Genomic DNA, 108,116 nt, shown 5'->3' on the forward strand with positions numbered 1-108,116 from the left:
ACCTGGGATACCAAGCACTGGCCCGAGGCCTACTGGCGCGAGTTGGCCGAGCGCATGGGCCGACGCAAGCTGCAAGTACTGCTGCCCTGGGGCAACCCTGTGGAGAAGGCGCGTGCCGAGCGGATTGCCCAAGGCTTGGAAAACTGCAAGGTACTCCCCAAATTGAACCTCGCGGGCGTGGCCCGCATTCTGGCTGCGGCCAAGGCCTGCGTGGCGGTGGACACCGGCCTCGGCCACCTGGCCGCCGCCCTGGACGTGCCGACCATCTCCCTGTTCGGCCCGACCAACCCTGGCCTGACCGGCGCCTACGGACGCGCCCAGATCCACCAGGCCAGCAACTTCCCCTGCGCACCCTGCCTGCAGAAGAAGTGCACCTACAAACCGAGCGCCGAGGACCTGCGTCGGTTCGATCTCAAACGCGAGTGGCCGCTGTGCTTCACTCGCCTCAATCCCGAGCATGTGGCGAGCCGCCTGGGCGCGTTGCTGCTGGCCGAGGATGTGCGTTGATGCAACTGGCTTTTGTGCTCTACAAGTATTTCCCCTTCGGCGGGCTGCAGCGCGACTTCATGCGCATCGCCCTGGAGTGCCAGAAGCGGGGACATCAGATCCGCGTGTACACGCTGATCTGGGAAGGCGATGTACCCGAAGGTTTCGAAGTGCTGGTGGCGCCGGTCAAGGCGCTGTTCAACCACCGCCGTAACGAGAAACTCAGCGCCTGGATGGCGGCGGACCTGGCCAAGCGTCCGGTCGACCGGCTGATCGGCTTCAACAAGATGCCGGGCCTGGACGTGTACTACGCCGCCGACGGCTGCTTCGAGGACAAGGCGCAGAACCTGCGAGGCGGCCTCTACCGCCGCTGGGGTCGCTACCGGCACTTCGCCGAATACGAGCGGGCGGTGTTCGCCAGGGACGCCGCCACCGAGATCCTGATGATCTCCGAGGTGCAGCAGCCGCTGTTCATCAAGCATTACGACACCCCCGAGGCGCGTTTTCATCTGTTGCCGCCCGGTATTTCCCAGGACCGCCGCGCCCCGGCCAATGCTGCCCAGGTCCGCGCTGCGTTCCGCCAGGAGTTCGGCCTGGGCGACGACGACCTGCTGCTGGTGCAGATCGGCTCGGGCTTCAAGACCAAGGGTGTGGACCGCAGCCTCAAGGCCCTCGCCGCGCTGCCCTCCAGTTTGCGCAAGCGCACCCGGCTGATGGTCATCGGCCAGGACGACCCCAAGGTGTTCCAGCTGCAAAGCGCAGCGCTGGGCCTGGGCGAGCAGGTGCAGTTCCTCAAGGGCCGCAGCGATATCCCGCGCTTCCTGCTGGGGGCCGACCTGCTGATCCACCCGGCTTACAACGAAAACACCGGTACCGTACTGCTGGAGGCGGTGGTCGCTGGCCTGCCGGTGCTGGTCTCCAAGGTGTGCGGCTACGCCCACTACATTGCCGAGGCCGACGGCGGCCTGGTGCTGGACGAGCCGTTCGAACAGGAACAGCTCAACGCCTACCTGCAACGCATGCTCGAAGACGACCAGGCCCGCGCGGCCTGGGGCCGCAATGGCCTGGCCTTCGCCGAAACGGCTGACTTGTACAGCATGCCCCAGCACGCCGCCGACGTGATCCTCGGCCAGGAGGCGCCATGAAGCTGATACTGGCACAACCCTTCAAGCGCCTGTGGGCCGAGCGCGATGCCTTCGAGGCCGTGGAGGCCTTGCAGGGCCAGGTGTATCGCGAGCTGGAAGGCCGTCGCACACTGCGTACTGAGGTCGATGGCGAAGGTTACTTCGTCAAGATCCACCGCGGCATCGGCTGGGGCGAGGTGTTCAAGAACCTGTTCAGCGCCAAGCTGCCGGTGTTGGGCGCAGGCCAGGAGTGGCGGGCTATCCAGCGCCTGCATGAAGTGGGCATCGCGACCATGACCGCCGTTGCCTACGGCGAGCGCGGCAGCAACCCGGCGACCCAGCACTCGTTCATCGTCACCGAGGAACTGGCGCCCACCATCAGCCTGGAAGATTACTGCGTCGACTGGCCCAGCCAGCCGCCGGAGCCACGCCTGAAGCGTGCTCTGATCGCCGAAGTGGCGAGAATGGCAGGTGGCATGCACCGCGCGGGCGTCAATCACCGCGACTGCTACATTTGCCACTTCCTGCTGCACACCGACCGCCCGGTGACGCCCGAGGCGTTGAAACTGTCGGTGATCGACCTGCACCGCGCGCAGACTCGTGCCACAGTGCCCCAGCGCTGGCGCGACAAGGACCTGGCCGCGCTGTACTTCTCGGCGCTGGACATCGGCCTGACCCAGCGCGACAAGCTGCGCTTTCTAAAGGGCTATTTCCAGCGCCCGCTGCGCCAGGTGCTGCGCGAGGAAGCCGCGCTGCTGGCGCGTCTCGAGCGCAAGGCGCAGAAACTCTACGATCGTAAACTGCGCTACGGGGGCGCGCTCTGATGGCGGGTTGGACACTGGCGCCGGAGTATCGGCACCTGGCGGCAGATTTCGGCAGTATCGAAGCGGTATTCGCCCTCGAAGGCGAACGCCTGACCCAGGACCCGCTCAGCGAGGTCGTGCGCATCCAGCGCGATGGGGTGAACTACTACGTCAAGCGCTACACCGGCGCGGGCAAGCATATGCGCCGCTTCGTCGGGCGCCCGCGGATCAAGGCCGAGTGGCAGAACCTCAAGCAGTTCGCCAAATGGGGCATCCCTACCGCCGAAGTGGTGGCCTGGGGGCTGGAGCGCAATGGTCTGGCATTCGGCCGTGGGGCGATGGTCACCCGCGAGCTGCCGCGTACCGAAGACCTGTCCGAGCTGGCCCGGCGCAATGACGCGCGCCTGGCCGACCGCGCCTGGGTCGACCAGCTCAGCTGCCAACTGGCGCGACACACGCGAGTGATGCACGATCACCACTTCGCCCATAACGACCTGAAGTGGCGCAACCTGCTGGTGGACGACCAGGGCACGCTATTCTTCATCGACTGCCCCACCGGCGACTTCTGGCGTGGCTTCATGCTGCGCCATCGGCTTATCAAGGACCTGGCGTGCCTGGACAAGGTCGCCAAATACCACCTGTCGGCCACCCAGCGCCTGCGGTTCTATCTGCAGTACAGCGGGCGGGCACGTCTCGATGCCAAGGACAAGCAACGGGTTCGCCAGGTGTTGAAATTCTTCGAGGGAAGGGAATGACCGATTACCTGGCCAGTGCCGACCATGCGCTGCTCAAGCGCCATGGTCTGAATGATTTCGAAGCGCTGTGGGCGCTGCAGCTCGATGCCGTTGACGAGCCCAATACCGGGCGCGGTGGCTGGAGCAGCGTGTTCCGCATGGAGCTGGAGGGCAAGGGCTACTTCCTCAAGCGTCAGCGCGACTACCTCACGCGCACCTTGCACCGGCCATTCGGCGAACCCACCTTTGCCCGCGAATTCCGCAATATCTGCCGCTACGAGAAACTCAGGATCCCGGCCCTGCAGGCGGTGTTCTTCGGCGAGCGCAAACAGGGCGGCGAACACCGTGCGATCCTGCTGACCCGCGCCCTGGACGACTGGCAAGACCTCAGCGAGCTGCTGGCGCAGTGGCCGCAACTGCCTGGCCCGCAGCGCCAGGGCATTCTCGAAGCCTGCGGCCGCCTGGCGCGCACCCTGCACGCGGCCGGACAGGTGCATGGCTGCTTCTACCCCAAGCACATCTTCCTGCGAGAGCGCCGCGAAGGCTGGCAGGCGCAGTTGATCGACCTGGAGAAAACCCGGCCACTGCTGTTCGGCCTGCGCGATCGTCTCAAGGACCTCGAACCGCTGCTGCGCCGCGCCGATGCCTGGGGCGAAGTGGAGATGCGTAGCCTGCTGGCCGCCTACCTGGAGCAACCCGCCGACAGCGCCTTGGTCAACACCTGGTTGCAACGCCTGATGCAACGCCGTCGCCACAAAGAGGCCCGCTGATGCGTTTGTCTGAACTCAAGGATGCCGGGCGCAGCCCGTCGTTGCCGCTGACCGTGACCCTGGCCGATGCCGCAGGCCCTGCCGACCTGCAACTGCTCAGCCTGCTGCGGGTGCTGCCCGGCCAGCGCTACGTGGGCGCCGGCGTGTGGCGTGGCACGCCGGTACTGGCCAAGCTGCTGGTAGGTGGCAACGCTGCCCGGCATTTCCAGCGTGAGCGCGAGGGCGTCCAGCTGATGGCGGCGCAGGGGCTTACCACGCCGCGTCTGCTGGCCGATGGCCTGAAGGAAGGCGAAGGTGGCTGGCTGTTGTTCGAGTTTCTCGAGCATGCCCAGAGCCTGGGCGATGCCTGGGCTGCGGTGGAGCACTTGCCGCCGCTGGCTGACGTGCAGCAGCAGGTACTGGGCGATGCGCTGGCCGCGGTGGCGCGGATGCACGCCAAGGGGCTGTGGCAGGATGACCTGCACCTGGACAACCTGCTGCGCCACCAAGGCCAGCTGTACTTGATCGACGGTGGCGGCATCAAGGCCGAGACGCCGGGCCAGCAGCTGTCGCGCCAGCGCGTGCTGGAAAACCTCGGGGTGTTCTTCGCCCAGTTGCCCAAGCGCCTGGAACCGTTCATCGAAGAGCTGTTGGTGCACTACCTGATGGCCAATGCCGAGCACGCGCTGCCGCTGGAAGCCTTGCAGAAACAGGTGGACAAGGTGCGTGCCTGGCGTCAGAAGGACTTCCTCGACAAGGCTGGGCGCGATTGCACGCTGTTCAGCGTCGAGCGCAGCCTTTCCGGCCTGCGGGCGATCCGCCGGCCCGAGGTGCAGGCGCTGCTGCCGGTGCTGGAGCAGGCCGACCGCTTCATCGAAGAAGGCCACTCCTACAAGGCTGGCGGCTCTGCCAGCGTTGCGCGTATCGACGTCAATGGCCGCACCTTGGTGCTCAAGCGCTACAACATCAAGAACACTGCCCACTGGTTCAAGCGTTTCTGGCGCCCCAGCCGCGCCTGGCATGCCTGGATAGAGGGGCTGCGCCTGGAGTTCCTCGGCATCAGCACGCCGCGCCCATTGGCGGTGCTGGAACAGCGGGTGATGGGTCTGCGTAGCAAGGCCTACCTGGTGACCGAGCATGCCGATGGGCCAGACCTCAAGGCCAGTTTCGCGCCCTACGTCGACAACGGCGAGGCGCCCGAAGCCCAGGTGCAGGCCCTGGTGCGCCTGATGCAACGGCTTATCCAGGCGCGCATCAGCCATGGCGATTTCAAGGGGCATAACCTGCTCTGGCAGGACGGCGACTGGTCGCTGATCGACCTCGACGCCATGTACCAGCACGCCACCCAGCTGAGCTTCGCCCCAGCCTACGCCCGTGACCGGGCGCGGCTGTTGCGCAATTGGCCCAGCGGCAGCGCCTTGCACCAGCGGCTCGATCAGCTACTTCCACGGCTCGTGGAGTAGTCTGCAGGCAGCATCATCCAGTCACTGCTGCGCCCGGGTTGGCGTACCCGGACCCGCCATTGGCCATCCTGCCAGCGCAGGATGGCCCACGCGGTAGCGTTTTCCTGGGGTTGTCCGGGTATCGACAGGTGGTAATGCCGCTCCAGAAGGTGTGCGCGTAGCGGCAATGCATGGCTGCCCGCCAGCAGATACAACAGGCCGTCTGCCTGGCGCAGGCCCTCTATTCCTTGCACGGGGGCGCCCTCGGGGGCTTCTGCCATTCGGCATTGTTCGAACAGCGCCGCCAGGTCCGGCAGCCCGTCGTACCAGAGCAAGGGCGAGTCGACCACCCACTGACCATCTTCACGACGTTTGACTGCCACCTTGAGGTAGGCATCGGGTTGCCGTGGGTCGACGGCACGCCAGTGATAGCCATCGAACGACACCTGGTAATAACTCCCGCTGGTGTCCTTGATGTAGTAGAGCGACAGCCCGGCGTGTCCCGAGGTTTTCTCGTAGACCCCTGGCCCATGGATACCATCGATGCGGTAGCGCAATGTGCTGACATCCGGCCTGGCCGCGTAGGTCGGGGGCAACGCCATGGGTGGCGTGGGTGGCATGGCGCGGATCGCCCGACGCATCACGGTTGCTCCGGTGACGTTGTTGATGCCGTCGCTGGCGTGCGTGAACGCCTCGACCAACTGCTTGAGTGCACCGACCCGATCTTCGTTTTCAAGCGCCTCCAGGGCGTCGAGCGAGGAAATGCCCGCCCGACCGAATGCCAGCGCGGCCAGCGCGGGTGTGGGCAATACCAGGCTTATCAAGTCCAGCAGTATCCACAAAGTATGCAGGGCAGTCTCGCCGAGTACTTCCAGGCGCGTGTTGGTGCTTGCATCGACTGCTGCCATTACCGCCCGTACCTCAGCGAAGTAGCAGGCTTGCAGGAAGTCGCCGGTGACTTCGCGACATTCCACCTGGGTGCCCAGGCGACCCTTGGCCAGCAATCGCTCCACGCTGCCGGGCTTGGCCAGGGGCAGGCGCTCGACCAGATACTGGCGCAGCGCCGGTGTGTTGCGCAGTTCCCGCAATAGCGCTCGGGTATTGCGGTATTCGCGCCAGGGCCTGCGGTCCGGGGCATCTGGCGCGTAGACCAGGAAACGCTGCATTTGTGGGGTTTGCGGAACGATAAACAACACCCCTTGGGCTGTCTGTCCGGTTACCAGCAGTTGCAGCACACTGAGGCGGTTGTCCTCCACCAGCGGTCGCCAGTTGCTATCGGGATAGCTGAGCAGCACCTTGGCCCAGCGGTAACCCTGCTCTAGCGGGTCCTGGAGAAAATGCCCGGCGTAGCGCGCCTTGGCTGCTTCCGCGCGCATACGTGCCCGGCTGATGCCGACATAGGCCTCCTGGCGCCATTGCCCGGCGGGCGAGTCGACGAGGTGGGTTTGCAGGAACTGCGAATAGCTGCGGCCAACGTTCAACTCACGCACCAGCTGCTTGGCCTGCGCGGCGCTCAACCCTGGCAGCGTAGTGCCATCGGCGAGGTGCACGCGTGCGGTGAGCCAGTAGTCGATGTCGAGCCAGTTGACGTTGATCAGTGCCAGCTGGTCGAGGCTGTAGGTCTTGCGCACCATCTCGATGGTATCGCCCACCCGTGGGCGGCTTGCGGCGGGGATGTAGCCGGTGGGCAAGTTGGGCAGCAACACGGGCCCGACCTGTCGCGCCATGGTGACGCTGACCATGACCTGCTCGGCGGCGATATCGAGCTGGTGCCGCTGGCGCAGCTCCCGGCGTAATTGCTCGCGGGTCCAGGCCAGCAGGCTGTTCTGTTCGAGGAATTGGTGGTGCGTGGGCAGGCCTGGGGCGCCGGCGCGTTCGATGGCGATGATCAGTTCCTGCATGGTCTGGATGATGTGGGTCCGGCCTTGCACCGAAGTGTTCTTGAACCAGGTAGGCGAGTGTTTTTCCAGCAGCAGTGCGTAGCGGGTCGGCAAGGCGGCCTTGCTGGAGGCGTATGCACTCATGTCGCTGGCGATACGCAGGCGTTCGTCGAAGGCCTGCGAGCCGACGTCCAACCCGGCTTCCAGGGCCGCCTGCCAGGCGCGGGTCAATTGCCCGTGCTGGGCATCGAGCAGGCATTGCACCTGGACGTCCAGCAGGTCTTCGGTCAGCCACTCGTAGCGCAGCCGCTCGGCGTTGTGTGCGCAGTCTTGGTCACGCTCATTGGGGAAGAGCCGCAGCATGGGCCGACTCTGCATGGGGTCGTCCAGGCGTTCGCACAGCTCGGTGTGCAGGGCTTGCAGGTCGCTGAACGCTTCGATGCCATGGGCGAGGCTGCACAGCAGCACGGCACCGGCGGCCTGGCCATGGATCAGCCATTGCCCCTGCGGGCCGCCTTGCACGATGACGATGATCCCCGGCAGATGCCCGCGCCAGTTCGGGCGGGTGATGTCGAGGCGCGGGCGATACAGTTGTGGTCGTGTGTTGGCAGGCAACGCCTCGCGTTGCCAGGGCAGGGGCCTGTCCAGGCAGGTGCGCAGCAGCTCTGCGTGGGGTTCGGCGAGTGTCTGGTCGTCTATCCGCAGGTCGATTTCGGCCAGCAGTTGGGCGAGCCGCAGTTGGCTCAAGCGGGCCTTGCGCGAGGCGCCGCTGTCGCCAGGCGCGTTCCAGTAACTGGCCAGGTCGGCGAAGAAGGCCTGGCGCGCCAGCCTGGGGTCGTGGCTGGTCGTTGGCCGTGGCGGGCCAGACAACAGGGCGGCGATCGGTTCGTCGAACGATTCGAAGCGTTGCAAAGGTGTCATGGGTTCTCTCCCAGTGGCAGGAGAGCGCGAGCCTGCTACCCGCCTCGCCCCCTCAGGGGCCAGCGGGTTACCTCATGTTCGGCACAGCCCCCGGATACCGAGCAGCGCCGGAACCCCGAGGCCTAACCAGGCCAGCACATCCCAGGGGCCGTCGCCCAACAGTGCGGCGAACAACCCGACCGCGCCCAGCACGCCGAGGAAGGTCGGCCAGGCGAAGATTCGCCGGGTGCTCTGCGACTTGTGGCTCATGCCGACACCACCTTCGGCCGGCGCTGCTTGCCCAACCACAGGTACACGCCGCTGCCAAGCACGATGATGGTCAGCACATCCAGTACCGCCCAGAGGATCTGCATCGGCCTGCCGCCGTAGTCGCCGAAGTGCAGCGGCTGCGACAAGCCCAGCGCATCCAGGTACCACGGCCTCTCGCCCACGGCGGTTACTGCCAGGGTCTGGGCATCGATCAGTACTGGGGTGAACAGGTGCGAGGTCAGCGGCGTACCGCCTTTCATGAACACCGCATAGTGGTGCTCGCTGGAGAAGCGTGTGCCGGGAAAGGCGATGAAGTCTGGGCGCATGCCGGGCGCAGCCTGTCCGGCGATGTCCAGCAGGCGCGAGGCCGGGGCGCGTTGGAGCAGCGGCGGGGCATCGCGGTAGGGCGCTACCATCGTCGCCAGGCTGTCGTTGCGCCAGGCGGCGATGACCAGGTCGGACAGCGCGCTGACCACGCCGGTGACGCCCACCACCAGTGCCCAGGTGAGGGTGACTATGCCTATGAGGTTGTGCAGGTCGAGCCAGCGCAGGCGGCTGGACTTGCCGTTGCGCACCTCGGCGAACTTCAGGCGGCGCATGAACGGTGCATACAGCACCGTGCCGGAGACGATCGCCACCACGAACAATACCCCCATGGACGCCAGCAGCAGCTTGCCGGCAAGCCCTGCGAACATGTCCACGTGCAGGCGCAGCACCAGCATCATGAAACCGCCGTTGGCGGCCGGCATCTCCAGGGCCTCGCCAGTGCGGGCGTCGAGCATGAAGGTGTGCGAGAGGTTGGGATGGGTGCCCGCCGTAGCGGCCATGATCGCCACCACGCCGTTGGGCTCGTCCGCTTCATAGCCGAAATATTGCATGGCTTCGCCGGGGCGGTGGGCCTCGGCCTTGAGCACCAGCTGCTGCATGTCCAGGTGTGGCGTGTCGGCTGGCATTTCGCGCAGTTCTGGCGCCTCTCCCAGCAACTGCTCGATTTCATGGTGGAAGATCAGCGGTAGGCCGGTCAGGGCGAGCAACAACATGAACACCGTGCAGACCAGGCTGCTCCAGGTGTGGATGACCGACCAGCGGCGAATGGTTTGGCTTTTCATTGCACGGTTTTCTCAGCGTTCAGAAACACCAAAGCCGCCCATGAAGGGCGGCCCGGTCTGCAATCGTGTGGCGTCAGCTTTTTACCATTTGTAGGTGGCGCTGGCGACGACGCTGCGCTGGTCTCCGAAATAGCAGTAGTAGGCGTCACAGGTGGAGAGGTACTGCTTGTCCAGCAGGTTGGTGGCTTTGACCGCCAGCGAGGCGCCTTCCAGGCTGTTGTCCAGGCGGCCCAGGTCGTAGTGCACGGAGGCGTCGAACACGTTGTAGGCCTTGGCCTTGCCCAGGTAGGTGTTGCCCTGGTCGCCATAGGTGTTGCCGGTATAGCGGGCGCCAGCGCCGATACCCAAGCCATCCAGCACGCCGTTGTGCCAGGTGTAGTCGGCCCACAGCGAGGCTTGCTGGTTCGGCATCAGTTGCAGGCGGTTGCCTTTGTACTGTCCATCTTGGACCTCGGACTTGGCCAAGGTGTAGGCCGCGATCACCTGGAGGTTCTCGGTAACGTCGGAAACGGCTTCCAGCTCCAGGCCGTGCACTTTCACTTCGCCGGTCTGGCTGGTGACGGTGATACCACCGACGTTGTTGGTGACCGAAACGTTCTTCTGGGTCAGGTCATACACCGCAGCCGACAGCAGGGTGTTGGAACCGGGCGGTTGGTACTTGATACCCATTTCCCACTGCTGGCCTTCGGTCGGCTTGAATGAGTCGACCGGGTCGGCGCTGGCGTTGTTAGTCGGTTGGAAAGATTCGGCGTAGGAGATGTATGGCACGAAGCCCGAGTCGAACACATAGCTGAGCGCCGCGTTGCCGCTGAAGGCTACGTCGCGTTGGGTGTTGGTAGCGCCGCTGCGGTTGTGGAACTCGGTGCCGGTGTGTACCCAGTCTTCACGCCCGCCCAGGGTCAGGCGCCAATTGCCGATGGCCATCTGGTCCTGGATGTACAGGCCGGTCTGGCGGCTTTTCTGGTTGTAGTCGTAGAACGCGGTGGAGCGGTCCGGACGGGTGATCGGCAGGCCATACACCGGATTGTGCACGTTGGTGGGCGGCACGCTGAAGTCGAAAATCGACAGGTAGTTGGTGTTGATGCGCTGGTGGTCCAGGCCGATCAGCAGGGTGTGGTCGATGACGCCGGTGGAGAAGTTGCCCTGGAAGTTGTTGTCCACGGCGAACTGGCTGATGTCTTCTTCCACGTTGGTCGATAGGCGGCTGACGGTGCCGTCGTCCTGAACCGGGCCGCCGGGCTGGTAGTAGCTGCCGGGGGTAATGGTCTGGAAGGACAGGTCCGATTTGGTGTAGCGAAGGTTCTGACGGAACTGCCAGACGTCGTTGATGCGATGCTCGAAGGCATAGCCCAGCGCGTAGTAAGTGCGGTCGTAGAACTCGTAGTCCGGGTCACCGAGGTTCTTGTGATGGGAGATCTTGCCGAACGGCATGTCGATCTTGGTGCCCTGGATAGGACGGAACTGGCTGGTGGTGCCGGTATCGTCGCGGGTGAATTGGGTCAGCAGGGTCAGCGAGGTATCGTCGTCGATGTTCCAGGTCAGGCTGGGGGCGATGTTGTAGCGCTTGTTTTCGATGTGGTCGATCTGTGTGTCGCTGTCACGCACTACGCCGCTGATGCCGTAGAGAAAGCGGCCCTGCTCGTCGATCTTGCCGGTGCTGGCGAAGTTGATCTGGCGATGGTTGTCGCTGCCGTACTGCACCTCTATTTCGTGGGCGCTTTCGGCTTGCGGGCGACGGCTGACCATGTCCAGCAGGCCGCCGGGCGGGGTCTGGCCGTAGATCGAAGAGGCCGGGCCGCGCAGCAGGGCGAGCCGGTCGAGGTTCCAGGTCTCGGCTTTCGGGTTGGCGTATACGCCACGTGGCAGCGGCAGCCCATCGAGGAACTGGGTGGGCTCGAAGCCGCGTACGCGCATCCAGTCGTAGCGCGTGTCGCTGCCGAAGCTGGCCGAGACGATGCCGGGCATGTAGCGCACGGCGTCATCCAGGCTGTGCACGTTACGGTCGTTCATCTGCTCGCGGGTGGCCACGGAGATGGAGCGAGGCACTTCGACCAGCGCGGTGTCGGTCTTGGTGCCGGCGGCGGTGCGCTTGACCAGGTAGCCGTCAGCCGGGCCCCAGGCGCTTTCATATTCGCTATTGGCGTTGATCGCGGTTTCCGGCAGCGACACGCTGCCCTGCGGGGTGGCCACCACGCTGTAGCTGCCCGCGCTGCCCATCTGCAGTTGCAGGCCGGTGCCGCGCAGGGCGGCTTGCAGCGCGCCCAGGCCGTCGTACTGGCCGTTGACCGGCGCCGAGGTGCGACCGTTGACCAGTGCTGGGTCCAGTGCCAGGGCGATGCCGCTTTGGCTGGCGATCTGGTTCAGGGTGGTCGACAGCGCACCGGCAGGCAGGTTGTAGGCGCGCACGGTGGACTGCTCGGCGGCGAACAGCGCGGTGCTCATCAGCGGGGTGGCCAGGCCGATGGCCAAGGCCATCATGCTGGGGCGCAGGATCGAATCAACAGCACGGGACATGCAGCGGCTCCTCGAAGGATAAGTGCTCAACTGCTTCCTTGCCGGGTGAGTTCTGGAAAGTGACAGGGCCTGTTGAAAAAATTTTTACCTGAAGCTTTTCAGGGCGTTTTCCGGCCCTGTCACGGGGCGCTATGGCCTCAGCGAGGCCCGACCGTCACCCACCAGCGGGTGTGTCGCTCGACCTTCACCGGCAAGGCTGGCTGCAACGAGGCCAGGGCCAGGTCGATGTCGGTCAGCGGGAAGCTGCCGGTCACGCGCAGGTTGGCCACCGAGTCGGCCACGCCCAGGTGCCCGTGGCGGTAGCGACCAAGCTCGGCCACCAGGTCGGCCAGACGCACGTTGTCCACCACCAGCATGCCGCGGGTCCAGGCATCGGCGCCCGCGCTGACCGGGCTGAGCGCACCCAGGCCGTTGGCGCTCATCAGCACCTGCTGGCCCTCGCGCACCACTTGCTCGTTGCCGTTGTCGCGAGGCTTGGCCGCCACCTGGGCCTGCAACACCTCCAGGCGCGTGCCAGCGCGCTCGCGCTTGACCAGGAAACGCGTGCCCAGCGGGCGCAAGCGGCCATCGTCGGTACGCACCCACAGCGGGCGTGTGTCGCCGTGGCCGGTTTCCACGGAAATCTCACCCTGGCGCAGCACGATCACCCGCTGCTCACCTTCGAAATCGATATCTACTGCGGTATGGGTATTGAGGCTCAGCAGGGTGCCGTCCTCCAGGCGCAGGGTGCGCAGCTCGCCCGTGGCGGTGCGTTGGTCGGCCAGCCAGTAGTCCGGCGAGAGCGACGGCGCACCGACCCAGGCCAGCAGGCCGCCGAGCAGCAACATGCCGGCCAGCCCACCACCGACCTTGCCAATGCGCTGGCGAAGGCCTGCGCGCGATTGCAGCAGGGCATGGCGGGCGGGGCCTGCGGCAGCGCCTACGCGCTGGTCGAGCATGCCGAGCTGGAACCAGGCGCGGGCGTGTTCTTCGCAGGCCTCATGCCAGCGCTTGAATTCGTTGCGTTCGTCAGCGGTGCCGTCGCCCCCTTCAAGGCACAGCTTCCAGGCGATGGCGGCTTCCAGGACCTTGGCCGAGACCGGCGTGTTGCTCACGTCGGCTCCCCGTACAGGGCCACGTAGCATTGGCGCATGCCCTGGGCGATGTACTGGCGCACGCGGGACACCGAAACGCCCAGGCGCTCGGCGATCTGCGCATGGCCCATGCCATCGAGGCGGTTGTACAGGAACGCGGTGCGGGCCTTGCTCGACAGCTTGCCGAGCAGGCGGTCGATGGCCTTGAGGTCTTCGAGGATCAGGTGCAGGGCTTCAGGGGAGGGGTGCTCGGCTTCCGGCACCCGGGCCAGCTCGGCCAGGTAGGCCTGTTCCAGCGCGGCGCGGCGGAAGTGGTCGAACATCAGGCCCTTGGCCACGGCGACAAGGAAAGCGCGGGGTTCGCGGGGGGCGTCCAGCTGCGGGCGGCCGAGCAGGCGCACGAAGGTGTCCTGGCTCAGGTCTTCGGCCTGCTGGCGGCAGGCTGTGCTGCGTTGCAGCCAGGCCAGCAGCCAGCCGCGATGGTCGCGGTACAGGTTGCCGACCAGCTCGGCATGTGGACTGTGCGCAGACGACAAGAGGCGTCCCCCAGAACAAAATGCGTTAACTAACGATAATTATTCGCGATTGTGGCAGAGCCAAGGTGGGGGACGCAATCGACGCTTATCGGAATGCTGTCTATTTGCTAGTGGGGCCACCGCCAGTCAATGCACGGCACAAACCCTGTAGGAGCGGGTTGTGTGCCGGGTTTACATGCCGTGCCCGTGACTCGTGCGCCGGCGCCACTGCCTCAGGCGCTGCTCAAGCTGTAGCGGGCTGTCGAGTTGCTGGCGGCGGGCCTGGCTGAACAGGATCAAGGCCAGCTCGGCGGTCACCTGGGCGTCGGCGCTGGCATGGTGGCGCGCCTGGACTTCCAGGCCGAAGCGCGCGACCCAGTCGTCCAGCCCGGCCTCGCGCAGCACGGTTTCCGGGTTGAGCAGGGGGGCCAGCTCGGCCACGTCGAGGAAGGTATGTTGCAGGCGGTGGCCGAGGCTCTCTTTCAATGCCCGGGCGAGCATGCCTTGGTCGAAGGGCGCGTGGAAGGCCAGCACCGGGCTGTCGCCGATGAACTCCATCAGTTCGACCAAGGCTTCGGCCGGGTCACAGCCGGCGGCCAGGGCGCTGGGGCCCAGGCCGTGGATCAGCACGCTGGAGTTGGTCTTCTGCTCGGGGCGGTGCAGGGTGCGCTCGAACTGCTGGCCAAGTGCGATGGCGCCATCCTCGATGGCCACGGCGCCGATCGACAGCACCTGGTCGCGGTTCAGGTTCAGACCGCTGGTTTCCAGGTCCAGCACCACCCAGCGCTGCGCGCGCAGTGGGTGCACGCCGAGCGGCGCCGGGCGCGGCAGGCGGGCCAGGCGCTGGCGCAGGTCGTCGTCGAGCTTGGGGGCGGCGGGAAGCAGCCAGGCGAACAGGTTCATAGCTGGTACCGCTGCGCCAGGTTGCTTTGCAGGCGTTGGGCCTGGCGCAGCGACTCGCGCAGGATGCGTCGGTCCAGATGGTTGAGGCTGTCCGGGTCGAGGCGGTTGGAATACGGCAGGTTGTCGCGGCTCTGGCGCTGGTGCTGCTGCATGCGGGTTTGCTGGATGAAGTGGTAGGCCTCTTCAAAGGCAGCGCCGTCGAGCGGGTCGATGACGTCCTTGGCGACCAGCTGGCGCAGGCGTTCCAAGGTGTTGTTGGCGCCGATGCCATGGGCCAGGGCCAGCAGGCGGGCGCCATCGACGAAGGGCGTCAGGCCTTGCACCTTGAGATCGAGGGTAGCGGCCTTGTCGTTGCCCTGGCGGGTCAGCACGAACTCGCGCAGGCGCCCCACCGGCGGGCGCTGGCGCAGCGCGTTGTCGGCCAGCATGCGTTGGAAGATGCGGTTGTCGGCGACCTGCGCGAGGATGCCTTGGCGCAATTGCTCGCAACCGGCCTCATCGCCCCAGACCACGCGCAGGTCGAAATAGATGCTCGAACCCAGCAGGTTCTCGGGGCTGGCCTCGCGGATAAACCCAGAGAAACGTCGCGCCCACTCGCCACGCGACAGGCACAGCGCGGGGTTGCCGGCCATCACGTTGCCTTTGCACAAGGTAAAGCCGCACTGCGCCAGGTTTTGGTTGATGTACTGGGCCAGCGGCAGCAGGCGCGTGCGGATGGCGTCGGCCTCGGCGCTGTCGCGGGCTTCGAAGAGGATGCCGTTGTCCTGGTCGGTGTGCAGGGTCTGCTCGCGGCGTCCTTCGCTGCCGAAGCACAGCCAGCTGAACGGCACGCCGGGGTCGCCGCGCTCGGCGAGCGCCAGTTCGATCACTCGGCACACGGTGTGGTCGTTGAGCAGGGTGATGATCTGGGTGATCTGCGTCGAGGAGGCGCCATGGGCCAGCATGCGCTCGACCAGCTGGCTGATCTCGCCACGCAGCGCCACCAGCACGTCCAGGCGCGGGGCGTGGCGGATGGTGCGCGCCAGGTGCACCAGGTCCACCCGCTGCAGCGAGAACAGGTCGCGCTCGGACACCACGCCGCACAGGCGGCGGCCGTCGACCAGGCAGACGTGAGCGATGTGCCGTTCGGTCATCGCCATGGCGGCGTCGAAGGCACTGGCCTGGGGGCTGAGGTAGAACGGCGCGGCGGTCATGTGCCGCTCGATCGGCGCACTTAGCTCGGCGCTGGCGTCTGCCACCACCTGGCGTAGGTCGCGCAGGGTAAAGATGCCGGTGGGAAAGCGCTGCTCGTCGACGATGACGATGCTGCCCACCTGTTGCTCGTGCATCAGGCGCACGGCCTCGCGCAGCGGGGTTTCAGGCGTGCACGTCACCGGGTGGCGCATGGCCAGCTCCCCCAGGGGGGTATTCAGCGAATACTGAGTGCCCAGGGTTTCCACGGCGCGCTGGCGCACCTGCTGGTTGACCTGGTCGAGCAGGCTGCTGACGCCGCGCAGGGCGAAGTCGCGGAATACCGCCGAGAGCGAGAACACGCGGATGAACGCGGCCTTGTTCAGTTGCAGGCAGAAGGTGTCTTCGCCGGCCAGGTGCTCGGTACGGGTGGCCCGCTCGCCCAGCAGCGCGGCCAGGGGGAAGCACTCGCCGCTGGCGATTTCGAAGGTGGTTTGCGTGCCGGGGCCGGTGACGTGCTGGCGCTCGCCGACCACACGCCCCTGCTTGACGATGAAGAAGTGCTCAACTGGCCCGTCGGAGGGCTTGATGATGCTCTCTCCAGTGGCGTAGAAACGCAGTTGGCACTGCTCGACCAGGTAGGCCAGGTGGCTGTGCTCCATCTGGTTGAATGGCGGGAAGCGCTGGAGGAACTGCAGGGTCCCCTGGATGTTCTGTAGCACTGCCGTCCTGCCGGCTTGGGTGTAGGCGTCCTTCTTGCTCATGGAACTGACCGCATATGTGTGTCTGTGTGTTTATACACAGGCATTGTTGTTCTAGAGCCCCATGGTCGGCCGCCCGCTCTGCGGTGCCCATTGGACGTAAGTCTATAAACCGAACGTGAAGGCAACGTGCGTCAAATAGCCGACGAAAGGCAGTTTGCACGGCGTTGTTTTGCGGTCTGAACTTCAAATCAGGGATTTTTGACGAGATGGCCATGAACGAGCATGACGACCTGCTGAGTGACGCCGAACGTGAGGCGTTGGCCGTGCTCGCTGCCCCGCCGGCCCCGGCGCAACGGGTCCTGGTGGTGGACGACAATCTGGTCAACCGCGAGGCGCTGTGCCTGTATCTGAAAACCAAAGGCCTGGACTGCATCAGCGCCGACGGCGCCCAAGCGGCGCTGGAGTGCCTGAGGCGCGAGCCGCGTATCGGCGTGATGATCACCGACCTGCGCATGGAGCCCAAGGATGGCCTGGAACTGATCCGGCAGATTCGCGAGTCGGAGCGTGCGGCGTTGTCGATCATCGTGGTGTCGGGTGACACCGATGTGAAGGAAGCGGTGGATGTGATGCACCTGGGGGTGGTGGATTTCTTGCTCAAGCCGGTGGACCTGGGCAGGTTGCTGGAGCTGGTGAGGAAGGAGTTGGGAATCGGTTGAACAATGGGGCCGCTGCGCGCCCCTTCGCGGGCAAGCCCGCGAAGGGCTGCGAAGCGGCCCCATTTACATCGTTACAACCCGTTGCGCGCCTTGAACTCGCGGCGACGACGGTGCAGCACCGGCTCGGTGTAGCCGTTCGGCTGCTTGGCACCTTCTACCACCAACTCCACGGCCGCCTGGAACGCGACGTTGTCGTCGAAGTTCGGCGCCATCGGGCGGTACAGGGCGTCGCCGGCGTTCTGCTTGTCGACCACCGCCGCCATGCGCTTGAGGCTTTCCAGCACCTGCTCCTGGCTGACAATGCCATGGCGCAGCCAGTTGGCCAGCAACTGCGCGGAAATACGCAGGGTGGCGCGGTCTTCCATCAGGCCGACGTTGTTGATGTCCGGCACCTTCGAGCAGCCCACGCCTTGGTCGATCCAGCGCACGACATAGCCGAGGATGCCCTGGGCGTTGTTGTCCAGCTCGTTGCGGATCTCGTCCGCCGACCAGTTGGTATCGGCGGCCAGCGGCAGGGTCAGGATGTCGTCGACCGATGCCGGGGTGCGTGAGGCCAGCTCGCGCTGGCGCGCCTGCACATCCACCTTGTGGTAGTGCAGAGCGTGCAGCACTGCAGCGGTCGGCGACGGCACCCAGGCGGTGTTGGCACCGGCCAGCGGGTGGGCGATCTTCTGTTCGAGCATCGCGGCCATCAGGTCAGGCATGGCCCACATGCCCTTGCCGATTTGCGCACGGCCTTGCAGGCCGGTGGCCAGGCCGATGTCGACGTTGTTGTTCTCGTAGGCGCCGATCCACTTCTCGTTCTTCATGGCGCCCTTGCGCACCACGGCGCCGGCTTCCATGGAGGTGTGAATTTCATCGCCGGTGCGGTCGAGGAAGCCGGTGTTGATGAACACCACGCGCTCGGCAGCGGCCTTGATGCAGGCCTTGAGGTTGACCGTGGTACGGCGCTCCTCGTCCATGATGCCGACCTTCAGGGTGTTGCGCGGCACGCCCAGCAGGTCTTCGACGCGGCTGAAGATCTCGGCGGTGAAGGCCACTTCTTCCGGGCCGTGCATCTTTGGCTTGACGATGTACAGGCTGCCAGTGCGGCTGTTCTTGCGGCTGACGTCGCTCTTGAAGTTGTGCAGGGCGATCAGGCCGGTGAACAGGGCGTCCTGGATGCCTTCGGGAATCTCGTTGCCCTGGCCGTCGAGGATCGCCGGGTTGGTCATCAGGTGGCCGACGTTGCGCACGAACAGCAGCGAGCGGCCGTGCAGGGTGACGCTGCCGCCACCGACTGCGGTGTACTCGCGGTCAGGGTTCATGGTGCGGGTAAAGGTCTTGCCGCCCTTGCTCACGCTTTCGGCCAGGTCGCCCTTCATCAGGCCCAGCCAGTTGCGGTAGACGATCACCTTGTCGTCGGCGTCGACTGCGGCGACCGAGTCTTCGCAATCCATGATGGTGGTCAGCGCCGCTTCCATGAGGATGTCCTTCACGCCCGCGGCATCGGTGCTGCCGACCGGGGTGCTGGCATCGATCTGGATCTCGAAGTGCAGGCCATTGTGCTTGAGCAGGATGGCGGTTGGCGCTGCGGCGTCGCCCTGGTAGCCGATCAGTTGCGCGTCGTCGCGCAGGCCGCTGTTGCTGCCGCCCTTGAGCCCGACCACCAGCTTGCCGGCTTCGATGCGGTAGGCGTTGGCGTCGACATGGGAGCCTGCGGCCAGTGGCGCGGCTTCGTCGAGGAAGGCGCGGGCGAAGGCGATGACCTTGTCGCCGCGTACCTTGTTGTAACCCTGGCCTTTCTCGGCGCCGCCGGCTTCGCTGATGGCATCGGTGCCATACAGCGCGTCATACAGCGAACCCCAGCGGGCGTTGGCGGCGTTGAGGGCGAAGCGTGCATTCATCACCGGCACGACCAACTGCGGGCCGGCCATGTGGGCGATTTCTTCGTCGACGTTGGCGGTAGTAGCCTGGAAATCGTCTGCTTGTGGTAGCAGGTAGCCGATTTCCTGGAGGAATGCCTTGTAGGCGGCGGCATCGTGGGCCTGGCCTTTGCGTGCCTGGTGCCAGGCATCGATCTTGGCTTGCAGCTCGTCGCGCTTGGCGAGCAGGTGCTTATTCTTTGGAGCGAGGTCGTTGATGATCTTCTCTGCGCCTGCCCAGAACTGCGCGGCGACGATGCCGGTGCCTGGAATGGCTTCGTCGTTGACGAAGTCGTGCAGGACCTTGGCGACCTGAAGGCCACCGACGTGAACGTGTTCAGTCATTGCTTGCCTCACTCTGCTCAGCTGTTTCGCTCTTTCAGTATTAAGCCTGTAGCGCTTCTCTAAACACGCCTACCAGTACATGCCTGCATTGCGTGCCAGGCGGCTGGGTGTCGCCTGCCAGATGCGCAGGCAAGCGGTTTGCGTATTTTCACAGGCGCCTTGGCAGACAGTCGAACGACGTTTTGTAGTCTGCGCTGGCGAATACTACATGATGCAGTAGGCGGGTGAACATCAGACTAAAAGCGTCGTTGCGCGACCAATCGGTCGCATGGGGTCACGCTGGGAGTGCGCATGTTCGCAAAAAACTGGTGGATTGTTCCAGATAAATCTTGAAACGGTACACGATTTAACGCGCTCAGCGCCCTGCGGCAGGTTGCCGCGCCTTGCCTATACTGATGCGATGCCTTTGTTTCATACCGTCTGAGGCGTTCTGGAGGAGTGGCCTGTGGACCATCTTGTACTGACCGTGATCGCCCCTGACAAGGCCGGGCAGGTCGAACGCATCGCCCAGTGCATCGCCGAGCATGGTGGCAACTGGTTGGAGAGCCGCATGTCGCGCATGGCCGGGCAGTTCGCCGGAATTCTCCGGGTGGCGGTGCCGGCGGAAGGCTACGACGAACTGGTGGTAGCCTTGCAGAAGCTCGACACCTACGGCATTCGGGTGCTGATCGCCGAGAGCGGCATCGAGCCTTCGTGCAGTTGGAAGCCGATCGCCATGGAGCTGGTCGGTAACGATCGGCCAGGGATCGTGCGTGACATCACCCGGTTATTGGCCGAACAAGGGGTCAACCTGGAGCGCCTCTCCACCGAGGTCGTGCCTGCCCCCATGAGCAGCGAGCCTCTGTTTCGGGCCGATGCGCTGTTGGCGCTGCCACTGGCGTTGTCGCTGGATGACCTGCAACAACGCCTTGAGAGCCTGGCCGATGACCTGATGGTGGAGTTGAAGCTGCGTCCAGAAGACTGAGCGGGTTATCCCGGTTTTGCGGGGAAGGCCCTGTGGATAACCTGGGGGCGCAAGGCGCTAGCCCAGCACTCACGAGGGGTGCGCAGGTTTGAGCGAAAAACGTACAGAAATCAGTTGCTTGTGCACAAAGCGCGGGGACGAGGTTGTGGATAACCTATGGAGACAATGATACAGGCCACGATTTCCGTGGCCTGTATCATTTTGAGCGTTTTTTGATCAGGTGCGTTTGCGCAGGCTCAGCCAGGCATCGAGGCTGTAGATCACCAGCCCTGCCCAGATGAACATGAAGGCGATCAGCGTGCTCGGCGCCAGGTGCTCGTCGAACAACAGCACCGCTTGCAGCAGCACCAGGGTAGGCGCCAGGTACTGGAGGAAGCCCAGGGTGGTATAGGGCAGGTGACGCGCCGCAGCGTTGAAGCACACCAGCGGCACCAGGGTCACGGGCCCGGCAGCCATCAGCCACAGTGCTTCGGTGGTGGTGAAGAATGCTGGCTGTGCGCTGTGGGCGGCGGGGTGCAGCAGCAACCAGGCGCAGGCCAACGGCACCAGCATCCAGGTTTCCACCACCAGTCCTGGCAAAGCGGCTACTGGCGCCTGCTTGCGGATCAGCCCATAGAAACCGAAGGTCAGGGCCAGTGCCAGCGATACCCACGGCAGGCTACCGACCTGCCATACCTGCTGCGCCACCCCAAGTGTCGCCAGGCCCACGGCCAGCCATTGCAGGCGACGCAGACGCTCGCCGAGCAGCAGCATGCCCAGCAGCACGTTGATCAGCGGGTTGATGTAGTAGCCCAGGCTGGCCTCGAGCATACGTCCGTTGTTCACCGCCCACACGTAGGTCAGCCAGTTGGCAGCGATCAGCGTGCCGCTCAGAGCCAGGATTGCCAGGCGCCGCGGGTTGTCACGCAGCTCGCGCCACCAGCCGGGATGCTTCCACACCAGCAGTAGTAGTGAGCCGAACAGCGCCGACCAGAGCACCCGGTGCACGATGATTTCCACCGCCGGTACGCTCTGGATGGCTTTGAAGTAGATGGGGAACAGGCCCCAGATGATGTAGGCGGAAAGGCCGAGGATGTACCCGCGTCGCGGGTTGGCGGCGTGCATGCTGATTCCTTGCTTAGGTAGCTAAATATGCGGCGCCTATTGTAGACAGACTATGCAGTTCTACTGGAACAATTTCAGTGGTTCCTCGTCCAGGGCGGCGATCTGTTCACGCAGTGCCAGGATCTGGTCGCCCCAATAACGTGGCTGGCCGAACCAAGGGAAGCTGCGTGGAAACGCAGGGTCGTCCCAGCGCCTTGCCAGCCAGGCGCTGTAGTGCAGCTGGCGCAAGGCGCGCAAGGGCTCGATCAGGGCCAGCTGGCGCGGCTCGAAATTGTGGAACTCATTGTAGCCATCGACCAGCTCGGCCAACTGGCCAAGGCGCTCTTCGCGGCTACCGGCCAGCATCATCCACAGGTCCTGCACGGCCGGGCCCATGCGGCAGTCGTCAAGGTCGACGACATGGAAGGTCTCGTCGCGATACATCAGGTTGCCGGGGTGGCAGTCGCCGTGCAGGCGGATGGCGGTATACGGAGTTCGGCGGTAGATGGCCTCGACCCGTTGCAGCAGGTCGCGGGCGACGGATTCGAAGGCTGGCAGCAGTTCCTTGGGCACGAAGCCGCCGGCCAGCAGGGTATCCAGCGAGGCGCGGCCGAAGTTGTCCACAAGCAGCGCCTCGCGGTGTTCGAAGGGACGGCTGGCACCTATTGCGTGCAGACGCCCGAGCAACTGGCCCAGGCGGTACAGCTGGTCGAGATTGCCAGGCTCTGGTGCGTGGCCGCCACGGCGTGGAAACAAGGCGAAGCGAAAGCCTTGGTGTTCGAAGAGGCTGCGGCCTTCATGCTGCTGGGGCGCAACCACCGGCACTTCATGTTCGGCCAGCTCGGCGGTGAACCGGTGTTCTTCCAGAATGGCCGCATCACTCCAGCGGCCCGGGCGATAGAACTTGGCGATCAACGGCTGCTGGCCTTCGATGCCCACCTGGTAGACGCGGTTTTCATAGCTGTTGAGCGCCAGCACCCGTGCATCGCTGAGAAACCCCAGGCTTTCCACGGCATCCAGGACCAGGTCGGGGGTGAGGGTGTCGAAGGGGTGGGACATGGAGGCTCCGGGCGGATGGACGGCGTGCGCCATGGTAGCGCATTAGCCCCTGGAGAACCGCCGGATTCGGCCTACACCGGCACACCGAGCAGCACGAAGGAGGGGTGGAATTGCACCCGCAGCGACGTGCCGGTCGCCACGCTTTGCTGTTCCAGCCATGCCTGCTCGGCAAACGCACACAGGGTCTGCCCGTTGCTCAGCGCCAGCCTGACTTCGCTGGTGTCTTGCTGGTCGGCCAGTACCTCCTCGACTTGCGCTGGCAAGACGTTGCTGCCCGCTTGCGTTGCGTCATCCGGCCCCAGCAAGGTCACCCAGCCGGCCTTGAGCAGTGCAACGACGGTACTGCCCAACGTCAGTTCGAGGCGCTCGGTGCTGTCGCGGGTAATCAGCGCCTCGATCTCCAGGCCGCCGCCCAGCGCCAGGCTGACGCGGTCGTGGCGGCCTTCGCGGCGCAGGCCGCTGACCTGGCCTTGAAGCTGGTTGCGGGCGCTGGTGCGCAGCATCAGGCGACCCAGCAGGTCCAGGTCGCTGGCTTCTTCGGTGGCATCGAGGATTTCTGCCTGCAGCGCCTGCAAGCGCTGGTACAGGCGCAGCACCCGTTCGCCCTCGGCCGACAGCTTGGCGCCTCCGCCGCCGCGCCCACCGGTGCTGCGCTCCACCAGAGGCCTGGCGGCCAGGTTGTTGAGTTCGTCGATAGCGTCCCAGGCGCCTTTGTAGCTCATGCCTGCCGCCTTGGCCGCACGGGTGATCGAACCCTGCTCGGCGATGTGCTGCAACAGCGCGATACGTTGCGGGCGGCGGGCTATGTGCTGGGTGAGCAGGGCTGGCAAGGACATGGGGCGGCTATCGTTTGTGGGAATGCGCCGAACTTGCCTCCCGACCCCGGCCAAGTCAACCCTGCGCGGGTTTCGGCGTGCGTGCCAGGCAGTAGATATCGACCCGTTGTGCGCCGGCCTTGAGCAGCAGGCTGGCGAGTGCCTGGGCGGTGGCGCCGGTGGTCAGCACATCGTCGACCACGGCCAGGTGCTGGCCCTCTACCTGGGCGCCTGCACTCAAGCTGAACGCCCGCCGCAGGTTGCGCTGCCGTGCCTTGGCGCCGAGGGTCTGCTGCGCCGGGGTGTCGTGCGGGCGCTGTAGCAACCGTTGGTCGCAGCGAACGCCCAGGTCCGCCGACAGCCACTGCGCAATCATGCCGGCCTGGTTGAAGCCGCGCTGGCGCAGTCGACCGCGGGCCAGTGGCACCGGCAACAGCCGCTCTGGCCGAGGCAGCCCCTCGGCATAACGATGTTGCAACGCCATGCCGAGCTGCCGGGCCAGCAGATGGCCGAGCGGCCACTGGCTGTGGTGCTTGAAGCGGCTGATCATCGCGTCGATCGGGAAGCCATAGTGCCATGGAGCTATGACCTGCTCGAACGCCGGTGGGCGTCGGCTGCAGCTGCTGCAGACGAGGCCTGGCATGGGCAGTGGCAAGGCGCAGCGCAGGCATTGGTCCCTGAGCCAAGGCAGCTCGCATTCGCAGGCAACGCACAACGGGTAGGGCTGCCCGGCAACGTCGCCGCACAGCAAACACGTCTGTTCAATATTTAAACACTTGTAAACCAGTGCTTTTATGTGTGGTTGACAGTGCATGGGCCTTCCGTGACTATGCGAGCTATCCGTGATGCGCTGGCGGGCATTACTGTCCCGGCGCCAGTCAGAGCCTAGATAAGGAAACGCCAATGAGCGCCAGCACAATTGCAACAACACGTCACGACTGGTCCCTGGCCGAGGTCAAGGCGCTGTTCCAGCAACCTTTCAATGACTTGTTGTTCCAGGCGCAGACCGTGCACCGCGCGCATTTCGACCCAAACCGCGTCCAGGTGTCGACCCTGCTGTCGATCAAGACCGGCGCCTGCCCGGAAGACTGCAAGTATTGCCCGCAGTCCGGCCACTACAACACCGGGCTGGAAAAACAGAAGCTGATGGAAGTGCAAAAAGTGCTCGAGGAAGCCGCACGGGCCAAGGCCATCGGTTCCACGCGCTTCTGCATGGGCGCGGCCTGGAAGCATCCTTCCGCCAAGGACATGCCCTACGTGCTGGAAATGGTCAAAGGGGTCAAGGCCCTGGGCCTGGAGACCTGCATGACCCTGGGCCGCCTCGACCGCGAGCAGACCGAGGCCCTGGCCGACGCGGGCCTGGACTACTACAACCACAACCTCGATACCTCGCCGGAGTTCTACGGCAGCATCATCACCACCCGCACCTACGGCGAGCGTCTGCAGACCCTGGCCTACGTGCGTGATGCGGGTATGAAGATCTGCTCCGGCGGCATCCTGGGCATGGGCGAGTCGCTGGACGACCGCGCAGGCCTGCTGATCCAGCTGGCCAACCTGCCGGAGCACCCGGAGTCGGTGCCGATCAACATGCTGGTCAAGGTCGCTGGCACCCCCTTGGCCGATGAGGAAGACGTCGACCCGTTCGACTTCATCCGCATGCTGGCGGTGGCGCGCATCCTCATGCCGAAATCCCATGTGCGCCTGTCGGCTGGGCGCGAGCAGATGAACGAGCAGATGCAGGCCCTGGCCTTCATGGCCGGTGCGAACTCGATCTTCTATGGCGAGAAGCTGCTGACCACTGCCAACCCCCAGGCCGACAAGGACATGAAGCTCTTCGCCCGTCTCGGCATCAAGCCTGAGGCGCGCGAAGAGCATGCCGACGAGGTGCACCAGGCGGCCATCGAGCAGGCGCTGGTCGAGCAGCGCAGCACCGAGCTCTTCTATAACGCCGCCTCTGCCTGAGCATGGCTTTCGACCTGGCGGCGCGCCTGGCCGAACGGCGCGCCGCAGACCTGTATCGGCAGCGGCCCCTGCTGGAAAGCCCGCAAGGGCCACAGGTGGTGGTCGATGGCCGGCAGTTGCTGGCTTTTTGCAGCAACGACTACCTTGGCCTGGCCAACCACCCCGAGGTGATCGCCGCCTGGCGCTCTGGCGCTGAGCGTTGGGGAGTCGGTGGTGGTGCCTCGCACCTGGTCGTCGGCCACAGCGCGCCACACCATGAGGTGGAACAAGCCCTCGCCGAACTCACCGGGCGCCCGCGCGCGTTGCTGTTCAGCACCGGCTACATGGCCAACCTCGGCGCCATCACCGCACTGGTGGGGCAAGGCGATACGGTGCTGCAAGACCGCCTCAACCACGCATCCTTGCTCGATGGTGGGTTGCTCAGTGGTGCGCGCTTCAGTCGCTATCTGCATAACGACCCGGCCAGCCTGGCCAGCCGCCTGGAAAAGGCCAGCGGCGACACCCTGGTGGTCACCGACGGGGTGTTCAGCATGGATGGCGACCTGGCCGACCTGCCGGCGCTGGCGGCGGTTGCTCGTGCGAAGGGGGCCTGGCTGATGGTTGACGACGCCCATGGCTTCGGCACCCTGGGTGCCCAGGGCGGCGGCATCGTCGAGCACTTGGGCATGGGGGGCGAGGACGTCCCGGTACTGGTCGGCACCCTCGGCAAGGCCTGCGGCACCGCCGGCGCATTCGTCGCGGGCAGCGAGGCGTTGATCGAGGCGCTGGTGCAGTTCGCCCGGCCCTACATCTATACCACCAGCCAACCACCGGCCCTCGCGTGCGCCACGCTCAAGAGCCTGGAGCTGCTTCGCCGGGAAAGCTGGCGGCGTGAACACCTCAATGGGCTGATCCGCCAGTTCCGCGAAGGCGCCCGGCAGATTGGCCTGGACCTGATGGAAAGCCCGACGGCTATCCAGCCGATCGTCATCGGCGACAGCGCCCGCGCCTTGCAGCTGTCACGCATGCTGCGCGAGCGAGGCTTGCTGGTCACGGCGATTCGCCCACCCACCGTGCCTGCCGGCAGCGCGCGCTTGCGCGTGACCCTGAGTGCGGCGCACAGCGAGGCGCAGGTGCAGCTATTGTTGAATGCATTGGCTGAATGTCATGCACAGCTGGAGCCTGCCGATGCGTAACCGACTGATTCTTCTGCCCGGCTGGGGCCTGGGCACTGCGTCCCTCGAGCCCTTGGCCGCGAGCCTGCGTGCCCAGGACCCGCGTCTTCAGGTAGAGCTGGCGCCCTTGCCGGAACTGGCCGACGCCGATGTGCAAGCCTGGGTCGACTACCTCGACCGTAAGCTGCCCACCGATGCCTGGCTGGGGGGCTGGTCGCTCGGCGGCATGCTGGCAAGTCTGCTGGCGCACAAGCGCAGCGATCATTGCTGCGGCCTGCTTACCCTGGCCAGCAACCCCTGCTTCGTGGCCCGGCCGGACTGGCCTCACGGCATGCCCGAAGACACCTTCGGTACCTTCCTCGACGGCTGCCGCAGCCATACCCAGGTCACCCTCAAGCGCTTTCGCACCTTGTGCAGCGACGGCGCCCAGCAACCACGCACACTGCTGCGCCAGCTGGGCATCGGTGTGCCGGATACCGACCCGCTGTACCTGGCCAGCGGGCTCGAGGTGCTGGCCAGGCTCGACACCCGCCAGGCGCTGGAGCAATACGCCGGCCCGCAATTGCACCTGTTCGCCGGCAGCGATGCGCTGGTGCCGGCAGACGCTGCCAAGGCCCTGAGCGAACTGCTGCCGGACGTGGAAGTCGGCCTGGTCGAAGACAGTTCCCACGCCTTTCTGCTGGAATATCCGCAGGAGCTGGCGGCGGGTATCAAGAGTTTCCTGCATGAGAGTGGCGATGACTGACCTTTCCCGACCGATCCTGCCCGGCGCGCTGCCCGACAAGCGCCAGGTGGCGGCTTCGTTTTCCCGCGCGGCGGCCACCTATGACAGCGTCGCGGCGTTGCAGCGTGCGGTCGGCGAGCACCTGCTCGTGCAGTTGCCTGCCGCGCTGTCTCCTTCACGCTGGCTCGACCTGGGCAGCGGCACCGGTCACTTCAGCCGGGAATTGGCGGCACGCTTCGACACGGCCACCGGGGTGGCGGTGGATATCGCTGAAGGTATGCTCGAGCATGCCCGCGAGCAGGGTGGTGCGCACTACCATGTGGCGGGCGATGCCGAGCGCCTGCCGCTCGGCGATGAATGTTTCGACCTGGTGTTCTCGAGCCTGGCCGTGCAGTGGTGCGACCAGTTCGCCGCTGTGCTGGAAGAGGCCAGGCGTGTGCTGCGCCCAGGTGGTGTGATGGCCTTCAGCAGCCTTTGCGTGGGTACGCTGGAGGAGCTGCGCGCCAGCTGGCAGGCGGTTGATGGGCAGGTGCACGTCAACCGCTTCCGCCGTTTCGACGATTACCAGCGCCTATGCGACGGCAGTGGTTTGCAGGTGCTGGGGCTGACTTGCCAGCCACATGTGCTGCATTACCCGGATGTGCGCAGCCTCACCCACGAGCTCAAGGCACTCGGCGCACATAACCTCAACCCAGGTCGCCCTTCCGGGCTGACCGGGCGGGCACGCATGCAAGGGCTGTTGCAGGCCTACGAACAGTTCCGCCAACCCCAGGGGCTGCCGGCTACCTACCAGGTGGTGTACGGCGTGCTGCGCAAGGAGGGGTGAGATGAACCAGGCCTATTTCATTGCGGGCACCGACACCGATGTCGGCAAGACCACCGTAGCGGCAGGGCTGCTGTATGCGGCCAAGCTGCAAGGCTTGAGTACCCTGGGTGCGAAGCCGGTCGCCTCGGGCTGCAACCTCACCTCCAAGGGTCTGCGTAATAGCGATGCGCTGGCGCTGATCGACGAGAGCTCGGTGAAACTGCCCTACGAGCAGGTCAACCCATTCGCCTTCGAGCCGGCCATCGCTCCGCACCTGGCAGCGCGCGAAGCAGGTGTCGCGCTGAGTGTGCCGACCTTGCTCGCGGCCATGCGCAACGTGCTGGCCCAAGGTGCCGATTTCACGCTGGTCGAGGGCGCTGGCGGCTGGCGCGTGCCGCTGTCGGACCATGCCAACCTGTCGGACCTGGCCATGGCCCTGAAGCTGCCGGTGATCCTGGTGGTCGGGGTGCGCCTGGGCTGTATCAACCATGCGCTGCTCAGCGCCGAGGCGATTGCCCGCGATGGCCTGCAACTGGCCGGCTGGGTGGCGAATATTGTCGACCCACGCACCTCGCGCCTGGAAGAAAACCTGGCGAGCCTGGCCGAACGCCTGCCTGCGCCCTGCCTGGGCCGGGTGCCCAAGCTCAAGCAAGCCACGGCGGATGCGGTGGCGGCGCACCTGCAACTGGATTTGCTGGACTGAGGCTCGGCGAAGAACGCGGCAGCGAGGCGTTTGTCTATCAGCTGGCACTAGGCTATTAGGGATTTAAACGGGCCTTTTGCCTCTGGCCCTGCTTTAATTAGGCCGTTCGTCTTTCGCTTTCCTGGAGTTCCGAAATGGAAATCAACGGTAGCTCTGCCTTCTACGCAGGCCTTGGCGCCATCCAGGCCGGGCAGAATCGCGTCGACCAGGCCGCCAGCCAGATCGCCAATAACAGCGTCGAGCGTTCCGCCACCAGTCAGTCCAGCGACTTTCAGGCCGAGCGCCTGCGCGCAGTCGACCGCAGCCAGCAGATGGACCTGGCCACCAGCACCGTTGAGCTGGCCTTGGGTAAACATCAGGTCGAGCTTGGCGTAAAAGTCGCCAAGGCGTCCGACGAAATGCTTGGTCGGTTCATCGACACCTACGCCTGACTGCACTCGCACGTTCCCTGTGATCGCGGGCTTGGCCCGCCGTTGCATCGTCCCCTTAACCGCTATTTGCCTGACAGAACGCATCGGGGGCGGCCCCGTGGCTGAAGGGTCTTGGCGAGAGATGGCATTTACGGCCTCTTTCGAGGCGTAAATGGCACCATAGTCCCGTCTTGACATTGAACGGAGCTAAACGTAAGTTTCAAACACTTGTTTGACCGAAAGCCACCAAGAGCTGGTCGCTATTCGCGGTCTTCCCTCGAACTCATCACAAAGGTTCATCGCCATGCCTGATTACAAAGCCCCCTTGCGTGATATTCGCTTCGTCCGTGACGAACTGCTTGGCTATGAAGCGCACTATCAGAGCCTGCCGGGTTGCCAGGACGCCACGCCGGACATGGTCGACGCGATCCTCGAGGAAGGCGCGAAATTCTGTGAGCAGGTGCTGGCCCCGCTGAACCGCGTCGGCGACCTGGAAGGCTGCACCTGGAGCGAATCGGGCGTGAAGACCCCGACCGGCTTCAAGGAAGCCTACAAGCAGTTCGTCGAAGGCGGCTGGCCGAGCCTGGCCCATGACGTCGAGCACGGCGGCCAGGGCCTGCCAGAGTCGCTGGGCCTGGCGATCAGCGAAATGGTCGGTGAGTCGAACTGGTCCTGGGGCATGTACCCAGGCCTGTCCCACGGCGCAATGAACACCATCTCCGAGCACGGCACCCCGGAGCAGCAAGAGCACTACCTGACCAAGCTGGTCACCGGCGAGTGGACCGGCACCATGTGCCTGACCGAGCCACACTGCGGTACCGACCTGGGCATGCTGCGCACCAAGGCCGAGCCCCAGGCAGATGGTTCCTACAAGGTTTCCGGCACCAAGATCTTCATTTCCGCTGGCGAGCACGACATGGCCGATAACATCGTCCACATCGTCCTGGCCCGACTGCCCGATGCCCCCGCGGGTACCAAGGGCATTTCGCTGTTCATCGTGCCGAAGTTCACCCTCGACGCCCAGGGCGGCGTGGGCGAGCGCAACGCGGTGAGCTGCGGTTCCCTCGAGCACAAGATGGGCATCCACGGCAACGCCACCTGCGTGATGAACTTCGACGGTGCCACCGGCTACCTGATCGGCCCAGCCAACAAGGGCCTGAACTGCATGTTCACCTTCATGAACACCGCTCGCCTGGGGACCGCGCTGCAAGGCCTGGCCCATGCCGAAGTGGCGTTCCAGGGTGGCCTGAAGTATGCCCGCGAGCGTCTGCAGATGCGCTCTCTGACCGGTCCGAAAGCCCCGGAAAAAGCCGCCGACCCGATCATCGTCCACCCGGACGTGCGCCGTATGCTGCTGACCATGAAAGCCTTCGCCGAAGGCAACCGTGCAATGGTCTACTTCACCGCCAAGCAGGTGGACATCGTCAAGTACAGCCAGGATGAGGAAGAGCGCAAGAAAGCCGACGCCCTGCTGGCCTTCATGACCCCGATCGCCAAAGCCTTCATGACCGAGGTCGGCTTCGAGGCAGCCAACCACGGTGTGCAGATCTACGGCGGCCACGGCTTCATCGCCGAGTGGGGCATGGAGCAGAACGTACGCGACAGCCGTATTTCGATGCTGTACGAAGGCACCACCGGCATCCAGGCCCTCGACCTGCTGGGCCGCAAGGTGCTGATGACCCAGGGCGAGGCGCTCAAGGGCTTCACCAAGATCGTGCACAAGTTCTGCCAGGCCCAGGAAGGCAACGAAGCGGTCAAGGAGTTCGTCACTCCGCTGGCCGCCATCAACAAGGAGTGGGGCGAGCTGACCATGAAGATCGGCATGGCCGCCATGAAGGACCGCGAGGAAGTGGGGGCCGCCTCGGTGGACTACCTGATGTACTCCGGCTACGCCTGCCTGGCCTACTTCTGGGCCGACATCGCCCGCCTGGCCGCCGAGAAGCTGGCTGCCGGCACCAGCGAAGCAGCCTTCTACACCGCCAAGCTGCAGACCGCGCGCTTCTACTTCCAGCGCATCCTGCCGCGTACCCGTACCCACGTGGCGGCGATCCTGTCGGGTGCCGACAACCTGATGGCGATGAAAGAAGAAGACTTCGGCCTGTCGATCTAAGCCTTCCAGCTGTACGAAAAAACGCCTGCCCTCACCGGCAGGCGTTTTTTTTCGCCTGTACCAACCGGGTATGTCGTATCCGGTAACGAGAAAAACGCCTGCAACGCGCAATCGGTATTCATCTATTCATGTGCGCTGCCGATTAAAGATGGGCACAATGCCATTATCGATCTGCCGGGTCGGAGATTACCCTTGTTTCGTTTATCCGCAGTACGCGCGAGCCACTTCCTGCCTTCACTGCTGTTGCTGGTGTCGGGGCTCGCGGCGGCGTACGTGAGAGACCTCAGCGTCTTCTTCACGTCCCTGTTCAACGTCTTGCCCACTTTGGTGCTGCTGCTCGGCGGCGCCTATTGCGCGGTCTACCGTCGCCAGCGCGAGCTGTTCCTGATGGTCACCGTGTACGTTGCCTACTACCTGCTCGACACCCAGACCGATTTCTACCGCGACAACGGCCGGGTGCGCGAGGACGCTGCCGTGGTGTTCCACCTGGTCTGCCTGCTGCTGCCGGCCTTGTTCGGCCTGTTCGCCGCCTGGCAGGAGCGTACGCACCTGGCCCAGGACATGCTGGCGCGCTTCGCCGTGCTGTTCGCGGTGGGCAGCGTGGCCCTGGCGCTGGAGCAGAGCTTCCCGCAGGCGCTGCTGGCATGGCTGGCGGAGATCCGCTGGCCGGCGTTGCACGGCCAGTGGATGAGCCTGATCCAGCTGGTCTACCCGCTGTTCCTGGCGGTGTTCATCCTGCTGGTGGTGCAGTACCTTCGTGAGCCGCGACCGCTGCATGCGGCCCAGGTGATCGGGTTGCTGGGGATCTTCTGGATGCTGCCGCAAACCTTCATCCTGCCGTTTACCCTGAACATCATGTGCAGCCAGGTGATGCTGATGATCGCCGCTGCGGTGTCCCACGAGGCCTACCAGATGGCCTTCCGTGACGAGCTGACCGGCCTGCCGGGGCGGCGCGCGCTGAACGAGCGCATGCAGCGCCTGGGTCGTAGCTACGTGATTGCCATGACCGATGTGGACCACTTCAAGAAATTCAACGACACCTATGGTCACGATGTGGGTGACCAGGTGCTGCGTCTGGTCGCCAGTCGACTTTCCAAAGTGACAGGCGGTGGGCGCGCCTACCGCTACGGCGGGGAGGAATTTGCCCTGGTGTTCGCCGGCAAGACCGCCGAAGAGTGCCTGCCGCACCTGGAAGCGGTGCGCGAGATGATCGCCAACTACGCGATTCAGCTGCGCGACCAGAACAGCCGCCCCCAGGACGATTCGACAGGCCGCCAACGCCGCGCAGGCGCCGCGGGCAGCACTGTCTCGGTGACTATCAGTATCGGCGTGGCCGAGCGTCTGGCTGACCATCGCAACCCGGAAGAAGTGCTGAAATCAGCCGACGAGGCACTGTATGGCGCCAAGAGCGCCGGGCGTAATTGCGTAGTGATGGCAGGCCAGCAACTGCGGCGAGGCGCCATTCGCACGGCGTGACTTAATTGGACTAATTAGTCGACTGATGACTCTATGTCTCGCAAAAGTTGTTCGGGTACACTGCTGCACATTCCAATGTGCGGTACAAACCGCCCGACTCTGCTAGCGAGAGGTAGTAATGGCTGACTATAAAGCGCCGTTGCGCGACATGCGCTTCGTTCTCAATGAAGTCTTCAACGTTGCCGACCTCTGGGCCCAGCTGCCTGGCCTGGCCGACGCCGTGGATGCGGAAACCGCCCTGGCCGTGCTGGAGGAAGCCGGCAAAGTCACCAGCAAGACCATTGCCCCACTCAGCCGCGCCGCCGATGAAGAAGGCTGCCATTGGGACAACGGCGCCGTGCGCACCCCGGCAGGCTTCATCGAGGCCTACAACACCTACGCCGAAGGCGGCTGGGTTGGCGTGGGTGGCGACCCACTGTTCGGCGGCATGGGCATGCCCAAGGCGATCTCGGCGCAGGTCGAGGAAATGGTCAACGCTTCCAGCCTGTCGTTTGGCCTGTACCCGATGCTGACCGCCGGTGCCTGCCTGTCGATCAACGCCCACGCCAGCGAAGCGCTCAAGGAAAAGTACCTGCCGAACATGTATGCCGGCGTCTGGGCAGGCTCCATGTGCCTGACCGAACCCCACGCCGGTACCGACCTCGGCATCATTCGCACCAAGGCCGAGCCACAGGCAGACGGCAGCTACAAGGTCAGCGGTACGAAGATCTTCATCACCGGCGGCGAGCACGACCTGACCGAGAACATCATTCACCTGGTGCTGGCCAAGCTGCCCGACGCGCCAGCGGGGCCCAAAGGCATCTCGCTGTTCCTGGTGCCGAAGTTCATGGTCAATGAGGATGGCAGCCTGGGCGCCCGCAACCCGGCCACCTGCGGCTCCATCGAACACAAGATGGGCATCCAGGCCTCGGCGACCTGTGTGATGAACTTCGACGAGGCCGTGGGCTACATTGTCGGTGAACCGAACAAGGGCCTGGCGGCGATGTTCACCATGATGAACTACGAGCGCCTGGGCGTTGGTATCCAGGGCCTGGCTTCGGCCGAGCGTTCCTACCAGAACGCGGTGGAATACGCCCGCGACCGCTTGCAAAGCCGCGCCCCGACCGGTCCACAGGCCAAGGAAAAAGTTGCCGACCCGATCATCGTCCACCCCGACGTGCGCCGGATGCTGCTGACCATGAAGGCGTTGATCGAAGGTGGCCGTGCGTTTTCCACCTACGTGGCCATGCAGCTGGACAGCGCCAAGTACAGCGAAGACCCCGCCACCCGCAAGCGCAGCGACGAACTGGTGGCGCTGCTGACCCCCGTTGCCAAGGCGTTCCTCACCGACCTGGGCCTGGAGTGCGCGGTGCACGGCCAGCAGGTATTCGGCGGGCATGGCTACATCCGCGAGTGGGGCCAGGAGCAGCTGGTGCGCGACGTGCGTATCACGCAGATCTACGAAGGCACCAACGGTATCCAGGCCCTGGACCTGATGGGCCGCAAGGTCGTCGCCAGCGGCGGCGCCTACTACCGTCTGTTCTCCGATGAAATCCGCCAGTTCATCGGCAGTGCCGGCAGCGAGCTGGGCGAGTTCACTGCACCGTTGGCCGCTGCTCTGGACCAGCTCGACGGCTTGACCGAATGGGTGCTGGACCAAGCCAAGGGCAACCCCAATGAGATCGGTGCAGCTTCGGTGGAGTACCTGCACGCCTTCGGCTACGTGGCCTATGCCTATATGTGGGCACTGATGGCCCGGGCGGCCAAGGCCGGCGAAGGTGACGAAGTCTTCTACGGGGCCAAGCTCGGCACCGCGCGCTTCTACTTCGCGCGCCTGTTGCCGCGCGTGGATTCGCTGGTAGCGTCGGTGAAGGCCGGCAGCGAGTCGCTGTATTTGCTGGAGGCTGAGCAGTTCTAAAGGGTAAAGACGCCGTCCGTGTAAGCTTTGGCTTACATCACGCGGTGACTTTTCTCCCCTTTCCTAATATTGGATCCACGAGTAATCTTTCCTACATGGACGTAGCGCAGGAAGCGCAAGGACAGAACAGGGATTACGTAGGATTCCCGCCAGGAAGGTGGGGCGATAGGGATGTCAGGGAAACAGTCTAGGGAACCCCGCTTCGGCGGGGTTTTCTTCGTCCGCATTTTCTAGCCCAGCGGCTCTTGCGGCGACATGCCACCCGGTCGCGTATCGCTTTCTGCTTCGAGCAGGCTTCGCAGCAGTTCCACCGAAGCCTGCTGGCGCTGGGCATCGCGGTACACCAAGCCGACCTCCAATGGTACCCGGGGTTCGCTCAAGGGCTTCCACATCAGCCCATGGTCCTCTTCGGCCGCGTCCTTTGCCCGCCCCGGCAGGATGGTCACCAGGGCCGTGTGGGCCAGGCTGTCGAGAATGCCCGCCATGTTGTTCATTTCCGCCTGGACCTGTGGCCGGCGCCCCAGGTTGGCCAGTTGCGCCTGCCAGATCTGACGGATCTGGAACTCCTCGCCGAGCATCAACATGGGCAACTCGGCGGCCTGCCTGAGGGATACTTTCTTGAAGTCCCTCAAAGGGTGGTTATTGGGGATGACCAGTTGCAATTCGTCTTCGTACAGCAATTGCCCATGCAAGCCAGGTTGGCGGGGGGGCAGGTAGCTGATGCCGATATCCAGGTTGCCGTTGAGCAGGCGCCGCTCGATTTCCAGGCCAGACAATTCGTAGATCTGCACCACGAGATGCGGCTGCGCCCTTCGCACACGCTCCAGCAATTGCGGCACCAGGCTTGGGCGTACGGTTTGCAGCACACCGATGGCCAGGTTACGCAGCGACTGGCCCTTGAAGCTGCGCATGGCCTCTTGGGCACGTTGCAGGCCGTCGAGCAGGGGCAGGGCGTGGTTGTACAGGGTATGGGCGGCCAGGGTGGGCAATAGGCGCTTGTTACTGCGCTCGAACAGGCTCAGGTCAAGGCTGTGCTCGAGCTGGCGGATCTGTTGTGACAGCGCCGGTTGGGACAGTGACAGGCGCTCGGCGGCGCGGCCGACATGCCCCTCTTCATAGACCGCGACGAAATAGCGCAGTTGGCGAAAATCCATAAGTCCTGCTTATCGAAAAAGCTGCAAAAACGAAATGGCCGCAGTGCCGCGACGTGCCTAGTCTATCCCCGTATTACGCGGGCCTGAAGCGCTGCATATGCGCCTGAGGGCCCAAGTTGGAAAAGTATTTCGATAGGCAAGGCAGAACATTCACCTCTGGCACAGACCGAGGGCCTTGACCTGAGCCTTGCATGATTGCCTGGAGCCCACATGAACCTGTTCAAGCTGCGCCGCTCGGTACCCGTGATTGCCGAGCCACCGCCCGCCGCGTCGTACGAGGCGGGTACGCCGCAGCGTGCGCGTGAGCGCCTGATGCCCAGCATCGAGCGAGCGCCACAGGTATTCGTGCGGGGCCAGGGGTCATGGCTGTGGGACAGCGAGGGCCATGCCTACCTGGATTTCACCCAGGGCGGCGGGGTGAACAGCCTTGGCCACAGCCCAGGCGTGCTGGCCAAGGCCCTGGCCAGCCAGGCGCAGGCGCTGATAAATCCCGGAGCGGGCTTTCACAGCTCGGGCCTGCTGAGCCTGGTCGACCGGCTATGCCAGAGCACTGGCAGCGATCAGGCCTACCTGCTCAACAGCGGCGCCGAGGCCTGCGAGGGGGCGATCAAGCTGGCGCGCAAGTGGGGCCAACGGCACCGCAACGGCGCCTACCACATCATCACCGCCAGCCAGGGCTGCCATGGGCGCAGCCTGGGTACCCTGGCGGCTTCCGACCCGCTGCCCTGCAACCGCTGCGAGCCCGGCCTGCCGGGCTTCAGCAAGGTACCGTTCAATGACTTGGCGGCGCTGCATGCCGAGGTCGACTCGCGCACCGTGGCGATCATGCTGGAGCCTATCCAGGGTGAGGCTGGGGTGATTCCGGCTACCGGCGAATACCTCAAGGGCGTCGAGCAGCTGTGCCGCGAGCTGGGCATCCTGTTGATCCTCGACGAGGTGCAGACCGGCATGGGCCGCTGCGGCGCCCTGCTGGCCGAGCAAACCTTCGATGTGCGGGCCGACATCATCACCCTGGGCAAAGGCCTGGGTGGCGGAGTACCGCTGGCGGCGCTGCTGGCCCGTGGCACGGCGTGCTGCGCCGAGCCTGGCGAGCTGGAAGGCAGCCACCATGGCAACGCACTGATGAGCGCGGCGGGCCTGGCGGTGCTGGACAGCGTGCTGGAGCCTGGGTTCTTCGAGCAAGTACGCGACAGTGGCCGACACCTGCGCGATGGCCTCAGCCGCCTGGCGGGACGCTATGGCCAGGGCCAGGTGCGCGGGCAGGGCTTGCTGTGGGCCTTGCAGCTGCGTGAAGCGCAGGCATCTGAAATGGTCGAGGCGGCTTTGCAGGAGGGCCTGCTGCTGGGCGCTCCGCAGGCGGATGTGCTGCGCTTTTCACCAGCGCTGACGGTAAGCCGGGGCAATATCGACGAAATGCTGCTGCGCCTGGCTCGCGCCTTCGCCCGGCTGCATGCGCGCCAGCATGGGCGGCGCAAGGTGTCTGCCTGACCCTAAGAATTCAACGAACCGTCTAGCGTAGTCTGCGCATCGCCCCTGGCCTGGAGTTCTCGGCCCGGGGCGTTTTTTTGTCCACGGTTTCCAGATGTCTCGTCGCGTGCAAGCCTTCACCTACAGGTACGGTGTTGATCTCATAGGGCCAGTGGAACCTCCGGCATGCCCAGCTAGTCTGTGTTGAGAACGTACCCAGGAGAGACTTGCATGGACTTCATCCGCATCATCATCGCCATTATCCTGCCGCCGCTGGGCGTGTTCCTGCAGGTGGGCTTCGCCGGGGCATTCTGGCTGAATATCCTGCTGACCTTGCTGGGCTACATCCCGGGGATCGTGCATGCGGTGTACATCATCGCCAAACGCTGAGAATACCGGGGGCCGCCATGCGGCCCCCGGTGCTTATTGGCGCAACACCCGGCAATAGAACTTCCACTCTTGCTCCAGCGCATGGGCCAGGTTCTGCGCGTTGCGAAACCCATGCCGCTCGCCGGCGTAGAAATGCCCTTCTGCCTCCAGCCCATTGGCCTGCAGCGCTTCGAGCATGGCCCGGGTCTGTTCAGGAACCACCACCGCGTCCAGCTCGCCCTGGAAGAAGATCACCGGCACCTCGATGTGGCTGGCGTGTAGCAGCGGTGTGCGCTGCCGATAGCGCGCGGCGTCCAGGTGCGCATCGCCGATCAGCCAGTCCAGGTAGTCGCCTTCGAACTTGTGGGTGACCCGGCCCAGGGCCAGGGGGTCGCTGACACCGTAGAGGCTGGCGCCGGCACGGAACACGTCACGGAACGCCAGCGCGCACAGGGTGGTGTAGCCACCGGCGCTGCCGCCCCGAATGAAGGCCTTGTCTCGGTCGACCAGGCCGCGCTCGGCCAGGTAGTCCACCACCGCGCAGGCGTCCTGCACATCGAGTTCGCCCCAGCGCAGGTGCAGCGCCTGCCGGTAGGCGCGACCGAAGCCGGTGCTGCCGCGGTAGTTGAGGTCGACGACGGCGAAGCCGCGTTGGGTCCAGTACTGGACTCGCGGGTCGAGCACGGGGTAGCACGCCGAGGTCGGACCGCCGTGGATGAACACCAGCAGTGGCGGTGGCGTGTCGCCGCTCATGGCCGGGTAGAAGAAACCGTGGGCGCTGCCCTCGGCACTGGGGTAATGGATCGGTTGGGGCAGGCTGATGCGCGAGCTGGGTAGCAATTCGGCACCCCCGGCCAGCACGCTGACTGCGTGGCTGCGGCGGTCGATGGCGATGACTGCGGGCGGGCTGAGCGGCGAGGCGGCAATGGCATACAGATGTTGGTCGTTCATCGCCAGGCTGCGAAAACGGCTGTAGGCGCTGGCGAAGCGCTGTATCTCGCCGTCGTCCGTGCGTAGCCCCAGCTGTGCGAAGCCTTCCTCGAACCAGCTCGCCACATAGCTGTTCGGGCCCAGTGCCAGCCAGGTGCTGGTACCGAGTTGCCAGGGTGCGGCGGCGTGGTCGGCCGCTGCGGCAGGGAGTGCTTGCCAGCGGCCGTCGTGTTCGCCCCAGGGCTGCCAGAAGCCGTTGCGGTCGGACAGGCAATACAGACGGCCCTGGGCATCGAAGCACGGCTGTTGCAGCGACTCTTGCGTACCGGCCACGCAATACGCAGCGCCCCAGCCCCCTTCGGCTTGGCGCTCCCGGCACATCAGGCGGGTATGGGTCCAAGGTTGTGCCGGGCGGTCCCACTCGACCCAGGCCAGGCGCGCGCCGTCGCGGCTCAGGGTGGGGGCGGCATAGAAGTCGGCGCCTTGTGCAAGGACCTCCCGCGCTCCATCGGCAAAGGCAACCAGACGATGTTCCACCTGTTCGGCGTGACGCTCCTCTACCACCAGCACCTGGCCGTCGTGCCACTGCACGTCGCCATAGCGGCAGTCGGCATGCCGGGTGAGCGGGCGCGGAGCGGCGCCGTCCAGTGCCTGGGTATAAAGCTGCTGGTCCTGTTCGTTGACGAACACCACCCCGTCGCCCCCGAGGCAGAAATTGCCTCCGCCGTATTCGTAGACTCGGCTGCGCACGCTGAAGCCGTCTGGCGTCAGGCACCGCGCCTGGCCTTGCTGCCACTGCCAGAGCCGACAGGCGCCGTCGCTTGGGCGCAATTCATTCCACACCAGGCCTGCGGCACCGACCTTCAGTTCGGCGAAGTCAGTGCCTGCCGCCACCGCCTGGGCAGCGCTGAACTCAGCCGCGGGCAATGACATGGGCATTTCGCTCGTTGCGCAACGTCAGTTGCTCGATGCCAAGTGCGGCGTGCTCGGCTTCTTCGCGGGCCTTGAGGATCACGCCATGCTCCGGCGACTTGGCGCACACCGGGTCGGCCTTGCTGGCATCGCCGGTGAGCATGAACGCCTGGCAGCGACATCCGCCGAAATCCTGTTCCTTTTCGTCGCAGGAGCGGCAGGGCTCGGGCATCCAGTCGAAACCTCGGAAACGGTTGAAACCGAACGAGTCGTACCAGATGTGCCGCAGGTCGTGGTCGCGCACGTTGGGGAACTGCACCGGCAACTGCCGCGCGCCGTGGCAAGGCAGGGCGGTGCCATCAGGGGTGATGGTGAGGAACACGCTGCCCCAGCCGTTCATGCAGGCCTTGGGGCGTTCCTCGTAGTAGTCGGGGGTGACGAAGATCAGCTTGCACGGGCTGCCATCGGCCTTGAGCCGTTCCCGGTATTCATTGGTGATGCGCTCGGCCCTCTGCAACTGCTCCCGAGTGGGCAGCAGGCCGAGCCGGTTGAGGTGGGCCCAGCCATAGAACTGGCAGGTGGCGAGCTCGACGAAGTCGGCTTCCAGGGCGATGCACAGCTCGATGATGCGGTCGATGTGGTCGATGTTGTGCCGGTGGGTGACGAAGTTGAGCACCATGGGGTAGCCATGGGCTTTTACCGCGCGGGCCATTTTCAGTTTCTGCGCGAAGGCCTTGTGCGAGCCGGCCAGCAGGTTGTTCACCTGCTCGTCGGCGGCCTGGAAACTGATCTGGATATGGTCCAGCCCCGCCTCGCGGAAGGCGGCGATTTTGGTTTCGGTCAGGCCGATGCCGGAGGTGATGAGGTTGGTGTAGAAGCCCAGGCGCCGCGCCTCCCCGATCAGTTCGGCAAGGTCCTGGCGTACCAACGGCTCACCGCCGGAAAAGCCGATTTGCGCAGCGCCCATGGCGCGCGCCTCGGTCATCACCTTGAACCACTGTTCGGTGCTCAGCTCCTGGCCTTGCTGGGCGAAGTCCAGGGGGTTGGAGCAGTACGGGCACTGCAACGGGCAGCGATAGGTCAGCTCGGCCAGCAGCCACAGCGGTAGGCCGACCGGCACTTCAGGCGAGTTCGACCCAGTGTTCGGCACGGGCCACCTCCATGAATTGCTCGATGTCGTCAGCCACTTCCGGCACGCCGGGGAAGCGCTGTTCCAGCTCGCTGATGATAGCCGCCACGTCGCGCTGGCCGTCGATCAAGGCGCCGATCAGGCCGGCGCTTTCGTTCAGCTTGATCATGCCTTCGGGGTACAGCAGCACATGGCCTTGCTGCGCCGGCTCGTACTGGAAGCGGTAGCCTATGCGCCAGCGCGGGGTTTGCGTGCGGTCGAAACTCATGGGGCGACTCCCTTGTGCCAGACCCGTTGGTCGGTGACGGTGTGGTAAGGCGGGCGGTGCAGTTCGTAGGCCATGCTCATGGCATCGAGCATGCTCCATAGGATATCCAGCTTGAATTGCAGAATTTCCAGCATGCGCTGCTGCGACTGGGCGCTGGTGAAGTGCGCCAGAGTGATCGCCAGGCCGTGCTCGACGTCACGCCGGGCCTGGCCCAGGCGGGTGCGGAAATACTCGTAGCCGGCGGGGTCGATCCAGGGGTAGTGCTGGGGCCAGCTGTCCAGCCGCGACTGGTGGATCTGCGGGGCGAACAGTTCGGTCAGCGAGCTGCTGGCTGCCTCCTGCCAGCTGGCGCGGCGGGCGAAGTTGACGTAGGCGTCCACGGCGAAGCGCACGCCGGGCAGCACCAGCTCCTGGGAGCGCAACTGGTCGGGGTCGAGGCCGACCGCCTGGCCCAGGCGCAGCCAAGCCTCGATACCGCCGTCCTCGCCGGGGGCGCCGTCGTGGTCGAGCAGGCGCTGTATCCACTCGCGGCGGATTTCCCGGTCCGGGCAGTTGGCCAGGATCGCGGCGTCCTTCAGTGGAATGTTCACTTGGTAGTAGAAGCGGTTGGCCACCCAGCCCTGGATCTGCTCACGGGTGGCGCGGCCTTCGTACATCGCCACGTGGTACGGGTGGTGGATGTGGTAGTAGGCGCCCTTGGCGCGCAGGGCCTGCTCGAACTCGATGGGGGACAAGGGTTGGGTTTCGTTCATAGGGCCGCCGCGTTCTCCTACAACTCGATACTCATGCCATCGTAGGCGACTTCCACGCCCCGGCGGCGCACTTCGGCCCGCTGTGGCGAGTCTTCGTCGAGAATCGGGTTGGTATTGTTGATGTGGACAAGCACCTTGCGCTGGCGTGGGAAACCGTCCAGCACCTCGAGCATGCCGCCTGCGCCGTTCTGCGCGAGATGACCCATTTCGCGACCTGTGCGGGTGCCGACGCCCCGGCGCTGCATTTCATCGTCGTCCCACAGCGTGCCGTCCACCAGCAGGCAGTCGGCGCTGCTCATTATCGCCAGCAGGTTGTCGTCCACCTGCCCCAGGCCCGGGGCATAGAACAGCTTGCCGCCGCTGCGCAGGTCTTCCACCAACAGGCCCAGGTTGTCGCCGGGGTGCGGGTCGAAGCGATGTGGCGAGTAGGGCGGCGCCGCGCTGCGCAGTGGGAAAGGGGTGAACCTGAGGTTGGGGCAGGCGGGGATGACGAAGCTGCCTTCCAGGGCAATGGGGTTCCACACCAGTCCGCCGTTCCAGTGGTCGAGCATGTTGAACAGCGGGAAGCCGGTGGTCAGGTCCTGGTGGACCATGTCGGTGCACCATACCTGGTGCGGGCAACCTTCGCGCAGGCTGAGCAGGCCGGTGGTGTGGTCGATCTGGCTGTCGAGCAGGATGATCGCGTCGATGCCGCTGTCGCGCAGGGCGCGTGCGGGCTGCATCGGCGCGAAGGCTTGCAGTTGTGCTCGAATATCCGGCGAGGCGTTGCACAGCACCCAGTGCTCGCCATCGTCGGACAGCGCGATCGACGACTGGGTACGCGCCGTGGCACGCAGGGTGCCCTCGCGGTAACCCTTGCAGTTGGCGCAATTGCAGTTCCACTGGGGAAAGCCGCCACCGGCGGCGGAGCCGAGAATCTGGATGTACATGGTCGCGGTCTACCTGGCATGGCCTGTCAAAAACGACAACGCCTCGGCGGGCCGAGGCGTTGAACCACCGCCAGGCATCAGCGGTTGGCGAAGTACATGGTCACTTCGAAACCGATACGCAGGTCAGTGTATGCAGGTTTGCTCCACATGGGCTTACTCCTTCCTCTGGGGTTGATTCAAGTTGGCGCCTGTCTGCCATTGCTCGGCCTTTTCCCATGAGGGGGCAGGGCCGTTCGCCAAGCATAGCCAGCCATGTTCGGCTGACAGCAGGCGTGACACGACGTCGTCCAAGTCTGATTGTGCAGTCTTCAGGATAGACCTGCGCATGTCGGAAAGATTCGAAGTGTGTGTAGCCAGTTGTGTCTGCCATGCCCATTCGACCAGTGCTTCGTTGCTCATCGTGGCCACTTCGAACTGCTCGGCCAGTGCCTGGCGGGCCTCCGGGTCAAGGTGTGCGCCTTGTTCAAGCACCTGGCGCAGGTGCCGAAGAATCTCGCCATGGCTGGCGTGCGGCGATTGCACGCCGAAGAGCAGTCCGGCGAAGCCTTCGACCTGGCGATAGGCGCTGAATACCCCGTAGCCCAACTGCAGTTCCACCCGCAGCCGCTGGTATATCCGGCCCTGTAGCAGTTGGGCCAGCAGCCTGCCGCTGGCCTGATGAGTCAGGGGCAGTGGGCAGAACAGCAGCAAGGCCTGTTCGCTGCCTGGCAACGGCTGCTGGCGCCATTGGCGGCCGACAAGCGCGGGCGGGGCGATGGCCGGGGCGTTCTGCCCCATCATGTCTTTCAGGGCATTGGCCAGCGCCGGGTAGGCATTGTCGGCGAAGCCCATGGCCAAACCGTGCCAGCGTGCATCGGACCACAGTGCGTCCAGGCCAGGCTGATCGAGCGCGTCGCCAGAGGTGGCTGGCGTGACAGGGGCGTGCAGTGCAGCGGGCAGTGCCTTGAGCAGCGCATGGAGCGGCATCGGCACGCCTGGGCGCTCCGGCTGCGCCTGCCATTGTTCGGGGCGCGGGGTGCGCAACAGCTCCAGCGCCTGTTGCAGGGTGCGGACCACGGCGGCTGCAACCCCGCAGCAACGCAGCTCCCAGTCTTGCCCCACGGCCTTCAGGTGCAACTGCACCGAAGCGCGTTCGGCGCGTTCCTGCAAAGGGCGCAAGGCCTGCTGGAGGACCGGCAGGGCGCGTTCGCGCAGGGCCGAGCGGACCTGCCAGCGTAGATGCACCGCAGCACAATCACGCGAGCTCGGCAGCAGCGTACGGGTGGCAAGGCCTACCGGCAATGGGGAGGTGCCGGCAGGGGGCAGCTCGGCGAGCAGCAAGGTTTCGGTGGGGAGCAACTGCCAGTCACCGAACTCGCGGGTCGGCAGGCTGGCCAGCAGCGCGTGCAAGGCCGCCCTTCCTGCCTCGTCCAGCGGCTTGAAGCCTTGTCCAGCGGCATCGCGGCGAGCCAGCTCCAGAGCGCTGGCGGCTTGCTCGCGTCGGCGTTGAAGGTGGGCGAACGCCTGTTCGAGGTGTTGTGTGCCGGTGCGCTGGATGAACCCCAGCCAGCCCTCGAGCAGGGCCTGGATGTGTTCGGCCGAGGCGTTGGCGGTCAGGTCCAGATGGATATGCCAGAGCGATTGCCCGGCAAAGGCGTACAAGAGCTGTGCCCGGCAGGCCTGCAACTCGCCGCGTCCGCGCAGCGCCCCCAGCCAGCTGCCCGGGCGGCTGTCGGTAAGGCTGGCCAGCAGCAGTTCCACGGCCTGTTGCGCACCTTCAGGCAGGTGTTCGTGGGCGAACAGCAGGTCGAGGGCGTTTTCGCTAATGCGCAGTGGCTGGAACGGGCCGTCCAGCAGCGGGACGGGTGCTGTCTGTGGGCGCCTCTGCGCGGCTGCGAACAGGCTGCCATGGGTTCGCCCCAACGCCTCCAATTCATCCAGTGTCTGCGGGCCGCAAAGGCTCAGGGTAATCTGCCCGCCGTGATAGAAGCCTTGGTGAAACTGCCTGAGGGCTTGTTGGAAGTCGGGGGCGTGCAGAGGCAGGCTGTAGCGGTTGCCCGCGTGGAAGCCGCTGAGTGGATGCCGGGCCGATACCGTCTGGAGCAGCGCGAACTGATGGCGAGCCTGGGGGTTGCGCGACCAAGCGATGAATTCGGCGTGGATCACCTCGCGTTCGCGCTGTTGCCGCTCCAGGCCCAGGTCGGGTTCGACGAGCATCTGACACAAGCGTTCGAGGCCACCGGCCAGGGCGGTTGGTGGCACTTCGAAGAAAAAGTCGGTGGTGCGCTCGCGGGTGCTGGCATTCACTTGTCCGCCAAGGCCCTGGACGTAGCGCATCAGCCCGTTTTCCAGCGGGAAACGAGCTGTGCCGAGAAAGAACAGGTGCTCTAGGAAATGCGCGAGGCCGGGCCATTGCGCGGGTGCGTCGTGGCTGCCGGCGTGCACCCGCAATGCAGCGGCGGCGCGGCTAAGACGGGGGGCATGGCGCAGGGTGAGGCGCAGGCCGTTGCCGAGGATGAGTTGACGGGTGTGGTTGGGCATGGGGTCATGCTAGTGCATTTGTGGTGGCTGTACCGGCCTGTTCGCAGGCACGCCCGCTCCTAGTGGTTCGCTTCAGGTTCGGGGAATCGTGCGGGCTTGCCCGCGACGAGCCGTTGGGGTCATCGCCGATGCAGGTCCTGGCGCAGGTCGGCGAGGTAAGGAAACGCCGCGCGCCCGCGTACGACGCGTTCCTGCTCTATATCCGCCAGCAACTGGCACTCGTCGTGCCCGGCCATGGCCAGCAGGCTGCCGTCCGGGCCGACGATGCTGCTCTGCCCGCAATACTGCACATCGCCTTCTGCGCCGCAGTGGTTGGCATAGACCAAGTAGCACTGGTTCTCCTGGGCCCTTGAGCGCACAGTGACCTGGCAGGTGAAGTCGTAGGGCGCCATGTTCGCCGTCGGTACCAGCAGCAGCTCGGCGCCGGCCAACGCCAGGCGCCGTGCGTTCTCCGGGAATTCGATGTCGTAGCAGATCAGCAGTCCGAGCTTCCAGCCGTTCATCTCGACCACCGGGAAATGGTCTGGACCTGGGCTGAACATCGATCGGTCGAGCTCGCCGAACAGATGGGTCTTGCGGTAATTGCACAGGCTGCGACCCTGGGCGTCGATCAACTGCACGCTGTTGTAGAACGCGCCGTCCTCGGCCCGTTCCGGGTAGCCGTAGGCAATGGCGATGCGATGGGCTTGGGCGATCTCCACCACGGCCATGGCCGATGGGCCGTCGTCGGCTTCGGCCAGGCGTTGCACTGCCTCCAGGCCGATGTTGTAGCCGCTCAGGTACATCTCCGGGCACACCAGCAACTGGGCGCCGCGCTCGGCGGCCAGTTGCGCCTGGCGGTGCAGATGCTCGAGGTTGCCGGGCACGTCCAGTGGCTTGGACGCGCCCTGGAACAGGGCGATGCGCATGGCGCCTCCTCGTCTTCAGTCGGCCAGGGCGATCGGCCCGATCTCGTGGAACACATCGCCAGGGCCTGGGTTGTCCGCGTGGGTCTTGCCGCCGAAGTGGTTCATGATACCCCACACCGCATTCAGCGATGTCTGCACCGCGCCTTCCACCCAGGCCGGAGTCCACGACACGTCGTCGCCGGCGATGAACATGCCGCGCTGTTCGGCAGGCATGTCCTGCTGCATGAAATGCGCGTACATGCGCTGGTTGTAGCGGTAGTGGCCCGGCAGCGCACCCTTGAAGGCGCCGAGGAAGTAGGGGTCGGCTTCCCAGGAGATGGTGATCGGGTCGCCGATGATATGCCCGGCGATGTCGGTCCTGGGGTAGATCTTCTTCAGGGCATCCAGGGCCAGTTGCACCCGCTTTTCCACCGGGTGCGGCAACATCTTCAGGGCGTCGCTCATCCACGCGTAGGACAGGCAGATCACCCCCGGCTTGTCGTCGCCGTTGTCGAACAGGTAGGTGCCGCGGGTGAGGCGGTCGGTGAGGGTCATGCTCATCAGGTCGCGGCCGGTCTGCGGGTCCTTGTCCTTCCAGAACGGGCGGTCGACCATGACGAAGGTCTTCGACGACTGCATGTAGCGTGTGCGGTCCAGGGCCATCCACATCTTCTGCGAGAACAGCGATTCCTCGCAGTCGATCTGGGTGGTCAGCAGCCAGCTCTGGCAGGTGGTGAGCACGGCGGCGTAGTGGCGTGTATCGCCCCAGTTGTCGGTGACCGCCAGGCGACCATCGGCGGCGCGGGCGATGCGCTTGACCCCGGTGCGTGGCGCGCCGCCATGCAGGGCGCGCAAGCTGGTGCCGGCGGGCCAGTGGGCGCAACGTTCCGGGGCGTGGCGCCAGATACCCTGCGGCACCTGTTCGACACCGCCGACGACAAGGTGCTGGTGGTCGTCGCAGTTGGTCATCACCACGCGGAAGATTTCCAGCATCGAGTTGGGGAAGTCCGAATCCCAGCCGCCGGTGCCGAAGCCTACCTGGCCGAACACCTCACGGTGCTGGAAGCTCAGCTTGGCGAAGGCCTTTGAGCTGGCGACGAAGTCATAGAAGGTACGGTCGTCCCACAGCGGCACCAGGGTATTCCACAGCGCTTTCAGACGTGGCACGTCGCGCTCGCGAATCGCCTGCTGGATCTCGCCAAAACGTGCGCCATCTTCCAGGGCATCGGCCCAGGCATCGGCGACTTCGTGGAACAGGCTGGGCAGGTCGGCAGGCTTTTCGGCGTAGTAGGTCTGGCCTTCGAGGTCGATCACCGTGCTGCCCGAGGCGGGCGTCAGCGGGTTGGGGAAGGGCCTGGTCTCCAGGCCCAGCTTGTCGACGTAGTGGTAGAACGCCGTGGACGATACCGGGAAGCGCATGCCGCCCAGTTCCGCGACGATGCCGTCGGTGCCATTGAAGGCCTGCGAGCGCAGGCGCCCGCCTAGCTTGGAGGCTTCGTACACCACGGGCTTCAAGCCCAGCTTCATCAGTTCGTAGGCCGCCACCAGGCCCGCGATGCCTGCGCCGACGATCGCCACTTCCTCTCCATGCCGCTCGGCCGGAATGCTGCCCAGCCCTGCGGGGTGCTCCAGCCAGTCATCGAAGGCGAAGGGGAAGTCCGGACCGAAGATGGTGATGGGCTTCTTGCCGTCGGCCGGGTGGCGATTGTTCTTGTTCATGAAATGACCTTGCCAGGAGGGCTGCGCGAAACGCGGAGCCTGAGTATAGGAAATGCCTGGCAGCCATTTTAGGGAGCGCGGTGTTCGTAATTAAGATGCAGAGTGTTGTCGATATGCAGTGGTTCTTGTCGATATGACGAATAGGTGTCGCCAAGTGACGAGAAGTTACGTGGGTTGCCCGCGGTCCACCTTGCTGCTGAGGATGATCGAGGTGGTGGTTTTTTCTACCCCTTCCAACCCGCCGATCTGGTCGAGCAACTGGTCGAGCTGCTCGGGCGAGTCACTGTGCAACCAAGCCACATAGTCGAATTCTCCGCTCACCGCACACAGCTGCTGCACCTGGCCCATGGCACCCAGGCGACGTACCACCTCCTTGCCCGAACGCGGCTGCACCTTGATACCCACGTAGGCCTGCAGGCCGCCCCCGACCAGACGCTGGCCCAGGCGTACGCCGTAGCCGGTGATGACCTTGTTCTTCTCCAGCCGGGTCAATCGCGAGGTCACCGTGGTGCGTGCGATGCCCAGGTGGCGGGCGAGGGTGGCCACGCTTTCGCGGGCGTTGATCTGCAGCAGGGCGATGAGCTGGCGGTCGATTTCGTCGAGGGCGATGGGGCGGGCGTCTGGCATGACGAGTCTCTTTGATGGATGCGCTAGCCTAGCCAGCCCCCGCCCTCGGGGGCAAGGCGCGTGCGCTTCTCAGCGCGGCGTGGCCAGCGCGCGGTCGGGTTCGCGCGGGCTGCGCAGCACCACCAGCAAGGTGGCCAATGCCAGCACGCAGGCGTAGCCGTTGGTGGTGGCGATCAGCCCGAAGTGTTGTGTGGCGAAGCCTGCGAGAATGGCCGGCAGGCTGAAGGCCAGGTAGCTCAGGACATAGAAGCCGGCCATCAGGCCACCTCGCTCGTGGGCATGGGCCAGCGGCATCACCGAGCGCAGCGCGCCGAGGAAGCCGCCGCCGAAGCCCAGGCCCGCCGCCGCTGTACCAAGGAAGAACAGCCAGGCGTTGCCGGTGTCGATGCCCACCAGGGTCAGTAGCAGCCCGAGCAACAGGGCAAGGCCACCTCGGCGCAGGATTGTTGGCGCTGGCTTGTTACGCAGGCTGAAGATGCCCAGTGCGCCGAACCCGGTCAGCACGGAGACCAGGGCGCCTCCGACCAGAGGTGCATGCACCTCGGTCACCTGTCGGGCCAGGGTCGGGCCCAGCGACAGGTAGAAGCCGCCCAACGCCCAAAGGCTTGCATTCAGCGGCGCCATGCGCCAGAACGCCTGGCGTGCCTGGGGCGGAATGCGCACCTGAGGGCGCAGGGATGCCAAGGCACCTGGCTTGCTACTGATGCTCTCCGGCAGGCGTAGCAGCAAGAGCGCGAACAACGCGAACAGCCCCGCCAGGACCATGAATACCCGGTGCAGGGGCTCGCCGGAGAACTGCATCAACGACGCGCTGCCCAACGCGCCCAAGGCCAGGCCGATCATGGGGGTGAGGCTGTTGAGCAGCGGCCCGCGCTCGCGGTCGAAATCCAGCAGCGCCGCGCCCAGCACACTGGTCGCAAGCCCGGTGGCCAACCCTTGGAGCAAGCGGGCGACGATCAGCACCTGAACCGATTCGGCTTCAAGGAACAATGCCATGGCCAGCAGTTGCAGGAGCAAGGCCGCGCCGATCACCGGGCGTCGGCCGATGTGATCGGACAACGAGCCGAACACCAGCAGTGTCAACAGCAGGCCGGCGGCATAGATGCTGAACACCACGGTCAGCAGCGCCGCGGAAAAGCCCCAGGTTTCGCGGTACAGCGCATACAGCGGGGTCGGCGCGCTGGCGGCGGCGGAAAAGGCGATGAGGATCGCTCCGATCAACCACACGGAGCGGCGTCGGGAGAGCCCAGTACGGCGCTCGTGCGTGGATGTGGGTGAGGTGTCTTTCATGGTGATCTCGCAAAGGCTAAGATTCAGCTTTTGCGAGACGATGCGCCTGTTGCGGGATAAAAGCAAATTCTTTGCGTTAGGGTGAGTATGGCAGTCAATCAGGGTGTGCGGCCGGGTGGCCGCAGCGCGAGGGTCCAGGCCTCGGTGCACAAGGCGGTTACCGAGCTGTTAGAGGAGCGTGAGCGTGGCGAACTGACCGTGCCGCTGATCGCGGCCCGGGCAGGTGTGACGCCCTCGACCATCTATCGCCGCTGGGGCGATCTCAACGAGCTGTTGGGCGATGTGGCCTTGCAGCGCATCCGCCCGGACGGCGAGCCGACTGACACCGGCAGCCTCAAGGGCGACCTGCTGGCCTGGGGTATCCAGTACATGGAGGAAACCGCTTCGGTGCCTGGCCGCGCGGTGGTACTCGACCTGCTGGCCGCCGGCGGCTGCTCCGGACGCTGCCTGGAGATTGCCCGCGCGCAGTTCGGCATCCTGCTCGAGCGGGCGCTTGCCCGCGGTGAGCCGGTGCCGGACGAGGACCGTATCGTCGATCGGCTGGTAGCGCCGTTGGTGTATCGAATCCTGTTTTCCAACCAGGCGTTGCATGAGGGGTATGTCGAGGTGCTGGTGGATGGGGTGTTGGAGGGGGTGGCGAGCTGACGAGCCAAGCGCTTCAGTCGTTCCAGTTGATTTGATAGCGCGTGCTGCGTCCACCACCCGGTAGCCGGATCAGGCAACCTTTTTCCAACAGGTCGCTGAGGTGGCGGCTCGCCGTAGCCTTTGAAACCTTGGCGACGGACTGGTATTGCGATGCACTGATGCTCTCCGGGAACCCACCTCGATCCTGCAACAGGTCGCCATCGAGCAGTCGATTGAGCACCTTGATCTGCTCGGCGGTCAGGGATTTCTGGCTGTGCCGATGCCAGAAGCGTGCCTTGCCCAGCACCCGTTCGATGCGTGCCAGTGCCTGCTCCAGGCTGCGTAGCAGTGTGCGCAGAAACCAGCTAAGCCAGGCTGTGATATCCAGACCGCTCTTCTGGCGGGCTTCCAGAATTTCGTAGTACCCACGACGGTCTTCCAGAATGCTGGCAGGCATGGCGTAGAAGCGAATGGCTTGTTGCTCGGCCTGTGCCAAGGCCAGGTCGGTGATGGCTCGAGTGAGTCGGCCATTGCCGTCATCGAAGGGGTGCAGCGTGACGAACCAGAAATGCGCGATACCTGCTCGCAGCAAGGGGTCGAGTGCCGGATCGCCAGCGCTTTCGGCGAACCACGTGAGGAAGGCCTGAACTTGCGCCTCCAGCCCTTCGCGCGGTGGTGCCTGGAAGTGCACGGTGGGCCTGTCGATGCGTCCCGAGACGACTTGCATCGGTTCCTCGCCGCGCAGCGCTCCTACCCAGATGGGCGTGGTGACGAGTTGATTGGCGGAAGGGAACAGCAGCTGATGCCAATGCAGCAGTCGCTCCAGGGTCAGAGGGTACCGATGTGCTTGAGTGGCATCCAGCATCAGTTCCGCGAGGCCCTCGCTACGCGCAGTGCCGATGCCTGCGACCTCCAGGCCAAGACGTCGAGCGAGAGAGGAGCGGACGGACTCCACATTCAGCCGCTCTCCTTCGATAGCCGAACTGGTGACGATGTTTTGCAGTAAGGCATCAAGGGTGTTCTGCGTTTGCGCATCGGCATCGACAGCGCCGGCCATACCGAGCAGTTGGCCTTGCGCCTGGGTGCAGGCGCGCAGCAGCCCGGCCACAGGCTCGGCCTGCCAATGAAAGTGCGGCCAATCTGCGTGCTGCCAAATCCAGGTGGGATCGTTCATATCAGGCCTCGCGAGGAGCGTGAGCCGATTACGAACGCTATTCGGCTCATTTTGTGAGCCGATTATGTGGGCTATTCGGCTCATCGTGCACCACGCGAAGCGATGTGCAGGTTCTGGCTCTGGCGCAACGAAAAAGCCGCGCAAATGCGCGGCTTTCGTGAATGTTTGGTGGGCCCACACGGACTTGAACCGTGGACCAAAGGATTATGAGTCCTCTGCTCTAACCAACTGAGCTATAGGCCCCAGAGGTGCGCAGGATTATAACGAGGGTTTGCTAAGCGTGCCATCCGAAAGATCCGATAGTGCTATACGAAGGAAGGTCACGGCGAATTCGTCGGCGGGCAGGGGCAGGCTGACGATGTACCCCTGGATCTGCTCGCACCCTTCGACCGCCAGGAACTGCTGCTGCGCGTGGTTCTCCACACCCTCGGCGATGATGGTCAGTTGCATGCTGCGGCCCAGGGCGATGATCGCGCGGGCGATCGCTGCGTCGTGCGGGTCGTCCGGCAGGCCGCGGATGAACGACTGGTCGATCTTCAGGATGTCCAGCGGTAGGCGCTTGAGGTAGCTGAGCGACGAATAACCCGTGCCGAAGTCATCGATGGCCAGCTGAACCCCCAGCTGCTTGAGCTCGTGCAGTACGGCCAGGGCTTCTTCGGCCTGGCTCATGATGAAGTTCTCGGTGATCTCCAGTTGCAGGTCGCCGGCCTTGAGCTGGAATGTCTTGAGCAGGTGTTCGATGCGCCGCGCCAGGTTGGGCTGGCGCAACTGCGCGCCGGCGAGGTTGATCGACAGCGGTCCGAAGGCCTGGTAGCGCTTCTTCCAGGCGTGCATCTGGCGGCAGGCATGCTCTAGCACCCAGTCGCCGATCTGCAGGATGGTGCCATTTTCTTCCGCCAGGTGGATGAACTGCTCTGGCGGCACCTCGCCAAAGGTCGGGTGCTTCCAGCGAATCAGCGCTTCGGCGCCCACCAGGCTTTGGGTCTTGAGGCTGAACTTGGGCTGGTAGTAAAGGCTCATCTCGTTGCGCTCGATGGCTCGACGCAGTTCGTGTTCCAGGGCGATGCGCTCGCTGGCCTGGGCGGTCAGGTCGAGGGTGTAGGCCTCGACGCGGTTGCGGCCCTTGGCCTTGGAGCGATACATGGCCGCGTCTGCGTTGCGGATCAGGGTGGACACGTCGCTGCCGTCCTGGGGGTAGAGGCTGATGCCGATGCTGGCGCTGGTAAAGAACTCGTGCTCGCCCGCTTGCACCGGGGCGTGGAAACAAGCCAGCAACTTGCTGGCGATGGCGCTGGCATCGCTGGGGCGGTGCAGTCCGGGCAGCAGGATGATGAATTCGTCACCGCCCAGGCGTGCCACGGTGTCGACATCGCGCACCTGCTCCTTCAGGCGTTGCGCGATGCCTTTGAGCAGCAGGTCGCCGACCGGGTGGCCGAGGCTGTCGTTGATGTGTTTGAAGCGGTCGAGGTCGAGGAACAGCACTGCGCCTTGGCGGTTGGAGTCCTGCGAGCAGGTGAGTACCGATTGCAGGCGGCTTTCGAACAGGGCGCGGTTGGGCAGACCGGTGAGCGGGTCGTGGTGGGCTTGGTAGTCGAGCTTGGCCTGGGCATGCTTGAGGCTGGAGATGTCGGCGAACACTGCAACGAAGTGAGTGATCTCATGTTCGCTGTTGCGCACGGCGCTGATGGTCAACCAGCCGGGGTACAACTCGCCGTTCTTGCGCTTGTTGTAGATTTCGCCCTGCCAATGACCTTCGGCGGTGAGCTGGTGCCAGAGGGCGGCATAGAACGCGCTGTCGTGCTGGCCGGATGCAAGCAGGCGAGGGGTTTGGCCAAGGGCCTCGCTTTCGCTGTAGCCGGTGATTTCGCTGAAGGCGCGGTTGACCGCGCTGATGCGCTGGTCGGGATCGGTGATCAGCACGCCTTCGGCAGTGTTCTCGAACACCGTGGCGGCCAGTTGCAGTTTCTCCTGCATCAGGTGGCGCTCGGTGATGTCGCGGGCGATGGTCAGCATGCAGTCTTCGCCGCCGATCGGCAGCGGGCGCGCGGACAGTTCGCAGAGGCGGATCTGGCCGTCGCTGCGGCGGATATGGCAACTGAAGTCGCGTATGTAGCCGTCGCGCTGCAGCTGTTCGATCATCCGTCGGCGTTCGTTTAGGTCGACCCAGATACCCAGGTCGAGGCTGGTCTGGTCCTGGGTGGGGTTGATGTCGTAGCCGGTCAGGCGGCAGAAACCCTCGTTCACTTCGACCAGCAGGCCATCGCTCTGACGCGACAACAGCAGGCCATCGGGGGAGGCGTGGAAGGCCTTGGCGAACTTCTCCTCGGAAATCTGCAACTGTTGTTGGGTCTGCTTCAACTGGCTGATATCGCGCACTGCCACTACCAGGGCGGGCGTGCCGTCCAGGTCGAAGGTCTGCGCTGACGTCAAACCGGTGAACAGCTGGCCGTTGCTGCGCCGGAAGCTCATCTCCAGGTTGCGGATGCCGCCGCGGTGAAGGCGCTCGAGCAGCGTCGGGCCGGTGCCGGCGACGCCCCACAGGCCCAGTTCGGTGGCCGTGCGGCCGATCACCTCGGAGGGGCTCAGGCCGATCTGCTCCTCGAAGGCTTCGTTGACTTCCAGCAGGCAACCATCGCTGTGCCGGGCGATCAGCAGGATGTCCGGGCATTGCTGGAACACCGAGGCGAACTTCTGCTCCGACAAGCGCAACGCATCCTCGGTGCGCTTGGTCTCGCTGATGTCGATCATCAGCCCGCGCAGCAGCGGCTTGTGGCCGTGCTCGATCATGCTGACGATATTGCGCACCCAGATGGCATGGCCATCGGCACGAATGACCCGGTAGTCGAGGGCATGGTCGCGTCCGGCGGCGGTCTCGCTGTCGCAGTAGGCTTGGGCCCAAAGGGTGTCTTCGGGGTGCAGGACGCTGCGCCAGAAGCCCGGCTTGAGCCATTCGCGCAGCGGGTAGCCGAGCAGGTTCTCGGCGTGGGGCGAGACGTAGCTGTAGGTATAGTCGTTGGCGTCGGCCTCCCAGGCGATCGCGGAGAGGCTCTCGACCAGGCTACGGTAGTGGTACTCGCTGCTACGCAGCTCCTGTTCGAGGGCGATACGCCGGGAAATTTCCGAACTCAGCCGACGGTTGATGCGCAGCATGGCGACCAGTACCAGCAGCACCAGGGCCAAGGTCGGCAGGCCGTAGAGCAGCATGTCGTGCCAGAAGGAGCGCTGGTCGATGACATTGCCGACCCAGCGTTGCTGGATCTTGTCGATCTCCTGGCTGCTGAGGTCGGCCAGGACCTTGTCGAGGATGCCGATCAGCACCCTCTGTTCGCGCGGTGCGGCCATGGCCAACTGGTAGCGGTAGGGCGTCTCGCCGCTGACATAGAGCCCATCGAGCTTGAGCTGGCGCAGGCTCCAGATGCTCGAGGCGAGGTCGCCCACCACGGCGTCCACCTCGTCGGTGGCCAGGGCCTGGAGGGCCGAGCTGACGTTGGGCAATGCCACCAGGTTGAGGTCGGGGTGGTGGGTGCGCAGCAGTTCGTGGGGGGCGTAGTTCTCGACCACGGCAATCTTCAGGCCGTACAGGTCCTTGAGCGTGCGCGGCTGGGCACTGCCCTCATGGGCCAGGATGACGATGGGAAAGTCCAGGTAGGGGCGGGTGAAGGCCAGGTAGGCCTGGCGTTCGGGGGTGGACATGATGCCGGGCAGCAGGTCGATGCGGTTCTGCCGAGCCTGCTCCAGCACCTGGGTCCAGCTGACGGGCTGGACCGGTTGCAGTGTTACCCCCAGGCGCTCCTGGATCAAGGCGATATAGTCGGCGGCCAATCCCTGGTAGTGACCTTCCTGGTCGCGAAATTCGAATGGTGGCCACGAGGCATCCACACCCAGGCGCAGCTGCGGATGGGCGCTGAGCCAAGCTTTTTCCTCATCGGTCAGGGCAAGGGCGCCGGCCGTTGTGTTCCAGGCGAGTAGGAGCAGCAACAGAAGGGCCGGCATCAAGGGCATGGCGACCTCTCGAATCAGGGGGCTGTTTCGAGTGTAGACCGGTGATGCTGGGCGCAGGCGCGCTTGGAAAAAGAAAAACCCCGGCCTGGGCCGGGGTTCGTCTTCACTCGTCGAGGAAGGAGCGCAGGTGCTCGCTTCGCGTCGGGTGGCGCAGCTTGCGCAGCGCCTTGGCTTCGATCTGACGGATCCGTTCGCGGGTCACATCGAACTGCTTGCCTACCTCTTCGAGGGTGTGGTCGGTGTTCATGTCGATGCCGAAACGCATGCGCAGCACCTTGGCTTCGCGTGCGGTCAGGCCCGAGAGCACGTCACGGGTGGCTTCCTTGAGGCTTTCGACCGTGGCTACGTCGATCGGGGACTGCATGGTCGAGTCCTCGATGAAGTCGCCCAGGTGCGAATCCTCGTCGTCACCGATCGGCGTTTCCATGGAGATCGGCTCTTTGGCGATCTTCAGTACCTTGCGGATCTTGTCCTCAGGCATTTCCATGCGCTCGCCCAGCTCTTCCGGGGTCGGTTCGCGACCCATTTCCTGCAGCATCTGCCGGGAAATGCGGTTGAGCTTGTTGATCGTCTCGATCATGTGCACCGGGATACGAATGGTGCGGGCCTGGTCGGCGATCGAGCGGGTGATCGCCTGGCGAATCCACCAGGTGGCGTAGGTCGAGAACTTGTAGCCACGACGGTATTCGAACTTGTCCACCGCCTTCATCAGGCCGATGTTGCCTTCCTGGATCAGGTCGAGGAATTGCAGGCCGCGGTTGGTGTACTTCTTGGCGATGGAGATCACCAGACGCAGGTTCGCCTCGACCATTTCCTTCTTGGCGCGGCGGGCCTTGGCCTCGCCGATGGACATGCGACGGTTGATTTCCTTGATTTCCGCAACGGTCAGGCCGGTTTCGCTCTCGAGGTCGACCAGCTTCTGCTGGCAGGCGACGATGGCGGCGTCTTTCTCGCCCAGTGCGGCAGCCCATTTGGTGCTGCGCTTGGCCAGGTCACCGCTCCAGGTCTGGTCGGTTTCGTTACCTGGGAACAGACGCAGGAAGTCGGCACGTGGCATGCGGGCATCACGCACGCACAGCTGCATGATGGCGCGTTCCTGGGCACGCAGGCGCTCAAGGGCACCGCGCACGCGCTCGACGAGAACGTCGAACTGCTTGGGCACCAGCTTGATCGGCATGAACAGGTCGGCCAGGGCCTGCAGGGCTGCGATGCTTTCCTTGCCGCCGCGACCGGCCTTCTTCAGGACCTTGTTGGTGGCCTGGAGCTGGTCGGCGACTGCACCGAAGCGCTGGCGAGCGACTTCTGGGTCGGGGCCGCTTTCGCCCTCTTCCTCTTCGTCATCACCGTCGCTTTCTTCTTCGTCGTCCGACTCTTCCTTCTCGGCAGCAGGCTTGGCGCCCGGAACCGGTACTTCCTCGGTCGGCGCGGCGATGTTGTCGTCAGGGTCGATATAGCCGCTGAGGACGTCCGACAGGCGGCCACCTTCGGTGGTGACGCGGTCGTATTCGCCGAGAATGTAGTCGACGGTGCCCGGGAAGTGGGCAATGGCGCCCATGACTTCGCGGATGCCTTCCTCGATGCGCTTGGCGATTTCGATCTCGCCTTCGCGGGTCAGCAGCTCGACGGTACCCATTTCGCGCATGTACATGCGCACCGGGTCGGTCGTGCGGCCGATATCGGTTTCAACGGCCGCCAACGCTGCTGCGGCTTCTTCGGCTGCGGCTTCGTCGGTGTCGGCTTCCGCCAACAACAGGGCATCCGCATCCGGAGCACTCTCGAATACGTTGATCCCCATGTCGTTGATCATGCGGATGATGTCTTCCACCTGTTCCGGATCTGAAATATCCTCAGGCAGGTGGTCGTTGACCTCCGCGTAAGTCAGGTAGCCCTGCTCACGACCGCGGGTGATCAACTCTTTGATACGAGATTGCTGTTGCGCTTTTCCGGACATAACACCCTATCCACTGAAGGTCTTGGCGGGCAAAAAACAAGCCGAGGATTATACCCGAGCATGGACCTCACGCGCCAGATGAGGTCGGGTTTTGTGCGGGAACATTGCGACTCAGCAGGGCAAGCAGCTGAGATTTCTCCTCTGTGCTCAGTTCACTTTGACGTGCCTTGCGCATCAGATGTTCCAGGCTGCGCTCGCGCTGGCGAGCGGACAAGCTAGTTATAGTGTCGAAAAACTGTTGTTCAAGGTTGTCGGCATCGATCAGCCATTCCTTCTCCGCCAGGGCCCGCAGCAAGCGGCCCTGGTCGGTGCCGTGCCAACGTGCGATCAACTGCATGGAGCTTAGCTGAGGATTCTTCTGCACGGCTTCGATCAGCGCGACCAGCAACTGGCTGTAGACGTGCTCTTCGTCGGCGAAGTGGCTGGCGTCGTCGACCTTGCCGGCCAGCAGCGGGTGGTGCAGCAGCGTACGCAGGGCCGAAAGGGTGGGGGGCTCCACGGGCGCCGGCACCCGTGGAGGCGCTTCGCCGCGCTGGCCGTCGCGCTGCCAGGGTTTGCCGCCTTTCTTGTCCCAGGGCTTGCCATCCCACTGTTTCTTGCCGCCGCCCTTGTTCGGCGTCCAGGGCCGCTGCTCCTGCTGGGCAGGGGCGAAGTCGTAAGCCTGCTCGCTGTAGTCGGGGGTGTAGCTGGCCAGGGCGTCGTAGTCCAGGCCTGGGTCGTAGTCCGGCATGCTGGGCGCTGGCGCCTGCTGGGCCAGTTGTTCCATTTGTTGCGGGTCGAGCCCGGTAATTTCCCTCAGGCGATTGCGCATCAGCTGACGCAGGTTGGCGCCGGGGACCTTCTCGATCAGCGGTGCTGCCAGGGTCGCCATGTGCGCCTTGCCTTCCAGCGAGCGCGGGTCGGCTTCGCTGCTCAGCTGTTCGAAGAAGTAGTCGGCCAATGGCTGCGCGTGCTGGTTGATGCGGGCCTGGAAGGCGTCGGTGCCTTCGGCGCGCACCAGGGTATCCGGGTCTTCGCCTTCGGGCAGGAACAGGAAGCGCGCTCGGCGGCCATCCTGCAGGTTCGACAGGGTGGCTTCCAGGGCGCGCCATGCAGCCTTGCGCCCGGCCTGGTCGCCGTCGAAGCAGAACAATACGCTGGGCACCACGCGGAACAAACGCTTGAGGTGTTCTTCGCTGGTGGCCGTGCCCAGGGTCGCCACGGCATTGCGCAGGCCTTGCTGGGCCAGGGCGATGACGTCCATGTAGCCTTCGACCACGATGATTTCGTCGAGGTTGCGGTTGTGCTTGCGCGCCTCGAACAGGCCGTAGAGTTCCTGGCCCTTGTGGAACACCGGGGTTTCCGGCGAGTTCAGGTACTTGGGCTTGTCGTCGCCGAGCACCCGGCCACCAAAGGCGATCACCCGGCCGCGGCTGTCGCGGATGGGGAACATTACCCGGTCGCGGAAGCGGTCGTAGCGTTTGCCGCTCTCGGCGTTCTCGATCAGCAGGCCGGCGTCGATCATCACCTTCTGTTGCAAGGTATCGGCGCCCAGGTGCTTGAACAGGTTGTCCCAGCCCGGTGGGGCAAAGCCCAGGCCAAAGTCCCGGGCGATTTCGCCGGACAGCCCGCGGCCTTTGAGGTATTCCACCGCCGCCTTGCGGGTTGGATGGCTGCGCAGCGCCTGGCGGTAGAATTCAGCTGCCGCTTCCAGCAACGGGTACAGCGGCGAATCGGTGGGCTGGCGCGGCTTCTGCCCGCGTCGGCCTTCCTCGCGGGGCACTTCCATGCCGGCTGCGCGGGCCAATTCCTCGACTGCCTGGGGGAAATCCAGGTTGTCGTGGTCCATGATGAAGCCCAAGGCGTTGCCACCAGCGCCGCAGCCGAAGCAGTAGTAGAACTGCTTGTCGGGGCTGACGGTGAAGGACGGCGTCTTTTCCTTGTGGAACGGGCAGCAGGCAGAATGGTTCTTGCCGGCTTTTTTCAGCTGGATGCGCGAACTCACCACATCGACAATGTCGGTGCGGTTGAGCAGGTCATCAATGAAACTCTGGGGAATCAGCCCGGCCATGGCAGTCTCGTCATCTGGCAACTGGCAAGTCTAAACGCTTGTGCGCGGGTTTGGAGAGGGAAGTTGCTGCGAGGGTGTGGCGAAGAAAAATGTGCTCGTCGGCAGCCGCGAAGGGCTCGTCAGCTAGGACGTGCACGTCTGGCCAAAAGCCAGTTCTGACGGGGTATTGCAGGTTGCCCATGGCTTTTGCCGGGGCGCCCCAGGCGCATGGCCAAGGGTTTGAAGCGACCGCTGCCGTCTACCCGGCACTAGGCCGGGCGGGGCAGAAGCTTTGCGTAGAGCGCCTGTATTAGTACAGGCGAACGGCGCGGCGCTGTTCGCGCTGAACTTTCTTGGCGTGACGCTTTACAGCGGCAGCGGCTTTGCGCTTGCGCTCGGCGGTCGGCTTCTCGTAAAACTCGCGGCTACGAACTTCAGCCAGTACACCGGCTTTTTCGCAGGAGCGCTTGAAACGACGCAGAGCTACGTCGAAGGGTTCGTTCTCTTTAACTTTGACGGCTGGCATCCAGGGCTACCTTAATTCATTACCGGGGTAGACGTGCTCCTGGCAAAACATAAGGTGTGCTGGAGAACGTCGGTTTTCAAGGGTTGCGGATGTTAACCCTTAGCTGGCCGGAATGCAAAGCCTCTGATCGAAAACCGCTGGTCGGCACTCGGCACGGGGACTATCATGCGCGGCTTCGAATTCAGCCTCAACAAGGCACGGACCCATGCTAGTACTGGGATTGGAAACATCCTGCGACGAAACTGGCGTCGCATTATATGACAGCGAGCGCGGCTTGTTGGCCGATGCGCTGTTCAGCCAGATCGACCTGCACCGCGTCTACGGCGGTGTGGTGCCCGAGCTCGCCTCGCGCGATCACGTCAAGCGCATGCTGCCGTTGATCCGCGAAGTGCTGGAAGAAGCCGGCTGTGTCGCCGCCGATATCGACGCCATCGCCTACACCGCCGGCCCCGGCCTGGTGGGGGCACTGCTGGTCGGTGCGTCTTGCGCCCAGGCTCTGGCGTTCGCCTGGGAGATCCCGGCGATTGGCGTGCACCATATGGAAGGCCACCTGCTGGCGCCCATGCTGGAAGAGCAGCCACCGGAGTTTCCGTTCGTCGCCTTGCTGGTTTCCGGTGGCCACACCCAGCTGGTGCGGGTCGATGGTATCGGCCAGTACCAACTGCTTGGCGAGAGCCTGGACGACGCCGCTGGCGAGGCCTTCGACAAGACCGCCAAGCTGATCGGCCTGAACTACCCAGGTGGCCCGGAGATCGCGCGCCTGGCCGAACAGGGCGTGCCGGGACGTTTCGTGTTCCCGCGGCCGATGACCGACCGCCCGGGTCTTGAGTTCAGCTTCAGCGGCCTGAAGACCTTTGCCCTGAACACCTGGCAGCAGCGCCGCGATGCCGGGGACGACAACGAGCAAACCCGTTGCGACCTGTCCCTGGCGTTCCAGCAGGCAGTGGTGGAGACTCTGACTATCAAGTGCAAGCGCGCCCTCAAGCAGACCGGCCTCAAGCGACTGGTCATCGCCGGTGGCGTGAGTGCCAACAAGGCGTTGCGTGCTTCCCTGGAAGACATGCTCGCCAGTATCAAGGGCAACGTTTATTACGCACGGCCGAAGTTCTGCACCGACAATGGCGCGATGATCGCCTATGCCGGTTGCCAGCGCCTGCTGGCCGGACAGCAGCAGGACCTGGCGATCAGCGTGCAGGCACGCTGGCCGATGGAGCAATTGCCACCGCTGTGAAGTGGAAGGTGTTTCGTCTGCGAGAGTCAGAAATGCCTTTCGCGCCCGGCGAACAGGTCGCGTAGATTGCTGCGGTGTCGCCAGACGATCAGCAGCGTGAGGGCGGTCATTGGCAGCAGCGCCGCCGGCTCGCGCCAGGCCAGCAAAGGCAGGGTCAGGGGCGTGGCGATCAGTGCCGCCAGCGAGCTGGTACGGGTGAGGTAGAAGGTCAGCAGCCAGGCGCCAATGGCCAGCAGCGCCGCCGGGAAGTACAGCCCCATGAGCATGCCGGCGGCGGTCGCGACACCTTTGCCGCCCTGGAAGTGGAAGTACAGCGGGAACATGTGGCCGATCACTGCGCAGAGCCCGATCCAGGCTTGTTCTTGCAGGTTGAGGCCGGCCAGGCTGGCCAGCAATACCGGCAGCAGGCCCTTGCACAGGTCGCCGAGCAGGGTCAGGATCGCCAGCTTGCGGCCCGCAAGGCGTAGCATGTTGGTCGCGCCAGCGTTGCCCGAACCGCTGGAACGCGGGTCGGGGCTGCCACTGAGACGGCTCAGTACGATTGCGAAGGACAAGGACCCGAGCAGGTAGGCGAGCATCGCCAGTAACCAAAACATGCGAACTATTCCGGGCGAGGATGCCCTGATTCTAACGGCGCCCGTCGCCCTTGTCGTGCTGTGGAGAGAAGTGCTTGGACAGAGTGTTCATCGAAGGCCTGGAAGTCGATACCGTCATCGGCGCCTATGACTGGGAGCGGGATATCCGCCAGTGCCTGCGCCTGGACCTGAGTTTTGCCTGGGACAACCGCCCGGCTGCCGCTGGCGACGACCTGAGCCTGGCGCTGGACTACGCGACCGTGACCGCGCGTATCCAGGCCTTCGCGGAGCAGTCGCGCTTCGAACTGGTGGAAACTTTCGCCGAGCGGCTGGTGGCGGCATTGATGTCGGAATTCAACATTCCCTGGGTTCGCTTGAAGCTGACCAAGCCTGGTGCAGTGCCTGCGGCGCGTGGGGGTGTTGGCGTGGAGATCGAACGCGGATGTCTCTGAGCACGGTTTACCTGGGCCTGGGCAGTAATATCGAGCGCGAGAAGCACCTGTGCGCCGGGCTCGACGCGCTGGCCGGCCTGCTGAGTGACATGCGCTGCTCACCGGTGTTCGAAAGCCAGGCGGTGGGTATCAAGAGCGGCCCGTTCTACAACCTGGTGGTCACAGGCCAGACCGACCTGCCGCTGCTGGAGCTGGACCGCCGGTTGAAGTTCATCGAGGCGGAAAACGGCCGCTATGCGCCGGAGCGCAAAGGCCTGCCGCTGGATATCGACGTGCTGATGTATGACGACCTGCATGGCACCTTCAATGGCTTGGTGCTGCCGCGCGCCGAGATCCTGAAGAACGCCTTTGTGCTTTGGCCGTTGTCGCTGCTGGCACCTAGCCTGGTGCACCCAGGTGATGGCCGGCCGGTCGCGCAGCTGTGGCAGGAGGCGAACATCGAGCAGGTGCTAGCGCCGGTGCCGTTCGAGTGGCGTGGCTTGCAGCTGACGCCAGCCTAGCGGGATACCGGCTCAGGCGCTGCCCTTGCGATATTCCTCCAGTGCCAGCAGGCGCGCCGCTTTCAATGCTTCCCCCAGCGCTTGGCCACTTAGCCCGCTCGCTACCAGTGGTTGCACGTCCACGGCCCTCGCTGCGGCTGCCGCGCCACGCAGGTAGCCTGCCTGTGGATAATCTCGGCCCTGGGCGTCCATCTCGCAGGCGGCGGTGAAGTCTTCGAAACGCTGTGGTCGGCGGTAGATGTCGAACTTGTGCAGCAGCGCCAGTAGTTGAGCGGGTTGCAGTGCCTGGGCGTGATGGCACTGCTCTTTGAACTCGCCAGTCAGCAAGGCCAGCTCCTGGCATTCCCGTGGGGCCTTGAAGCGCTGGTTGAGTGCCTGGATCGCCTTGAGGTCGTCCAGGCCGAGCAACAGGCAGGCCCAGCGGACATGCAGCGGCAGATGGTGCCGAGCGGCTTGTTCGAGTGCAGCCAGGGGAGGGGTGTCAGCTTGTTGCGCAACGTTGCACAGGGCATCCAGTTCGGGCATCAAGGTGTGTAGCGCATCGCAGTCACGCAGCACTTCGATGAATACCTGGGGCTGGTCTTCCATCAGTGCGCGCTCGATCTCTTTCCAACTGCGTTCTGCAGTCAGCGCTTGCAGCTCGCCCGAAGTGCTGATCTGGCGCATCAACGCCAGTGTTTCCTCGGCCACGCGGAAGCCTAGCGGCGCATAGCGCGCGGCGAAGCGGGCAACACGCAGCACACGAAGGGGGTCTTCGGCGAATGCCGGGGAAACATGGCGAAGTACGCGCTGTTCGAGGTCGGCCTGGCCGCCATAGGGGTCGCACAGGTTGCCGTGCTCATCTTCGGCCATGGCGTTGATGGTGAGGTCGCGGCGGATCAGGTCTTCTTCCAGCGTCACCTCGGGGCTGGCATGGAAGGTAAAGCCGCCGTAGCCGCGCCCGCTCTTGCGCTCGGTGCGGGCCAGGGCGTATTCCTCGCCGCTCTTGGGGTGGATGAATACCGGGAAATCGGCACCGACTGGGCGAAACCCCTGGGCCTGCATCTGTTCCACGGTAGCGCCGACCACCAGCCAGTCGATATCGCTGACCGGGCGGCCGAGCAGGCGGTCGCGCACAGCGCCGCCGACTTTGTAGATCTGCATGTGGAGCCTCCATTACTGCCGACAGGATACCTTGTCGGCAGTAATGAAGGGCCTAGAGGTGATGGATCACGGCAAGGTCCATGCGCCCGTAGTCGCCGGCCTCGCCATGTTCACCGCGAGGCGGCATGTGGTGGGTTTTCATCACCTGGTCGCCCTGCACGGTCTCGAGGTGAATATCGAAGCCCCACAGGCGATGCAGGTGCTTGAGCACCTCTTCGGTGGAGTCGCCGAGCGGTTTGCGGTTGTGTTGCTGGTGGCGCAGGGTCAGCGAGCGGTCGCCGCGGCGATCGATGCTCCAGATCTGTACGTTGGGTTCGCGGTTGCCCAGGTTGTACTGGGCAGCCAGTTGCTCGCGGATGACGCGGTAGCCGGCTTCGTCATGGATGGCCGGGACCAGGAGGTCGTCGCGCTGGTCGTCGTCGAGAATGCTGAACAGTTTGAGGTCGCGGATCACCTTGGGTGACAGGTACTGCAGGATGAAGCTCTCGTCCTTGAAGCTGCTCATGGCGAACTTCACGGTAGAGAGCCAGTCACTGCCGGCAATTTCGGGGAACCAGCGGCGATCCTCCTCGGTAGGGTTTTCACACATGCGACGGATGTCGGTGTACATGGCGAACCCCAAGGCATAGGGGTTGATACCGCTGTAGTACGGGCTGTCGAAGCCTGGCTGGAACACCACGCTGGTGTGCGACTGCAGGAACTCCATCATGAAGCCGTCGGTGACCAGCCCTTCGTCGTACAGGTCGTTCATCAGGGTGTAGTGCCAGAACGTGGCCCAGCCTTCGTTCATGACCTGGGTCTGGCGTTGCGGGTAGAAGTACTGGGCGATCTTGCGCACGATGCGCACCACCTCACGCTGCCAGGGCTCCAACAGCGGGGCGTGTTTCTCGATGAAGTAGAGGATGTTTTCCTGCGGTTCGGCTGGGAAGCGGCCTCCATCCTTTTCGTTACCTTTCTCGGCGCCCTTGGGAATGGTGCGCCAGAGGTCGTTGATCTGCCGTTGCAGATGCTCTTCGCGCTCCTTCTGGCGCCGGCGCTCTTCTTCTGCAGAGATTGGGTAGGGGCGTTTGTAGCGGTCCACGCCGTAATTCATCAAGGCATGGCAGGAGTCGATCAGGTCCTCTACCGCGTCGATACCGTGGCGCTCCTCGCACTGGGCGATGTACTGCTTGGCGAATACCAGGTAGTCGATGATGGAGCTGGCGTCGGTCCAGGTACGGAACAGGTAGTTACCCTTGAAGAAGCTGTTGTGCCCGTAGCAGGCATGGGCGATCACCAGCGCCTGCATGCAGATGGTGTTTTCCTCCATCAGGTAGGCGATGCAGGGGTCGGAGTTGATGACGATTTCGTAGGCCAGGCCCATCTGTCCACGGCTGTAGGACTTCTCGGTACTGAGGAATTGCTTGCCGTAGGACCAGTGGTGATAGCCCAGGGGCATGCCGACCGAGGCGTACGCATCCATCATCTGCTCGGCAGTGATGACTTCGATCTGGTTGGGGTAGGTATCCAGGGCGTAACGCTCGGCCAAGCGGCTGATTTCCCGGTCATAGGTCTGGATCAGCTCGAAGGTCCATTCGGAGCCGGTGGAAATGGGTTGGCGTCTCTGTGCTCTGGCGGTCATGTGGCTAACCTGCGCTGGAAGAGTTCACGGAAGACCGGGTAGATATCACCGGCCGATACCAACTGTTGCTGGGCGAAGGTGTCGGGGAAGGCTTCGCCGATGCGCTCGTATTCGTACCACAGCGCCTGGTGCTCGCGGGGGGTGATCTCGACGTAAGTGTAGTACTGCACATGCGGCATGATCTGCTTGGTCAGGATATCGCGGCAGATCGGCGAGTCGTCGTTCCAGTTGTCACCATCCGAAGCCTGGGCGGCGTAGATGTTCCAGTCGCTGGCTGGGTAGCGCTCGGCCATGATTTCCTGCATCAGCTTGAGTGCGCTGGAAACGATGGTGCCGCCGGTTTCCCGGGAATAGAAGAACTCTTCTTCGTCGACCTCGCGGGCGCTGGTGTGATGGCGGATGAACACCACCTCGATGCGATCATAGTTACGCTTGAGGAACAGGTACAGGAGGATGAAGAAGCGTTTGGCGATGTCCTTGGTGGCCTGGGTCATCGATCCCGAGACGTCCATCAGACAGAACATCACCGCTTTGGAGCTGGGGTTGGGCTGCTTGACCAGCAGGTTGTACTTGAGGTCGAAGGTATCGAGGAATGGCAGGCGGTTGATGCGCGCCCGTAGCCGCTCGATTTCCGCTTCGACCGCCTGGATGTCGGTGAAGTTATCAGGTTCTTCGACCTTCAACCGCGCCAGTTCCTTCTGGGCTTCGCGCAGCAGGCCGCGGCTGCTGCCGGTCAGGGCGATGCGCCTGGCGTGGGCCGAGCGCAAGGTGCGCACGATATTGATGCGCGAAGGGTTGCCTTCGCTGGCGATGCCGGCACGTACGGTCTTGAAGGTATCCGCGCCGGTCAGGTGGCGTTTCACCAGGTTCGGCAGTTCCAGGTCCTCGAACATGAATTCGAGGAATTCTTCCTGGGTAATCTGGAAAACGAAGTCGTCCATGCCGTCGCCGGAGTTACCGGCCTTGCCGCGACCGCCGCCACCGCCGCCGCCCTGGGGACGTGCGATGTGTTCGCCGGCGGTGAACTCCTTGTTGCCAGGGTGGACGATGGTCTGCTTGCCGCCACGACCATGGTGCAGTATCGGCTCGTCGATATCCCGGCCCGGGATGCTGATCTGTTCGCCGTGCTCCATATCCATGATGGAACGGCGGCTCACGGCCTCTTCGACGGCTTTCTTGATGTGGTCACGGTACCGCCGCAGGAAGCGCTGGCGGTTGACCGTGCTTTTGTTCTTGCCGTTCAGGCGTCGGTCGATTACGTAGCTCATGGGCCCTCCGGTAGCTGGGAGCAGCTGCAAGCTTCAAGCGACAAGCCGCAAAGAAATGCAGCGACCGCCGCTGCGAGCGCGGACGCCTGCCCAGGGGCCTGCGCCAGAGCGCTTGCAGCTTGCGGCTGGTAGCTTGCCGCTTATTGCGATTTCCTGACCCGCAGGTACCATTCCGACAGCAGGCGTACCTGCTTGTCGGTGTAGCCACGCTCCACCATCCGAGTGACGAAGTCGTTGTGTTTTTGTTGGTCCTCCTTGCTGGCCTTGGCATTGAAGCTGATGACCGGCAGCAGGTCTTCGGTGTTGGAGAACATTTTCTTCTCGATCACCACCCGCAGTTTCTCGTAGCTGAGCCAGCTGGGGTTCTTGCCATTGTTGTTGGCGCGGGCGCGCAGCACGAAGTTGACGATTTCGTTGCGGAAATCTTTCGGATTGCTGATGCCGGCCGGCTTCTCGATCTTCTCAAGCTCTTCGTTGAGGGCGATACGGTTGAGGATTTCGCCGGTTTCGGGATCGCGATACTCCTGGTCCTGGATCCAGAAGTCGGCGTACAGCACATAGCGGTCGAAGATGTTCTGGCCGTATTCGCTGTAGGACTCCAGGTACGCCGTCTGGATTTCCTTGCCGATGAACTCGATGTAGCGGGGCGCCAGGTACTCTTTCAGGTAGCGCAGGTAGCGTTCGCGCACTTCGGCAGGGAACTGTTCCTGCTCGATCTGCTGCTCCAGCACATACAGCAGGTGCACTGGGTTGGCGGCCACTTCGTGGGGGTCGAAGTTGAATACCTTGGAGAGGATCTTGAAGGCGAAGCGCGTCGACAGGCCGTTCATGCCCTCGTCGACCCCGGCCGCATCACGGTATTCCTGAATCGATTTGGCCTTTGGATCGGTGTCCTTGAGGTTTTCGCCGTCGTACACCCGCATTTTCGAGTAGATATTCGAGTTTTCCGGCTCTTTCAGGCGCGACAGCACGGTGAACTGGGCCAGCATCTTGAGTGTGTCCGGGGCGCAGTGCGCCTTGGACAGGGAGCTGTTGACCAGCAGCTTGTCGTAGATCTTGATTTCATCGCTGACCCGCAGGCAGTACGGCACCTTGACGATGTAGATCCGGTCGATGAACGCTTCGTTGTTCTTGTTGTTGCGGAAGGTGTGCCATTCCGATTCGTTGGAGTGGGCCAGCAGGATCCCGGAATAGGGGATCGCCCCAAGGCCTTCGGTGCTGTTGTAGTTACCTTCCTGGGTCGCGGTGAGCAGCGGGTGCAGGACCTTGATCGGTGCCTTGAACATCTCGACGAATTCCATCAGGCCCTGGTTGGCCCGGCAGAGTGCGCCCGAGTAGCTGTAGGCATCGGCATCGTTCTGCGGGAATTCCTCGAGCTTGCGGATATCCACCTTGCCCACCAGGGCAGAGATGTCCTGGTTGTTCTCGTCGCCGGGTTCGGTCTTGGCGATGGCAATCTGGTTGAGGATGGACGGGTAGAGCTTGACCACCTTGAACTTGCTGATATCGCCGCCGAACTCCTGCAGGCGCTTGGTTGCCCAGGGCGACATGATGGTGTTCAGGTAGCGCCGCGAGATGCCGTATTCCTCTTCGAGAATGGCCCCGTCCTCGGTCGGATTGAACAGGCCTAGGGGCGATTCGAAGACCGGGGACCCCTTGATGGCGTAGAAGGGTACCTTCTCCATCAATTGCTTGAGCTTTTCGGCCAGGGACGACTTGCCGCCGCCCACCGGGCCGAGAAGGTAGAGGATCTGTTTCTTCTCCTCCAGGCCCTGCGCAGCATGGCGGAAGTAGGAGACGATCTGGTCGATGCACTCTTCCATGCCATGGAAGTCGGCAAAGGCCGGATAGCGGCGAATCACCTTGTTGGAGAAAATTCGCGAGAGTCTGGAGTTGGCTGAGGTGTCGATCAGCTCCGGTTCGCCGATGGCCAGCAACAGCCGTTCGGCCGCCGAAGCGTAGGCACTGCGATCCTCTTTGCACAGCTCGAGGTACTCCTGCAGCGAGAGTTCTTCCTGGCGGGTTGACTCGAAACGTTGTTGGAAGTGGCTAAAAATGCTCATGACGTCACCTCGCTCGATACGTGGAGCCGACGCCGGATCAGTCAGCTGATGCTGGCATGCAACCGGGCTGGCCGATTGCTGTATACCCCCCAGAACACCCGTAGAAACGCTACCGATGACCCGCACGCCGGTGTACCGGCTCTCCCCTTTTTGGATGGCCTGGGCTTAAGGATAGTTGGTTCTACGCAAGGTCAAGGGCGCAAGGCCGAGAAGATGCGCCCGACCGTTCGTCAGCCGGGGCGCTAGCCCGCTCAGGGCGCGGGCTGCAGTAAAAATGAAAAAATTATTCAGGCGTGTCCTGGGCGGTTTCCGCGGGGTAGGTGGTGCGCCACAGTTCGAAACCGCCGTCGACGCTGTAGACGTCGGAGAAGCCCTGGCCGACCAGATAGGCGGCAGCGCTCTGGCTGGAATTGCCGTGATAGCACACCACCAGGGTGGGGGCATCCAGGTCGGCATTGCGGATGAACTCGGCGACCGAGTGGTTATCCAGGTGCGTGGCGCCGGTGATATGACCGGCGGCGAAGGCTTGCGGGTCGCGAATATCGACCACGACCGCACCTTGCGCGCGCAGGGCCAGGGCCTGCTCGGGAGGGATGCGTTTGAATTCGCTCATGGGGCGGTTTCCTTCAGGGTTGGTCGTTCATTCTAGCGGGTTGTGCCGCAGGGCGTAGGCTGCCGTCCTCGGCGCAGTCGCAGCGGTGGAATTCACCGCTGTCGACGTTGTACAGGGTCATGGCTCCGCCCCAGACGCAGCCAGTGTCGAGGGCGATCACGCCGGGCACGTGGACCTTGCCTTCGAGGGCTGCCCAGTGACCAAAGATGATCTTCACATGACGTGCTCGGCGGTCCTTGTGGGCGAACCAGGGCTTGTAGCCTTTCGGAGCGGTGTCCAGCCCCTCCTTGCTCTTGAGGTCGAGCTTGCCCTCGGCGGTGCAGAAGCGCATGCGAGTGAAGTAGTTGGTGATGACCCGCAGACGCTCGACGCCCGCGAGGTTCTTACTCCATTTGCTCGGCTCGTTGCCGTACATGCCATCGAAATAGAGCTTGACGCGGCTGTCGTCGCGCAGCACTTCCTCGACTTCCGCGGCCAGCTCCAGCGCTTTGCCCAGCGTCCACTGCGGCGGGATGCCGGCGTGTACCAGGGCGACACTGCGGGCTTCGTCGTAGTGCAGCAGTTTTTGCCTGCGCAGCCAGTCGAACAACTGGTCGGCATCGGGCGCTTCGATGATCTCACGCAGGGTGTCGCTCTTTTTCAGGCGTTCGACATTCTGCCAGGCGGCCATGAGGTGCAGGTCGTGGTTGCCCAGCACGCAGACCAGCGCGTCGCGGATCGAGTACAGGTAGCGCAGGGTTTCCAGGGATTCAGGGCCACGGTTGACCAGGTCGCCCACCAGCCACAGGCGATCCACGGCAGGGTCGAAGTTCACCCTTTCAAGCAGGCATTTGAGTGGTTGCAAGCAGCCCTGCAGGTCGCCGACAGCGTAAACCGCCATCAGTGCAGGGCTCCCGGGACGGCCAGGCGGAAGGGGGCGATGGCGGCATCGAAACGCTTGTCGTCTCCGGCGAGCATCTGGTAGCTGCCTTGCATGGCGCCCACGCGGGTCGTGATGACCGCGCCACTGCTGTAGGTATGGCTCTGCCCCGGCTCTATGGTCGGTTGCTGGCCGATGACGCCTGCGCCTTTCACCTCCTCGACTTCCCCATCACCGTTGGTGATGAGCCAGTGGCGGGACAGCAGTTTGGCTTTCAGCGTGCCGTTGTTCTGCACGGTGATGGTGTAGGCAAACGCGAAACGACTGTTTTCGGGGTCGGATTGTTCTTTGAGATAACGGGTCACGACGCTGACGTCGATCTGGTAGCGGGGATCTGACATGCAAAGGCCTTGGACGAACGGACGCTTAGGAAGGCAACCCTTGCAGTCTAGGTCATTGGCGGGGGGCAGGGCCAGCGGTGTTCTCGGGCTGGAGGGCATCACGGGGCAGGTATCTACGCCGGTGTGGCGCCACGAACTGCCCCGCGAGGCGGGATGAGGCGGGATTCAGGCCTGTTGGGCAGACAGCTGGTCCGCCAGGCGCACGAATGCTGCCAGGTCCAGTTGCTCAGGCCGCAGGCTGCCGTCAACACCGGCCGCCTCGATGGCTTGGCTGTCCAGCAGGCCCTTGAGGGTATTGCGCAGGGTCTTGCGGCGCTGGTTGAACGCTTCGCGTACCACGCGTTCGAGCTGGCGCGGGTCCTTGGCTGGGTGTGGCAAGGTTTCATGGGGGACCAGGCGCACGATCGCCGAGTCGACCTTTGGTGGCGGGTTGAAGGCACCAGGGCCGACGTTGAACAGGTGTTCTACCCGGCAGTGGTACTGCACCATGATCGACAGGCGGCCCCAGTCTCCGCCGCCAGGGCCGGCCGCCAGGCGCTCGACCACTTCCTTCTGCAGCATGAAGTGCATGTCGCGGATCAGCCCGGCGTGCTCGAGCAGGTGAAAGATCAGCGGGGTGGAGATGTTGTAGGGCAGGTTGCCGACCACCTTGAGGCTGCGTGCCGGAACGCCGAGCTGGTTGAAGTCGAACTTCAGGGCATCGCCTTGGTGCAGGCGGAAGTTGTCGCGGCCTGCGAACTTGTGCTGGAGGATCGGCACCAGGTCTTTGTCCAGCTCGACCACGTCCAGCTGTGCACCGCTGCCCAGCAGGCCTTCGGTCAGCGCGCCCTGGCCCGGCCCGATTTCCAGCAGGTGCTCGCCAGGCTTGGCATTGATGGCGCGAAGGATGCGGTCGATGACGCCTGCGTCGTGCAGGAAATTCTGACCGAAGCGCTTGCGCGCCCGGTGTTGGTATTGCTCGTTCATGGTCGGTTCTCGGCCATCTGGTAGGCGGTTTCCAGGGCCACGCGCAGGCTGCCGGTGTCGACCCGGCCGCTGCCGGCAAGGTCCAGGGCCGTGCCGTGGTCAACCGAGGTACGGATGATTGGCAGGCCGAGGGTGACGTTGACGGCGGCGCCGAAGCCTTTGTACTTGAGTACGGGCAGGCCTTGGTCATGGTACATCGCCAGCACTGCATCGCAGTGCTCCAGGTATTTAGGGGTAAACAGGGTATCGGCGGGCAAAGGGCCGCGCAGGTCCATGCCTTCGTTGCGCAAGCGCGCCAAGGCGGGCTCGATGATGTCGATTTCTTCGCGGCCCAGGTGCCCGCCTTCTCCTGCGTGGGGATTGAGGCCGCACACCAGGATGCGTGGCTGGGCGATGCCGAACTTGTCGCGCAGGTCGGCATGCAGGATGCGCGTGACTCGCTCCAGGCGCTCGCCGGTAATGGCGTCGGCAATGTCGCGTAGTGGCAGGTGCGTGGTCACCAGGGCCACGCGCAGGCCGTGGGTTGCCAGCATCATCACCACTTGCGAGGTATGGGTCAGGTCGGCGAGGAACTCGGTATGCCCGGAAAAGGCGATGCCGCTTTCGTTGATCACGCCTTTGTGTACAGGGGCGGTAATCATGCCGGCGAAGTCGCCGTCGAGGCAGCCTTGGCCCGCGCGTGTCAGGGTGTTGAGGACAAACGCGGCGTTGGCCGGATTCAGGGTACCCGCCTCGACATTGGCCGCCAGCGGCGTATCCCACACATACAGGCAGCCCGCTGCCGCAGGCAGGTCAGGCCATGTATCAGGGGTGACGGGCAGCAAAGTGACCGACAGCCCCAGCTGCGCGGCCCGCTCAGCGAGCAGGTCACGGCTGGTGATGGCGATCAGGGGGTGGGGCTGGGGCTGCTCGGCGAGCAGCAGGCACAGGTCGGGGCCTATGCCGGCCGGCTCGCCGGGAGTGACGGCGAAGCGCAGGGGTTTCACTGGGCGGCCTGGTCGGCGCCAGGCAGCTTGATTTCAACGTAGGCTTCGTCGCGAATCTGGCGCAGCCAGGTCTGCAGCTCTTCGTCGTACTTGCGGTTGCGCAGTGTGCTCAGTGCCTGCTGCTCACGCGCTTGCTCGGTGCTGTCGGTCGCGCGGCGGCCGAGTACTTCGAGCACGTGCCAACCGTACTGGGTCTTGAACGGCCGGGTGACTACGCCTTGCTGGGCATTGGCCATCTGGTCGCGGAACTCAGGCACCAGGCTTTCGGGGTCGATCCAGTTCAGGTCGCCGCCGTTGAGTGCGGACCCCGGGTCTTCCGAGAAGCTCTTCGCCAGGGTGGCGAAGTCTTCGCCGTTCTGGATGCGGTCGTACAGGCGTTCGGCCAGTTGCTCGGTGGCTGCTTCGCTGCGGATTTCGCTGGGCTTGATCAGGATGTGGCGCACGTGCACTTCGTCACGCAGCACACTGTTCTCGCCGCCGCGTTTTTCCTGGACCTTGAGAATGATAAAGCCGTTGGGAATACGGATAGGCTGGGTGATGTCGCCGATCGCCATGCTGCTCAGCATCCGGGCGAAGTCTGGCGGCAGCTGGCCTGCACTGCGCCAGCCCATCTCACCGCCTTCAAGGGCGTTTTCGCTGGCCGAGCGGGCGATGGCCAGTTGAGCGAAGTCGGCACCCTGGCGCAATTGCTGGTAGACATCGCCAGCCTGGCGGGCTGCAGCCTGGATCGCGTCGGAGCTGGCGCTTTCCGGGGTAGGGATCAGGATATTGGCCAGGCGATATTCTTCCGACATCTGCATCTTGCCCAGGTCGGAATTGAGGAAGTTCTTCACTTCCTGTTCGGACACCTGGATGCGTTCGGCTACGCGACGCTGGCGTACGCGGCTGATGATCATCTCGCGTTTGACCTGCTCGCGCGCATCGTCGAACGACAGGCCATCGTGGGCCAAGGCTGCGCGGAACTGCTCCAGCGACATGCCGTTGCGCTGGGCAATGGTGCCGATGGCCTGGTTCAGCTCTTCGTCGGTGATGCGGATGCCCGAGCGCTCGCCGATCTGCAGTTGCAGGTTCTCGACGATCAGACGCTCAAGTACCTGCTGCTGCAGTGCGCCGGTCGGCGGCACGCCACCGCCACGTTTGGCGATGGTCTGCTGCACTTCGTGAACGCGCTGGTCCAGTTGGCTTTGCATGACGACGTCGTTGTCGACGATGGCCACGACGCGGTCCAGGGGCTGCACCGCGGCATGTACCGCGCCGCTCAGCAATACGGCGCCCAGCATCACTGGGCGCAGACGATCAATTAGCTTGCTCTTCACGTGTACGGTAACCTTGAATGCCTTTGTCGAGGAACGATTCGACCTTGCTGCCCACCACGCCGCCGAGGCCCTTGAGGACGACCTGCAGGAAGACGCCATGGTCGCCTTTCTCGTTCGCGGGAATGGCTTGGCTGAAGTCGTCGTAGTCGATCCAGTAGCGGTTGATCAGGCGTATTTTCCAGCAGCAACTGTCGTACTCGAAACCACCATAGGCTTCCAGGGTGCGGTTTCGATTGTAGTCGTGCTGCCAGCGCCCGATTGCGCTCCATTGCGGCACGATCGGCCAGATGACCGAGAAGTCGTGCTGCTGGATCTTGTAGTAGTCCTTGATGTAGTTCGGGTCACCCGGCGTGCCGTAGTCACCACTACCTACTTTCCAAGTGCCGGTAAGCGAGTCGTAGGTAATCAGGTCGTTACGATAGCGGTAGCCAAGGTTTACCACCTTGTTAGGGTTGTCCTCAGGCTGGTAGTGGAACATCGCGCTGCCCGAGCGGGTGCTGCGGCTGTCCGGGTCCCAGTTGAAGTCCGAGTTGAAGCGCCAGTCGCGGTTGAAGTTGTACTCGTACTCCAGGGCGTAGGGTGATACATCAGCTTGGGAATCTTGGCGGGTGCGGTAGTCGATGCCAGGTAGTTGCACTTTGCGATCGTTGAAGTAATAGGCTTGGCCAATACTGAAGCGCTGCCGCTCAAAGCCATTCTCTTCGATCCAGCGAGTGGTCACACCCAGCGATATCTTGTTCTCGTCGCCGATACGATCTGTGCCGACAAATCGGTTGTCGCGGAACAACGAGCTGTAGCTGAATGTATTTTCGGCCGAGTCGAATACCGGAATGCTCGTTTGATCCTCGTTCGGGACATAGAGGTAGAACAGTCGCGGTTCGAGGGTCTGGTTGTAGTTAGTGCCGAACAGCTGGGTCTGGCGGTCGAAGTAAAGGCCGCTGTCAACACTGAATACCGGGATGTCTCGACTCAGCGAGCTGTGGTAGCTGCCATAACCGGGGCTGCCTGCTTGTGCAATCGCTTGGGCTTTGCCTTGGCTGTCTAGATCAAGATCGTAGTTGGTGTAAACGTACTTGAGCTTGGGCTTGATGTAACCGTAGCTTGCAACCAGTGGCAGGCTAATGGCCGGAGCAAGGTTCAGGCGAGTGCCGTTGACTCGCGCAATACCCGTGATGTTTTCATCCAAGCGACGGCCTGGAATCCCCAGACTGTTGTCTGGCAGGCCATCCTCGTTAAGCACGAAGTCGTCTTTCAGGTCGCGCTCGAAACGAACCGCCTCGGTTTCATAGGTAAAATCGAAGCCGCTTGGATGGTATGGCAGCATACCGTTGAGCGTGATTTGCGGCAGGCGGTCGTAAGGCGTGATTTGCGAGATGGTTGCCAGCTCATAGGCGTGCACGTTCAGCCGTGCCTGGTAGCTGTCGCCGCGATAGGTCAAGGCACCGCGCTGATTGACAAAGTCTCTGCTTTCGACACCAATTTGATCTGTTTCAAGATCTTGGAAGTAGAACGGGTCGCTGATATCGGTGTAATCCACCTCAGCCATTAAACGATCATCCAGCCCACCCTTGTGCTGCCAGTTGACCATCCAGCGTTCTTTCTTGTAGTCGGTCTGCTTCTCGCGGTCGTTGTCCTCGTCATTGAGGTACGCACCGCCGAGCTGGCCTTCGCTGGACTTGGTCAGGTAGCGGAATTCGCCTTCCATGAGCAAGCCGCGCTTGGCCATGTAGCGCGGGTACAAGGTGGCGTCGTAGTTAGGCGCCAGGTTGAAGTAGTACGGCGTAACCAGCATGAAGCCGGTGTCGCTGCTGCTGCTGAACGACGGTGGCAGGAAGCCGGACTGGCGACGGTCGTCGATCGGGAAGTAGATATACGGTGTGTAGAACACCGGGAAATCCTTGACCCGCAGGGTGACGTTGGTACCGGTACCGAAGCCGGTGGCCGGGTTCAGGGTAATGTTGTTGCCCTTGAGCTGCCACGCGTTGCTGCCCGGCTCACAGGTGGTATAGGTACCGTCCTTGAGGCGGATGATGGCGTTTTCCGCGCGCTTGGCGTACAGCGCGTTGCCGCGGATGTTCGACTTGTGCATCACGTATTCGGCGTTCTCGACCTGGGCTTCGCCGGTGTCGAGCTGGATCTGCGCCTCGTCGCCCACCACCAGGGTGCCGTTGTCGCGGATCTTGACGTTGCCCTTGAGCTCGCCGCGGTTCTCGGTCTGGTAGAGGTTGGCCTCGTCGGCCTCGACCTGCATGCTGCCCTGGCGCATGACCACGTCACCGGCGAGGGTTGCGATCTGCTGCTCCTGCTGGTACTTGGAGACCTTGGCGTTGATGTAGGTTGGCGACTCGTCCTTGGGCGTCGTGTCGTTCATGCCCGGACGGATCGGCTCGATGTAGGCGCCAGCGCAGTACGGGCCGGTCTCGGCAAGCTGCGCAGGCGTGAGCTGGTCACGTGGGACCCAGTCCAGGTGGCTGTAGTCTTCGCTACGCGACTTCAGGCCGCGACCTTTGCTCTCGGTGACCAGCACCGGCTTGGCTTCCTGCTCGCCAGAGGCCTCGGCGGCCTGCTCCGACGTGCCGGCGCTGAGCGCGGCACCGGCATGCACCGGGCGTGGCGGCAGGTTCTGTGCTGCCGTCTTGGGCTTGCAGTCCCAACCACCAGAGGCGGAAACTTGGCAATCGAACTGCTCGGCCGCCACCACGAAGGGTGCGGTCAGAGGTTGCAGGGCCAGAAGGCCGCCAGTCACCAGCAATGGAAACTTTCTACGAAACGCGGGGGATTTCAATGCCATCTTATTAGTCCGGGCTTCCTGCGTGCCATCTGCCCGCGTGTGGGGCCGCACGCCTCTCGATGGTCTGAAAAAGATGCTGGATAATAAAGCATGACCCGCTTGACGGCTAGGGCCGTCGGAGAACCCTTGCAATGCCCGATCACGATCCACGCCTGCAACAACTGACTGTCTGGCTCGATGAGCAGCTTGACCTTCTTTTCCAAGGCAACGGCTGGGGCAGCGTACCCAGCGGTAGCCTGACCGCCGCCAGCAGCGATGCGAGCTTTCGCCGCTATTTCCGTTGGGAAGGTGCAGGCCACAGTTTCGTGGTCATGGATGCGCCCCCACCCCAGGAAAATTGCCGGCCTTTCGTCGACATCGACCATCTGCTGACCAGCGCAAAGGTGAATGTACCCGTCATCCACGCGCAGGACCTGGAGCGCGGCTTCCTTTTGCTGAGTGACCTGGGCCGGCAGACATATCTGGATATCATTACCCCCGATAACGCCGACGCGCTGTTCGCCGATGCCATCGACGCCCTGCTGGCCTTCCAGCGCTTGGCGATGGACGCCCCCTTGCCAAGCTACGATGTGGCCCTGCTGCGCCGCGAGCTTGAACTGTTCCCGGAGTGGTATGTCGGTCGCGAACTGGGCCTGACCTTCGATGAGCGCCAGCAACAGGTCTGGCAAAGGGTCAGCCACTTGCTGATCGACAGCGCCCTGGCCCAGCCCAAGGTGCTGGTACACCGCGACTACATGCCGCGCAACCTCATGCGCAGCGAGCCCAACCCTGGGGTACTGGACTTCCAGGATGCGGTCTACGGCCCGGTCACCTATGACATCACCTGTCTGTTCAAGGATGCCTTCCTCAGCTGGCCCCAGGCCCGCGTCGAGGGCTGGCTACGTGTTTACTGGCAGAAGGCCCGCGCCGTCGGCATTCCTGTGCAGGAAGACTTCGACGTCTTCCAGCGCGCCAGCGACCTGATGGGTGTACAGCGCCATCTCAAGGTGATCGGCATCTTCGCGCGCATCTGCCACCGCGATGGCAAGCCGCGTTACCTCGCCGATGTGCCGCGCTTCTTTGCCTATATAGATGAAGTGATCGCGCGTCGCCCGGAACTGGCAGAGCTGGGCCAACTGATTGCCAGCCTCAAGGGCGGGGCGAAATAAATGAAGGCGATGATCCTGGCGGCGGGCAAGGGCGAGCGCATGCGTCCACTGACCTTGCATACCCCGAAACCCCTGGTGAAGTTGGCTGGCCAGCCGCTGATCGAATATCACCTGAACGCCCTGGCGCGGGCGGGCTTCACCGAGGTGGTGATCAACCACGCCTGGCTGGGCCAACAGATCGAGGAACACCTGGGCGATGGCAGCCGTTTCGGCCTGGCGATCCATTACTCGCCGGAGGGCGAGCCTCTGGAAACCGGTGGCGGAATCTTCAAGGCCCTGCCGCTGCTGGGCAACGCGCCATTCCTGCTGGTCAATGGCGATATCTGGAGCGACTTCGAGTTCGCCGGCTTGCGCCGACCCTTGCAAGGCCTGGCCCATCTGGTGCTGGTTGACAACCCGGAGCACCACGACCGAGGTGATTTCCGCCTGGATGGCGGGCAGGTTGCCGATGGCGACGACGCCCCCGGCACCTTGACCTTCAGCGGTATCTCGGTAATCGACCCCGCCCTGTTCGACGGCTGCCAGCCTGGGGCCTTCAAATTGGCGCCGCTGCTGCGCCAGGCGATGGCCAGTGGCAAGGTCAGTGGCGAGCACCATCGCGGGCATTGGGTGGATGTCGGTACCCTCGAGCGCCTGGCCGAGGCCGAGCGTTTGATTGGCGAGCGCCCCTGATATGTGGTGGCCGAGCACGTTGCTGGGTGCCGGGGCCGGTTTCATGGTGGCCAGCATTCCCGGCGCCTTGCTGGGGGCATTGCTGGGCCAGGCCATGGACCGCCGCCTGCGTCTGCAAGGATGGGACGATGTGCGTGAGCGCCTGGGTGGGCGCCCGGCGCTGCGCGACGAAGAGCTGCTGTTCGTGTTGCTCGGGCGCCTGGCCAAGAGCGACGGAAGAGTGCTGGAGGGGCATATCTACCAGGCGCGCCAGGAAATGTCCCGCCTGGACATGACCGAACCCGCACGTCTGCGGGCGATCGCCGCCTTCAACCGCGGCAAGGCCGGCAAGGACCGACTGGGCCGCTACTTGCAACGCATGAGGGGCCAACCCCACGCTGCCGAAGGTGCGCTGCGTGCGTGCTGGCGCATGGTCTGGGCCGATGGCAAGGCGGGGCGCCAGGAGCGTGAGCTGCTGCTCGACTGGGGCCAGCGCCTGGGCCTGAGCCTTGCCCAGGTACAAGCGCTGTCACAGGAGTACGAACCAAGCCGTGCTGCGCTGGAGGGAAGTGTGATGACCTACGCCACCGCCTTGCGTGTGCTGGGCGTCGAAGCCGACACCGAAGCCGGCCACGTCAAGCAGGCCTACCGCCGACTGGTCAGTCGACACCATCCGGACAAGCTGGCCGGCACGGGCGCCAGCGACGCCATGGTACGCCAGGCCACCGAGCGCACCCGCGAGCTGCACCAGGCTTATGCCCTGGTGCGCAAGCGGCGGGGGCTGTAGCTTACTCCTGAGGCTTCAACCAGCCACGCACACGGCGGAACAGTTGCTCCTGTTCCGCCGTTTTATTGCCTGGCATGGCAATCAGCGACAACTGCCGGTACTGGCTGTCCTTCTGTCGCTTGCTGGCCTGCAGGCGCAGCTCGGCGGCCTGGCGGTCCTGGGCGCGGGTGACGTAGTAGATATCCGCAGTCGGCACTTTCAGGGTTGGCGTCAGGCTTTCCAGGTCGTGCTCCACGCGCGCAGGTGTCTGCGCTGCGATCATCACCAGTTTTTGCACCAGGGGCGGCTGCTTTTCGCTGAGGTAGCGTGCGGCCCAGTAGGCGCCGCTGCCATGGCCGACTAACACGATACTGTGGGCGTTCTGTCGTTGGGCGTGGGTCACCGCCGCATCGAGGCGGGCGAAGATACGCTCGGCATCGGCCTGGTCGTTCTGGTCGTTGGCCTGTACCGCGTCGGTGCCTTGTGCAACGTCCGGGTCGCCCGCAGTCGCCTGGGCGACGTTGGCGTTGGCATCGTCCGGGGTATCTTTGGCCGGTGCCGTTTCGCCCGCACCTTTCGCCGGGTCGGGCTGTGCGGTCGGGGCGGCTTCGACGCGCGCCTGCGGGCTATCGGCCAGCAGGTCGGGGAGGGTAATGCTCAGGCTGTGCCAGCCACTGTCCGGAAACTTGCGCCGCAGCGGGCCGATCGCATTGGGCCAGTCGGCGTTTTCTCCGGCGCCTGGCACCAGGATCACGGCGCCTTTGGGGTCGGGTTCGTTGGCGGGTTTCCACAAGGCCAGGAAGGTATCCGGGCCGGCTTGCAAGCTCAGTTGCTCGGCCTTGGGCACCAGGCGCTCCAGGGCTTGGGCGTCCTCCTGGCTGCGTTCGGCCAGGGGGGGACGGGGTGCGCTGGCGGCAGCCGCGTCGCTGGCGGGTTTCTCGGGGTCGGCAGCGTGCGCCGCCAGTGGTAGGGTCGCGGCCAAACAGAACATGGCCAGCGTCGTGCGATAAAGTGTGAACATGGATCAACCCAAGGCCAGAATGATACCGGCAGCCTAATAGTATTTGTCCGTGACGGCCACGTAGTGGCGGTCTTTGCCAAGACGAGTGTGTCGATGAAGCGAGTGCGTTGCCTGTTGGTTATCGGCTGGTTGTGGCTGCCCTTGATCGCCTTGGCCAAGCCCGAGGGGCCGCCGCCTGTGGCGTTGGAGGCCTCGCAGCAAGAGTGGCTGGACAGCCACCGCAGCCTGCGGGTGGGGCTGGTGCTGCAAGCGCCCTATGCGCAGTTCGACCGGCGCCTGCAGCAATTGTATGGGGCGAATGTCGAGCTGGTGGGGTGGTTGGCGCGAGCGCTCGGGCTGGACCTGACCTGGCGCAACTTCGGCGACCAGGCTGCGCTGGAGCACGCCCTGCAAGCGGGTGAGGTCGACTTTGCGCCGGGCCTCACTCAGACCCCGGCCAGCCTGCGCCTATGGCTGTTCAGCGACCCCTACATGCGCGTTCCGCAGTTGGTGGTCGGCCCGCGCAGCGGAGCGTTGGCGGTCGACCTCGAACGACTGGGGGCCAGCGATCGGGTGGCGGTGCGCATGCCCAGCGTCCTGGCCGATTACCTGCGCGGCAACTACAGCAACCTCAACTTGCAAGGCGTACCCAGCGAGCGCGAGGCCTTGCAACTGGTGGTGGGCGGCCAGGCGAGCTATGCGGTGCTGGACGAAGCGCAGCTGAGTCGGCTTTCACGCGAGAGCGAGTTCGGCGAACTGGCGGTGGTCGGCGACATCGGCCTGCCACAGTTGTTGCGCATTGGCTCGCGCAAGGACTGGCCGCTGTTGGCCGATGTGCTCGAACGTGGCCTGCAGGCCATGCCGGCCAAGGAGCTGGAGCAATTGCACCAGCGCTGGCTGCAACCCAAGTACCCGCGCCTGAGCGAGTCGCCGGGCTTCTGGCAGAACCTTGCCCTGTTGTTCGGTCTGTTGCTGGTGTGTGCGTTGTTGGCCCTGAGCATGCAGCGCCGCCAACAGCGCCGCCTGGAGCGCAGCCTGCTGGCTGCCCGCGAAAGCCTGGCAGAACGCCAGGCCCGCGAAGAAGCCTTGCGCCTGAGCCAGTTCTCCCTCGACCAGAGCACCGTGGGCATCTTCTGGGTGCACTGGGACAGCCACGTGCGCTATGCCAACCATGCCGCCGAGCGCATGCTGGGGTTTGGCGAGGGCGAGTTGTTGGAGCGGCCGCTGATCGACATCGAGCCCAACCTGCACATGGACCGCTGGCTCGAGCTGTGGAAGCGTGCCAGGGCCGGCGAAGGCGGTACGGAACCCTTCGAAACCCTTTGCCGCTGCGCCGACGGGAGCTTGCTTCCGGTGGAGCTGTCGCTGAGCTTCGTGCGTTTTCGCGATGCCGAGTACCTGGTGCTGTTCCTCACCGACATCACCGAACGCCTCCGTGCCCTGGCGGCCTTGCGCGAGAGCGAGGCGCGCCTGAAGGGCATCGCTGGCAACGTACCGGGGCTGGTGTTCCGCCTGGAGCGCGACCCCAGCGAAGGTGGCCTGGAGTTCCCCTACATCAGCGAAGGCAGCGAGGCGCTGGTGGGCTACTCGCCTGGCGAAATCCAGCACCCGGACATGGGCCTGCGCAACCTGGTGCACCCCGACGACCGGGCCGACTACCACCGCGTGCAGGACCTGGCCCTGGCCAGCGACCAGGATTGGTCCTGGCAAGGGCGCATCGTCACGCGCCAAGGCGAGCAGCGCTGGGCCGACATCAAGGCCAGTACCCGGCGCCTGGGCGATGGGCGGATGGTCTGGGACGGGGTGGTCTGGGACATCACTCAAGGCAAGCGCGCCGAGCTCGAGTTGGCGCGCTCCCAGGAGCAGCTGCGTGAGCTGTCAGCGCACCTGGAGAGCGTGCGCGAGGAGGAAAAAGCCCGCATTGCCCGTGAAGTGCACGACGAACTGGGGCAGATGCTCACCGTGCTCAAGCTGGAGGTGTCGATGTGCGAGCTGGCCTTCGCCGAGCTTGACCCGGGCCTGAACGAGCGCCTGTCGAGCATGAAGCGCCTGATCGCGCAATTGTTCCAGCTGGTGCGCGATGTCGCCACCGCCCTGCGCCCGCCGATTCTCGACGCGGGCATCGCCTCGGCCATCGAATGGCAAGCCCGTCGCTTCGAGGCGCGCACGCAGATACCCTGCCTGGTGCAGGTGCCGGATAATCTGCCAGCATTGAGCGAGGCCAAGGCTACCGGGTTGTTCCGTATCCTCCAGGAGGCGCTGACCAACGTGATGCGCCATGCCCAGGCGCACACTGTGCAGATCGAGCTGGCCCTCGAAGGAAACCGGCTGCGCCTGACGGTGATCGATGATGGTGCCGGTTTCAGCCCCGAGCAGGCCCGCCCGAGCTCCTTCGGCCTGGTGGGCATGCGCGAGCGGGCGTTGATGCTTGGTGGCAGCGTAACCTTGGACAGCGAGCCAGGCGAGGGCACCAGCCTGAGCGTGACCATTCCTTTGAAGCAGGAGATTGAGCGTGATTCGAGTGCTGGTGGCTGAAGACCACACCATCGTCCGCGAAGGCATCAAGCAGTTGATCGGCCTGGCCAAGGACATGCAGGTGGCGGGCGAGGCCGGCAATGGCGAGCAGTTGCTCGACACGTTGCGCCACACGCCCTGCGAGGTGGTGCTGCTGGACATCTCGATGCCGGGGGTGAACGGCCTGGAGGCGATCCCGCGGATTCGCGCCCTGACCAGCCCGCCGGCGATCCTGGTGCTGTCGATGCACGACGAGGCGCAGATGGCCGCTCGGGCGCTAAAGGCCGGCGCCGCTGGGTACGCCACCAAGGACAGCGACCCGGCGCTGCTGCTTACCGCCATTCGCCGGGTGGCCGGGGGCGGGCGCTACATCGACCCGGCGCTGGCCGACCGCATGGTCTTCGAGGTCGGCCTGACCGAGACCCGACCGCTGCACACGCTGCTATCGGAACGCGAATTCTCGGTCTTCGAACGCCTGGCCCAGGGCGCCAACGTCAATGACATCGCCCAGCAGTTGGCGCTGTCGAGCAAGACCATCAGCACCCACAAGGCGCGGCTGATGCAGAAGCTCAAGGTCAACTCGCTGGCGGAGCTGGTGAAGTACGCCATGGAACACAAGCTGGTGTGACTGTTCTGGTTGCGACAGCTGCATGCCATCGCTCTCTGTAGAAGCGGGCTTGCCCGCGACCAGGCCATGCCGGCTAATCGCGGTATCCGCGCTGGCGTATTCGCGGACAAGCCCGCTCAGGTTCTGCGCCAGCTTCAGGCGAACATCCCAATCCCGCCATCCTTGTAGGGCAATCCCTACAAACAATCTTCCATCTGGATGATGGCATTCTCTCAGCACCCCCGATTTTCGGGTTCTCGCGGTTTTCCTACTCTTTGCCTACGCAGTCATTCCAACAAGAAGGTGCAGGCATGAGCGAGGTGAATTCGAACGCTGCCAGCGAAACGCTGGTCAGTTTTCGTGGCGTGCAAAAGAGCTACGACGGCGAATCGCTGATCGTCAAGGATCTGAACCTGGACATCCGCAAGGGTGAGTTCCTCACCCTGCTCGGCCCGTCCGGCTCCGGCAAGACCACCAGCCTGATGATGCTGGCTGGCTTCGAGACCCCCACCGCTGGCGAGATCCAGCTGGGCGGGCGCTCGATCAACAACGTGCCGCCGCACAAGCGCGACATTGGCATGGTGTTTCAGAACTACGCGCTGTTCCCGCACATGACCGTGGCCGAGAACCTGGCCTTCCCCCTGACCGTGCGCAACCTCAGCAAGACCGACATCAGCGAGCGGGTCAAGCGCGTGCTGAACATGGTCCAGCTCGACGCCTTCGCCAAGCGCTACCCCGGCCAGTTGTCCGGTGGTCAGCAGCAGCGCGTGGCCCTGGCTCGCGCACTGGTTTTCGAGCCGCAGCTGGTGCTGATGGACGAGCCGCTCGGCGCGCTGGACAAGCAACTGCGCGAACACATGCAGATGGAGATCAAGCACATCCACCAGCGCCTGGGTGTGACCGTGGTGTACGTGACCCATGACCAGGGCGAGGCGTTGACCATGTCCGACCGCGTGGCGGTGTTCCACCAGGGTGAGATCCAGCAGATCGCCGACCCCCGTACGCTCTATGAAGCGCCGTGCAACACCTTTGTCGCCAACTTCATCGGCGAGAACAACCGCCTCAACGGCACCTTGTTGTCGCAAAACGGCGAGCGCTGCCTGGTGCAACTGGCACGGGGCGAGAAAGTCGAGGCGCTGGCGGTGAATGTCGGCCAGGCCGGAGAACCCGTGACCTTGTCCATCCGCCCTGAACGCGTGCGCCTCAATGGCCACAGCGAACATTGCGTAAACCGTTTCTCCGGCCGCGTGGCCGAGTTCATCTACCTGGGCGACCACGTACGTGTGCGCCTGGAGGTTTGCGGCAAGGCCGACTTCTTCGTGAAGCAGCCGATTGCCGAGCTCGACCCGGCCCTGGCCGTGGGTGATGTGGTACCGCTTGGCTGGGAGGTGGAGCACGCTCGCGCGCTCGATCCGATTGCTCAAGCCCATTGATGGTGTGCTTCACCAACCCTGTACTGTGGAGAGAATAATAATGCGCAAGCAGTTGAAACTGACCGCCCTGGCACTGGGGCTGTTCGCGGCAGGCCAGGCCATGGCTGCGGACCTCACCGTGGTGTCGTTCGGCGGTGCCAACAAGGCGGCCCAGGTCAAGGCGTTCTATGAGCCTTGGGAAAAGGCCGGCAAGGGCAAGATCATCGCTGGGGAATACAACGGCGAAATGGCCAAGGTGAAAGCCATGGTCGATACCAAGAGCGTATCGTGGGACCTGGTGGAGGTGGAGTCGCCAGAGCTGGAGCGTGGTTGCCAGGAGGGCATGTTCGAGGAACTCGACCCTGCGCCGTTCGGCAACCAGGCCGATTATGTACCCGGTGCGATCCAGGGCTGTGGCGTGGGCTTCTTCGTGTGGTCCACGGTGCTGGCCTACAACGCCGACAAGCTCCAGACCGCGCCTACCAGCTGGGCCGATTTCTGGGACACCAAGAAATTCCCCGGCAAGCGCGGCCTGCGCAAGGGCGCCAAGTACACCTTGGAATTCGCCCTGATGGCCGACGGCGTGGAACCCAAGAAAGTCTACGAGGTGCTGAGCACCAAAGCTGGTGTAGACCGCGCCTTCAAGAAGCTCGACGAGCTCAAGCCGAGCATCCAGTGGTGGGAAGCCGGCGCCCAGCCTCCGCAGTACCTGGCCTCGGGTGACGTGGTCATGAGCTCGGCCTACAACGGTCGTATCGCTGCGGTGCAGAAGGACAGCAACCTGAAGGTGGTGTGGAACGGCGGGATCTATGACTTCGACGCCTGGGCCATTCCGAAGGGTGCGAAGAACGTTGAAGAGGCGAAGAAGTTCATCGCCTATACCGTGCAACCGGCGCAGCAGAAGACCTACTCCGAGAACATCGCCTACGGCCCGGCCAACGCCAAGGCCATCGAACTGCTGTCGGACGAGGTGAAGAAGGACATGCCGACCACGCCTGAGAACATTGCCAACCAGGTGCAGATCGACGTGGCCTTCTGGGCCGACAACAGCGAGCAGCTGGAGCAACGCTTCAACGCCTGGGCGGCGAAGAAGTAACGCGCCTCAAAGGAGCGCCGGGGCTTAGCCGGCGCTCCCTCGTTTTCTGTGTTTTTCGGAGTTCGCCATGGCCATTGCAGTGCCCCTGAATGAAGGCGCAGGTCCAAGTCTCAAGCAGCGCCTCAAGCGCGCCGAACGGGTCAACCGCTGGAAGGCCCAGGCATTGATCGCGCCGCTGGCGCTGTTCCTGCTGCTGGTGTTCCTCGTGCCGATCGCAGCGCTTCTGTACAAGAGCGTCGAAAACCCCGAGGTGGTCGCGGGCTTGCCGCGTACCGTCGAGGCGGTCTCGCAGTGGGACGGTAAGAGCCTGCCCGGCGAGGCGGTGTACAAGGCCCTCAGCGAGGATTTGGCCGAATCGCGCAAGAACCAGACCCTGGGCGAGCTATCCAAGCGCCTGAACATGGAACTGGCCGGCTACCGCAGCCTGCTGTCCAAGACAGCACGCGCATTGCCGTTCAAGACCGAACCGGCTTCCTATAAAGAAGCCCTGCAAACCCTCGACGAGCGCTGGGGTGACCCGGCTTACTGGCAGGCGATTCGCCGTAACACCAGCGAGGTGACCCCGTTCTACCTGCTGGCTTCGCTGGATCATCGCATCGATGACCTGGGTGAGCTGGCCAAGACCACACCGGACCAGGCCATCTACCTGGACATCTTCGCCCGTACCTTGTGGATGGGCGTGGTGATCACGGCAATCTGCCTGCTGTTGGCCTACCCACTGGCGTACCTGCTGGCCAACCTGCCGACCCGGCAGAGCAACCTGCTGATGATCCTGGTGCTGTTGCCGTTCTGGACCTCGATCCTGGTGCGGGTGGCGGCGTGGATCGTGCTGCTGCAATCGGGCGGGCTGATCAACAGCGCACTGATTGCCATCGGCATCATCGATGAGCCGCTGGAGTTGGTGTTCAACCGCACCGGTGTGTACATCTCCATGGTCCACATCCTGCTGCCGTTCATGATCCTGCCGCTGTACAGCGTGATGAAGGGCATCTCGCCCAGCTACATGCGTGCGGCGATTTCCCTGGGCTGCCATCCTTTCGCCAGTTTCTGGCGGGTGTATTTCCCACAGACCTATGCCGGCGTTGGCGCTGGTTGCCTACTGGTGTTCATCCTGGCCATCGGCTACTACATCACCCCGGCGTTGCTCGGCAGCCCGAACGACCAGATGGTCAGCTACTTCGTCGCGTTCTACACCAACACCAGCATCAACTGGGGCATGGCCACCGCACTGGGCGGACTGTTGCTGCTGGCGACCGTGCTGCTGTACCTGATCTATAGCTGGCTGGTCGGCGCCAGCCGCCTGCGCCTGAGCTGAGGAGCCTTGTCATGCTGAGCCCTTACATGTCGCCCGTGGAGCGGGTCTGGTTCTACAGCCTGCGTATTCTCTGCGGTTTGATCCTGCTGTTCCTGGTGCTGCCGGTGTTGGTGATCGTGCCGCTATCGTTCAACAGCGGCAGCTTCCTGGTGTACCCGCTGCAAGGCTTCTCGCTGCAGTGGTACCAGGACTTCTTCGCCTCGGCCGAATGGATGCGCGCCCTGAAGAACAGCATCATCGTCGCCCCGGCGGCCACGGTGCTGGCCATGGTGTTCGGTACCCTGGCGGCAATTGGCCTGACCCGTGGGGATTTCCCCGGCAAGTCGTTGGTGATGGCCTTGGTGATTTCACCGATGGTCGTTCCTGTGGTGATCATCGGCGTCGCCAGCTACCTGTTCTTCGCTCCGCTGGGCATGGGCAACAGCTTCATTTCGTTGATCCTGGTGCATGCGGTGCTGGGCGTACCGTTCGTCATCATTACGGTGTCGGCCACCTTGCAGGGGTTCAACTACAACCTGGTGCGCGCGGCGGCCAGCCTCGGTGCTTCTCCGTTGATGGCCTTCCGCCGGGTGACCTTGCCGCTGATCGCCCCTGGTGTGATCTCCGGCGCGCTGTTCGCCTTCGCCACCTCGTTCGATGAAGTGGTGGTGACGCTGTTCCTCGCCGGCCCCGAGCAGGCGACCCTGCCACGGCAGATGTTCAGCGGTATTCGAGAGAACCTGAGCCCGACCATTGCTGCTGCCGCCACCTTGCTGATTGTGTTCTCGGTGGTGCTTCTGCTGACCCTTGAGTGGTTGCGCGGGCGTAGCGAGAAGCTGCGGACCCAGCAGCCTGACTGAACGCACCGATCCTTTCGCGGCGAACCGCCGCGAAAGGATCGGTACCGGCAGAGCACGTTCAGGCACCCTGCGCCGCTCTTTGATACCAATCAGCCCCGATCTACCCGCCTGGGGTACAATGCGCGCCACCGTGATTCTGCCAACAGGTGCGCCATGCAGCCCTACGCTATTGCCCCCTCGATTCTCTCTGCCGATTTCGCCCGCCTGGGCGAGGATGTCGACAAGGTGCTCGCCGCTGGCGCCGACATCGTCCACTTCGATGTGATGGACAACCACTACGTGCCCAACCTGACCATCGGCCCGATGGTCTGCACTGCCCTGCGCAAGTACGGCGTGACCGCGCCTATCGACGTGCACCTGATGGTCAGCCCGGTCGACCGCATCATCGGCGACTTCATCGAGGCCGGCGCCACCTACATCACCTTCCACCCGGAAGCCTCCCAGCACATCGACCGTTCGCTGCAACTGATCAAGGACGGCGGCTGCAAGGCCGGCCTGGTGTTCAACCCTGCCACCAGTCTGGATGCCCTCAAGTACGTGATGGACAAGGTCGACATGGTCCTGCTGATGAGCGTCAACCCAGGCTTTGGCGGGCAGAAGTTCATCCCCGGCACCCTCGACAAGCTGCGCGAGGCCCGCGCACTGATCGATGCCAGTGGTCGTGATATCCGCCTGGAGATCGACGGCGGCGTCAACGTCAACAACATCCGCGAGATAGCCGCTGCAGGCGCCGATACCTTCGTGGCCGGTTCGGCGATCTTCAACGCTCCCGACTACCAGGAAGTCATCGCCAAGATGCGCGCCGAGCTGGCCCAGGCTCGCCCATGAGCGGCTTCGAGCAGCTGTTCCCCGGGACGCTGCCCAGGCTGGTGATGTTCGATCTGGATGGCACCCTGATCGACTCTGTCCCCGACTTGGCCGCCGCGGTCGACCGCATGCTGCTCGAACTCGGACGCCCCGCCGCAGGCCTGGAGGCCGTGCGCCACTGGGTCGGCAACGGTGCCCAGGTGCTGGTGCGCCGGGCCCTGGCCGGCGACATCGAGCACGACCAGGTCGATGACGAACTGGCCGAGCGCGCGCTGGAGCTGTTCATGGACGCGTACGCCGACAGCCACGAGCTCACCGTGGTCTACCCCGGTGTGCGCGACACCCTGCGCTGGCTACGCAAGCAGGGTGTGGAAATGGCGCTGATCACCAACAAGCCCGAGCGCTTCGTCGGCCCGCTGCTGGACCAGATGAAAATCGGTCGCTATTTCCGCTGGATCGTCGGCGGCGATACCCTGCCACAGAAAAAGCCCGACCCTGCGGCGTTGCTGTTCGTGATGAAAATGGCCGGCGTGACGCCCGAGCAGGCGCTGTTTGTCGGCGACTCGCGCAGCGACGTACTGGCGGCGCAAGCGGCGGGGGTGAAGTGCGTGGGGCTGAGCTATGGCTACAACCATGGGCGACCGATCCACGAGGAATCGCCCAGCCTGGTACTCGACGACCTGCGCCTGCTGTTGCCCGGTTGCGTCGTCACCGACACTGGGATAACGTTGGCGCACCTTCAAGCCTCACAAAGCAGAGAGCCCGCTGTGGTGGTTACCGGCAAATTCTGGATGAAAGTCATCAAGGCCCTGGCCCGCTGGCGCTGGCGCGCCTGACTTCCGCTTGCCGGCCCCTTGCCGGCCCGTCCGCTTGCCCACCCCATTGCTGCTTGCCACGAGGCTACCCATGACCCGCGAAGAATTCCTGCGCCTGGCCACTGCCGGCTACAACCGCATTCCCCTGGCCTGTGAAACCCTGGCCGACTTCGACACCCCGCTGTCGATCTACCTGAAGCTCGCCGACCAACCCAACTCCTACCTGCTCGAGTCTGTGCAGGGCGGCGAGAAGTGGGGCCGTTACTCGATGATCGGCCTGCCGTCGCGCACGGTGCTGCGGGTGCATGGCTACCAGGTGAGCATCCTGCAGGATGGCGTCGAGGTGGAGCGCCACGAGGTCGAAGACCCACTGGCCTTCGTCGAAACCTTCAAGGACCGCTACAAGGTCGCTGACATTCCCGGCTTGCCGCGTTTCAATGGCGGCCTGGTGGGTTACTTCGGCTACGACTGCGTGCGCTACGTGGAAAAACGCCTGGGCGCCAGCCCCAACCCCGACCCGCTGGGTGTGCCGGATATCCTGCTGATGGTCTCCGATGCGGTGGTTGTATTCGACAACCTGGCCGGCAAGATGCACGCGATCGTGCTGGTCGACCCCTCGCAGGAACAGGCTTTCGAGCAAGGCCACGCGCAGCTGGAAAGCCTGCTGGACAAACTGCGCCAGCCGATCACCCCACGCCGCGGCCTCGACCTGGGCGGCCCGATGCCGGCGGAGCCTGCGTTCCGCTCCAGCTACACCCGCGAGGACTACGAGGACGCGGTAGGCCGTATCAAGGAGTACATCCTGGCGGGCGACTGCATGCAGGTGGTGCCGTCGCAGCGCATGTCCATCGATTTCAAGGCCGCGCCCATCGACCTGTACCGGGCGCTGCGCTGCTTCAACCCGACGCCGTACATGTATTTCTTCAACTTCGGCGACTTCCATGTGGTCGGCAGCTCGCCCGAAGTATTGGTGCGTGTCGAGGACAACCTGGTCACCGTTCGCCCAATCGCCGGCACCCGCCCGCGCGGCGCCACCGAGGAAGCTGACCGGGCGCTGGAAGACGACCTGCTGTCGGATGACAAGGAAATCGCCGAGCACTTGATGCTCATCGACCTGGGGCGCAACGACGTGGGCCGGGTATCGTCCACCGGCAGCGTCCGTCTGACCGAGAAGATGGTGATCGAGCGCTATTCCAACGTCATGCACATCGTCTCCAACGTCACCGGCCAATTGGCCGAAGGCCTGACTGCCATGGACGCGCTTCGGGCTATTCTGCCGGCGGGTACGTTGTCTGGCGCACCGAAGATCCGCGCGATGGAGATCATCGACGAGCTGGAGCCGGTCAAGCGTGGCGTCTACGGCGGCGCCGTGGGTTACTTGGCCTGGAACGGCAACATGGACACCGCGATTGCCATCCGTACCGCAGTGATCAAGGACGGCGAACTGCATGTGCAGGCCGGTGGCGGCATCGTCGCCGACTCGGTGCCCGCGCTGGAATGGGAAGAGACCATCAACAAGCGCCGCGCGATGTTCCGCGCGGTGGCGCTTGCGGAACAGACGCCACGCGGTTGATGAATGAACAAACGGCGCTCCTGGTGAGCGCCGTTCGTTTTTGCAGCGAGGGTACCGATTAGAAGTCCAGGCTTAGCGCCAAGCTGACCCCCTGTTGCTTCAGTTCATCGCTCTTGCGCCAGTTGTAATTGCCCCGAAGGCTCACCCCGGGTGCCAGCTCGTGGGTCAACCCCAGGCTGGCGCGGGTCAGGTTGCTGTTCGGGGTGTAGCCGGTCAGGGTGAAGTCGTTGTCCGGCAGGCTGGTCAGGTGCATGGTCAGGTCTTGGCGGTCGTCCTCGAACTCGTGCTCACGCGCCACTTCGGCGAACAGTCGGGTGCCCGGCGTCACTTGCACGCTACCCAGCAGCCCTGCGCCCAACCTGCGCGACGTCCGTTTCTGATCCTCGAAACCCAACGCGGTGGAGCGGTCACTGTCCTCGTCATAAGCATCCACCTTGACCCGCGCGTAGTCGGCGCTGATGAACGGCGCCAGCTGCCACCGGCTGTCCTCGGCCGCCAGGTTATAGCCCAGGCGGCCACTGAGCGCCCATGCATCGCCGTCGGTGTCACCTTTCTCGCTGCGTTCGTTCACGCCCAGGGCGAAGGTGCGCTCGAGGTCGTGGTAGTCCAGGTGGCCGATCGTTAGCGCGGCGTCCGCCCACCAGCGTTGCTGGCGGAACTGCACGAAGGCACTGGCCAGGTAGCTGTCGAGCTTGTAGTCCGAGTCGTACTCTCCGATTTCCAGTTTCTGTCGGTACACCCCACCTGCCAGGCCGACTCGCCAGGCGTCGTCGAAGCGATAGCTGCCGCCCAGGGTCAGGTTGTAGCCGCGACCATCGCCGCTGCTTGCGCTGCCCTGGCCGTCAAAGTCCAGACCCTGCGCGCCGGTGGCCACGAATGGCTGCCACTGGCCGACCGACTGCCAGGGTGCTTGCCATTGGTTGCGCAGTTCGTCTTGGTGCGCACGCAGGCTGGCGTGGGCAATTTCTGGCAATAGTGTCAGCTCCCAGGGGGCGGCGAGGATCGAATAGCCGTAGTCGGCAATCAGCAGTTGGCCGGCGATAGTCGGGTGCACAGAGTCGTTGAACAGAAGCTTGGTGGGGTCGGGCGTGGTGCCATTGATGCCGTAGACCGGGTTCTCGACGCAACTGTCGCCGCTGTAGCAGGTGCCCACCAGGTTCTGCCCGGTGGCGAGGCCGAATTGGGCCGGGTCGGCCAATGCCTCGTTCAACAGCATGGGAATGTTGAGCGGGATGACTTCGGCGTCGATCTGCCCGAGCTGGTTCACCAGTGACTGGTTGAACACGCTCGACAGCTGTGACAGTGGGCCTTGCTGCGGCGTGCCGTTGAAGTTCGGCGTCTGGCCGAGGTCGGGCAGCAGCCAGACCATGATGTAGCGTGCGCCCCCCTGTTGCAGCGCTTGGGCGCTGGCAGCCAAGCGTGCGCCCGCTGCGGCGGCGGTTTGCGGGCTGGTGACCAGGCCCTGGAGGAAGTCGTTGCCGCCGCCGGTGATGTAGTAGAGGGCGTTGGGGTCTGCACGCATGCCGTTGGCCAGGTAGCCGGGGCGGTCGCGCAGGACGAACCCAGCAAAAGGATATCCCGCCGGGATCACCGCTTCGGAGGTCTCGGTGATCGAATCGAGGATCTGCTGGGTGGTATAGCCACCCACTGCCCAGTTATTACCATCAGGCAGACCAAGGTCGGCATTTCGTCTTGAGGTTGAGGGCCCCAATTCCGTGTTGGAAACCCCCAGCCTGGCGCCGAGGATCATCGGCGAGACCGGCGCGTAGTTGCCGTCGGCATCGCGGTTGGTGAAACGCATGCCAGGCGTACCGCCGGTCAGGTCGGGGAACTGCCCGGCATCGCTCAAGCTGTCGCCAAAGACGATAAGCGTGGAGTAGGGGGAGGGGGCGGCGATGGCCTGGCTACAGGCCAGGGTGAGAATGCATAAAGCAGAGCGCAGCAATGGTGGCTGTCGCATGTCTTGAAATTCCTTTTCGTTGTTTTTATCAGGTCGTGCCGATTGACCTTAGCAAAAATGAGGGAATGGTTGCCAAGTCAGTTCGTTACCCCGTGTTTACGGCCATATTGCGCCTGCGGGCGCGGTAGGCTACTGTGCCGGGACGTACCAGCGAGAACCTCCCCGTGTTGATCGTCAGCAAACTCTTGATGCGCGTTATCAAGGCCCACGCCCGTTGGCGTTGGCGCGCCTGACTTTATCCTTGCCGGCATGCCCGGCCCGCCCCCGTTTGCCTTCCCCCGTTGTTTCGCTCACCTCGCACGGCCTCGTCGCGCCTGGGGTGGCCTGGAAGGCTCGAAATCAAAGTCAGTAGATTCAAGAGGTTGAACCCAGATGTTACTGATGATCGACAATTACGATTCCTTCACCTACAACGTCGTGCAGTACCTCGGCGAGCTGGGTGCAGAGGTCAAGGTCATTCGCAACGACGAACTGACCATCGCCCAGATCGAAGCCCTGAACCCCGAGCGCATCGTCGTCTCGCCCGGCCCCTGCACGCCCAGCGAGGCCGGGGTTTCCATCGAGGCGATCCTGCATTTCGCCGGCAAGCTGCCGATCCTTGGCGTGTGCCTGGGCCACCAGTCCATCGGCCAGGCCTTCGGCGGTGATGTAGTGCGTGCCCGCCAGGTCATGCATGGCAAGACCAGCCCGGTGCTGCACCATGATCTCGGCGTGTTCGCCGGCCTCAACAACCCGCTCACCGTCACCCGCTACCATTCGCTGGTGGTCAAGCGCGAAACCCTGCCGGAGTGCCTGGAAGTCACCGCCTGGACCGCCCACGCCGATGGCTCGGTCGACGAAATCATGGGGCTGCGTCACAAGACACTGAACATCGAAGGGGTGCAATTCCACCCCGAGTCCATCCTGACCGAGCAGGGCCACGAGCTGTTCGCCAACTTCCTCAAGCAGACCGGCGGCCGCCGCTAAGGATCGAACATGGATATCAAGAGCGCGTTGAGCCGTATCGTCGGCCACCTGGACTTGTCCACCGAGGAAATGCGCGACGTCATGCGCCAGATCATGACCGGCCAATGCACCGAGGCGCAGATCGGTGCCTTCCTGATGGGCATGCGCATGAAGAGCGAGAGCATCGACGAGATCGTCGGCGCCGTCTCGGTAATGCGCGAGCTGTGCGACAAGGTAGAGCTCAAAAGCCTCAATGGCGTGGTCGACATCGTCGGCACCGGCGGCGATGGCGCAAATATCTTCAATGTTTCCACTGCCTCTGCCTTCGTCCTGGCAGCGGCCGGTTGCACGGTGGCCAAGCATGGCAACCGCGCGGTCTCCGGCAAGAGCGGCAGCGCCGACCTGCTGGAAGCGGCGGGTATCTACTTGAACCTCAACCCGGTGCAGGTCGCTCGTTGCATCGACAGCCTGGGTATCGGCTTCATGTTCGCGCAGTGTCATCACAGCGCCATGAAGCACGCCGCCGGCCCGCGTCGCGACCTGGGTTTACGCACGCTGTTCAACATGCTCGGCCCGCTTACGAATCCGGCCGGTGTGAAACACCAGGTGGTCGGCGTGTTCACCCAGGCGCTGTGCCGCCCGCTGGCCGAGGTACTGCAACGCATGGGCAGCAAGCATGTGCTGGTGGTGCATTCGAAAGATGGCCTTGACGAGTTCAGCCTGGCCGCCCCGACCTTCGTGGCCGAGCTGAAGAACGACCAGATCAGCGAGTACTGGGTCGAGCCCGAAGACCTGGGTATCAAGAGCCAGAGCCTTCATGGGCTGACCGTTGAAGGTGCGCAAGCTTCCCTGGAGCTGATTCGCGATGCTTTGGGCCGCCGCAAGACCGAAAATGGCCAGAAGGCTGCGGAAATGATCGTGCTCAATGCTGGCGCGGCACTCTATGCGGCTGACCATGCCATGAGCCTGAAGTCGGGCGTCGAACTGGCCCATGATGTGCTGCACACCGGCCTTGCCTGGGAAAAGCTGCAGGAGCTGGGTGCCTTTACCGCCGTATTCAAGCAGGAGAACGAAGCATGAGCGTGCCGACGGTGCTGGAGAAGATCATCGCCCGCAAATTCGAGGAAGTGGCCGAGCGCAGTGCCCGGACCAGCCTTGCTGAGCTGGAGCGCCTGGCAAAGTCTGCCGATGCGCCTCGTGGGTTTGCCAATGCACTCATCCAGCAGGCCAAGCGCAAGCAGCCGGCGGTGATTGCCGAAATCAAGAAGGCTTCGCCCAGCAAAGGCGTGATCCGCGAGCACTTCGTGCCGTCGGAAATCGCCGTCAGTTACGAGAAGGGTGGGGCTACCTGCCTGTCGGTGCTGACCGATGTCGACTACTTCCAGGGCGCTGATGCCTACCTGCAACAGGCCCGCGCGGCGTGCAGCCTGCCGGTCATTCGCAAGGACTTCCTGATCGACCCGTACCAGGTAGTGGAAGCCCGTGCCTTGGGGGCGGACTGCGTGCTGTTGATCGTCGCCGCGCTGGATGACGTGCGCATGGCCGAGCTCGCCAGCGTAGCCAAGGAGGTCGGCCTCGACGTGCTGGTCGAAGTGCACGATGACGATGAGCTGGAGCGTGCGCTGAATATCCTCGATACGCCGCTGATCGGCGTCAACAACCGCAACCTGCACACTTTCGAAGTCAGCCTGGAAACTACCCTCGACCTGCTGCCGCGTATCCCGCGCGACCGCTTGGCCGTTACCGAGAGTGGCATTCTAAACCGGGCGGATGTCGAGCTGATGGCGATCAATGAGGTCTACTCGTTCCTCGTTGGCGAGGTCTTCATGCGCGGCGAGCAGCCAGGGTTGGAGCTGCAGCGGTTGTTCTTCCCCGAGCAAGTGAAGAAGACCGTTCAACCTCTGGACTGATCAAGAAAAGCCGGCGTATGCCGGTTTTTTTTGTCCTTGAAAAGGAATGCCATTCGATGACCGATCAACCCCTGGCCTTGACCGTCGAACAAGGCCTGCATGCCGAACAGGAATTGCTCGCTGCCGTATGCCGTGGCGAGCGTGAAGCCGGGGTGATGTTCTGGCGTCCGACCGATCATGCCTTGGTGATGCCGCGACGCATGAGCCGACTGGGCAATTTCGAGGCAGCCTGTGCGGAGCTGGCAACCGCGGGCTGGCCGGTGCTGTTGCGCGAGACCGGTGGTGAGCCGGTGCCGCAGTCCCACGCCACGGTCAACCTTGCGTTGGTCTACGTCGCCCCACGCAGCGAGGGCGACCAGGGCCGTATCGAGAATGCCTACGAACGGCTGTGCATGCCCCTGTGCGAGGTGTTGCGCGAATGGGGAGGCGTGGCGTCGCTGGGGGAGATCGAGGGTGCCTTCTGCGATGGCCGCTACAACGTCAACCTCAATGGCCGCAAGCTGGTCGGCACCGCCCAGCGCTGGCGCCAGGGCCTGGCTGGCAAGCGCCCGGTGGTATTGGTGCATGGCGCACTGCTGCTGGATAACGAGCGTGAATCGATGGTGGCGTCGGTCAACCGCTTCAACGAGGTCTGCGGCCTCGAGCAGCGCTGCCGCGCCGACAGTCATATCGCCCTGCACGAAGTGGTGCCCCAGGCGCCGTGGTTCGAGCGCTTGTCCGAGGCTTATGCCAGGGTGCTTGCAGCTCTACCGAAAGACTAGCGCGTACCGTAGACCACCATGGTCTTGCCTTTAACCTGAACCAGGCTGCGCTCCTCAAGGTCCTTGAGCACGCGGCCCACCATTTCTCGGGAGCAGCCGACGATTCGCCCGATTTCCTGGCGGGTGATCTTGATCTGCATGCCATCCGGGTGGGTCATGGCGTCGGGCTGCTTGCACAGTTCGAGCAGGCAACGTGCAACGCGCCCGGTTACATCGAAGAACGCCAGATCGCCGACCTTTTGGGTGGTGTTGCGCAGGCGTTGGGCCATCTGGCTGCCCAGTGCGTAGAGAATGTCCGGGTCCTGGCGGGATAGCTCGCGGAACTTGTCGTAGCTGATCTCGGCCACTTCGCATTCGGTCTTGGCGCGAACCCAGGCGCTGCGTTGATGTTCCTTTCCGGATGGCTCGAACAGTCCCAGTTCGCCGAAGAAATCGCCGTTATTGAGGTAGGCAATGATCATCTCGTGGCCTTCGTCATCCTCGATCAGGATGGTCACCGAGCCCTTGATGATGAACGACAGCGTCTCGGCCCTGTCGCCAGCGCAGATGATGTTGCTTTTAGCGGCATAGCGACGGCGCTGGCAGTGGGCCAGCAGCTTGTCGATGTTCTTTATCTTGGCCGGAAGGGCGGAAGCTACCATCACGAAATCCTGTTCGGTGCGAAGCGGAGGCATTTTTTGTAATTAATATCTGACATGAGCGCCAGTGATTTGGCGTCAGCTTATCAGACACTTCCCCGTATCGGCACGCAAGCTCATCGTCTTGAGCTTTTCCGACAGAGCGACAAGGTCTAAGCTGACGGCCTTTTCCGAAATGATGGAGTCCAGATAGATGAAGGCACGCATCCAGTGGGCCGGTGAAGCCATGTTCCTCGGCGAATCGGGGAGTGGCCATGTCGTGGTCATGGATGGCCCACCCGACGCAGGCGGGCGTAACCTCGGCGTTCGCCCGATGGAAATGCTGCTTCTGGGACTGGGCGGTTGCAGCAGTTTCGACGTGGTGAGCATCCTGAAGAAGTCGCGCCAGGCGGTGGAAAGCTGCGAGGCGTTCCTTGAGGCTGAGCGCGCTGGCGAAGACCCGAAGGTATTCACCAAGATCAAGATGAACTTCGTGGTCAAGGGCCGTGGCCTCAAAGAGGCGCAGGTCAAGCGTGCGGTGGAACTGTCGGCGGAAAAGTACTGCTCGGCATCGATCATGCTCGACCGCGCTGGGGTGGAAATCACCCATGGCTACGAGATTGTCGAGTTGGGTTGATTGCCCTGTAGACCGATCGACGATTATCCGGGGCTACGGCATAGCCCCGGTTCGTTCAGTTGCGCAATGCAGGTAGCGCATGCTGTAGCCATTGCGGCAGGTTTGCGCGCATTGAATTGCTCAACTGCTCCCTGCGTTTCTGGTACACCAACCCTAACCCGATCACGCCCAGCCCTATGAGCGTGAGCACCACCGGGAACAGCAACGACTCGGCGAAAACCTCGTGGGACAGGTACCCCAGGTAAGCCGCCACGCCTAGTGCGCCGAACACCATGAACAATGGTCGACGCAGCAGCACCGCCAAACCCATCAGCACCAGGTTGATCAGGCAGTACGAGGCCTTGCCCACTTCGCTGTCGCTGTCTATCAGTGTCAGGCCGCCCCAGAACGCCATGAGCCCGGCCAGGTAGCCCCAGAAGGCGTAGTCACGCCGGGTGCGGCCATCCACCAGGAGGAATACCAGCAGCAGGCCCAGGCCGAACCACAGGGAGACCTCTCGGCGTTGATCCCAGCTGAATACCTCGCCATGGAACCACTCGCTGAGGTCCATGGACATGAACCAAAGGGCGACGGCAATCGGCATGACGATGAACGGGAAGGGCACCAGGCGAAGCATCAGGACGCCCGCGAGCACGGTAGCCGCTTCCATCAGCAGCCAGCCGCCCTGCACCTGGTTGTAGTACTCGTGGTAGTCGGCTTGCGAATCTTCCAGTGGCCACCAGCCGAGCAGGCGTTCCAGGGCGAACACTGCCAGCGGTACGATGCTCACCGCGACAGCAGCCAGGACTCCCGCCGCCACAGCCTGGCCGCGGCGCTGCAGCGACAGAGCGAAGAGGGTCAATGCCGCGATGTACACCAGCGCGATGGCCAGCAAGGCCCCGTCGCCAATGCGCATCCAGGCCTCGGTCAGTAGCCAGCCCATCGCGCCCATGATCAGCAGCGCGCCGAAGTAGAATGCCACGTGCGCCAGTTGGAAGCTGCCCAGCGGCTCTGCCTGCTGGCGCAGAAATGTCAGCAGCGCCTGGTCCTGGCCCGGTTGCAGCACGCCGGCGTTCACGGCCTTGGCGAGATCCTTGGCGTCGAAGCGTTCCGTCATGTTGGTGCCCTAGATGCGATAGGTACTTTTGGTCATTACCTTGGCCAGCAGGCTCATGCCCATGCGTACAGGTGCCGGGAAGCGGTAGCCGCCTGCGTCCAGAGCCGATTCGGCATGATGTTCTTCGTCGACCCGCATCTGCTCGAGAATAGCGCGGGATTTTTCATCTTCCGGGGGCAGTTGCTCCAGGTGTTCGTCGAGGTGCTTGCACACCTGGTGTTCGGTAGCCGCGACGAAGCCCAGGCTGACCTTGTCGCTGACCAGGCCGGCGAGCGCGCCGATGCCGAACGACATGCCATAGAACACTGGGTTGAGCACGCTGGGGTGGCTGCCGAGCTGGCGGATGCGTTGCTCGCACCAAGCCAGGTGGTCGACTTCTTCTTCGGCGGCATGCTCCATGGCCTTGCGCACCTGCGGCAGCTTGGCGGTGAGCGCTTGGCCCTGGTAAAGCGCCTGGGCGCACACCTCGCCGGTGTGGTTGATACGCATCAGGCCGGCGATATGGCGGGTTTGGGCTTCGTCCAGCTCGGCGTCCGGTTGGACGATGGCCGGAGAGGGGCGGGAAGGCTGGCCGCTGAAGGGCAGCAAGGTGCGCATGGCGGTATCGGCCTGCAGCAACAAGCGGTCGAGCGGCGAATAGTGACGTTCGGTAGCCATTGGGCACCTCCGCTAGAGTGTGCCCGACAGTCTACCGCAATCGTGCTTGACGGGCTTGCCTTGGATCAGCCCGGTGGCCAGTTCATCTGGCGTTGGCCGAGCACATGCATATGGATGTGATAGACGGTCTGGCCGCCTTTCGGGTTGCAGTTCATGACAACGCGGAAGCCTTCCTCGCAGCCTTGCTCGACCGCCAGGCGCTGTGCGGTGAACAGGATATGGCCAGCCAGGGCCTTGTCCTCTTCGGTCAGGTCGTTGAGGGTGGCAATGTGTTTCTTCGGGATGACCAGAAAATGTACCGGCGCCGCGGGGGCGATGTCCTTGAATGCGAGGATCTGCTCATCTTCGTAGATGATATCCGCCGGAATTTCCCGGTTGATGATTTTGAGGAATAGATCGTCCACAGCACTTGCTCCAGGGTGAGGGTCCGGTCCGAGTGTACCCAGCGTAGGGAGGCTCGCCCAGTGGTTAGTCCGCTTCGATCGGGCAATAGCGACGATGAATCAGGCCCGCCAACTTGCGGGTCAGCCAGCGTGGCATCAGCCGCGGCGCGAACGCCAGCCAACGATTGCGGCGGCCGGGCATGATCAGGGCTCGATTCCTGTCCAGTGCTCGAACGGTATACAGCGCCACTTCCTCGGGGCTCAAGCAGCGCTGGCTGCCATGCAGCCGGGGAATGCGCCGCTTCGATGAATGCACCGGGCCGGGGCAGAGTACAGAGACCTTGATGCCGGTGCGGCGCAGCTCTTCGCGTAGCGCCTCGGAGAAGCTCACGACATAGGCCTTGCTGGCGGAGTAGCACGCCATCCATGGCCCCGGCGCCGCACTGGCGAGGGAGGCTACATTGAGGATCTGCCCACCGCCTTGGATGGCCATCAGGTTGCCGATGGCATGGCACAGGCGGGTCATGGCGAGGACGTTCACTTCCAGCAGGTCTTGCTCATCGGCCCATTCGTGCGCCAGGAACGGGCCGTAGGTGCGCAGTGCGGCGCAGTTCACCAGCAGGTCGATGCGCCGCTCGCCTTCTTCGAGCTCCAGCACGAACCCCGAAAGACGCAGCGGTTGGCTGAGGTCACACGTTCGGAACAGCACCTCGACACCGAAGCGCTGGGTCAGCTCGAGGGCCACGGGCTCCAAGGTCTCACGCTGACGTGCCACCAGAATCAGATTGCGCCCGCGCCGTGCCAGTGCCTCCGCCAGGGCCAGGCCCAGGCCGCTGGAAGCTCCGGTGATCATGGCGTAACGGGACATGCAAGGCTCCTGGGGGCTTGAGAGGGCGCCTAGTGTACAGCCTGCTCAGGCGCGGTGTTGCCTTTTGCTATAACGCTCTGCCACCCAGTTGCTGGCTGTGTGCCAACGCTTGCCGATACTCGTCGTGCAGTCGCTCGAGCAACCCTGCAACGGTAGGCAGGTCATCGATGCCGCCGACGCCCTGACCAGCGGACCAGACCGTTTTCCAGGCCTTCGCCTCGTCATCCAGGGGCTTGAGCTTGCTTTCATGCCCGGCCTTGAGCGTTGCCAGGTCATAGCCGGCCTTTTCCAGGCTTTGGCGCAGGAAGCTGGCGGGGACGCCGGACACTGCCGGAGTATGGATGATGTCGACGGCCTTCGAGCCCAGCAGCATCTGTTTATAGGCGTCCGGTGCCTGGCTTTCGCGAGTGGCAATGAAACGCGTGCCCATGTAAGCCAGGTCTGCTCCCAGCAGTTGGGCTGCGAGGATTTCATGCCCATGGTTGAGGCTGCCCGCCAGAAGCAGGGTGTTGTCGAAGAATTGGCGAATTTCGGCGACCAGCGCGAAGGGGCTCCAGGTGCCCGCATGACCACCAGCCCCTGCTGCGACCGCGATCAAGCCGTCGACGCCCGCCTCGGCGGCTTTCTCGGCATGACGGCGGGTAGTGACGTCGTGGAACACCAGGCCGCCGTAGCTGTGCACGGCATCCACCACCTCCTTTACTGCCCCCAGGCTGGTGATCACGATCGGTACGCGATGCTCGACGCACAAGGCCAGGTCAGCCTGCAGTCGCGGGTTGCTCGGGTGCACGATGAGGTTGACGGCATAAGGAGCGGGCGTCTGCAACTGGGCAAGGCCTGCCTCGATTTCCTCGAGCCAGGCCTTGAAGCCTGCGCTGTCGCGCTGGTTCAGGGCAGGAAAGGAGCCCACCACGCCATTGCTGCAACATGCCAGTACCAGTTGCGGGTTGGAGATCAGAAACATAGGTGCGGCTACCACAGGCAGGCGCAGGCGGTGTTCCAGCAGGGCAGGTAATGGCATGACAGGGCTCCTACAGGGTCGTGCTCAGAAAGGCTTGACCACCACCAGGATGACGATGGCCAGCAGGAACACCACCGGCACCTCGTTGAACCAGCGGAAGTACACATGGCCGCGGGTATTGGTGCCGGCAGCGAAGCGCTTGCGGTGCGCGCCGCAGACATGATGGTAGCCGGTCAGCAGCAGCACCAGGGTGAGCTTGGCATGCAGCCAGCCCTGGCTGAACCAGCCCGGGTTGAGGTACAGCATCCAGCCACCGAAGACATAGGTGGCGATCATGGCCGGGTTCATGATGCCGCGGTACAGCTTGCGCTCCATGAGGGCGAAGCGCTCGCGGCTGGTGTCGTCTTCGCTCTGGGCGTGATAGACGAACAGCCTGGGCAGGTAGAACAGGCCCGCGAACCAGCAAACGACGCTGACGATGTGCAGCGCCTTTATCCAGAGATACAGCATGAACGGCTTCCTTCAGGTTTTCACGGTCGTCAAATAGTAGTTGCCACGGACCAGATACGACATCCCAAGAGTTGTTACAGGCTGTCCACGCCCCTATTATCGTGGCCTTTCCAGTTGGTTCGTTGATGAGGGGCAAGCGTTATGATCAAGGTCGGTATCGTCGGCGGCACGGGTTACACCGGCGTCGAACTGTTGCGTCTGCTGGCGCAGCACCCACAGGCCGAGGTGGCGGTCATCACGTCGCGCTCCGAGGCGGGCGTCGCGGTTGCCGACATGTACCCGAACCTGCGCGGCCACTATGACGGCCTGGCGTTCAGCGTGCCGGACAGCAAGGCCCTGGGCGCCTGCGACGTGGTGTTCTTCGCCACCCCCCATGGCGTCGCCCACGCCCTTGCCGGTGAACTGCTGGCAGCGGGCACAAAGGTAATCGACCTGTCGGCCGACTTCCGCCTGCAGGATGCTGCCGAGTGGAGCAAATGGTATGGCCAGCCCCATGGCGCGCCGGAGCTGCTCAAGGACGCCGTCTACGGCCTGCCCGAGGTCAACCGCGAGAAAATCCGCCAAGCACGCTTGATCGCCGTGCCTGGATGCTATCCGACTGCCACTCAGCTGGGTTTCCTGCCGCTGCTCGAGGCCGGCCTGGCCGACACCTCGCGCCTGATCGCCGACTGTAAGTCGGGGGTTAGCGGTGCTGGGCGAGGCGCGGCGGTAGGGTCGCTGTTCTGTGAGGCGGGTGAAAGCATGAAGGCCTATGCGGTCAAGGGCCATCGCCATCTGCCGGAAATCAGCCAGGGCCTGCGCCTGGCCGCGGGCAAGGATGTCGGCCTTACCTTCGTGCCGCACCTGACGCCGATGATCCGTGGCATTCACTCGACTCTTTACGCGACCGTCGTCGACACCTCGGTCGACCTGCAGGCCCTGTTCGAAAAGCGCTATGCCGATGAGCCGTTCGTCGATGTGATGCCCGCTGGCAGCCACCCGGAAACCCGCAGCGTGCGCGGTGCCAACGTCTGCCGAATCGCCGTTCACCGGCCACAGGGCGGTGATCTGGTCGTAGTGCTGTCGGTGATCGACAACCTGGTCAAGGGCGCCTCTGGCCAGGCGGTGCAGAACCTGAACATCCTGTTCGGCCTGGACGAGCGCTTGGGCCTGTCCCACGCGGGCCTGCTGCCATAAGGTCCTGCCCAGAGACGAGGCCCGCTCTGTGCGGGCCTTTTTGTTTGCCTCGACCAAAGCCGCACAATTCTTGACCAATTTTCTCGGAGAAGCGGATAATGCGCGTCATCGAGTGTTATGGCGGTTAACGCCGGGAGAAACATCATGAGCGTCGAAACCTTCACCCCCACCGCGCTGGAGTTCACTCAAGGGGCTGCGCATAAGGTGAAGACCCTGGTCATCGAAGAAGGCAATGACCGTCTGAAGCTGCGGGTGTTCGTCACCGGTGGCGGCTGCTCGGGCTTCCAATACGGCTTCACGTTCGATGAAGACGTGGCTGATGACGACACCATCGTCGAGCGCGAGGGTGTCTCGCTGGTGGTCGACCCGATGAGCTTCCAGTACCTGGCTGGCGCCGAGGTCGATTATCAGGAAGGCCTGGAAGGCTCGCGCTTCGTCATCAAAAACCCGAATGCCAGCACCACCTGCGGCTGCGGTTCGTCGTTCTCGATCTAAGCCCTTCGCTACACATGAAAACGCCGCGCTCTTTGCGCGGCGTTTCTGTTTATGGGCAATTCAGGCGGGGTAGATTGCGCCCAGTACCCGCAGGCCCTTGGCTGCTGTGACGCTGGGCCGGTTTGCCGGAATACCTTCCAGGCAGCAATGCGCCAGCCAGGCGAAGGCCATGGCCTCGACCCAGTCGGGATCGATACCATGTGCGGCGGTGCTGCTGACCTGGGTGCCAGGTAGCAGGCTGGCCAGGCGTGCCATGAGTGCGCCATTACGTGCACCGCCACCACATACCAGCAGCGCCTCGGTGGCTTGCTGGGCGTAGTGCAGCGAGTCGATGATGCTGCGTGCGGTCAGCTCCAGGAGCGTTGCCTGGACATCTTCGTCAGGGTAGCTGGACAACCTGGCCAGGTGCTTGTCGAGCCAGGTTAGGTTGAACACCTCCCGGCCAGTGCTTTTCGGCCCGCTTCCAGCGAAGAAGGGGTCGCAAAGCAGGGCGGCCAGCAGCTCGTCCCGCACCTTGCCGCTGGCTGCCCATGCGCCATCGGCGTCAAAGGTCTGGCCACGCTTGCGTTCGATCCAGGCATCCAATAACACGTTACCTGGGCCACAGTCGAAGCCGTGGACCGGTTTGTTGCGTTCAATCAGGCTGAGATTGCTGAAGCCGCCAACGTTCAGGACCGCCAGGCGCTGGCCGAGGTGGGCAAACAGTGCTTCATGGAAAGCCGGAACCAGCGGCGCGCCTTGGCCGCCAGCGGCGACGTCGCGGCGTCGAAAATCACTTACTACGGCAATGCCGGTAAGCTCGGCGAGCAATGCTGGGTTGCCGATCTGTACGGTGAAGCCGCGGGCGGGTTCGTGGCGGATGGTCTGGCCATGGCTGCCGATGGCACGAATGGCCCCAGGCACCTGGTTTTGCGCTGTCAGAAGGCGCTGGATGCCCTCAGCGGCCAGGTTGGCCCAGCGGTTCTCTGCCAAGGCTGCGCGGGCAATCTCGTCGGAGCCGCTTGCGCATAGGCCAAGCAGCTCCTGACGTAGGTCGCCAGGCATGGGAACGTAGTGGGTGGCGAGCAGCCGAGGCTGCTCGTTTTGTTCGATCAGGGCGATGTCCAGGCCATCAAGGCTGGTTCCGGACATCACCCCCAGGTACAGGGCCATGGCTCAGCGCTTGTTCGCAGCGAGTAGGGTGGCCTTTTCCTGGTCCATGCGGGCCATCAAGGGCTGGCTCTGCTGCAGGAAGCGCTGGCGCTCGGCCTTGGCGATCGGGTCGGCCATCGGCACCTTCTGGCTCAGCGGGTCGACGTGCACGCCATTGACCTGGAACTCGTAATGCAGGTGCGGCCCGGTGGACAAGCCGGTGGTGCCAATGTAGCCAATGACCTGGCCCTGCTTGACGTTGCTTCCGGTCTTGACCCCTTTGGCGAAGCCCTGCATGTGGCCATACAGGGTCTTGTAGCTATTGCCGTGGGCGATGATCACCGTGTTGCCGTAGCCGCCACGGCGCCCGGCCAGCTCGACGCGGCCATCCCCGGCAGCCTTGATCGGCGTCCCGCGCGGTGCGGCGTAGTCGACGCCCTTGTGCGCGCGGATCTTGTTCAGGATCGGGTGCTTGCGGCCGGCCGAGAAGCGCGAGCTGATGCGGGCGAAGTCCACCGGGGTACGGATAAAGGCCTTGCGCAGGCTATTGCCGTCGGCGGTGTAGTAGCTGGTGTTGCCCTGCTTGTTGGTGTAGCGCACGGCAGTGTAGGTCTTGCCGCGGTTGGTAAAGCGTGCGGAGAGGATGTTGCCGGTGCCTACGACCTTGCCATCCATGACCTTCTGCTCGTAGACCACGTCGAACTCATCGTTGGGCTGGATGTCTTGCGCGAAGTCGATGTCATAACCTAGCACCCGGGCCATTTCCATGGTCAGGCTGTGGGATAGGCCAGCGCGCTGCGCGGAGGCCGAGAGCGAGCTTTTGATGACGCCGTGGGCGTAGGCGGTACGCACCATAGGCTTGTTGACTTCGCGATCGAAGGTATAGCCCTTGTCGGTTTTGCTCAGGCGAATGGTTTCGAGGTTGCTGACCTTGCTGTGCAGCGTGGCGAGCTGTCCATCGTTGTCGAGCTCGAACTCCAGTACCTGGCCATGCTTGAGTTGGGTGAACTGCTTGGCTTGTTTGTCGCTGGCCAGCACGTCGTGAACGACATTGGCCGGCAGGCCGACCTTGGCGAACAGGATGGACAATGTATCGCCGCGAGCGACCACTACTTCCCGGTGACCAGGGGCCTTTTGCTCGGCGCTCTCGACGGGTGCTTCGGACTGCTCGGTGGCCTGTTCGGTGGCGGGGGCTGCGCCTTCGATCTGGGCGAACGGTGTGCCGGTGTTCTGCTGAGGTTGCACCAGTGGCGCAGCGTTGGCTTCGTCCTTCAATTGCTCTGCCGGGGTTTCCAGCTCCAGGCTGAGGGTGGTCTTCTTGGCTTCGACTTCGCTTGAGGGGAATACCAGCAGGGCCAGGCTGAGCAGGGCGGCGATACCGCTGGCGGCCAACAGATGGCTTTTCGGATAAAGCGGGGGCGCTTTAGGCGTTTCGTTGGTCATAGGTAAGGTGACTTTGAAAAAAGTGAAATGGAAAAGATGAATGACATGATGAAGATGAAATAACTGTATAAAATATAACCAAATCCATTTTCACGCAAGGGCGCGTAGACGTTGCCTCCCGCCTTTCGGGTCACATTCCGTTGCGAAACTTGTATTTGACGGCCGATCTTGTATGGTTGGTCCCCTTTGAATCTGAGCCTTGCGGGTTTGTCTATGAAGTCGGTTGAAGAGCAGCTGGCGCTTATCAAGCGCGGTGCGGAAGAGGTGTTGGTCGAGTCGGAACTGGTCGAGAAGCTCAAGCGTGGCCAGCCGCTACGTATCAAGGCAGGCTTCGACCCGACCGCGCCGGACCTGCACCTGGGGCACACGGTGCTCATCAACAAGCTTCGTCAGTTCCAGGAACTGGGCCATCAGGTAATCTTCCTTATTGGTGACTTCACCGGGATGATCGGCGACCCGAGCGGCAAGAGCGCTACCCGCCCGCCGCTGACCCGCGAGCAGGTGCTGGACAACGCCGAGACCTATAAGCAGCAGGTGTTCAAGATCCTCGACCCGGCCAAGACCGAGGTTGCGTTCAACTCGACCTGGATGGACAAGCTCACGCCGGCCGACTTTATTCGTCTGGCGTCGCAATACACGGTTGCGCGCATGCTCGAGCGTGACGACTTCGACAAGCGTTACACCAGCAACCAGCCTATTGCGATTCATGAGTTCCTCTACCCGCTGGTGCAGGGTTATGACTCGGTGGCGCTCAAGGCGGACGTCGAGCTGGGCGGTACCGACCAGAAGTTCAACCTGCTAATGGGGCGCGAGCTGCAGCGCGGGTACGGTCAGGAGGCACAGAGCATCGTGACCATGCCGTTGCTCGAAGGCTTGGATGGCGTGAAGAAGATGTCCAAGTCCCTGGGTAATTATGTGGGTATCCAGGAAGCGCCAGGGGTGATGTACAGCAAGCTGGTATCGATTCCGGATACCTTGATGTGGCGCTACTTCGAGCTGCTGAGCTTCCGCTCGATGGCGGAGATCGAGCAGTTCCGTGCTGATGTCGAGAAGGGTGCAAATCCTCGTGATATCAAGATCAAGCTGGCGGAGGAAATCGTTGCTCGCTTCCATGGTGAGGAGGCTGCCTCCAACGCCCACCGTGCTGCGGGTAACCGTATGAAGGAAGGCGAGCTGCCGGAAAACCTGCCGGAAATCGAAGTGGCAGCGGCTGAAGACCTTCCGATCGCCGCAGTGCTGAACCGGGCCGGCCTGGTGAAAAACTCCGCGCAGGCGCGCGACCTGCTCGGCAGTGGCGCGGTCAAGGTCGATGGCGTTGTGATCGATCGTGACTTCATGTTCGCGCTGGGCGCGACTCACGTTTGCCAGGCAGGCAAGAAGTCGTTTGCGCGAGTTACCCTTAAGGCAGAGTAATTGCCTGCAAACGTAGCTATATAGAAGTGGGGAGGCCGGCAGGCCTCCCTTTTGCTTTTTATG

The 108,116-nt window shown here is 63.8% G+C and carries 96 protein-coding genes and 1 tRNA gene (1 of these 97 running past the window's edge); 43 read left to right on the top strand and 54 right to left on the bottom strand.

Annotation, left to right across the window (positions count from 1 at the left end):
• The 6 genes in view from waaC to RAC97_RS09860 are tightly spaced (each overlapping or abutting the next) and all read left to right on the top strand, a layout consistent with a single transcriptional unit that may run on beyond the window.
• On the top strand, positions 1 to 507 hold the 3' portion of the coding sequence (gene waaC, locus RAC97_RS09835; RefSeq protein WP_375099542.1) for a lipopolysaccharide heptosyltransferase I. It extends 552 nt beyond the left edge of the window; the window shows 507 of its 1,059 coding nt (coding positions 553–1,059); its start codon lies beyond the left edge, outside the window; the stop codon is at positions 505 to 507.
• A complete protein-coding gene (locus RAC97_RS09840) occupies positions 507 to 1,631 on the top strand; it encodes a glycosyltransferase family 4 protein (RefSeq protein WP_375099543.1) in 1,125 nt (374 codons plus the stop codon). The genes waaC and RAC97_RS09840 overlap by 1 nt, the downstream gene beginning before the upstream one ends.
• Positions 1,628 to 2,434, top strand: coding sequence for a lipopolysaccharide core heptose(I) kinase RfaP (rfaP, locus tag RAC97_RS09845; RefSeq protein WP_375099544.1), 807 nt, complete (start codon positions 1,628 to 1,630; stop codon positions 2,432 to 2,434). The genes RAC97_RS09840 and rfaP overlap by 4 nt, the downstream gene beginning before the upstream one ends.
• Positions 2,434 to 3,168, top strand: a complete 735-nt coding sequence (locus tag RAC97_RS09850; protein ID WP_375099545.1) for a lipopolysaccharide kinase InaA family protein — start codon at positions 2,434 to 2,436, stop codon at positions 3,166 to 3,168. The genes rfaP and RAC97_RS09850 overlap by 1 nt, the downstream gene beginning before the upstream one ends.
• Positions 3,165 to 3,917: a lipopolysaccharide kinase InaA family protein gene (locus RAC97_RS09855; protein ID WP_375099546.1), complete on the top strand. Its 753-nt coding sequence runs from the start codon at positions 3,165 to 3,167 to the stop codon at positions 3,915 to 3,917. The genes RAC97_RS09850 and RAC97_RS09855 overlap by 4 nt, the downstream gene beginning before the upstream one ends.
• Positions 3,917 to 5,359, top strand: coding sequence for a lipopolysaccharide kinase InaA family protein (locus tag RAC97_RS09860; protein WP_375099547.1), 1,443 nt, complete (start codon positions 3,917 to 3,919; stop codon positions 5,357 to 5,359). The genes RAC97_RS09855 and RAC97_RS09860 overlap by 1 nt, the downstream gene beginning before the upstream one ends.
• On the opposite strand, the gene RAC97_RS09865 is transcribed toward RAC97_RS09860, so the two are convergent.
• The 8 genes from RAC97_RS09865 to RAC97_RS09900 all read right to left on the bottom strand — a co-directional run bounded on the left by RAC97_RS09865 (position 5,332) and on the right by RAC97_RS09900 (position 16,436).
• A complete protein-coding gene (locus RAC97_RS09865) occupies positions 5,332 to 8,139 on the bottom strand; it encodes a dermonecrotic toxin domain-containing protein (protein ID WP_375099548.1) in 2,808 nt (935 codons plus the stop codon). The two genes, RAC97_RS09860 and RAC97_RS09865, sit on opposite strands and share 28 nt — an antisense overlap.
• A gap of 72 nt (positions 8,140 to 8,211) precedes the next feature.
• The gene (locus tag RAC97_RS09870; protein ID WP_375099549.1) at positions 8,212 to 8,388 is read right to left on the bottom strand and encodes a hypothetical protein; all 177 of its coding nucleotides are present in this window, start codon (positions 8,386 to 8,388) and stop codon (positions 8,212 to 8,214) included.
• The gene (locus RAC97_RS09875) at positions 8,385 to 9,497 is read right to left on the bottom strand and encodes a PepSY-associated TM helix domain-containing protein (RefSeq protein WP_375099550.1); all 1,113 of its coding nucleotides are present in this window, start codon (positions 9,495 to 9,497) and stop codon (positions 8,385 to 8,387) included. The genes RAC97_RS09870 and RAC97_RS09875 overlap by 4 nt, the downstream gene beginning before the upstream one ends.
• 81 nt (positions 9,498 to 9,578) lie before the next feature.
• On the bottom strand, positions 9,579 to 12,011 hold the full coding sequence (locus RAC97_RS09880; protein WP_375099551.1) for a TonB-dependent siderophore receptor: 2,433 nt from the start codon (positions 12,009 to 12,011) through the stop codon (positions 9,579 to 9,581).
• A 137-nt stretch (positions 12,012 to 12,148) separates the two neighbouring features.
• Positions 12,149 to 13,105, bottom strand: a complete 957-nt coding sequence (locus RAC97_RS09885; RefSeq protein WP_375099552.1) for a FecR domain-containing protein — start codon at positions 13,103 to 13,105, stop codon at positions 12,149 to 12,151.
• Entirely contained in the window at positions 13,102 to 13,620 is a 519-nt protein-coding gene (locus RAC97_RS09890; protein WP_375099553.1) for an RNA polymerase sigma factor, read from the bottom strand. Before RAC97_RS09890 ends, RAC97_RS09885 begins: the two co-directional genes overlap by 4 nt.
• Positions 13,621 to 13,791: 171 nt before the next feature.
• The gene (locus RAC97_RS09895) at positions 13,792 to 14,502 is read right to left on the bottom strand and encodes a PolC-type DNA polymerase III (RefSeq protein WP_375099554.1); all 711 of its coding nucleotides are present in this window, start codon (positions 14,500 to 14,502) and stop codon (positions 13,792 to 13,794) included.
• Positions 14,499 to 16,436: a DUF294 nucleotidyltransferase-like domain-containing protein gene (locus RAC97_RS09900; RefSeq protein WP_375099555.1), complete on the bottom strand. Its 1,938-nt coding sequence runs from the start codon at positions 16,434 to 16,436 to the stop codon at positions 14,499 to 14,501. Before RAC97_RS09900 ends, RAC97_RS09895 begins: the two co-directional genes overlap by 4 nt.
• Before the next feature lie 212 nt (positions 16,437 to 16,648).
• Here RAC97_RS09900 and RAC97_RS09905 point away from each other — a divergent pair, with 212 nt between their 5' ends.
• Positions 16,649 to 17,092, top strand: coding sequence for a response regulator (locus RAC97_RS09905; protein WP_375099556.1), 444 nt, complete (start codon positions 16,649 to 16,651; stop codon positions 17,090 to 17,092).
• A 71-nt stretch (positions 17,093 to 17,163) separates the two neighbouring features.
• On the opposite strand, the gene RAC97_RS09910 is transcribed toward RAC97_RS09905, so the two are convergent.
• The gene (locus RAC97_RS09910; RefSeq protein ID WP_375099557.1) at positions 17,164 to 19,341 is read right to left on the bottom strand and encodes a malate synthase G; all 2,178 of its coding nucleotides are present in this window, start codon (positions 19,339 to 19,341) and stop codon (positions 17,164 to 17,166) included.
• Between the two features lie 445 nt (positions 19,342 to 19,786).
• On the opposite strand from RAC97_RS09910, the gene RAC97_RS09915 reads away from it, so the two are divergent.
• On the top strand, positions 19,787 to 20,305 hold the full coding sequence (locus RAC97_RS09915; RefSeq protein WP_375099558.1) for a glycine cleavage system protein R: 519 nt from the start codon (positions 19,787 to 19,789) through the stop codon (positions 20,303 to 20,305).
• 216 nt (positions 20,306 to 20,521) lie between these two features.
• On the opposite strand, the gene rarD is transcribed toward RAC97_RS09915, so the two are convergent.
• The 4 genes from rarD to RAC97_RS09935 all read right to left on the bottom strand — a co-directional run bounded on the left by rarD (position 20,522) and on the right by RAC97_RS09935 (position 24,076).
• Complete coding sequence (rarD, locus tag RAC97_RS09920; RefSeq protein ID WP_375099559.1) at positions 20,522 to 21,409, bottom strand: EamA family transporter RarD; 888 nt, start codon at positions 21,407 to 21,409, stop codon at positions 20,522 to 20,524.
• A 60-nt stretch (positions 21,410 to 21,469) separates the two neighbouring features.
• Complete coding sequence (locus RAC97_RS09925; RefSeq protein WP_375099560.1) at positions 21,470 to 22,447, bottom strand: serine/threonine protein kinase; 978 nt, start codon at positions 22,445 to 22,447, stop codon at positions 21,470 to 21,472.
• Between the two features lie 71 nt (positions 22,448 to 22,518).
• Positions 22,519 to 23,283 (bottom strand): TOBE domain-containing protein, encoded by a 765-nt coding sequence (locus RAC97_RS09930; protein WP_375099561.1) that lies wholly within the window; start codon positions 23,281 to 23,283, stop codon positions 22,519 to 22,521.
• 55 nt (positions 23,284 to 23,338) lie between these two features.
• On the bottom strand, positions 23,339 to 24,076 hold the full coding sequence (locus tag RAC97_RS09935) for a ComF family protein (RefSeq protein WP_375099562.1): 738 nt from the start codon (positions 24,074 to 24,076) through the stop codon (positions 23,339 to 23,341).
• Positions 24,077 to 24,165: 89 nt separating this feature from the next.
• Between RAC97_RS09935 and bioB the strand changes: the two genes are divergently transcribed.
• From bioB to RAC97_RS09980, 9 genes are all read left to right on the top strand, one after another.
• The gene (bioB, locus tag RAC97_RS09940) at positions 24,166 to 25,224 is read left to right on the top strand and encodes a biotin synthase BioB (protein ID WP_377748166.1); all 1,059 of its coding nucleotides are present in this window, start codon (positions 24,166 to 24,168) and stop codon (positions 25,222 to 25,224) included.
• A gap of 2 nt (positions 25,225 to 25,226) precedes the next feature.
• The gene (gene bioF, locus RAC97_RS09945; RefSeq protein ID WP_375099564.1) at positions 25,227 to 26,399 is read left to right on the top strand and encodes an 8-amino-7-oxononanoate synthase; all 1,173 of its coding nucleotides are present in this window, start codon (positions 25,227 to 25,229) and stop codon (positions 26,397 to 26,399) included.
• On the top strand, positions 26,392 to 27,123 hold the full coding sequence (locus RAC97_RS09950) for an alpha/beta fold hydrolase (RefSeq protein ID WP_375099565.1): 732 nt from the start codon (positions 26,392 to 26,394) through the stop codon (positions 27,121 to 27,123). The genes bioF and RAC97_RS09950 overlap by 8 nt, the downstream gene beginning before the upstream one ends.
• On the top strand, positions 27,116 to 27,928 hold the full coding sequence (gene bioC, locus RAC97_RS09955; protein WP_375099566.1) for a malonyl-ACP O-methyltransferase BioC: 813 nt from the start codon (positions 27,116 to 27,118) through the stop codon (positions 27,926 to 27,928). Before RAC97_RS09950 ends, bioC begins: the two co-directional genes overlap by 8 nt.
• Position 27,929: 1 nt before the next feature.
• Entirely contained in the window at positions 27,930 to 28,610 is a 681-nt protein-coding gene (bioD, locus tag RAC97_RS09960; protein WP_375099567.1) for a dethiobiotin synthase, read from the top strand.
• Positions 28,611 to 28,744: 134 nt separating this feature from the next.
• Positions 28,745 to 29,041 carry a pyrroloquinoline quinone biosynthesis protein PqqE gene (locus RAC97_RS09965; protein ID WP_375099568.1) on the top strand — a complete coding sequence of 99 codons (297 nt, stop codon included), beginning with the start codon at positions 28,745 to 28,747 and terminating at the stop codon, positions 29,039 to 29,041.
• Positions 29,042 to 29,324: 283 nt separating this feature from the next.
• The gene (locus tag RAC97_RS09970) at positions 29,325 to 31,130 is read left to right on the top strand and encodes a phenylacyl-CoA dehydrogenase (RefSeq protein ID WP_375099569.1); all 1,806 of its coding nucleotides are present in this window, start codon (positions 29,325 to 29,327) and stop codon (positions 31,128 to 31,130) included.
• Positions 31,131 to 31,322: 192 nt separating this feature from the next.
• Positions 31,323 to 32,606: a diguanylate cyclase gene (locus RAC97_RS09975; protein WP_375099570.1), complete on the top strand. Its 1,284-nt coding sequence runs from the start codon at positions 31,323 to 31,325 to the stop codon at positions 32,604 to 32,606.
• A 118-nt stretch (positions 32,607 to 32,724) separates the two neighbouring features.
• Complete coding sequence (locus RAC97_RS09980) at positions 32,725 to 34,503, top strand: acyl-CoA dehydrogenase C-terminal domain-containing protein (protein ID WP_375099571.1); 1,779 nt, start codon at positions 32,725 to 32,727, stop codon at positions 34,501 to 34,503.
• 230 nt (positions 34,504 to 34,733) lie between these two features.
• Here the strand turns inward: RAC97_RS09980 and RAC97_RS09985 are convergent, their stop codons facing one another.
• A complete protein-coding gene (locus RAC97_RS09985) occupies positions 34,734 to 35,657 on the bottom strand; it encodes a LysR family transcriptional regulator (RefSeq protein ID WP_375099572.1) in 924 nt (307 codons plus the stop codon).
• Positions 35,658 to 35,867: 210 nt separating this feature from the next.
• Here RAC97_RS09985 and RAC97_RS09990 point away from each other — a divergent pair, with 210 nt between their 5' ends.
• Together RAC97_RS09990 and RAC97_RS09995 are read left to right on the top strand one after the other, a co-directional pair.
• Positions 35,868 to 37,145, top strand: coding sequence for an aspartate aminotransferase family protein (locus RAC97_RS09990; protein ID WP_375099573.1), 1,278 nt, complete (start codon positions 35,868 to 35,870; stop codon positions 37,143 to 37,145).
• A gap of 210 nt (positions 37,146 to 37,355) precedes the next feature.
• The gene (locus tag RAC97_RS09995) at positions 37,356 to 37,514 is read left to right on the top strand and encodes a YqaE/Pmp3 family membrane protein (protein ID WP_033696002.1); all 159 of its coding nucleotides are present in this window, start codon (positions 37,356 to 37,358) and stop codon (positions 37,512 to 37,514) included.
• Positions 37,515 to 37,547: 33 nt separating this feature from the next.
• On the opposite strand, the gene RAC97_RS10000 is transcribed toward RAC97_RS09995, so the two are convergent.
• From RAC97_RS10000 to RAC97_RS10050, 11 genes are all read right to left on the bottom strand, one after another.
• Positions 37,548 to 39,356: a prolyl oligopeptidase family serine peptidase gene (locus RAC97_RS10000; protein WP_375099574.1), complete on the bottom strand. Its 1,809-nt coding sequence runs from the start codon at positions 39,354 to 39,356 to the stop codon at positions 37,548 to 37,550.
• On the bottom strand, positions 39,337 to 40,485 hold the full coding sequence (gene pqqE, locus RAC97_RS10005) for a pyrroloquinoline quinone biosynthesis protein PqqE (protein WP_375099575.1): 1,149 nt from the start codon (positions 40,483 to 40,485) through the stop codon (positions 39,337 to 39,339). The genes RAC97_RS10000 and pqqE overlap by 20 nt, the downstream gene beginning before the upstream one ends.
• Positions 40,457 to 40,732 carry a pyrroloquinoline quinone biosynthesis peptide chaperone PqqD gene (gene pqqD / locus RAC97_RS10010; protein ID WP_375099576.1) on the bottom strand — a complete coding sequence of 92 codons (276 nt, stop codon included), beginning with the start codon at positions 40,730 to 40,732 and terminating at the stop codon, positions 40,457 to 40,459. The genes pqqE and pqqD overlap by 29 nt, the downstream gene beginning before the upstream one ends.
• A complete protein-coding gene (pqqC, locus tag RAC97_RS10015; protein ID WP_375099577.1) occupies positions 40,729 to 41,484 on the bottom strand; it encodes a pyrroloquinoline-quinone synthase PqqC in 756 nt (251 codons plus the stop codon). Before pqqC ends, pqqD begins: the two co-directional genes overlap by 4 nt.
• A 17-nt stretch (positions 41,485 to 41,501) precedes the next feature.
• On the bottom strand, positions 41,502 to 42,413 hold the full coding sequence (pqqB, locus tag RAC97_RS10020; protein ID WP_375099578.1) for a pyrroloquinoline quinone biosynthesis protein PqqB: 912 nt from the start codon (positions 42,411 to 42,413) through the stop codon (positions 41,502 to 41,504).
• Between the two features lie 77 nt (positions 42,414 to 42,490).
• A complete protein-coding gene (gene pqqA / locus RAC97_RS10025; RefSeq protein ID WP_375099634.1) occupies positions 42,491 to 42,562 on the bottom strand; it encodes a pyrroloquinoline quinone precursor peptide PqqA in 72 nt (23 codons plus the stop codon).
• A 4-nt stretch (positions 42,563 to 42,566) separates the two neighbouring features.
• Positions 42,567 to 44,933, bottom strand: coding sequence for a pyrroloquinoline quinone biosynthesis protein PqqF (pqqF, locus tag RAC97_RS10030; RefSeq protein ID WP_375099579.1), 2,367 nt, complete (start codon positions 44,931 to 44,933; stop codon positions 42,567 to 42,569).
• A gap of 119 nt (positions 44,934 to 45,052) precedes the next feature.
• Positions 45,053 to 45,841 carry a carbon-nitrogen hydrolase family protein gene (locus tag RAC97_RS10035; protein ID WP_375099580.1) on the bottom strand — a complete coding sequence of 263 codons (789 nt, stop codon included), beginning with the start codon at positions 45,839 to 45,841 and terminating at the stop codon, positions 45,053 to 45,055.
• A 15-nt stretch (positions 45,842 to 45,856) separates the two neighbouring features.
• Positions 45,857 to 47,539, bottom strand: coding sequence for a flavin monoamine oxidase family protein (locus tag RAC97_RS10040; RefSeq protein ID WP_375099581.1), 1,683 nt, complete (start codon positions 47,537 to 47,539; stop codon positions 45,857 to 45,859).
• Positions 47,540 to 47,704: 165 nt separating this feature from the next.
• Positions 47,705 to 48,166 carry an Lrp/AsnC family transcriptional regulator gene (locus RAC97_RS10045; RefSeq protein ID WP_375099582.1) on the bottom strand — a complete coding sequence of 154 codons (462 nt, stop codon included), beginning with the start codon at positions 48,164 to 48,166 and terminating at the stop codon, positions 47,705 to 47,707.
• 69 nt (positions 48,167 to 48,235) lie between these two features.
• Positions 48,236 to 49,456: an MFS transporter gene (locus RAC97_RS10050; RefSeq protein WP_375099583.1), complete on the bottom strand. Its 1,221-nt coding sequence runs from the start codon at positions 49,454 to 49,456 to the stop codon at positions 48,236 to 48,238.
• Between the two features lie 87 nt (positions 49,457 to 49,543).
• Between RAC97_RS10050 and RAC97_RS10055 the strand changes: the two genes are divergently transcribed.
• A complete protein-coding gene (locus tag RAC97_RS10055) occupies positions 49,544 to 50,101 on the top strand; it encodes a TetR/AcrR family transcriptional regulator C-terminal ligand-binding domain-containing protein (RefSeq protein ID WP_375099584.1) in 558 nt (185 codons plus the stop codon).
• 13 nt (positions 50,102 to 50,114) lie between these two features.
• Here the strand turns inward: RAC97_RS10055 and RAC97_RS10060 are convergent, their stop codons facing one another.
• The 6 genes from RAC97_RS10060 to rpsU all read right to left on the bottom strand — a co-directional run bounded on the left by RAC97_RS10060 (position 50,115) and on the right by rpsU (position 59,762).
• Complete coding sequence (locus tag RAC97_RS10060; RefSeq protein WP_375099585.1) at positions 50,115 to 51,254, bottom strand: Fic family protein; 1,140 nt, start codon at positions 51,252 to 51,254, stop codon at positions 50,115 to 50,117.
• A gap of 166 nt (positions 51,255 to 51,420) precedes the next feature.
• Positions 51,421 to 51,497 (bottom strand) — tRNA-Ile (locus tag RAC97_RS10065).
• Positions 51,498 to 51,512: 15 nt separating this feature from the next.
• Entirely contained in the window at positions 51,513 to 55,256 is a 3,744-nt protein-coding gene (locus RAC97_RS10070; RefSeq protein WP_375099586.1) for a bifunctional diguanylate cyclase/phosphodiesterase, read from the bottom strand.
• Between the two features lie 103 nt (positions 55,257 to 55,359).
• Positions 55,360 to 57,207, bottom strand: coding sequence for an RNA polymerase sigma factor RpoD (gene rpoD / locus RAC97_RS10075; protein WP_375099587.1), 1,848 nt, complete (start codon positions 57,205 to 57,207; stop codon positions 55,360 to 55,362).
• Between the two features lie 67 nt (positions 57,208 to 57,274).
• Entirely contained in the window at positions 57,275 to 59,257 is a 1,983-nt protein-coding gene (gene dnaG / locus RAC97_RS10080) for a DNA primase (RefSeq protein WP_375099588.1), read from the bottom strand.
• 289 nt (positions 59,258 to 59,546) lie between these two features.
• Positions 59,547 to 59,762: a 30S ribosomal protein S21 gene (gene rpsU, locus RAC97_RS10085; RefSeq protein WP_003255575.1), complete on the bottom strand. Its 216-nt coding sequence runs from the start codon at positions 59,760 to 59,762 to the stop codon at positions 59,547 to 59,549.
• 205 nt (positions 59,763 to 59,967) lie between these two features.
• Here rpsU and tsaD point away from each other — a divergent pair, with 205 nt between their 5' ends.
• Positions 59,968 to 60,993, top strand: coding sequence for a tRNA (adenosine(37)-N6)-threonylcarbamoyltransferase complex transferase subunit TsaD (gene tsaD, locus RAC97_RS10090; protein WP_375099589.1), 1,026 nt, complete (start codon positions 59,968 to 59,970; stop codon positions 60,991 to 60,993).
• A gap of 26 nt (positions 60,994 to 61,019) precedes the next feature.
• On the opposite strand, the gene plsY is transcribed toward tsaD, so the two are convergent.
• Positions 61,020 to 61,589, bottom strand: coding sequence for a glycerol-3-phosphate 1-O-acyltransferase PlsY (gene plsY, locus RAC97_RS10095; RefSeq protein ID WP_375099590.1), 570 nt, complete (start codon positions 61,587 to 61,589; stop codon positions 61,020 to 61,022).
• Positions 61,590 to 61,663: 74 nt separating this feature from the next.
• Here plsY and folB point away from each other — a divergent pair, with 74 nt between their 5' ends.
• Positions 61,664 to 62,020 carry a dihydroneopterin aldolase gene (gene folB, locus RAC97_RS10100; RefSeq protein WP_375099591.1) on the top strand — a complete coding sequence of 119 codons (357 nt, stop codon included), beginning with the start codon at positions 61,664 to 61,666 and terminating at the stop codon, positions 62,018 to 62,020.
• Entirely contained in the window at positions 62,011 to 62,520 is a 510-nt protein-coding gene (gene folK / locus RAC97_RS10105) for a 2-amino-4-hydroxy-6-hydroxymethyldihydropteridine diphosphokinase (RefSeq protein WP_375099592.1), read from the top strand. The genes folB and folK overlap by 10 nt, the downstream gene beginning before the upstream one ends.
• Before the next feature lie 12 nt (positions 62,521 to 62,532).
• Here the strand turns inward: folK and RAC97_RS10110 are convergent, their stop codons facing one another.
• The 11 genes from RAC97_RS10110 to RAC97_RS10160 all read right to left on the bottom strand — a co-directional run bounded on the left by RAC97_RS10110 (position 62,533) and on the right by RAC97_RS10160 (position 76,547).
• Complete coding sequence (locus RAC97_RS10110) at positions 62,533 to 63,663, bottom strand: multifunctional CCA addition/repair protein (protein ID WP_375099593.1); 1,131 nt, start codon at positions 63,661 to 63,663, stop codon at positions 62,533 to 62,535.
• Positions 63,664 to 63,715: 52 nt separating this feature from the next.
• On the bottom strand, positions 63,716 to 65,284 hold the full coding sequence (locus tag RAC97_RS10115) for a SpoVR family protein (protein ID WP_375099594.1): 1,569 nt from the start codon (positions 65,282 to 65,284) through the stop codon (positions 63,716 to 63,718).
• Entirely contained in the window at positions 65,281 to 66,552 is a 1,272-nt protein-coding gene (locus RAC97_RS10120) for a YeaH/YhbH family protein (protein ID WP_375099595.1), read from the bottom strand. The genes RAC97_RS10115 and RAC97_RS10120 overlap by 4 nt, the downstream gene beginning before the upstream one ends.
• A gap of 140 nt (positions 66,553 to 66,692) precedes the next feature.
• On the bottom strand, positions 66,693 to 68,615 hold the full coding sequence (locus tag RAC97_RS10125) for a PrkA family serine protein kinase (RefSeq protein ID WP_375099596.1): 1,923 nt from the start codon (positions 68,613 to 68,615) through the stop codon (positions 66,693 to 66,695).
• 283 nt (positions 68,616 to 68,898) lie between these two features.
• Complete coding sequence (glpE, locus tag RAC97_RS10130) at positions 68,899 to 69,228, bottom strand: thiosulfate sulfurtransferase GlpE (protein WP_375099597.1); 330 nt, start codon at positions 69,226 to 69,228, stop codon at positions 68,899 to 68,901.
• Positions 69,229 to 69,241: 13 nt separating this feature from the next.
• Positions 69,242 to 70,108, bottom strand: coding sequence for a symmetrical bis(5'-nucleosyl)-tetraphosphatase (locus RAC97_RS10135; protein WP_375099598.1), 867 nt, complete (start codon positions 70,106 to 70,108; stop codon positions 69,242 to 69,244).
• Entirely contained in the window at positions 70,108 to 70,488 is a 381-nt protein-coding gene (gene apaG, locus RAC97_RS10140) for a Co2+/Mg2+ efflux protein ApaG (protein WP_375099599.1), read from the bottom strand. Before apaG ends, RAC97_RS10135 begins: the two co-directional genes overlap by 1 nt.
• A gap of 165 nt (positions 70,489 to 70,653) precedes the next feature.
• A complete protein-coding gene (rsmA, locus tag RAC97_RS10145; protein WP_375099600.1) occupies positions 70,654 to 71,454 on the bottom strand; it encodes a 16S rRNA (adenine(1518)-N(6)/adenine(1519)-N(6))-dimethyltransferase RsmA in 801 nt (266 codons plus the stop codon).
• Entirely contained in the window at positions 71,451 to 72,440 is a 990-nt protein-coding gene (pdxA, locus tag RAC97_RS10150; RefSeq protein ID WP_375099601.1) for a 4-hydroxythreonine-4-phosphate dehydrogenase PdxA, read from the bottom strand. Before pdxA ends, rsmA begins: the two co-directional genes overlap by 4 nt.
• Entirely contained in the window at positions 72,437 to 73,756 is a 1,320-nt protein-coding gene (locus RAC97_RS10155) for a peptidylprolyl isomerase (RefSeq protein WP_375099602.1), read from the bottom strand. Before RAC97_RS10155 ends, pdxA begins: the two co-directional genes overlap by 4 nt.
• Positions 73,737 to 76,547 (bottom strand): LPS-assembly protein LptD, encoded by a 2,811-nt coding sequence (locus tag RAC97_RS10160; RefSeq protein ID WP_375099603.1) that lies wholly within the window; start codon positions 76,545 to 76,547, stop codon positions 73,737 to 73,739. The genes RAC97_RS10155 and RAC97_RS10160 overlap by 20 nt, the downstream gene beginning before the upstream one ends.
• Before the next feature lie 131 nt (positions 76,548 to 76,678).
• On the opposite strand from RAC97_RS10160, the gene RAC97_RS10165 reads away from it, so the two are divergent.
• From RAC97_RS10165 to RAC97_RS10175, 3 genes are read left to right on the top strand one after another with little or no spacing between them, the layout of a single operon-like run.
• Positions 76,679 to 77,695: an aminoglycoside phosphotransferase family protein gene (locus tag RAC97_RS10165; RefSeq protein WP_375099604.1), complete on the top strand. Its 1,017-nt coding sequence runs from the start codon at positions 76,679 to 76,681 to the stop codon at positions 77,693 to 77,695.
• Positions 77,696 to 78,367: an N-acetylmuramate alpha-1-phosphate uridylyltransferase MurU gene (gene murU / locus RAC97_RS10170; protein WP_375099605.1), complete on the top strand. Its 672-nt coding sequence runs from the start codon at positions 77,696 to 77,698 to the stop codon at positions 78,365 to 78,367.
• A 1-nt stretch (position 78,368) separates the two neighbouring features.
• The gene (locus RAC97_RS10175; RefSeq protein ID WP_375099635.1) at positions 78,369 to 79,133 is read left to right on the top strand and encodes a TerB family tellurite resistance protein; all 765 of its coding nucleotides are present in this window, start codon (positions 78,369 to 78,371) and stop codon (positions 79,131 to 79,133) included.
• A gap of 1 nt (position 79,134) precedes the next feature.
• Here the strand turns inward: RAC97_RS10175 and RAC97_RS10180 are convergent, their stop codons facing one another.
• Positions 79,135 to 80,133 (bottom strand): alpha/beta hydrolase family protein, encoded by a 999-nt coding sequence (locus tag RAC97_RS10180; RefSeq protein ID WP_375099607.1) that lies wholly within the window; start codon positions 80,131 to 80,133, stop codon positions 79,135 to 79,137.
• Between the two features lie 93 nt (positions 80,134 to 80,226).
• Here RAC97_RS10180 and RAC97_RS10185 point away from each other — a divergent pair, with 93 nt between their 5' ends.
• The 9 genes from RAC97_RS10185 to trpE all read left to right on the top strand — a co-directional run bounded on the left by RAC97_RS10185 (position 80,227) and on the right by trpE (position 91,090).
• Positions 80,227 to 82,647 (top strand): PAS domain S-box protein, encoded by a 2,421-nt coding sequence (locus tag RAC97_RS10185; protein ID WP_375099609.1) that lies wholly within the window; start codon positions 80,227 to 80,229, stop codon positions 82,645 to 82,647.
• On the top strand, positions 82,625 to 83,254 hold the full coding sequence (locus RAC97_RS10190; RefSeq protein ID WP_375099610.1) for a response regulator: 630 nt from the start codon (positions 82,625 to 82,627) through the stop codon (positions 83,252 to 83,254). Before RAC97_RS10185 ends, RAC97_RS10190 begins: the two co-directional genes overlap by 23 nt.
• Positions 83,255 to 83,544: 290 nt before the next feature.
• On the top strand, positions 83,545 to 84,666 hold the full coding sequence (locus RAC97_RS10195) for an ABC transporter ATP-binding protein (protein ID WP_375099611.1): 1,122 nt from the start codon (positions 83,545 to 83,547) through the stop codon (positions 84,664 to 84,666).
• 40 nt (positions 84,667 to 84,706) lie between these two features.
• Positions 84,707 to 85,741 carry an ABC transporter substrate-binding protein gene (locus RAC97_RS10200; RefSeq protein ID WP_375099612.1) on the top strand — a complete coding sequence of 345 codons (1,035 nt, stop codon included), beginning with the start codon at positions 84,707 to 84,709 and terminating at the stop codon, positions 85,739 to 85,741.
• 67 nt (positions 85,742 to 85,808) lie between these two features.
• Positions 85,809 to 87,056, top strand: a complete 1,248-nt coding sequence (locus tag RAC97_RS10205) for an ABC transporter permease (protein ID WP_375099613.1) — start codon at positions 85,809 to 85,811, stop codon at positions 87,054 to 87,056.
• 11 nt (positions 87,057 to 87,067) lie between these two features.
• Positions 87,068 to 87,895 carry an ABC transporter permease gene (locus RAC97_RS10210; protein ID WP_375099614.1) on the top strand — a complete coding sequence of 276 codons (828 nt, stop codon included), beginning with the start codon at positions 87,068 to 87,070 and terminating at the stop codon, positions 87,893 to 87,895.
• A gap of 153 nt (positions 87,896 to 88,048) precedes the next feature.
• A complete protein-coding gene (rpe, locus tag RAC97_RS10215) occupies positions 88,049 to 88,723 on the top strand; it encodes a ribulose-phosphate 3-epimerase (protein ID WP_027917448.1) in 675 nt (224 codons plus the stop codon).
• A complete protein-coding gene (locus RAC97_RS10220; RefSeq protein ID WP_375099615.1) occupies positions 88,720 to 89,538 on the top strand; it encodes a phosphoglycolate phosphatase in 819 nt (272 codons plus the stop codon). Before rpe ends, RAC97_RS10220 begins: the two co-directional genes overlap by 4 nt.
• Positions 89,539 to 89,608: 70 nt before the next feature.
• Positions 89,609 to 91,090 (top strand): anthranilate synthase component I, encoded by a 1,482-nt coding sequence (trpE, locus tag RAC97_RS10225; RefSeq protein WP_375099616.1) that lies wholly within the window; start codon positions 89,609 to 89,611, stop codon positions 91,088 to 91,090.
• Positions 91,091 to 91,148: 58 nt separating this feature from the next.
• Here trpE and estP read toward each other — a convergent pair whose 3' ends face one another.
• Entirely contained in the window at positions 91,149 to 93,050 is a 1,902-nt protein-coding gene (gene estP / locus RAC97_RS10230) for an esterase EstP (protein ID WP_375099617.1), read from the bottom strand.
• Positions 93,051 to 93,422: 372 nt separating this feature from the next.
• Here estP and RAC97_RS10235 point away from each other — a divergent pair, with 372 nt between their 5' ends.
• The 4 genes from RAC97_RS10235 to RAC97_RS10250 are packed head-to-tail and all read left to right on the top strand — an operon-like array spanning position 93,423 to position 96,666.
• On the top strand, positions 93,423 to 94,016 hold the full coding sequence (locus RAC97_RS10235) for an aminodeoxychorismate/anthranilate synthase component II (RefSeq protein ID WP_375099618.1): 594 nt from the start codon (positions 93,423 to 93,425) through the stop codon (positions 94,014 to 94,016).
• A gap of 9 nt (positions 94,017 to 94,025) precedes the next feature.
• A complete protein-coding gene (gene trpD / locus RAC97_RS10240) occupies positions 94,026 to 95,075 on the top strand; it encodes an anthranilate phosphoribosyltransferase (protein ID WP_375099619.1) in 1,050 nt (349 codons plus the stop codon).
• The gene (gene trpC / locus RAC97_RS10245) at positions 95,072 to 95,905 is read left to right on the top strand and encodes an indole-3-glycerol phosphate synthase TrpC (RefSeq protein WP_375099620.1); all 834 of its coding nucleotides are present in this window, start codon (positions 95,072 to 95,074) and stop codon (positions 95,903 to 95,905) included. The genes trpD and trpC overlap by 4 nt, the downstream gene beginning before the upstream one ends.
• 56 nt (positions 95,906 to 95,961) lie before the next feature.
• A complete protein-coding gene (locus RAC97_RS10250; protein WP_375099621.1) occupies positions 95,962 to 96,666 on the top strand; it encodes a biotin/lipoate A/B protein ligase family protein in 705 nt (234 codons plus the stop codon).
• Here the strand turns inward: RAC97_RS10250 and crp are convergent.
• On the bottom strand, positions 96,663 to 97,307 hold the full coding sequence (crp, locus tag RAC97_RS10255) for a cAMP-activated global transcriptional regulator CRP (RefSeq protein WP_375099622.1): 645 nt from the start codon (positions 97,305 to 97,307) through the stop codon (positions 96,663 to 96,665). The two genes, RAC97_RS10250 and crp, sit on opposite strands and share 4 nt — an antisense overlap.
• A 190-nt stretch (positions 97,308 to 97,497) precedes the next feature.
• On the opposite strand from crp, the gene RAC97_RS10260 reads away from it, so the two are divergent.
• A complete protein-coding gene (locus RAC97_RS10260; RefSeq protein ID WP_375099623.1) occupies positions 97,498 to 97,920 on the top strand; it encodes an OsmC family protein in 423 nt (140 codons plus the stop codon).
• A 55-nt stretch (positions 97,921 to 97,975) separates the two neighbouring features.
• Here RAC97_RS10260 and RAC97_RS10265 read toward each other — a convergent pair whose 3' ends face one another.
• The 6 genes from RAC97_RS10265 to hemJ form a co-directional block, all read right to left on the bottom strand.
• Complete coding sequence (locus tag RAC97_RS10265; protein ID WP_375099624.1) at positions 97,976 to 99,016, bottom strand: DUF2157 domain-containing protein; 1,041 nt, start codon at positions 99,014 to 99,016, stop codon at positions 97,976 to 97,978.
• Positions 99,017 to 99,025: 9 nt separating this feature from the next.
• Positions 99,026 to 99,673, bottom strand: coding sequence for a 2-polyprenyl-3-methyl-6-methoxy-1,4-benzoquinone monooxygenase (gene coq7 / locus RAC97_RS10270; protein WP_375099625.1), 648 nt, complete (start codon positions 99,671 to 99,673; stop codon positions 99,026 to 99,028).
• A 65-nt stretch (positions 99,674 to 99,738) separates the two neighbouring features.
• Positions 99,739 to 100,077 carry a histidine triad nucleotide-binding protein gene (locus RAC97_RS10275; RefSeq protein ID WP_186653214.1) on the bottom strand — a complete coding sequence of 113 codons (339 nt, stop codon included), beginning with the start codon at positions 100,075 to 100,077 and terminating at the stop codon, positions 99,739 to 99,741.
• Between the two features lie 64 nt (positions 100,078 to 100,141).
• Positions 100,142 to 100,924 carry an SDR family NAD(P)-dependent oxidoreductase gene (locus RAC97_RS10280; RefSeq protein ID WP_375099627.1) on the bottom strand — a complete coding sequence of 261 codons (783 nt, stop codon included), beginning with the start codon at positions 100,922 to 100,924 and terminating at the stop codon, positions 100,142 to 100,144.
• A gap of 67 nt (positions 100,925 to 100,991) precedes the next feature.
• A complete protein-coding gene (locus RAC97_RS10285; protein ID WP_375099628.1) occupies positions 100,992 to 101,945 on the bottom strand; it encodes an NAD(P)H-dependent flavin oxidoreductase in 954 nt (317 codons plus the stop codon).
• Positions 101,946 to 101,969: 24 nt separating this feature from the next.
• Complete coding sequence (hemJ, locus tag RAC97_RS10290; protein WP_375099636.1) at positions 101,970 to 102,392, bottom strand: protoporphyrinogen oxidase HemJ; 423 nt, start codon at positions 102,390 to 102,392, stop codon at positions 101,970 to 101,972.
• Positions 102,393 to 102,536: 144 nt separating this feature from the next.
• On the opposite strand from hemJ, the gene argC reads away from it, so the two are divergent.
• Both argC and erpA read left to right on the top strand, forming a co-directional pair.
• The gene (argC, locus tag RAC97_RS10295; protein WP_375099629.1) at positions 102,537 to 103,571 is read left to right on the top strand and encodes an N-acetyl-gamma-glutamyl-phosphate reductase; all 1,035 of its coding nucleotides are present in this window, start codon (positions 102,537 to 102,539) and stop codon (positions 103,569 to 103,571) included.
• Positions 103,572 to 103,715: 144 nt separating this feature from the next.
• Positions 103,716 to 104,066: an iron-sulfur cluster insertion protein ErpA gene (erpA, locus tag RAC97_RS10300; RefSeq protein ID WP_375099630.1), complete on the top strand. Its 351-nt coding sequence runs from the start codon at positions 103,716 to 103,718 to the stop codon at positions 104,064 to 104,066.
• Between the two features lie 60 nt (positions 104,067 to 104,126).
• On the opposite strand, the gene RAC97_RS10305 is transcribed toward erpA, so the two are convergent.
• Positions 104,127 to 105,218, bottom strand: coding sequence for an anhydro-N-acetylmuramic acid kinase (locus tag RAC97_RS10305; RefSeq protein WP_375099631.1), 1,092 nt, complete (start codon positions 105,216 to 105,218; stop codon positions 104,127 to 104,129).
• Positions 105,219 to 105,221: 3 nt separating this feature from the next.
• The gene (locus RAC97_RS10310; RefSeq protein ID WP_375099632.1) at positions 105,222 to 106,640 is read right to left on the bottom strand and encodes a peptidoglycan DD-metalloendopeptidase family protein; all 1,419 of its coding nucleotides are present in this window, start codon (positions 106,638 to 106,640) and stop codon (positions 105,222 to 105,224) included.
• Between the two features lie 213 nt (positions 106,641 to 106,853).
• Between RAC97_RS10310 and tyrS the strand changes: the two genes are divergently transcribed.
• Positions 106,854 to 108,053, top strand: a complete 1,200-nt coding sequence (tyrS, locus tag RAC97_RS10315) for a tyrosine--tRNA ligase (RefSeq protein ID WP_375099633.1) — start codon at positions 106,854 to 106,856, stop codon at positions 108,051 to 108,053.
• Positions 108,054 to 108,116: the final 63 nt, after the last annotated feature.

It is taken from the genome of Pseudomonas sp. LS_2, assembly GCF_042709235.1.
Taxonomy (GTDB): Bacteria; Pseudomonadota; Gammaproteobacteria; order Pseudomonadales; family Pseudomonadaceae; genus Aquipseudomonas.

What these genes read in the sequence shown, in the direction of transcription:
- RAC97_RS09840 (WP_375099543.1), top strand. Translation starts at nt 507, where the DNA reads ATGCAACTGGCTTTTGTGCTCTACAAGTATTTCCCCTTCGGCGGGCTG.
- rfaP (WP_375099544.1), top strand. Translation starts at nt 1,628, where the DNA reads ATGAAGCTGATACTGGCACAACCCTTCAAGCGCCTGTGGGCCGAGCGC.
- RAC97_RS09850 (WP_375099545.1), top strand. Translation starts at nt 2,434, where the DNA reads ATGGCGGGTTGGACACTGGCGCCGGAGTATCGGCACCTGGCGGCAGAT.
- RAC97_RS09855 (WP_375099546.1), top strand. Translation starts at nt 3,165, where the DNA reads ATGACCGATTACCTGGCCAGTGCCGACCATGCGCTGCTCAAGCGCCAT.
- RAC97_RS09860 (WP_375099547.1), top strand. Translation starts at nt 3,917, where the DNA reads ATGCGTTTGTCTGAACTCAAGGATGCCGGGCGCAGCCCGTCGTTGCCG.
- RAC97_RS09865 (WP_375099548.1), bottom strand. Translation starts at nt 8,139, where the DNA reads ATGACACCTTTGCAACGCTTCGAATCGTTCGACGAACCGATCGCCGCC.
- RAC97_RS09870 (WP_375099549.1), bottom strand. Translation starts at nt 8,388, where the DNA reads ATGAGCCACAAGTCGCAGAGCACCCGGCGAATCTTCGCCTGGCCGACC.
- RAC97_RS09875 (WP_375099550.1), bottom strand. Translation starts at nt 9,497, where the DNA reads ATGAAAAGCCAAACCATTCGCCGCTGGTCGGTCATCCACACCTGGAGC.
- RAC97_RS09880 (WP_375099551.1), bottom strand. Translation starts at nt 12,011, where the DNA reads ATGTCCCGTGCTGTTGATTCGATCCTGCGCCCCAGCATGATGGCCTTG.
- RAC97_RS09895 (WP_375099554.1), bottom strand. Translation starts at nt 14,502, where the DNA reads ATGAACCTGTTCGCCTGGCTGCTTCCCGCCGCCCCCAAGCTCGACGAC.
- RAC97_RS09900 (WP_375099555.1), bottom strand. Translation starts at nt 16,436, where the DNA reads ATGAGCAAGAAGGACGCCTACACCCAAGCCGGCAGGACGGCAGTGCTA.
- RAC97_RS09905 (WP_375099556.1), top strand. Translation starts at nt 16,649, where the DNA reads ATGAACGAGCATGACGACCTGCTGAGTGACGCCGAACGTGAGGCGTTG.
- RAC97_RS09910 (WP_375099557.1), bottom strand. Translation starts at nt 19,341, where the DNA reads ATGACTGAACACGTTCACGTCGGTGGCCTTCAGGTCGCCAAGGTCCTG.
- rarD (WP_375099559.1), bottom strand. Translation starts at nt 21,409, where the DNA reads ATGCACGCCGCCAACCCGCGACGCGGGTACATCCTCGGCCTTTCCGCC.
- RAC97_RS09925 (WP_375099560.1), bottom strand. Translation starts at nt 22,447, where the DNA reads ATGTCCCACCCCTTCGACACCCTCACCCCCGACCTGGTCCTGGATGCC.
- RAC97_RS09930 (WP_375099561.1), bottom strand. Translation starts at nt 23,283, where the DNA reads ATGTCCTTGCCAGCCCTGCTCACCCAGCACATAGCCCGCCGCCCGCAA.
- RAC97_RS09935 (WP_375099562.1), bottom strand. Translation starts at nt 24,076, where the DNA reads ATGCACTGTCAACCACACATAAAAGCACTGGTTTACAAGTGTTTAAAT.
- bioB (WP_377748166.1), top strand. Translation starts at nt 24,166, where the DNA reads ATGAGCGCCAGCACAATTGCAACAACACGTCACGACTGGTCCCTGGCC.
- bioF (WP_375099564.1), top strand. Translation starts at nt 25,227, where the DNA reads ATGGCTTTCGACCTGGCGGCGCGCCTGGCCGAACGGCGCGCCGCAGAC.
- RAC97_RS09950 (WP_375099565.1), top strand. Translation starts at nt 26,392, where the DNA reads ATGCGTAACCGACTGATTCTTCTGCCCGGCTGGGGCCTGGGCACTGCG.
- bioC (WP_375099566.1), top strand. Translation starts at nt 27,116, where the DNA reads ATGACTGACCTTTCCCGACCGATCCTGCCCGGCGCGCTGCCCGACAAG.
- bioD (WP_375099567.1), top strand. Translation starts at nt 27,930, where the DNA reads ATGAACCAGGCCTATTTCATTGCGGGCACCGACACCGATGTCGGCAAG.
- RAC97_RS09965 (WP_375099568.1), top strand. Translation starts at nt 28,745, where the DNA reads ATGGAAATCAACGGTAGCTCTGCCTTCTACGCAGGCCTTGGCGCCATC.
- RAC97_RS09970 (WP_375099569.1), top strand. Translation starts at nt 29,325, where the DNA reads ATGCCTGATTACAAAGCCCCCTTGCGTGATATTCGCTTCGTCCGTGAC.
- RAC97_RS09980 (WP_375099571.1), top strand. Translation starts at nt 32,725, where the DNA reads ATGGCTGACTATAAAGCGCCGTTGCGCGACATGCGCTTCGTTCTCAAT.
- RAC97_RS09985 (WP_375099572.1), bottom strand. Translation starts at nt 35,657, where the DNA reads ATGGATTTTCGCCAACTGCGCTATTTCGTCGCGGTCTATGAAGAGGGG.
- RAC97_RS09990 (WP_375099573.1), top strand. Translation starts at nt 35,868, where the DNA reads ATGAACCTGTTCAAGCTGCGCCGCTCGGTACCCGTGATTGCCGAGCCA.
- RAC97_RS09995 (WP_033696002.1), top strand. Translation starts at nt 37,356, where the DNA reads ATGGACTTCATCCGCATCATCATCGCCATTATCCTGCCGCCGCTGGGC.
- RAC97_RS10000 (WP_375099574.1), bottom strand. Translation starts at nt 39,356, where the DNA reads ATGTCATTGCCCGCGGCTGAGTTCAGCGCTGCCCAGGCGGTGGCGGCA.
- pqqD (WP_375099576.1), bottom strand. Translation starts at nt 40,732, where the DNA reads ATGAGTTTCGACCGCACGCAAACCCCGCGCTGGCGCATAGGCTACCGC.
- pqqC (WP_375099577.1), bottom strand. Translation starts at nt 41,484, where the DNA reads ATGAACGAAACCCAACCCTTGTCCCCCATCGAGTTCGAGCAGGCCCTG.
- pqqB (WP_375099578.1), bottom strand. Translation starts at nt 42,413, where the DNA reads ATGTACATCCAGATTCTCGGCTCCGCCGCCGGTGGCGGCTTTCCCCAG.
- pqqF (WP_375099579.1), bottom strand. Translation starts at nt 44,933, where the DNA reads ATGCCCAACCACACCCGTCAACTCATCCTCGGCAACGGCCTGCGCCTC.
- RAC97_RS10035 (WP_375099580.1), bottom strand. Translation starts at nt 45,841, where the DNA reads ATGCGCATCGCCCTGTTCCAGGGCGCGTCCAAGCCACTGGACGTGCCC.
- RAC97_RS10040 (WP_375099581.1), bottom strand. Translation starts at nt 47,539, where the DNA reads ATGAACAAGAACAATCGCCACCCGGCCGACGGCAAGAAGCCCATCACC.
- RAC97_RS10045 (WP_375099582.1), bottom strand. Translation starts at nt 48,166, where the DNA reads ATGCCAGACGCCCGCCCCATCGCCCTCGACGAAATCGACCGCCAGCTC.
- RAC97_RS10050 (WP_375099583.1), bottom strand. Translation starts at nt 49,456, where the DNA reads ATGAAAGACACCTCACCCACATCCACGCACGAGCGCCGTACTGGGCTC.
- RAC97_RS10055 (WP_375099584.1), top strand. Translation starts at nt 49,544, where the DNA reads ATGGCAGTCAATCAGGGTGTGCGGCCGGGTGGCCGCAGCGCGAGGGTC.
- RAC97_RS10060 (WP_375099585.1), bottom strand. Translation starts at nt 51,254, where the DNA reads ATGAACGATCCCACCTGGATTTGGCAGCACGCAGATTGGCCGCACTTT.
- RAC97_RS10070 (WP_375099586.1), bottom strand. Translation starts at nt 55,256, where the DNA reads ATGCCCTTGATGCCGGCCCTTCTGTTGCTGCTCCTACTCGCCTGGAAC.
- rpoD (WP_375099587.1), bottom strand. Translation starts at nt 57,207, where the DNA reads ATGTCCGGAAAAGCGCAACAGCAATCTCGTATCAAAGAGTTGATCACC.
- dnaG (WP_375099588.1), bottom strand. Translation starts at nt 59,257, where the DNA reads ATGGCCGGGCTGATTCCCCAGAGTTTCATTGATGACCTGCTCAACCGC.
- rpsU (WP_003255575.1), bottom strand. Translation starts at nt 59,762, where the DNA reads ATGCCAGCCGTCAAAGTTAAAGAGAACGAACCCTTCGACGTAGCTCTG.
- tsaD (WP_375099589.1), top strand. Translation starts at nt 59,968, where the DNA reads ATGCTAGTACTGGGATTGGAAACATCCTGCGACGAAACTGGCGTCGCA.
- plsY (WP_375099590.1), bottom strand. Translation starts at nt 61,589, where the DNA reads ATGTTTTGGTTACTGGCGATGCTCGCCTACCTGCTCGGGTCCTTGTCC.
- folK (WP_375099592.1), top strand. Translation starts at nt 62,011, where the DNA reads ATGTCTCTGAGCACGGTTTACCTGGGCCTGGGCAGTAATATCGAGCGC.
- RAC97_RS10110 (WP_375099593.1), bottom strand. Translation starts at nt 63,663, where the DNA reads ATGCAGATCTACAAAGTCGGCGGCGCTGTGCGCGACCGCCTGCTCGGC.
- RAC97_RS10115 (WP_375099594.1), bottom strand. Translation starts at nt 65,284, where the DNA reads ATGACCGCCAGAGCACAGAGACGCCAACCCATTTCCACCGGCTCCGAA.
- RAC97_RS10120 (WP_375099595.1), bottom strand. Translation starts at nt 66,552, where the DNA reads ATGAGCTACGTAATCGACCGACGCCTGAACGGCAAGAACAAAAGCACG.
- RAC97_RS10125 (WP_375099596.1), bottom strand. Translation starts at nt 68,615, where the DNA reads ATGAGCATTTTTAGCCACTTCCAACAACGTTTCGAGTCAACCCGCCAG.
- glpE (WP_375099597.1), bottom strand. Translation starts at nt 69,228, where the DNA reads ATGAGCGAATTCAAACGCATCCCTCCCGAGCAGGCCCTGGCCCTGCGC.
- RAC97_RS10135 (WP_375099598.1), bottom strand. Translation starts at nt 70,108, where the DNA reads ATGGCGGTTTACGCTGTCGGCGACCTGCAGGGCTGCTTGCAACCACTC.
- apaG (WP_375099599.1), bottom strand. Translation starts at nt 70,488, where the DNA reads ATGTCAGATCCCCGCTACCAGATCGACGTCAGCGTCGTGACCCGTTAT.
- rsmA (WP_375099600.1), bottom strand. Translation starts at nt 71,454, where the DNA reads ATGAACGAGCAATACCAACACCGGGCGCGCAAGCGCTTCGGTCAGAAT.
- RAC97_RS10160 (WP_375099603.1), bottom strand. Translation starts at nt 76,547, where the DNA reads ATGGCATTGAAATCCCCCGCGTTTCGTAGAAAGTTTCCATTGCTGGTG.
- RAC97_RS10165 (WP_375099604.1), top strand. Translation starts at nt 76,679, where the DNA reads ATGCCCGATCACGATCCACGCCTGCAACAACTGACTGTCTGGCTCGAT.
- murU (WP_375099605.1), top strand. Translation starts at nt 77,696, where the DNA reads ATGAAGGCGATGATCCTGGCGGCGGGCAAGGGCGAGCGCATGCGTCCA.
- RAC97_RS10175 (WP_375099635.1), top strand. Translation starts at nt 78,369, where the DNA reads ATGTGGTGGCCGAGCACGTTGCTGGGTGCCGGGGCCGGTTTCATGGTG.
- RAC97_RS10180 (WP_375099607.1), bottom strand. Translation starts at nt 80,133, where the DNA reads ATGTTCACACTTTATCGCACGACGCTGGCCATGTTCTGTTTGGCCGCG.
- RAC97_RS10185 (WP_375099609.1), top strand. Translation starts at nt 80,227, where the DNA reads ATGAAGCGAGTGCGTTGCCTGTTGGTTATCGGCTGGTTGTGGCTGCCC.
- RAC97_RS10195 (WP_375099611.1), top strand. Translation starts at nt 83,545, where the DNA reads ATGAGCGAGGTGAATTCGAACGCTGCCAGCGAAACGCTGGTCAGTTTT.
- RAC97_RS10200 (WP_375099612.1), top strand. Translation starts at nt 84,707, where the DNA reads ATGCGCAAGCAGTTGAAACTGACCGCCCTGGCACTGGGGCTGTTCGCG.
- RAC97_RS10205 (WP_375099613.1), top strand. Translation starts at nt 85,809, where the DNA reads ATGGCCATTGCAGTGCCCCTGAATGAAGGCGCAGGTCCAAGTCTCAAG.
- RAC97_RS10210 (WP_375099614.1), top strand. Translation starts at nt 87,068, where the DNA reads ATGCTGAGCCCTTACATGTCGCCCGTGGAGCGGGTCTGGTTCTACAGC.
- rpe (WP_027917448.1), top strand. Translation starts at nt 88,049, where the DNA reads ATGCAGCCCTACGCTATTGCCCCCTCGATTCTCTCTGCCGATTTCGCC.
- RAC97_RS10220 (WP_375099615.1), top strand. Translation starts at nt 88,720, where the DNA reads ATGAGCGGCTTCGAGCAGCTGTTCCCCGGGACGCTGCCCAGGCTGGTG.
- trpE (WP_375099616.1), top strand. Translation starts at nt 89,609, where the DNA reads ATGACCCGCGAAGAATTCCTGCGCCTGGCCACTGCCGGCTACAACCGC.
- estP (WP_375099617.1), bottom strand. Translation starts at nt 93,050, where the DNA reads ATGCGACAGCCACCATTGCTGCGCTCTGCTTTATGCATTCTCACCCTG.
- RAC97_RS10235 (WP_375099618.1), top strand. Translation starts at nt 93,423, where the DNA reads ATGTTACTGATGATCGACAATTACGATTCCTTCACCTACAACGTCGTG.
- trpD (WP_375099619.1), top strand. Translation starts at nt 94,026, where the DNA reads ATGGATATCAAGAGCGCGTTGAGCCGTATCGTCGGCCACCTGGACTTG.
- trpC (WP_375099620.1), top strand. Translation starts at nt 95,072, where the DNA reads ATGAGCGTGCCGACGGTGCTGGAGAAGATCATCGCCCGCAAATTCGAG.
- RAC97_RS10250 (WP_375099621.1), top strand. Translation starts at nt 95,962, where the DNA reads ATGACCGATCAACCCCTGGCCTTGACCGTCGAACAAGGCCTGCATGCC.
- crp (WP_375099622.1), bottom strand. Translation starts at nt 97,307, where the DNA reads ATGGTAGCTTCCGCCCTTCCGGCCAAGATAAAGAACATCGACAAGCTG.
- RAC97_RS10260 (WP_375099623.1), top strand. Translation starts at nt 97,498, where the DNA reads ATGAAGGCACGCATCCAGTGGGCCGGTGAAGCCATGTTCCTCGGCGAA.
- RAC97_RS10265 (WP_375099624.1), bottom strand. Translation starts at nt 99,016, where the DNA reads ATGACGGAACGCTTCGACGCCAAGGATCTCGCCAAGGCCGTGAACGCC.
- coq7 (WP_375099625.1), bottom strand. Translation starts at nt 99,673, where the DNA reads ATGGCTACCGAACGTCACTATTCGCCGCTCGACCGCTTGTTGCTGCAG.
- RAC97_RS10280 (WP_375099627.1), bottom strand. Translation starts at nt 100,924, where the DNA reads ATGTCCCGTTACGCCATGATCACCGGAGCTTCCAGCGGCCTGGGCCTG.
- RAC97_RS10285 (WP_375099628.1), bottom strand. Translation starts at nt 101,945, where the DNA reads ATGCCATTACCTGCCCTGCTGGAACACCGCCTGCGCCTGCCTGTGGTA.
- argC (WP_375099629.1), top strand. Translation starts at nt 102,537, where the DNA reads ATGATCAAGGTCGGTATCGTCGGCGGCACGGGTTACACCGGCGTCGAA.
- erpA (WP_375099630.1), top strand. Translation starts at nt 103,716, where the DNA reads ATGAGCGTCGAAACCTTCACCCCCACCGCGCTGGAGTTCACTCAAGGG.
- RAC97_RS10305 (WP_375099631.1), bottom strand. Translation starts at nt 105,218, where the DNA reads ATGGCCCTGTACCTGGGGGTGATGTCCGGAACCAGCCTTGATGGCCTG.
- RAC97_RS10310 (WP_375099632.1), bottom strand. Translation starts at nt 106,640, where the DNA reads ATGACCAACGAAACGCCTAAAGCGCCCCCGCTTTATCCGAAAAGCCAT.
- tyrS (WP_375099633.1), top strand. Translation starts at nt 106,854, where the DNA reads ATGAAGTCGGTTGAAGAGCAGCTGGCGCTTATCAAGCGCGGTGCGGAA.